The organism is Sphingomonas canadensis (genome assembly GCF_026013525.1).
Lineage (GTDB): Bacteria > Pseudomonadota > Alphaproteobacteria > Sphingomonadales > Sphingomonadaceae > Sphingomonas > Sphingomonas canadensis.
Map to the genome: position 1 here is coordinate 1 of NZ_JAPDRA010000010.1, position 113505 is coordinate 113505.

105 protein-coding genes and 1 tRNA gene (1 of these 106 only partly in view) are annotated in these 113505 nt (G+C 69.2%); 55 read left to right on the forward strand and 51 right to left on the reverse strand.

Translation table 11 applies throughout. The features are described from left to right. Positions 1–436 precede the first annotated feature (436 nt). From OM513_RS16740 to OM513_RS16755, 4 genes are all read left to right on the forward strand, one after another. A complete protein-coding gene (locus OM513_RS16740) occupies positions 437–3502 on the forward strand; it encodes a TonB-dependent receptor (protein ID WP_264945797.1) in 3066 nt (1021 codons plus the stop codon). 138 nt (positions 3503–3640) lie between these two features. Then, positions 3641–4351 carry a SapC family protein gene (locus tag OM513_RS16745; RefSeq protein WP_264945798.1) on the forward strand — a complete coding sequence of 237 codons (711 nt, stop codon included), beginning with the start codon at positions 3641–3643 and terminating at the stop codon, positions 4349–4351. A 1-nt stretch (position 4352) separates the two neighbouring features. Beyond that, positions 4353–5381, forward strand: coding sequence for a cupin-like domain-containing protein (locus tag OM513_RS16750; protein WP_380916363.1), 1029 nt, complete (start codon positions 4353–4355; stop codon positions 5379–5381). A gap of 16 nt (positions 5382–5397) precedes the next feature. Continuing rightward, positions 5398–6885 carry a tryptophan halogenase family protein gene (locus OM513_RS16755; RefSeq protein ID WP_264945799.1) on the forward strand — a complete coding sequence of 496 codons (1488 nt, stop codon included), beginning with the start codon at positions 5398–5400 and terminating at the stop codon, positions 6883–6885. A 158-nt stretch (positions 6886–7043) separates the two neighbouring features. On the opposite strand, the gene OM513_RS16760 is transcribed toward OM513_RS16755, so the two are convergent. Genes OM513_RS16760 through OM513_RS16775 form a run of 4 tightly spaced genes read right to left on the reverse strand, consistent with a single transcriptional unit; the run spans position 7044 to position 11782 of the window. Continuing rightward, positions 7044–9545 (reverse strand): ABC transporter permease, encoded by a 2502-nt coding sequence (locus tag OM513_RS16760; RefSeq protein ID WP_264945800.1) that lies wholly within the window; start codon positions 9543–9545, stop codon positions 7044–7046. 28 nt (positions 9546–9573) lie between these two features. After that, the gene (locus OM513_RS16765) at positions 9574–10254 is read right to left on the reverse strand and encodes an ABC transporter ATP-binding protein (protein ID WP_264945802.1); all 681 of its coding nucleotides are present in this window, start codon (positions 10252–10254) and stop codon (positions 9574–9576) included. Positions 10255–10265: 11 nt separating this feature from the next. Beyond that, a complete protein-coding gene (locus tag OM513_RS16770; RefSeq protein ID WP_264945804.1) occupies positions 10266–11564 on the reverse strand; it encodes an efflux RND transporter periplasmic adaptor subunit in 1299 nt (432 codons plus the stop codon). Positions 11565–11575: 11 nt separating this feature from the next. Next, on the reverse strand, positions 11576–11782 hold the full coding sequence (locus OM513_RS16775) for a hypothetical protein (RefSeq protein WP_264945805.1): 207 nt from the start codon (positions 11780–11782) through the stop codon (positions 11576–11578). 171 nt (positions 11783–11953) lie between these two features. Here OM513_RS16775 and OM513_RS16780 point away from each other — a divergent pair, with 171 nt between their 5' ends. Further along, entirely contained in the window at positions 11954–13348 is a 1395-nt protein-coding gene (locus OM513_RS16780) for a sigma-54-dependent transcriptional regulator (RefSeq protein WP_264945807.1), read from the forward strand. Next, positions 13338–14675: a sensor histidine kinase gene (locus tag OM513_RS16785; protein ID WP_264945808.1), complete on the forward strand. Its 1338-nt coding sequence runs from the start codon at positions 13338–13340 to the stop codon at positions 14673–14675. The genes OM513_RS16780 and OM513_RS16785 overlap by 11 nt, the downstream gene beginning before the upstream one ends. 36 nt (positions 14676–14711) lie before the next feature. On the opposite strand, the gene OM513_RS16790 is transcribed toward OM513_RS16785, so the two are convergent. The 8 genes from OM513_RS16790 to rhmD are packed head-to-tail and all read right to left on the reverse strand — an operon-like array spanning position 14712 to position 23869. Then, positions 14712–15851, reverse strand: a complete 1140-nt coding sequence (locus tag OM513_RS16790; protein WP_264945810.1) for an endo-1,4-beta-xylanase — start codon at positions 15849–15851, stop codon at positions 14712–14714. Further along, the gene (locus OM513_RS16795) at positions 15851–17431 is read right to left on the reverse strand and encodes a rhamnogalacturonidase (RefSeq protein WP_264945812.1); all 1581 of its coding nucleotides are present in this window, start codon (positions 17429–17431) and stop codon (positions 15851–15853) included. Before OM513_RS16795 ends, OM513_RS16790 begins: the two co-directional genes overlap by 1 nt. A gap of 13 nt (positions 17432–17444) precedes the next feature. Next, complete coding sequence (locus OM513_RS16800; RefSeq protein ID WP_264945813.1) at positions 17445–19049, reverse strand: glycoside hydrolase family 43 protein; 1605 nt, start codon at positions 19047–19049, stop codon at positions 17445–17447. Between the two features lies 1 nt (position 19050). Next, positions 19051–20109 carry an L-rhamnose/proton symporter RhaT gene (gene rhaT / locus OM513_RS16805; RefSeq protein WP_264945814.1) on the reverse strand — a complete coding sequence of 353 codons (1059 nt, stop codon included), beginning with the start codon at positions 20107–20109 and terminating at the stop codon, positions 19051–19053. A 12-nt stretch (positions 20110–20121) separates the two neighbouring features. Next, entirely contained in the window at positions 20122–21039 is a 918-nt protein-coding gene (locus OM513_RS16810) for an amidohydrolase family protein (RefSeq protein ID WP_264945815.1), read from the reverse strand. Positions 21040–21070: 31 nt separating this feature from the next. Next, complete coding sequence (locus OM513_RS16815) at positions 21071–21820, reverse strand: SDR family NAD(P)-dependent oxidoreductase (RefSeq protein WP_264945816.1); 750 nt, start codon at positions 21818–21820, stop codon at positions 21071–21073. After that, complete coding sequence (locus OM513_RS16820; protein WP_264945817.1) at positions 21817–22674, reverse strand: fumarylacetoacetate hydrolase family protein; 858 nt, start codon at positions 22672–22674, stop codon at positions 21817–21819. Before OM513_RS16820 ends, OM513_RS16815 begins: the two co-directional genes overlap by 4 nt. Before the next feature lie 7 nt (positions 22675–22681). Further along, on the reverse strand, positions 22682–23869 hold the full coding sequence (rhmD, locus tag OM513_RS16825) for an L-rhamnonate dehydratase (protein ID WP_264945819.1): 1188 nt from the start codon (positions 23867–23869) through the stop codon (positions 22682–22684). Between the two features lie 198 nt (positions 23870–24067). On the opposite strand from rhmD, the gene OM513_RS16830 reads away from it, so the two are divergent. The 5 genes from OM513_RS16830 to OM513_RS16850 are packed head-to-tail and all read left to right on the forward strand — an operon-like array spanning position 24068 to position 30591. Then, positions 24068–24907 carry an IclR family transcriptional regulator gene (locus tag OM513_RS16830; protein WP_264945820.1) on the forward strand — a complete coding sequence of 280 codons (840 nt, stop codon included), beginning with the start codon at positions 24068–24070 and terminating at the stop codon, positions 24905–24907. Positions 24908–24930: 23 nt separating this feature from the next. After that, the gene (locus tag OM513_RS16835) at positions 24931–25695 is read left to right on the forward strand and encodes an SDR family NAD(P)-dependent oxidoreductase (protein WP_264945822.1); all 765 of its coding nucleotides are present in this window, start codon (positions 24931–24933) and stop codon (positions 25693–25695) included. An 11-nt stretch (positions 25696–25706) separates the two neighbouring features. Then, positions 25707–26867: an FMN-dependent L-lactate dehydrogenase LldD gene (gene lldD / locus OM513_RS16840; RefSeq protein WP_264945824.1), complete on the forward strand. Its 1161-nt coding sequence runs from the start codon at positions 25707–25709 to the stop codon at positions 26865–26867. Next, complete coding sequence (locus tag OM513_RS16845) at positions 26864–28336, forward strand: UxaA family hydrolase (protein WP_264945825.1); 1473 nt, start codon at positions 26864–26866, stop codon at positions 28334–28336. Before lldD ends, OM513_RS16845 begins: the two co-directional genes overlap by 4 nt. A 2-nt stretch (positions 28337–28338) precedes the next feature. Next, complete coding sequence (locus tag OM513_RS16850; RefSeq protein WP_264945826.1) at positions 28339–30591, forward strand: hypothetical protein; 2253 nt, start codon at positions 28339–28341, stop codon at positions 30589–30591. A gap of 133 nt (positions 30592–30724) precedes the next feature. Here the strand turns inward: OM513_RS16850 and OM513_RS16855 are convergent, their stop codons facing one another. Further along, a complete protein-coding gene (locus tag OM513_RS16855) occupies positions 30725–33832 on the reverse strand; it encodes a TonB-dependent receptor plug domain-containing protein (RefSeq protein WP_264945828.1) in 3108 nt (1035 codons plus the stop codon). Between the two features lie 500 nt (positions 33833–34332). Here OM513_RS16855 and OM513_RS16860 point away from each other — a divergent pair, with 500 nt between their 5' ends. The 3 genes from OM513_RS16860 to OM513_RS16870 all read left to right on the forward strand — a co-directional run bounded on the left by OM513_RS16860 (position 34333) and on the right by OM513_RS16870 (position 36769). Continuing rightward, positions 34333–35139 (forward strand): hypothetical protein, encoded by an 807-nt coding sequence (locus tag OM513_RS16860; RefSeq protein ID WP_264945829.1) that lies wholly within the window; start codon positions 34333–34335, stop codon positions 35137–35139. A 72-nt stretch (positions 35140–35211) separates the two neighbouring features. Continuing rightward, on the forward strand, positions 35212–35736 hold the full coding sequence (locus tag OM513_RS16865) for a gamma carbonic anhydrase family protein (protein WP_264945830.1): 525 nt from the start codon (positions 35212–35214) through the stop codon (positions 35734–35736). An 88-nt stretch (positions 35737–35824) separates the two neighbouring features. Next, positions 35825–36769: an NAD(P)H-dependent flavin oxidoreductase gene (locus tag OM513_RS16870; protein WP_264945831.1), complete on the forward strand. Its 945-nt coding sequence runs from the start codon at positions 35825–35827 to the stop codon at positions 36767–36769. Between the two features lie 62 nt (positions 36770–36831). On the opposite strand, the gene OM513_RS16875 is transcribed toward OM513_RS16870, so the two are convergent. Continuing rightward, positions 36832–37293, reverse strand: coding sequence for a DUF1465 family protein (locus OM513_RS16875; RefSeq protein WP_264945833.1), 462 nt, complete (start codon positions 37291–37293; stop codon positions 36832–36834). 86 nt (positions 37294–37379) lie between these two features. Beyond that, the gene (locus OM513_RS16880) at positions 37380–37577 is read right to left on the reverse strand and encodes a DUF465 domain-containing protein (protein WP_264945834.1); all 198 of its coding nucleotides are present in this window, start codon (positions 37575–37577) and stop codon (positions 37380–37382) included. Between the two features lie 152 nt (positions 37578–37729). Between OM513_RS16880 and OM513_RS16885 the strand changes: the two genes are divergently transcribed. Continuing rightward, complete coding sequence (locus OM513_RS16885) at positions 37730–37882, forward strand: YdcH family protein (RefSeq protein WP_264945836.1); 153 nt, start codon at positions 37730–37732, stop codon at positions 37880–37882. A 202-nt stretch (positions 37883–38084) separates the two neighbouring features. On the opposite strand, the gene OM513_RS16890 is transcribed toward OM513_RS16885, so the two are convergent. The 4 genes from OM513_RS16890 to OM513_RS16905 all read right to left on the reverse strand — a co-directional run bounded on the left by OM513_RS16890 (position 38085) and on the right by OM513_RS16905 (position 41290). Further along, positions 38085–38462, reverse strand: coding sequence for a PilZ domain-containing protein (locus OM513_RS16890; protein ID WP_264945838.1), 378 nt, complete (start codon positions 38460–38462; stop codon positions 38085–38087). Between the two features lie 135 nt (positions 38463–38597). Further along, complete coding sequence (gene dksA, locus OM513_RS16895; RefSeq protein WP_264945839.1) at positions 38598–39065, reverse strand: RNA polymerase-binding protein DksA; 468 nt, start codon at positions 39063–39065, stop codon at positions 38598–38600. Positions 39066–39563: 498 nt separating this feature from the next. Beyond that, positions 39564–40577 (reverse strand): hypothetical protein, encoded by a 1014-nt coding sequence (locus tag OM513_RS16900; protein ID WP_264945840.1) that lies wholly within the window; start codon positions 40575–40577, stop codon positions 39564–39566. Positions 40578–40834: 257 nt separating this feature from the next. After that, positions 40835–41290: a host attachment family protein gene (locus OM513_RS16905; RefSeq protein WP_264945842.1), complete on the reverse strand. Its 456-nt coding sequence runs from the start codon at positions 41288–41290 to the stop codon at positions 40835–40837. Between the two features lie 160 nt (positions 41291–41450). On the opposite strand from OM513_RS16905, the gene serS reads away from it, so the two are divergent. From serS to OM513_RS16920, 3 genes are all read left to right on the forward strand, one after another. Continuing rightward, complete coding sequence (gene serS, locus OM513_RS16910; protein ID WP_264945843.1) at positions 41451–42746, forward strand: serine--tRNA ligase; 1296 nt, start codon at positions 41451–41453, stop codon at positions 42744–42746. Between the two features lie 68 nt (positions 42747–42814). Further along, positions 42815–43888, forward strand: a complete 1074-nt coding sequence (locus OM513_RS16915) for a M23 family metallopeptidase (protein WP_264945844.1) — start codon at positions 42815–42817, stop codon at positions 43886–43888. Between the two features lie 4 nt (positions 43889–43892). After that, positions 43893–44894 (forward strand): potassium channel family protein, encoded by a 1002-nt coding sequence (locus OM513_RS16920; RefSeq protein ID WP_264945845.1) that lies wholly within the window; start codon positions 43893–43895, stop codon positions 44892–44894. Between the two features lie 10 nt (positions 44895–44904). Here OM513_RS16920 and OM513_RS16925 read toward each other — a convergent pair whose 3' ends face one another. Both OM513_RS16925 and OM513_RS16930 read right to left on the reverse strand, forming a co-directional pair. After that, complete coding sequence (locus OM513_RS16925) at positions 44905–45312, reverse strand: DUF1761 domain-containing protein (RefSeq protein WP_264945847.1); 408 nt, start codon at positions 45310–45312, stop codon at positions 44905–44907. A gap of 81 nt (positions 45313–45393) precedes the next feature. Then, on the reverse strand, positions 45394–45921 hold the full coding sequence (locus tag OM513_RS16930) for a GNAT family N-acetyltransferase (protein ID WP_264945848.1): 528 nt from the start codon (positions 45919–45921) through the stop codon (positions 45394–45396). Positions 45922–46054: 133 nt separating this feature from the next. On the opposite strand from OM513_RS16930, the gene rimO reads away from it, so the two are divergent. The 6 genes from rimO to OM513_RS16960 all read left to right on the forward strand — a co-directional run bounded on the left by rimO (position 46055) and on the right by OM513_RS16960 (position 50630). Next, positions 46055–47398 (forward strand): 30S ribosomal protein S12 methylthiotransferase RimO, encoded by a 1344-nt coding sequence (gene rimO / locus OM513_RS16935; protein WP_264945849.1) that lies wholly within the window; start codon positions 46055–46057, stop codon positions 47396–47398. Positions 47399–47469: 71 nt separating this feature from the next. Further along, the gene (locus OM513_RS16940; protein ID WP_264945852.1) at positions 47470–48369 is read left to right on the forward strand and encodes a hypothetical protein; all 900 of its coding nucleotides are present in this window, start codon (positions 47470–47472) and stop codon (positions 48367–48369) included. A 173-nt stretch (positions 48370–48542) separates the two neighbouring features. Further along, positions 48543–49115 carry a helix-turn-helix transcriptional regulator gene (locus OM513_RS16945; protein WP_264945853.1) on the forward strand — a complete coding sequence of 191 codons (573 nt, stop codon included), beginning with the start codon at positions 48543–48545 and terminating at the stop codon, positions 49113–49115. Between the two features lie 64 nt (positions 49116–49179). Further along, the gene (locus tag OM513_RS16950; RefSeq protein WP_264945854.1) at positions 49180–49533 is read left to right on the forward strand and encodes a hypothetical protein; all 354 of its coding nucleotides are present in this window, start codon (positions 49180–49182) and stop codon (positions 49531–49533) included. Between the two features lie 51 nt (positions 49534–49584). Next, on the forward strand, positions 49585–50067 hold the full coding sequence (locus OM513_RS16955) for a hypothetical protein (RefSeq protein ID WP_264945855.1): 483 nt from the start codon (positions 49585–49587) through the stop codon (positions 50065–50067). 11 nt (positions 50068–50078) lie between these two features. Beyond that, on the forward strand, positions 50079–50630 hold the full coding sequence (locus tag OM513_RS16960; protein WP_264945857.1) for a JAB domain-containing protein: 552 nt from the start codon (positions 50079–50081) through the stop codon (positions 50628–50630). Here the strand turns inward: OM513_RS16960 and OM513_RS16965 are convergent. Then, on the reverse strand, positions 50602–50820 hold the full coding sequence (locus tag OM513_RS16965) for a hypothetical protein (protein WP_264945858.1): 219 nt from the start codon (positions 50818–50820) through the stop codon (positions 50602–50604). The two genes, OM513_RS16960 and OM513_RS16965, sit on opposite strands and share 29 nt — an antisense overlap. 293 nt (positions 50821–51113) lie before the next feature. On the opposite strand from OM513_RS16965, the gene OM513_RS16970 reads away from it, so the two are divergent. After that, complete coding sequence (locus OM513_RS16970; protein WP_264945859.1) at positions 51114–52508, forward strand: leucyl aminopeptidase family protein; 1395 nt, start codon at positions 51114–51116, stop codon at positions 52506–52508. A gap of 27 nt (positions 52509–52535) precedes the next feature. Here the strand turns inward: OM513_RS16970 and tpiA are convergent, their stop codons facing one another. Continuing rightward, positions 52536–53279: a triose-phosphate isomerase gene (gene tpiA / locus OM513_RS16975; protein ID WP_264945860.1), complete on the reverse strand. Its 744-nt coding sequence runs from the start codon at positions 53277–53279 to the stop codon at positions 52536–52538. 125 nt (positions 53280–53404) lie between these two features. On the opposite strand from tpiA, the gene OM513_RS16980 reads away from it, so the two are divergent. Both OM513_RS16980 and OM513_RS16985 read left to right on the forward strand, forming a co-directional pair. Further along, on the forward strand, positions 53405–55345 hold the full coding sequence (locus tag OM513_RS16980; RefSeq protein WP_264945863.1) for a peptidylprolyl isomerase: 1941 nt from the start codon (positions 53405–53407) through the stop codon (positions 55343–55345). 4 nt (positions 55346–55349) lie between these two features. Then, positions 55350–56846 (forward strand): anthranilate synthase component I family protein, encoded by a 1497-nt coding sequence (locus tag OM513_RS16985; RefSeq protein ID WP_264945864.1) that lies wholly within the window; start codon positions 55350–55352, stop codon positions 56844–56846. Between the two features lie 90 nt (positions 56847–56936). Here the strand turns inward: OM513_RS16985 and OM513_RS16990 are convergent, their stop codons facing one another. After that, positions 56937–57332: a hypothetical protein gene (locus OM513_RS16990; RefSeq protein WP_264945865.1), complete on the reverse strand. Its 396-nt coding sequence runs from the start codon at positions 57330–57332 to the stop codon at positions 56937–56939. A 238-nt stretch (positions 57333–57570) separates the two neighbouring features. Here OM513_RS16990 and OM513_RS16995 point away from each other — a divergent pair, with 238 nt between their 5' ends. After that, entirely contained in the window at positions 57571–58335 is a 765-nt protein-coding gene (locus OM513_RS16995) for a phosphodiester glycosidase family protein (RefSeq protein ID WP_264945867.1), read from the forward strand. A 10-nt stretch (positions 58336–58345) separates the two neighbouring features. Continuing rightward, positions 58346–58930: an anthranilate synthase component II gene (locus OM513_RS17000; protein ID WP_264945868.1), complete on the forward strand. Its 585-nt coding sequence runs from the start codon at positions 58346–58348 to the stop codon at positions 58928–58930. Between the two features lie 142 nt (positions 58931–59072). On the opposite strand, the gene OM513_RS17005 is transcribed toward OM513_RS17000, so the two are convergent. Further along, positions 59073–59837 carry an SDR family oxidoreductase gene (locus tag OM513_RS17005; protein WP_264945869.1) on the reverse strand — a complete coding sequence of 255 codons (765 nt, stop codon included), beginning with the start codon at positions 59835–59837 and terminating at the stop codon, positions 59073–59075. 108 nt (positions 59838–59945) lie between these two features. On the opposite strand from OM513_RS17005, the gene OM513_RS17010 reads away from it, so the two are divergent. The 10 genes from OM513_RS17010 to lexA all read left to right on the forward strand — a co-directional run bounded on the left by OM513_RS17010 (position 59946) and on the right by lexA (position 67636). Then, positions 59946–60368: a winged helix-turn-helix transcriptional regulator gene (locus OM513_RS17010; protein WP_264945870.1), complete on the forward strand. Its 423-nt coding sequence runs from the start codon at positions 59946–59948 to the stop codon at positions 60366–60368. Between the two features lie 126 nt (positions 60369–60494). Then, on the forward strand, positions 60495–60878 hold the full coding sequence (locus OM513_RS17015; protein ID WP_264945872.1) for an EF-hand domain-containing protein: 384 nt from the start codon (positions 60495–60497) through the stop codon (positions 60876–60878). A gap of 89 nt (positions 60879–60967) precedes the next feature. Next, positions 60968–61963 (forward strand): anthranilate phosphoribosyltransferase, encoded by a 996-nt coding sequence (trpD, locus tag OM513_RS17020; protein WP_264945874.1) that lies wholly within the window; start codon positions 60968–60970, stop codon positions 61961–61963. Then, the gene (gene trpC / locus OM513_RS17025; RefSeq protein WP_264945875.1) at positions 61960–62745 is read left to right on the forward strand and encodes an indole-3-glycerol phosphate synthase TrpC; all 786 of its coding nucleotides are present in this window, start codon (positions 61960–61962) and stop codon (positions 62743–62745) included. Before trpD ends, trpC begins: the two co-directional genes overlap by 4 nt. Beyond that, entirely contained in the window at positions 62742–63218 is a 477-nt protein-coding gene (gene moaC, locus OM513_RS17030) for a cyclic pyranopterin monophosphate synthase MoaC (RefSeq protein WP_264945876.1), read from the forward strand. Before trpC ends, moaC begins: the two co-directional genes overlap by 4 nt. 110 nt (positions 63219–63328) lie before the next feature. Further along, positions 63329–64258 (forward strand): hypothetical protein, encoded by a 930-nt coding sequence (locus OM513_RS17035; RefSeq protein ID WP_264945878.1) that lies wholly within the window; start codon positions 63329–63331, stop codon positions 64256–64258. 83 nt (positions 64259–64341) lie between these two features. Then, the gene (locus tag OM513_RS17040; RefSeq protein WP_264945879.1) at positions 64342–64521 is read left to right on the forward strand and encodes a hypothetical protein; all 180 of its coding nucleotides are present in this window, start codon (positions 64342–64344) and stop codon (positions 64519–64521) included. Positions 64522–64669: 148 nt separating this feature from the next. Further along, positions 64670–65620 (forward strand): PilZ domain-containing protein, encoded by a 951-nt coding sequence (locus OM513_RS17045; protein ID WP_264945880.1) that lies wholly within the window; start codon positions 64670–64672, stop codon positions 65618–65620. An 80-nt stretch (positions 65621–65700) separates the two neighbouring features. Next, positions 65701–66888, forward strand: a complete 1188-nt coding sequence (locus OM513_RS17050) for a molybdopterin molybdotransferase MoeA (RefSeq protein WP_264945881.1) — start codon at positions 65701–65703, stop codon at positions 66886–66888. Between the two features lie 70 nt (positions 66889–66958). Continuing rightward, positions 66959–67636 carry a transcriptional repressor LexA gene (gene lexA, locus OM513_RS17055; protein WP_264945882.1) on the forward strand — a complete coding sequence of 226 codons (678 nt, stop codon included), beginning with the start codon at positions 66959–66961 and terminating at the stop codon, positions 67634–67636. Between the two features lie 4 nt (positions 67637–67640). On the opposite strand, the gene bla is transcribed toward lexA, so the two are convergent. After that, a complete protein-coding gene (gene bla / locus OM513_RS17060) occupies positions 67641–68528 on the reverse strand; it encodes a subclass B3 metallo-beta-lactamase (protein ID WP_264945883.1) in 888 nt (295 codons plus the stop codon). A 90-nt stretch (positions 68529–68618) separates the two neighbouring features. Beyond that, a complete protein-coding gene (locus tag OM513_RS17065; RefSeq protein ID WP_264945884.1) occupies positions 68619–70754 on the reverse strand; it encodes a ComEC/Rec2 family competence protein in 2136 nt (711 codons plus the stop codon). 28 nt (positions 70755–70782) lie between these two features. Between OM513_RS17065 and gltX the strand changes: the two genes are divergently transcribed. From gltX to OM513_RS17080, 3 genes are all read left to right on the forward strand, one after another. Further along, positions 70783–72222 carry a glutamate--tRNA ligase gene (gene gltX / locus OM513_RS17070; RefSeq protein WP_264945885.1) on the forward strand — a complete coding sequence of 480 codons (1440 nt, stop codon included), beginning with the start codon at positions 70783–70785 and terminating at the stop codon, positions 72220–72222. Positions 72223–72242: 20 nt separating this feature from the next. Beyond that, the gene (gltA, locus tag OM513_RS17075) at positions 72243–73520 is read left to right on the forward strand and encodes a citrate synthase (RefSeq protein ID WP_264945887.1); all 1278 of its coding nucleotides are present in this window, start codon (positions 72243–72245) and stop codon (positions 73518–73520) included. 149 nt (positions 73521–73669) lie between these two features. After that, positions 73670–73888: a hypothetical protein gene (locus OM513_RS17080; protein WP_264945889.1), complete on the forward strand. Its 219-nt coding sequence runs from the start codon at positions 73670–73672 to the stop codon at positions 73886–73888. A 44-nt stretch (positions 73889–73932) separates the two neighbouring features. Here the strand turns inward: OM513_RS17080 and OM513_RS17085 are convergent, their stop codons facing one another. Continuing rightward, positions 73933–74814 carry a LysR family transcriptional regulator gene (locus OM513_RS17085; RefSeq protein ID WP_264945890.1) on the reverse strand — a complete coding sequence of 294 codons (882 nt, stop codon included), beginning with the start codon at positions 74812–74814 and terminating at the stop codon, positions 73933–73935. 105 nt (positions 74815–74919) lie between these two features. Between OM513_RS17085 and blaOXA the strand changes: the two genes are divergently transcribed. Continuing rightward, positions 74920–75768, forward strand: a complete 849-nt coding sequence (blaOXA, locus tag OM513_RS17090) for a class D beta-lactamase (protein ID WP_264945891.1) — start codon at positions 74920–74922, stop codon at positions 75766–75768. Positions 75769–75855: 87 nt separating this feature from the next. Beyond that, positions 75856–76680, forward strand: a complete 825-nt coding sequence (locus OM513_RS17095) for a sterol desaturase family protein (protein ID WP_264945892.1) — start codon at positions 75856–75858, stop codon at positions 76678–76680. On the opposite strand, the gene OM513_RS17100 is transcribed toward OM513_RS17095, so the two are convergent. The 5 genes from OM513_RS17100 to OM513_RS17120 are packed head-to-tail and all read right to left on the reverse strand — an operon-like array spanning position 76643 to position 82165. Continuing rightward, on the reverse strand, positions 76643–78052 hold the full coding sequence (locus tag OM513_RS17100; protein WP_380916364.1) for a sensor histidine kinase: 1410 nt from the start codon (positions 78050–78052) through the stop codon (positions 76643–76645). The two genes, OM513_RS17095 and OM513_RS17100, sit on opposite strands and share 38 nt — an antisense overlap. Then, positions 78049–79170 carry a DUF2336 domain-containing protein gene (locus OM513_RS17105; protein ID WP_264945893.1) on the reverse strand — a complete coding sequence of 374 codons (1122 nt, stop codon included), beginning with the start codon at positions 79168–79170 and terminating at the stop codon, positions 78049–78051. Before OM513_RS17105 ends, OM513_RS17100 begins: the two co-directional genes overlap by 4 nt. Positions 79171–79205: 35 nt before the next feature. Then, the gene (locus OM513_RS17110; protein ID WP_264945894.1) at positions 79206–80381 is read right to left on the reverse strand and encodes a hypothetical protein; all 1176 of its coding nucleotides are present in this window, start codon (positions 80379–80381) and stop codon (positions 79206–79208) included. A 47-nt stretch (positions 80382–80428) separates the two neighbouring features. Further along, a complete protein-coding gene (locus OM513_RS17115) occupies positions 80429–81625 on the reverse strand; it encodes an exo-beta-N-acetylmuramidase NamZ family protein (RefSeq protein ID WP_264945896.1) in 1197 nt (398 codons plus the stop codon). 3 nt (positions 81626–81628) lie between these two features. After that, complete coding sequence (locus tag OM513_RS17120; protein WP_264945897.1) at positions 81629–82165, reverse strand: DOMON-like domain-containing protein; 537 nt, start codon at positions 82163–82165, stop codon at positions 81629–81631. Positions 82166–82255: 90 nt separating this feature from the next. Here OM513_RS17120 and OM513_RS17125 point away from each other — a divergent pair, with 90 nt between their 5' ends. The 4 genes from OM513_RS17125 to OM513_RS17140 all read left to right on the forward strand — a co-directional run bounded on the left by OM513_RS17125 (position 82256) and on the right by OM513_RS17140 (position 87268). After that, a complete protein-coding gene (locus OM513_RS17125) occupies positions 82256–83875 on the forward strand; it encodes an NAD(P)/FAD-dependent oxidoreductase (protein ID WP_264945898.1) in 1620 nt (539 codons plus the stop codon). Between the two features lie 130 nt (positions 83876–84005). Next, positions 84006–85517, forward strand: a complete 1512-nt coding sequence (locus tag OM513_RS17130) for an acetyl-CoA hydrolase/transferase family protein (protein ID WP_264945899.1) — start codon at positions 84006–84008, stop codon at positions 85515–85517. 89 nt (positions 85518–85606) lie between these two features. After that, the gene (tyrS, locus tag OM513_RS17135) at positions 85607–86836 is read left to right on the forward strand and encodes a tyrosine--tRNA ligase (RefSeq protein WP_264946035.1); all 1230 of its coding nucleotides are present in this window, start codon (positions 85607–85609) and stop codon (positions 86834–86836) included. A gap of 108 nt (positions 86837–86944) precedes the next feature. Next, positions 86945–87268 carry a PilZ domain-containing protein gene (locus OM513_RS17140; RefSeq protein WP_264945901.1) on the forward strand — a complete coding sequence of 108 codons (324 nt, stop codon included), beginning with the start codon at positions 86945–86947 and terminating at the stop codon, positions 87266–87268. A 4-nt stretch (positions 87269–87272) separates the two neighbouring features. On the opposite strand, the gene recG is transcribed toward OM513_RS17140, so the two are convergent. Next, complete coding sequence (gene recG / locus OM513_RS17145; protein ID WP_264945902.1) at positions 87273–89336, reverse strand: ATP-dependent DNA helicase RecG; 2064 nt, start codon at positions 89334–89336, stop codon at positions 87273–87275. Positions 89337–89456: 120 nt separating this feature from the next. On the opposite strand from recG, the gene OM513_RS17150 reads away from it, so the two are divergent. Both OM513_RS17150 and mfd read left to right on the forward strand, forming a co-directional pair. Next, positions 89457–89723 carry an FAD assembly factor SdhE gene (locus tag OM513_RS17150; protein ID WP_264945903.1) on the forward strand — a complete coding sequence of 89 codons (267 nt, stop codon included), beginning with the start codon at positions 89457–89459 and terminating at the stop codon, positions 89721–89723. Between the two features lie 44 nt (positions 89724–89767). Then, entirely contained in the window at positions 89768–93226 is a 3459-nt protein-coding gene (gene mfd, locus OM513_RS17155; protein WP_264946037.1) for a transcription-repair coupling factor, read from the forward strand. 12 nt (positions 93227–93238) lie between these two features. On the opposite strand, the gene OM513_RS17160 is transcribed toward mfd, so the two are convergent. Both OM513_RS17160 and OM513_RS17165 read right to left on the reverse strand, forming a co-directional pair. Further along, on the reverse strand, positions 93239–93691 hold the full coding sequence (locus tag OM513_RS17160; protein ID WP_264945904.1) for a YybH family protein: 453 nt from the start codon (positions 93689–93691) through the stop codon (positions 93239–93241). After that, a complete protein-coding gene (locus OM513_RS17165; RefSeq protein ID WP_264945905.1) occupies positions 93688–95676 on the reverse strand; it encodes a putative bifunctional diguanylate cyclase/phosphodiesterase in 1989 nt (662 codons plus the stop codon). The genes OM513_RS17160 and OM513_RS17165 overlap by 4 nt, the downstream gene beginning before the upstream one ends. An 80-nt stretch (positions 95677–95756) precedes the next feature. Here OM513_RS17165 and moaA point away from each other — a divergent pair, with 80 nt between their 5' ends. The 5 genes from moaA (at position 95757) to OM513_RS17190 (ending at position 99830) form a co-directional block, all read left to right on the forward strand. Further along, complete coding sequence (gene moaA, locus OM513_RS17170; protein WP_264945906.1) at positions 95757–96755, forward strand: GTP 3',8-cyclase MoaA; 999 nt, start codon at positions 95757–95759, stop codon at positions 96753–96755. Next, complete coding sequence (locus OM513_RS17175) at positions 96752–97522, forward strand: NAD kinase (RefSeq protein WP_264945907.1); 771 nt, start codon at positions 96752–96754, stop codon at positions 97520–97522. Before moaA ends, OM513_RS17175 begins: the two co-directional genes overlap by 4 nt. 79 nt (positions 97523–97601) lie before the next feature. Beyond that, a tRNA-Asn gene (locus OM513_RS17180) sits at positions 97602–97676 on the forward strand. Between the two features lie 173 nt (positions 97677–97849). After that, on the forward strand, positions 97850–99109 hold the full coding sequence (locus tag OM513_RS17185; protein WP_264945909.1) for a tyrosine-type recombinase/integrase: 1260 nt from the start codon (positions 97850–97852) through the stop codon (positions 99107–99109). A gap of 16 nt (positions 99110–99125) precedes the next feature. Further along, on the forward strand, positions 99126–99830 hold the full coding sequence (locus OM513_RS17190; RefSeq protein ID WP_264945910.1) for a helix-turn-helix domain-containing protein: 705 nt from the start codon (positions 99126–99128) through the stop codon (positions 99828–99830). 210 nt (positions 99831–100040) lie between these two features. Here the strand turns inward: OM513_RS17190 and OM513_RS17195 are convergent, their stop codons facing one another. The 15 genes from OM513_RS17195 to OM513_RS17265 form a co-directional block, all read right to left on the reverse strand. Next, entirely contained in the window at positions 100041–101255 is a 1215-nt protein-coding gene (locus OM513_RS17195) for a tyrosine-type recombinase/integrase (protein ID WP_264945911.1), read from the reverse strand. A 238-nt stretch (positions 101256–101493) separates the two neighbouring features. Beyond that, entirely contained in the window at positions 101494–101616 is a 123-nt protein-coding gene (locus tag OM513_RS17200; RefSeq protein WP_264945912.1) for a hypothetical protein, read from the reverse strand. A gap of 82 nt (positions 101617–101698) precedes the next feature. Next, complete coding sequence (locus OM513_RS17205; protein WP_264945913.1) at positions 101699–102091, reverse strand: hypothetical protein; 393 nt, start codon at positions 102089–102091, stop codon at positions 101699–101701. Continuing rightward, the gene (locus OM513_RS17210; RefSeq protein WP_264945914.1) at positions 102088–102396 is read right to left on the reverse strand and encodes a hypothetical protein; all 309 of its coding nucleotides are present in this window, start codon (positions 102394–102396) and stop codon (positions 102088–102090) included. Before OM513_RS17210 ends, OM513_RS17205 begins: the two co-directional genes overlap by 4 nt. Then, positions 102393–102599, reverse strand: a complete 207-nt coding sequence (locus OM513_RS17215; RefSeq protein ID WP_264945915.1) for a hypothetical protein — start codon at positions 102597–102599, stop codon at positions 102393–102395. The genes OM513_RS17210 and OM513_RS17215 overlap by 4 nt, the downstream gene beginning before the upstream one ends. Before the next feature lies 1 nt (position 102600). Continuing rightward, the gene (locus tag OM513_RS17220) at positions 102601–103230 is read right to left on the reverse strand and encodes a peptidoglycan recognition protein family protein (protein ID WP_264945916.1); all 630 of its coding nucleotides are present in this window, start codon (positions 103228–103230) and stop codon (positions 102601–102603) included. Positions 103231–103240: 10 nt separating this feature from the next. After that, a complete protein-coding gene (locus OM513_RS17225; RefSeq protein WP_264945918.1) occupies positions 103241–103549 on the reverse strand; it encodes a hypothetical protein in 309 nt (102 codons plus the stop codon). Between the two features lie 11 nt (positions 103550–103560). Continuing rightward, entirely contained in the window at positions 103561–104439 is an 879-nt protein-coding gene (locus OM513_RS17230) for a hypothetical protein (protein ID WP_264945920.1), read from the reverse strand. Continuing rightward, entirely contained in the window at positions 104436–106952 is a 2517-nt protein-coding gene (locus OM513_RS17235; RefSeq protein WP_264945922.1) for a hypothetical protein, read from the reverse strand. The genes OM513_RS17230 and OM513_RS17235 overlap by 4 nt, the downstream gene beginning before the upstream one ends. Before the next feature lie 25 nt (positions 106953–106977). After that, the gene (locus OM513_RS17240) at positions 106978–107565 is read right to left on the reverse strand and encodes a hypothetical protein (protein WP_264945923.1); all 588 of its coding nucleotides are present in this window, start codon (positions 107563–107565) and stop codon (positions 106978–106980) included. A 1-nt stretch (position 107566) separates the two neighbouring features. Continuing rightward, positions 107567–109471 carry a phage tail protein gene (locus OM513_RS17245; protein WP_264945924.1) on the reverse strand — a complete coding sequence of 635 codons (1905 nt, stop codon included), beginning with the start codon at positions 109469–109471 and terminating at the stop codon, positions 107567–107569. Beyond that, a complete protein-coding gene (locus OM513_RS17250; protein ID WP_264945926.1) occupies positions 109471–109911 on the reverse strand; it encodes a DUF6950 family protein in 441 nt (146 codons plus the stop codon). The genes OM513_RS17245 and OM513_RS17250 overlap by 1 nt, the downstream gene beginning before the upstream one ends. Further along, complete coding sequence (locus OM513_RS17255; RefSeq protein ID WP_264945928.1) at positions 109908–110573, reverse strand: hypothetical protein; 666 nt, start codon at positions 110571–110573, stop codon at positions 109908–109910. The genes OM513_RS17250 and OM513_RS17255 overlap by 4 nt, the downstream gene beginning before the upstream one ends. After that, on the reverse strand, positions 110574–111161 hold the full coding sequence (locus OM513_RS17260; protein WP_264945929.1) for a hypothetical protein: 588 nt from the start codon (positions 111159–111161) through the stop codon (positions 110574–110576). Beyond that, positions 111158–113505 carry the 3' portion of a phage tail length tape measure family protein gene (locus tag OM513_RS17265; RefSeq protein WP_264945930.1) on the reverse strand. 4 nt of this gene lie beyond the right edge of the window, so the window shows 2348 of its 2352 coding nt (coding positions 5–2352); its start codon lies beyond the right edge, outside the window; it ends in the stop codon at positions 111158–111160. Before OM513_RS17265 ends, OM513_RS17260 begins: the two co-directional genes overlap by 4 nt.

Sequence of the window (113505 nt, forward strand, 5' to 3'; positions counted from 1 at the left end):
AAACTCGCCGCCAACTTCCTCAGCGCCATCTACCTCGCCGCCGCCGTCACTTGGTGGTTATGAGTCTCGACCCTAGGTCGTAAAGTCCGGCGGCACCCGAATGCGCGAAGGGAGGCGATAGCGCCCCACCCGCGGCGCAGACATTTCCAGGACCCCGCCGCCATATTCTTGCACATATCTCGCGCCGCGCCTGTCGCGACTTCTGGCAACATCACCACACCCCCGCTAGTCGGACGGCCACGCGCAGCTTTTGTAGCTTTTATGCGACACCACTTTTGGAAAATTACAGCCGCCCGCCCGAAAGCTGTGCAAAACCCCTTCCGCACGCATTGACAACGTTAGACAGCATGATAGCGTTAACATGCACGAGGGAATCGCCCTTGGCATGCAGCGATTAACCCGGCCGCGGCTTGCGGACATCGGGAGGAGGGGATTTATGAGGAATATCCGGAAACCGCGCACGCTCGCGCGTTCGGCATCGGCACTCGCCGTCGCCGTTTGTCTTTCGTTTCCCGTCGCAGCCTTTGCGCAGGAAGAAGAGGCGCAGGGCGAGGAAATCGTCGTCACCGGCATCCGCGCGAGCCTTGAGCGCTCGATGGACATCAAGCGCGAATCCACCGGCGTGGTCGATGCGATCTCCGCCGAGGACATGGGCAAGTTCCCCGACACCAACCTGGCGGAATCGCTCCAGCGCGTGCCGGGCGTCTCGATCAATCGCGTCAACGGCGAAGGATCGCAGGTCACCGTCCGCGGCTTCGGCCCGCAGTTCAACCTTGTGACCGTTAACGGGCGCCAGATGGCAACCTCGTTTGTCAACGCTGTCGGCGGCGACCAGTCGGTCGACTTCAGCCGCGCGACGAGCCGCTCGTTCGATTTCAACAACCTCGCTTCGGAAGGCGTCAGCCGGCTGGAGGTCTACAAGACCGGCCGCGCGGCGATCCCGTCGGGCGGGATCGGCGCCGCGATCAACATCGTGACGCAGCGCCCGCTGGACGTCAGCGGCGAGGGTCTGCGCGGCAGCGTGGGCGCCAAGGCGCTGTATGACCTCAGCAATTCGGACTTCAAGGTGGACCCGGAATTCTCCGGCGTCGCGACCTGGACGGACGAATCGAACACCTTCGGCATCTCGCTGTTCGGCGCCTATCAGAAGCGTGACAGCGCGGCGGCGAGCGCGACCTCCAACGATTGGAACATCACGCCCTTCTCGTCCTACCCGGGCAAGGGGCCGTCGACGGTGGTTACCGGCGCGCCTTCGAATCCGTCCACGCTGGTCGCGGTGCCGAACGACAGCCGCTACCACTTTTCGGAATCGGAGCGCGAGCGCATCAACGCATCGGCGACGGTGCAATTCCAGCCGATGGACACGCTGACCTTCACCGCCGACGCGATGTTCGCGCAGAACCGGATCAGCGAGCAGCGCACCGACCAGACCAACTGGTTCAACCGCCCGTTCGATCGCATCACCTTTGACAACAGCGATGCGGTGCCCACCGCCATCTATGTCGAGGAAGGCGCGGGCTACAGCACGAAGGACATGGGCTTCGAGCAGCAGTATCGCGCGACCAAGACCCAGCTTCAGTCCTATGGCCTGAACGCGGAGTGGGAGCTTGGCTCGAACTTCACGCTCACGCTGGACGGCAACCATTCGGAATCGAAGTCGACGCCGGACGCCCCGAACGGCACCAGCTCGACCCTGGTCGCGTTCGGCGCCCCGGTGGTGGACAAGCATGCGGTGGACTATTCCGGTCCGGTGCCGAACCAGATCTGGACGCTGAACGACAGCGTCCGCGGCAACAACAACGGCGTTCTGGATATCGGCGACCTGGGCACCCAGGTGCAGCGCACCAACGCATCCAGCCAGAGCCACCGCCTGAACCAGCTCAGCGGTAACATGGGCTGGGATTTCGGCGGCGGCAGCCGGCTGGACATCGGCTCCACCTACATCAACTCGAAGATGACGAGCGCCCGCATCCAGACCCAGCAGACGCTGGGCGACTGGGGCATCAACAATGTGGGCGACGTGAAGAACCTGGCCGGCAATCTGGTCACCCAGTTCTGCATGGGCTGCCAGTTCGACCATTATACCGTAACCGGCGCGGACATCGCGTTCCGCGGCAACGCCGTGGACCTCTACAACGCCTTCGCGCCGCATTACGCGGGCCTTGGCAACCCGATCAACGTCAGCGGCAACGACTTCGATCAGGTTACCGAGAAGATCTGGTCGGCCTATGCCCAGCTCACCTGGAAGGGCACGCTGATGGATCGCCCGGCCAGCGTGGTGGGCGGCGTCCGTTTCGAGAACACGAAGGTCACGTCCTTCTCGCGCGTCGCGCAGCCGGACCGGATCGAGTGGGACTCGGATAACGACTTCACCCGCGTGATCGGCAGCACGATCGCCGAAATCACCCGCAACGGCGAATACAACAACCTGCTGCCGTCGATCGATTTCCAGATCTCGCCGGTGGACGATGTCGTCGCGCGCGTTTCGTACAGCAAGACGATCGCCCGCGCCGATTATGGCAACCTGTTCGCTTCGCAGTCCGCGGGCGCGCCGAACCGCCCGACCGCGCTGGGCGGCGTGACCTCCGGCACCCAGGGCAACCCGGACCTGCTGCCGCTGGTTTCCGATAACTTCGACATCTCGCTCGAATGGTATTTCGACAAGTCGAGCTATGTGTCGGCGGGCTTCTTCTACAAGCAGGTGAAGAACTTCGTCGGCGTCGGCCAGGTGAACCAGAACCTGTTCGGCCTGCGGGACCCGAGCTCGGGTGCGGCTGGTTCGCGTTCGGGCGCGGCGCTCACCGCGATCAACGGCCTGGGCGCGGTGGTGAACGACGTCAGCCTGTTCACCATGACCGCGCTGATCGACGCCAACGGCGGCAGCGTGGCGGCGGCGACGGCGCAGTTCGCGGCCAACCTGGGCGTCAACGGCCAGCTCGACCAGGCATTCGTGGACACGGTGCTGGCGGCCCGCGACGTGATCGCGAACGCGAGCGATCCGCTGTTCGTCTTCCAGGTCTCGACGCCGATCAACAACCGCGAAGGCAACATCCACGGCTTCGAGCTGCAGGGCCAGTACTTCCTGGGCAACAGCGGCTTTGGCGTCTCGGGTTCGTTCACCAAGGTGTACGGCGACGTGACCGTCGACATCCTGTCGGATCCGGGCACCAACGTCTACGCGCTGGTGGGTCTGGCCGACAGCTTCAACATCACCGGCATCTACGACAAGGGCGGGATTTCGGCCCGGGTCGCCTACAACTGGCGCGACAAGTTCCTTGCGAACGTGAACCGCGGCGGCGGGCGCAGCCCGGAGTTTTTCGCGCCCTTCGGCACGCTGGACGCGAGCGTGAGCTGGGACATCACGGACCAGATCGCGGTCTCGTTCGAGGCGATCAATATCCTGAGCGAGCCGATCCGGTCCTATGGCCGCGACGAGAACCAGGTCTGGTTCGCGCAGGAGCAGAAGCCGCGCCTGTTCCTGGGGGCACGCTACCGCTTCTGATCGCGTTCCGGTCAATCAATAAGAGGGGGAAAGGCCGCTGCTTGCAGCGGCCTTTTTTCCCGGGGCATTGAGCCGGGGCGCCGCCTGTCCCATAGCTGTGCCCATAAGGAGAGAGTGGCCGCGCGCGGCCCTGCAACGATGGCAAACGAACTGCTCAACAACGTCGATCATCACGATCTGCGCGTCATCACGCGCCACGGCGCCGAACATGGCGACGGCATCAACCAGGTGATGGTCTTTCCCACCGAATTCGAAGGATTGCAGCGTGAATATCCCATCCTGTTCCGGCGGGATGGCGAAGGGGCGCTGCGCCCCGTCGCGCTGCTGGGCCTGGATCGCGACGAGAATCTGTTCCTGGACGGCGCGGGCGGATGGCGCGCGCGCCAGGTGCCGGTGCTGCAACAGCGCGGGCCGTTCAGCATCGCCGCTCCTTCCACGCCCGATGGCGAGCCGATGATCCGCATCGATACCGCCCACCCGCGCGTATCGCGCAGCGAGGGCGAGCCGCTGTTCCTGCCGCACGGCGGCAACACCCCCTATCTCGACCATATGAGCGCAGTGCTCCAGGCGATCTATATCGGCCATCACCTGCTGGCGCCGATGGCCGCCGCGTTCGAGCAGGCCGGGCTGCTGCGCCCCGTGAACCTGGAGGCGCGCGTGGGCGAGAGCGATATCTATACGGTGTCGGAGGTGTTCACGATCGATCGCGAGCGGCTGGCCGCGCTGGGCGGCGATGAGCTGGCGGCGCTGCACCGCGCGGGCTTCCTGCAAAGCGCCTTCCATGTCGTGGCGTCGCTGGCCAATTTCACCCGGCTGATCGAACTCAAGCAGGCGCGCACGGCGGGCTGACATGAACGAAGCGCCCCGCCCCGCCCCCGTAGAGGCGATTGCGTGGACCGGAGGCGCGCTGCCGCTGAGCGACCTGATGGAGGCGGCACGTCCGGTGCTGTTCAAGGGGTTCATGCGCGATTGGCCGCTGGTGCAGACGGGGCTCCGCTCCCCGGCCGAGGCCATTGCCTATCTCAAGCGCTTCGACGGCGGGCGCCCGGTGGTGGGCTTCACCGGCCCGCCCGGGATCGGCGGCCGATTCTTCTACGACGCGGGGCTCTCGGGACTGAACTTCGATGCCGCGCGCGTGCCGCTGGGGGATTTCCTCGATCGCATCGCCCGGCATCTGGACGATCCCGCGCCCCCCGCCTTCTACATCGGATCGACCGATCTCGATCTCTACCTGCCCGGCATCGCGGACGAGAACGGCATCGGAATCGACGCGCTGACCGGCCGCCCCCCCGTCAAGAGCATCTGGATCGGCAACCGCACCGTGGCGTCGACGCACCACGACATGTCGAACAACATCGCCTGCTGTGCGGCCGGGCGGCGTCGTTTCACGCTGTTCCCGCCCGATCAGGTCGCGAACCTCTATCCCGGCCCGCTGGAGCCCACGCCCGGCGGCCAGGTGGTGAGCATGGTGGACCTGCGCGCGCCCGACCTGGACCGCTATCCGCGCTTCGCCGAGGCGCTGGCGCATGCCCAGGTGGCGGAGATGGAGCCGGGCGACCTGCTATTCTATCCCGCGCTGTGGTGGCACAATGTCGAGGCGCTGGAGCCGTTCAACATCCTGGTCAACTATTGGTGGAACGACGTGCCCGCCTTCATGGATACGCCGCAGAACACGCTGCTCCACGCGCTGCTCAGCCTGCGCGACCGGCCGGAGCAGGAAAAGGCCGCCTGGCGCGCGATGTTCGACTATTATGTATTCGGCCCGGCGGAGATGCCCGCCGCGCACCTGCCCGCGCACGCGCAGGGCGCGCTGGGGCCGCTCGACGAGATGAAGGCACGGCGGCTGCGCGCGCAGTTGCTCCAGCGGCTCAACCGCTGAGCCGGAGGGGGACAGGATGACCAATCGTCCGGTGAAGCGCGTGGTGATCGCGGGCGGCGGCACGGCGGGCTGGCTGGCCGCGGCGGCGCTGGGCCGCCAGCTCGGCGCGCTGGTGGAGATCGTGCTGATCGAATCCGAAGAGATCGGCACGATCGGCGTGGGCGAATCCACCGTGCCCACCACGCGCACCTTCCACAGTATCGCCGGCATCGACGAGCGCGAGTTCGTCCGCGACAACCAGGCCAGCTTCAAGCTGGGCATCTCGTTCGAGAACTGGGCGCGGCCCGGTGACCGCTATTTCCACAGCTTCGGCACGCTGGGCCGCGCCACCTGGATGGCCGATTTCCAGCATTTCTGGCTGGAGGCCGCCGCGCAGGGGCTGGAATCCGGGATCGGCGAATATTGCCTTGAGCATCAGGCGGGGATCGCCGGGCGCTTCACCGGGGGCGAAGACGGGCCGCTCAACTATGCCTATCACCTCGATGCGTCGCGCTACGCCCGCTTCCTGCGCCGGCTGAGCGAGGCGGCGGGCGTGAAGCGCGTCGAAGGGCGGATCGAGCGCGTCGAACAGCATGGCGAAAGCGGCTTCGTGGAGGCGCTGGTGCTGGCATCGGGCGAGCGGATCGCGGGCGACCTGTTCCTCGATTGCACCGGCTTCCGCTCGCTGCTGCTGGGCGGCACGATGGGCGTGCCGTTCGACGATTGGTCGCACTGGCTGCCCACCGACAGCGCGCTTCCGGCCCAGACGCGCAGCGTGGGGCCGGCGGTGCCCTATACCCGCGCGATCGCGCATGATGCGGGCTGGCAATGGCGCATCCCGCTCCAGCACCGCGTCGGCAACGGCTTCGTCTATGCCAGCGCCTTCCTGAAGGACGAGGACCGCGCGCGCGAGGCGTTCCACACGGGCCTGGAGGGCGAGATACTGATCGAACCCCGCCTGATCCGGTTCAAGGCGGGCGCGCGCACGCGGACCTGGGAGAAGAACGTCTTCGCGCTGGGCCTGTCGGGCAGCTTCATCGAGCCGCTGGAATCGACCGCGATCCACCTGATCCAGGTCGCAGTGACGCGGCTGATGCAGAGCTTCCCCTTCGATGGATGCCACCCCGCGGCGATCGAACGCTACAACCGTCGCACGCGCGGCGAGCTGGAGAATATCCGCGACTTCATCATCCTCCACTATCACCAGACCGAGCGGGAGGATTCGGAGTTCTGGCGCTATGTCCGCCACATGCCGATCCCGGATTCGCTGGCGGAGCGCATCGCGCTGTTCGCCGAGGGTGCCGAGGCATGGCAGGGGCAGGACGAGCTGTTCCGCGTCGATAGCTGGGTCCAGGTGATGCTCGGCCAGCGGCTGCGTCCGCGCAGCCATAACCATGTCGCGCGGATGATGCCGCAGGGCCAGCTCCGCGCGGCGCTGGACGGGCTCAAGGCCAATGTCGGCCGCACCGTCGCCGCGCTGCCGCCGCACCAGCAATATCTCGACGCGCTCTGCGCCGGGGATTGAAGGCCTGGCGGCTCCGGCCCGCTCCTGCTCCCCTCCCCCCTCTCAGGTAGCGGGAATTATGTGTCGGCTTTCCCATTTAAACGCCCAAGGCCCGGACGCCGTTTCCCTGAGGCAGGTTGGGAAAGCGGCGTCCGGACCGGCCCGTCACCCGCGCCCGGTCATTCGTACCGGAGCGCGTTGACGGGGTTCTCGCGTGCGACCCGGACCGCGTGCGCGCCGATCGTGCCGATCGCGATCAGCAGCGCCAGCGCACCCGCGGCTACGAAGGGAGCCGGGCCAAGCGAGATCCGGGCATCGAAGCTGTTGAGCCAATCGCGCATCACCCACCAGGCGACCGGCCATGCGATCAGGTTGGCGATCACCACGGGCTTGGAGAACTGCCACACCAGCAGCCGCACGATATCCCACGTCCGCGCGCCCAGCACCTTGCGGATGCCGATCTCGCGCGTCCGCCGTTCCGCGGTGAAGGCGGCGAGCCCGAACAGGCCCAGGCAGGCAACGATCACCGCCAGCCCCGCGAAGCCGGCGAACAGCTTCGCGCGCGCGTCCTCAGACTTGTAGAGGTCCAGCATGATCTCATCGCTGAAGCGCGCGGCGAAGGGCACGTCGGGAACCAGCTTGCGCCACAGCGCCTCCACGCCCTGGCGCACGCGCGCCGGATCGCCTTCGAAGCGCACGATCATGTGCGTCATCGAACCCTCGCGCGTCTTGAAGAACAGCAGCGGATCGATCGATTCGCGGACCGAGCGGAAGCGCGAATCCTTCACCACGCCGATGATCGTCACCGGCACCAGCCCGTACTGGTCCTCCACCAGCCCGGCGCGCAGCGTCTTGCCGATCGCCTCCTGCGGCGTGGCATAGCCCAGCTTCTTCGCGGCCAGCGCGTTGATCACGATGTTCGCGCCGCGCGCCACCAGCGCCAGGTGCGCCGCTTCGGGCGTGGGATAGGGCACGGTCATATCGTCCATCTCGCGCCCGTCGAACCAGCGGCCGGCCACGAGTTGGAGCCCCATCGCGTCCTTGAAGCCGATATCGACGCCATAGTTGCCGATCGTCACCGGATCGGGGCGGCCGGGGACGAGCAGCCCGGTGTTGCTGTTGTTGAAGGTGGCCACGCCGATGCCGGTGCGCCCCACCGCCTTCACGCCGGGCAGGCGCGCGGTCTGCGCCACGATCGTCTCGCCCTTGCCATAGGCCTGGCGCCGGCTCATCTCCTCCACCTGCAGGATGTGGTCGCGCTGATAGCCGGGATCTGCGGTGCGCGCGTAGACGGTCTGCGCATAGACCACGCCGGTGCAGATGATCAGCGCGATCGAGACGGCGAACTGGCCCACCACCAGCACGCTGCGCAACAGCCCCGTCCCCGCGGCCTCGGCGGCGGACTTGTTCGCCTTCAGCACCGCGGCCGGCTGGAAGCGCGATAGGAAGAAGGCCGGATAGAGGCCGCTGAGCACCCCCACCGCCAGCATCAGCCCCAGCACGGGCAGCAGGATGCCCCCCTCGCCCAGATAGCGCACCGGGATATCGGCATCCAGGAACGCGGCCAGCGGCGGCATCAGCAGCTCCACCATCGCCAGCGCGATCACCATCGCGATCGCCGATATCAGCACCGCTTCGCCGATGAACTGCAGGATTAGCTGCCGCCGCGTCGCGCCCAGCACCTTGCGCAGCGCCACCTCGCGCGCGCGCTGGCTGGCGCGGGCGGTGGCCAGGTTGGTGAAGTTGACGATCGCCATGCCCAGGATCAGCAGCGCGATCACCGCGAAGGTGACGATCGTGGCGCGATCGTTGCCGGGCGTCATCGCCCCGCCCTGCCCCGTGCCCAGATGCACGTCGCGGACATTGACCAGGTGCCAGTCCTGCTGATCGCCCATGTTGAAGCGCGCCTCGCCCGCAGTCTGATCGGGGATGTTGCGCTTCTCCCACGCGGGAAGCTGCGCCTCGATCGCGGCGGGATCGGTGCCGGGCTTCAGCCGCACCCAGATCCAGCCGCTCTGGCATCCCCAGCAGTTGAGCGCCTCCGGCTGATCGGCGAAATATTCGTTGATGTCGATCCGCGCGACCGTGTTGAGCTTCAGGTGCGAGTTCTTCGGCAGGTCCGCGAGCACGGCGTTGATGCGGAAATCGCGCGTCTGGCCGCGGCTGACCACGGTGAAGCTGCGGCCCAGCACGTCATCGGTGCCATAGCGGCGCAGCGCCTCGCTGCGCGTGACCGCGGCCGATCCCGGCGCCTTCAGCGCATCCGCCGATCCACGCACCAGCGGCAGTTGCAGCACCTGGAGCAGATCGCCCGAAGTGTAGAGGAAATCCTCCAGCGTCTCGACCCCGCCGTCGCGCTGGAGCACGGGCGCGCTGCCCATCGCATAGACCCAGCTTTCGATCTGCGGGAAATCCTTCTGCAGCGCCGCGCCGGTGACATAGGGCGTCATCTGCAGCTCGGGATCGCTGCCCGTGCTCGTCTCCGGCTTGTACCAGGACTGGACCTGATAGGTGTTCGCGGCGTCCGGCAGCCATTTGTCGTAGCTGAACTCGTATCGCACGAAGAGCAGGATCATCAGGCAGGCGGCCATGCCGATCGCCAGCCCCAGGATGTTGATCACGGCATAGGTGCGGTTCTTCATCAGCGCCCGCACGCCCACCGTCAGATAATTGCGCCACATGGCTCGATGCTCCCTGGACCTGTTGCGCTCACGCCGCCCGGCGCCGTTCCTGCAGGATGCGGCCGTCCAGCATGTGGACGGCGCGGCCGGCATAATCGGCGTGCGCGGGCGAATGGGTGACCATGACGATGGTCGATCCTTCGGCGTTGAGCTGCTGGAGCATGCGCATCACCTCCTCGCCATGCTGGGTGTCCAGGTTGCCGGTGGGCTCGTCGGCCAGGATCAGCCGCGGCTCCGCCACCAGCGCGCGGGCCACCGCCACGCGCTGCTGCTGGCCGCCCGAAAGCTGGCTGGGCCGGTGCTTCGCGCGATGGGCGATGCCGACGCGGTCCATCACCGCATCGGTGCGCGCGCGGCGATCGGCGGCGGAGACGGGATGATAGAGCAGCGCCAGCTCGATATTCTCGCGCACCGTCAGCTCGTCGACCAGGTTGAAGCTCTGGAAGATGAAGCCGATGTTGGCCTTGCGCGTTTCCGAAAGCCGCCCCTCGGAAAGCCCGGCGACTTCCTTCCCGTCGAACAGATAGGACCCGCTGGTCGGGCTATCGAGCATGCCGATCAGGTTGAGCAGCGTCGATTTGCCGCATCCCGAAGGACCCATGATCGCCACGAACTCGCCCTGGGCGATATCCAGGTCGATCGCGTCGATCGCGGTCGTCTCCACCGTCTCGGTGCGGTAGACCCGCGAGAGATTGCGCATCTGGAGCATCTGTCTTCCTTTCACTGGGACCGGAGGTCCAGCCGGTCCTTGTCGGCGAAGCCGGTATAGGGGCTGGTGATCACGCGCTCGCCGGGATCGAGCCCTTCGAGCACCTCGACATAATCGGCGTTGCGGCGGCCGAGCCGTACCTTGCGCTTCACCGCGCTGCGCCCGTCGGGGGAGACGACGAACACCCAGGCGCCGCCCGTTTCGCTGTAGAAGGCGCCGTTGGGGATCAGCCGCGCGGGCGCGGGATCGCCCAGCGTCAGCTTCGCCTGCAGCGTCTGGCCGCGCTGGATATCGGCGGGCTCGGCGCCGGTGAAGATCAGGTCCACCTCGAACTGGCCGTTCTGCACCTGGGGCGAGATCTTGCTGATCTTCGCCTCATAGCGCTTGCCGCCATATTCGATCGCCGCCTTCTGGCCGAGCTGGACACGGCCCAGGTAGAATTCGTCCACCCCGGCGATCAGCTTGTTGCGCCCCGGGCTGTCGATCTGGCCGATGCGCTCGCCGCGCTGGAGCGACTGGCCGATCTGGATCGCGAAGCCGGAGAGCGTGCCCGAAACCGGCGCGCGCAGCCGCAGCGCCTCCAGGTTCGTGCGGGCGATGTCCAGCCCCGAACGCATGGATTGCGCCGCCTGCTGGAGCTGGGCGAGCTGCCCGCCCTGGAGCCGCGCGTCGGTCGCCTGGCCGCGCTTCAGCACCGCCAGCCGGCGCTTCTGATATTCATATTCGTCGCGCGTGTCGGCGAAGGTCTTGGCGGGGACGAAGCCGCGCTCGGCCAGCGGGCGTTCGCGCTCATATTGGCGGCGCGCCTTTTCCAGCGCCAGTTCCGCCTCCAGCACCGAACGTTCGTTGGCAAGCTGGGTCTGCGACAGCGCCAGTTCCTGGCTGCGCATGTTGTTGATCTGCTGCTCCACCTCGGTCTGGCGCGCGAGGGTGGAAAGCTGGAGCTCGGCGTTGGAAAGCACCGCGATCGGCTGGCCCTTCTCCACCGTGGCGCCGTCCTCGACCAGCATCTCCTCGACGCGCCCGCCCTCGACCGCGTCGATATAGACGGTGAGCAGCGGCGTAACGCGCGCGCGCAACGGGATATAGTCGTCGAACGTCCCGCGCGAGACGGTGGAGACCGTCAGCCGCGATGCCTCCACCGTCTGGCTGCCGCCGCGCGGGGCATAGGCCAGGAACAGGCCGGCCAGCGCCGCGATCGCCGCCACGCCGGCCGCGATCTTCCAGCGCAGCGCCAGGCCGCGCGGGGCCACCACACGATCCATGCCGCTGCCGCTCACCGCGGCGGGCTCTTCCGTGCGTCCGATCATCCGCAGCACGCTCACCGCAGCAGCCCGCAACCGTCCGATTTCGAACACTCCTGTCCGAATTCGAACACGATCTTGGCCAGCGACGATTTGAGCTGGAAGGACACGCCCTGATCGTTGACCGCCAGCCGGAGCCCCACCGGCCCCGACTGGATCACGGCATATGCGAGGACGCAGAGCAGGATCAGCAGCATGCTCTTCGTCATCTCCCTTCTGTCCATCTCTACCTCCCTGGCCTTGGCATCTGCGGCCGCCGGAAGGTTCAGCAAGCGGCGTGCCAACCGGGCCTGGGCGCCGTTTTCCCTCTTGCGAACGGCGCGCGGCGCGGGCGCCGCCGGACTGGCACGCAAATTGATTGTCCGGTTTCGCACAGTCGCTGTACGGAGACGGACATGAGCGGGCCTGAGTTCGATCTTTGCGTGATCGTCGACGACGACGAGGACATCCTGCTCGCCGCGCGGCTACTGCTCCGTTCGCTGTTCGCGGAGGTGGTGACGGCCAAGGCGCCCGAGGAGGCCGTGGCGTCCTTTGCCGGGCGCGTGCCGGACGTGGTGCTGCTCGACGCGAACTTCGCCCGCGGCGCCACCGACGCGCGCGAGGGGCTGGCCTGGCTGGACCGGCTGCTGGCGATCGATCCGGACATGGTGGTGGTGATGATCACCGCGCACGCCGGGGTGAATGTGGCGGTGGAGGCGATGAAGCACGGCGCCACCGATTTCGTCTCCAAGCCCTGGGCCAACGAACGGCTGCTCGCCACCGTCCGCACCGCCGCCGCGCTGCGCCGCTCGCGCCGCGACGTGGCGACCGAGCGCGCCAAGCTGGCCGTGGCCAGCGCCGCCCCGGGCGAGACGCCGCTGCTCGGCCGATCGCCCGCGATGGCGCGCGTCCATTCGCTGATCGAGCGCGCCGGCCCCACCGATGCGAACGTGCTGATCCTGGGCGAGAACGGCACGGGCAAGGAGCTGGTGGCGCGCGCGCTGCACCGCCATTCGCTGCGCGCGGAAAAGGCGATGCTGACCGTCGATCTGGGCGCGATCGCCACGGAGCTGATCGATTCCGAGCTGTTCGGCCATGTGAAGGGCGCCTTCACCGACGCGCGCGCCGATCGCGTGGGGCGCGTGCAGGCGGCGGATGGCGGCACGCTGTTCCTCGACGAGGTCGGCAACCTGCCGCTCCACCTCCAGCCCAAGCTGCTGACCGTGCTGGAGCAGCGCAGGGTGACCCCGGTGGGCGCCAACAAGCCCGTGCCGGTGGACATCCGCGTGATCGCCGCGACCAACATGAGCCAGGAGCTGCTCAACGACGAACGCCAGTTCCGCCAGGACCTGCTGTTCCGCCTGAACACGGTGGAGATCCTGCTGCCGCCGCTGCGCGAACGGCGCGAGGACATCGCGGAGCTGGTCCATCATTTCCTGGAAATCTACGCGCGACGCTACAACCGGTCCGTGCCCGCTGTCTCGCCGGGGGCGCTCGCGGCGCTGGTGGCGCACGACTGGCCGGGCAACGTCCGCGCGCTGCGCCATGCGGTGGAGCGCGCGGTGATCCTGGGCCGCGGCGCCATGCTGGAGGCGGACGACTTCACCCTCGCCGCACCCGCCGCCGCCCGGGTTGCGCGAGAGGCGGTGGTGACGCCCGGCGACACCGACGACCTCAACCTGGACCGCGTCGAGCGGCGGCTGGTGGAGGCCGCGCTGAAGAAGCACGGCTACAATATCTCGCTCGCCGCCAACGAGCTGGGTCTGTCGCGCGCCGCGCTCTATCGCCGCATGGAAAAACATGGGCTTTGATCGCAACTTCACGCTCGGCCTGCTGTGGCGGCTGGCGCTGCTTCAGCTCCTGCTGGTGCTGTTCGCCTGGGCGGTGGTGACGCCGGGGCTGGGGGCCGTGCGGATCGCCGCAGCCGCGCTGGCGGCGGGCGCGGGATGGCTGCTGTGGCGCCACGTCTATCGCACCAACCTGGAGGTGGCGCAGTTCGTCGAGGCGCTGGAACATGGCGACACCCAAGTTCATTTCGATCGCGGCGCGGGATCGGGATTCGGCCGGATCGGCGCCGCGTTCGAAGGCGCGATCCGGCGGCTGCGCGAGGAGCGCCGCGCCGCCGGCGACGAGCGCAACTTCCTGGAAGCGCTGGTCAACGACGTCCCCGTCGCGCTGCTGACCGTAACCGGCGAGGGGCGGATCGAACTGGCCAACAAGGCGGCGCGCAGGCTGTTCACCGAACATGACGGCGTGCGGGCGCAGGATTTCGCGGTCTATGGCGCCACCTTCGCCAACCGGCTGGAGCTGGACGCCCCCGTGCGCGAGGAGGTGCTGATCCTGAACCTGGGCGGGCGGGCCAAGCGGGCGATCGTGCGCTCCGCCGCGCTGACCCGGCTGGGCGAGCGCGCGCGCGTGGTGATCGTCCAGCCGGTGCAGGAAACGCTCAACGCGGTCGAGATGGCGGCGCAGACCGATCTGGTGCGCGTGCTGACGCATGAGATCCTCAACTCGCTCACCCCCGTCACCTCGCTCGCGGCGACGGCGAACACGCTGCTGGCGCAGGTGGACGATCTGGCGGCGGACGGCGGGCGCATCGCCGACGCGCGGCTGGCGGTGAGCACGCTGGAGCGCCGCGCGGAGGGGCTGGCGCGCTTCATCAACAGCTATCGCAAGGTCGCGAGCGAGCCGCGCATCGACCGCCGCCGGTTCGAGGCCGCGCCCTTCGCCGCAGAGATGGCGCGGCTGTTCGCGGCGGAGTTCCCCGGCGTGGCGCTCGACGTGACGCTGCGGCCCGAAGGCTTCCTGGTCGATGCCGATCCCGACCTGATGGCGCAGGCGCTGCTCAACCTGCTGCGCAATGCCGCGGAGGCGGCCGCCGCGCACGCCCCCGCCCCGCGCGTGGCGCTTACACTGGCGCGGATGGCGAACGGCGAGACGCTGGTTGCGGTGGAGGACAACGGCCCCGGCGTGCCCGCGGACCTGCGCCGCGACATCTTCCTCCCCTTCTTCACCACCCGAGCGAAGGGCACCGGCGTCGGCCTGAACCTGGTCCGCCAGATCGCCGTGGCCCATGGCGGCGCGGTGGAGGTGAAGGATGCGGAGGCCGGCGGGGCGCGGTTCGAGCTGCTGGTGTAGCGGGCTGGGGCCGGTTCCGCCGCTGGCGGACAGACTCTAACGCGCCACCGCTCCCTTCAGCGCAGCCGCCACCGCGTCGCGCATCGGCTTGGGGCGATATTCGTCGTCATAGGGCAACGGCCGCTTGAGCGCGCCATCGGCACGCGGGGTCAGGCCGCGCAGCCAGCTATATCTGTCGACGATCCCCCAGAACAATATGTCGCGCAGCGCCGGATAGCCGCACAGGATATCGAGCCACGCCTTGCACAGATCGGCGCACGCCCGGTCACGCGAAGCGATGTCGGCGGGCAGCCGCTTGTCGCCCACGTCCAGCTCGGTGACGTGCAGCCGGTATCCCATGCCCGTCACCGCATCCAGGAACGCGCGCCACGCCTTCTCGTCATAGACGCCGAAGGGCGATTCCCGGTCGCTGTGCGGATCGCCGATGTGGCTCTGTATGCCCAGCGCATCCACCGGCACGCCGCGCTTGCGGAAGCCCTCCAGCAGCCGCAGCACCGCGGCACGGTGCAGCTCGTCGCCGCGCGCCCAGCTCATATAGTCGTTGTAGACCAGCTCGGCGTGCGGCGCCGCCTCCCTGGCGGTGTGGAAGGCCAGGTCGATCGCCTCGATCTTGCCGATCGCGCCGAAGGGGTGGTCGCGCAGTTCGCCGGTCTTGTGGTCAATGGCCTCGTTGACCACGTCCCAGCTTTGCACGCGCGTTCCGAAATGCGCGCAGGTGCGGCGGATATGCCCGGCCAGCATCTTCGCGGCGGCGGCGCCCGGCTGCGGGCCGAAGTCATATTCCCTGAGCCATTTCACGCTATAGTCGGGGTGCGCCCACAGCAGCGTGTGGCCGCGCACGCCCATCGCGTTCGCCTCCGCGAAATCGACGATGCGGTCCGCCCCCGCGAACTGCCACTCGTCCGGACTGTGCGGATGGATGGCGTAATGTTTCATCTCGTTCGTCGCGACCAGGACGCCGCATTCATAGGCCATCACCGCGCAATAGCGGGCGTCGTCGAGCGCGGCGCGCGGGTGCGGCGGCGGGGGTGCGGAGATGGCGGAGCCGAAGCGCAGCCCCTTCGCCCGCGCCAGCACGTCCAGCGAGGGGCCGATCGCCTCGCCCGCCCAGGCCGGGATGGCGGCCGCAGCCGCGCCGCCCGCGACCATGCCGAGCGCCGCGCGCCGGGTGACCATCAGAAGACCTCCCGCCCGGCGCGCTCGATGCTGCGGTCGGGCCGCCCCGCGGCGCCGAAGCTGCGGAACCGCTCGACCTGGTTGAGCGCGAAGGCGGGCGCTCCGCCGGGCACGCGCACGCGGAAGAAATCGGCGTCGTGAACGTCCTGGAGCCAGAATGCCGGGCGCGGATCGGGCGCGGCGGTCTCCACCTCGACATTGCTCATCTCCAGCCCGCGCAGGTGCCGCGCGAAGAATCCGGTGGCGGGCAGATCGCCGAACATCGGCGCCTCAGGATAGCCCAGCTCGTTCTCCGGCGGCATCAGCGCCGCCATCGCGGCCGGCGCCCCGCCTACATGGTGGAGGTGGATGTCGCTGAACTTCACATCCTCGATCGGCCGTTCGGTGAGCCCCGCCAGCACCGAGGGGAGCAGGTTCGCGCCCGAGCTGACGACGTTGGTGATCGAAATGCGCTTCATCGTGCCGATCGCCGCGCCCTTCGGTCCGCGCATGCGTTTGCCCAGCCGCAGGAAGAAGGGGGCGTTGACGATCCCGCGCATCGTGAGGTTGGAGACGGTGATGTCCTCCACCACGCCGCCATCCACGGTCTGGAACGCAAGGCCGCGGCTGTCCTCGAACGTGCAGTTGGTGATGGTGATGTTGCGGAACCCGCCGTTGGTCTCGGTGCCGAACTTGATGCGGCCGTGGATGGTCGGCGCGAACTCCGGCGGCATCTTCTTCCAGGTGCCGTCGAGCACCGATCCGACCTGATAGTTCCCCAGCACCACGCAATTGGCGATGGTGATGTTCTCCGTCACGCGCGGATAGCCCAGCGCGAAGCTGCTCTTGGGGCAGATCGCGTCGTCATAGGGCGAGTTGACGGTGCAGTTGGATACGCGGACGTTGCGGCAGCAATCGATGTCGAACCCGTCGCGGTTGGTGTCCACCAGCAGGTTGTCCAGGATCATGTTGTCCACGCCGGTGGCCAGCAGCGCGAACCAGCCGCCCTCCAGGATCTTGAAATCCTGAAGGATCACGTTGCGGCAGTTCTTCAACGCGATCGCCTTGTTGCCGGTGCCGGGGCCGTTGGGGTCCTTCAGCCAATTGTCCTTGCCGTCGCCGCGGCCCAGGCCCTTGCCCCAGATCAGCCCCTGCCCCTCGATCGCGATGTCGTGCAGCCCCTCGCCCCAGATCAGGCTGTTCCGCCAGTGGCTGTGGCCGAAATCCTGATAGGTGGCGATCACCGGGTCCATCGGCTCGGCGATGTCATATCCGCCGCGCCCGTCCTCCGGCGCGGGGGCGGCCAGGATGGTGGCACCGTTGTCTATGTGCAGCGTCACGCGGCTCTTCAGCCGGATCGTGTAACAGGCATAGGTTCCGGCCGGGAACCACACCGTCCCGCCGCCGTGCGCCGCGGCATGATCGATCGCCTTGTTGATCGCGGGGGTGTCGATCGCCTTGCCGTCGCCCCGGGCGCCGAAATCGCGGACGTTGACCCAGCCCTGGGCCAGCCGGCGCGCGTGCGCGGGCAGGATCAGGCCGGAAGCGGCGAGCCCGGCGGTTCCGCCAAGCAGCAGGGTACGGCGATCGAACACATCCACTCTCCCGTCTCTTTCAGAAATCCGCGACCTCGACCCGGAACCAGTCGACGTCGATCCAGCCGCGCGGGGCATCGGCCGCGGCGCGGGTGAAGCTGAACAGCGCGGGGCGCGACCCCTTCCACCACGAAAACCGCGCCAGCCAGAAAGCGTCGCCCAGCGGCGTGAAGCGCCGGCCATCGATGCTGAAGGAATAGCGCACGCTCTGCCCCTCGCTCACCTCGGCGCGGAGCTGGACGGTCTTGTCCTTCAGCACCGGGCCGGGCGTCTCGACGCCCTCGGACGAGATGGTCAGCCGGTTCACCCCGCCCTCGCGCACCACGCCGATCCACGCCGGGCGGACGCCGAACAGCGTCAAGCCGGCGCGCTGACCGTCGGCCATGGCGGAAACGTCGATGCGCGTGGTGATCGTGCTGCGCGGCCCCTGCAGCACCTGGGTCAGCGTGTTGCGCGCGTTCACCAGATATCGTGCGGGCAACGCCTTCAGCCGCATCCAGCCCGGGCGCTCGCCCAGGCTCCAGGCGCTGTCGTCCGGATTGTGGTTCCACGACCATTGCAGCCCCAGCGCGGCGCCGGCGAACTCGTCGCTGTCCTGCAGCCGGTCGTTCGCCGGGGCGCTGCCGGTATCGGGCATCGGATAGGAGGCGACCGGCTGGCCCGCGGTGCGATTGGGGATCGGGTTGCCCATCACCGGCCATCCGTCCTGCCACGTCACCGGCTGAAGGTGGACGATCCGGCCGAAGGCGCCGGTGGAATTGAAATGCGCGAACCAGCCCTGGCCCGATGGCGTCTCGACATAGCCGCCCTGGTGCGGACCCTGGATCGGCGTGGTGCCAGGCTCCAGCACGACCCGCCATTCATAGGGGCCGGTGATCCGGGCGGCGCGGCCCACCACTTGCGGCCCCGTGCCCACGCCGCCGATCGGCGCGAAGATATAGTACCAGCCACCGCGCTTGATGAACTTGGGGCCTTCCAGCACGGGCAGGTTGATCCTGTCCTCGGCGATCAGCCTGCCCTCGTCGAGCACCCTCGTCCCGTCCGGGCTCATCCGGTGGAGGATCAGCGGCCCCGCGCCGACGCGGCCGTGGACCAGCCAGGCGCTGCCGTCCTCGTCCCAGAAGGGGCATGGGTCCTCCAGCCCCTCCGCCGCGATCACATGGGTGACCGGCGACCATGGGCCGGCGGGATCGGCGGCGGTGGCCATGAACACGCCTTCGTCCGGCGTCGCCCAATAGACCCAGAACCGGCCGTCATGGTGGCGGATCGACGGCGCCCACACGCCGCTGGCATATTTGGTGCCGCCGATCGGCTTGGAGATAGTGTCGTCCAGCGTGTGCGGCCCCGGCATGTCGTACAGCGGGCCGAAGGGCAGGCGCGGCAGGACGTGGCCGATGATCTTCCAATGCACCAGATCGCGCGAATGGAGCACCGGGATGCCGGGCGACAGGTGGAAGCTGGAGGCGACCATATAATAGTCCTCCCCCACCCGGATCACGTCGGGATCCGAATAATCGGCGTAGAGGATGGGATTGGTATAGCGCGCCTGCGGCACCTGCGCCGCGGCCGGGGCGATGGCCGCGGCGGCGGCGAGCAGCACCGCGGACCGGATCAACCCGCGCATCTCACGAACCCAGGCTGTTGCCATAGCCGATCACTACCGTGGCGAAGACCAGCAGCCCCACGCCGCCCCATACGGTGGCCCTCACCCGCGCCGCCGCGTCCTTCCACTCGCGGAAGGCGAAGCCCCAGATCGTGCCGAAGATGATGATCGACGCCATGTGGAGCGTCCACGACGAATAGCCGTACTGCCCCATCTGGCTTTCGCCCATGGTGTAGAAGAAGAACTGGAAATACCAGGCCGTGCCCGCGATCGCGCAGAGGACCAGGTTCATCGCCAACGGCGCCCCCGCCGCGCTCCCCTGCCCCAGCCACTGGCCCGCGCTGCGGTTCCTCGCGATCAGCCAGGCGCACCAGACCGCGTTGGTGATCAGCCCGCCGAACATCACCAGGCACAGCACCGGCAGCCCGGTCCACAGCGGGCCGGTGCCCGCCGCCGCGCTGATCGCCTTGATCGGCTCGCCCGCCGCCAGCCCGAAGGCGAAGCAGCTCGACATGATGCCGCTGAACACCGCGACCCAGATGCCCTTGCGGAAATCGAACTCGGCCACCGCCGCGGCCTTCTGGTCGCCGGTCAGCGCCGCATCCTTGCGCGCGCCCGCATGCGCCACCACCACGATGCCCAGCAGCGTGATCGCAAGCCCGATCAGCGTGATGTTGCCGCTGGCGGTGTCGATCAGCTTCGGCCCGAAATCGCCCTGGAAGACCGGCGGGATCAGCGTGCCGAACACGGTACACAGCCCCAGCACCACCGCCATGCCCAGCGACAGCCCCAGATAGCGCATGGTGAGCCCATAGGTGAGCCCGCCGAAGCCCCACAGCATGCCGAACACCACCGGCCAGACGATCGTGGCGGTATCCGCGCGGCCCAGCACGCCCAGCAGGTCGCTGGTCTGGACCGATGCGAACAGCCACGGCGCCAGCAGCCACGAGAAGATGCCGCCGGTCAGCCAATAGATCTCCCACGACCATTGCCTCACCGCGCGATAGGGCACGTAGAAGCTGGCCGAGGAGAGCCCGCCGAGCCAGTGGAAGAAGACGCCGAGCAAGGGGTTGGGGGTCATCGCAGTCTCTCCTCAGACGTCCAGATCGAGTCGGTAGATGCGGTTGGCGTTGCGGGCGAAGAGTGCGCGGCGCTCGCCTTCCGTGAAATCGGCGACGGCACCCGCCAGCGCCTCCATCGTCGCGTCGAACGGGCCGAACAGCCGGTCGGTGGGGTAGTCGCTCGCGAACATGCAGCGATCGGCGCCGAACAGCTCGATCGCCGCCAGCGTCCGCGCGCGGAAGCCCGCCAGGTCGATTCCGCGGAAGACGAAGCCCAGGCCGGAGATCTTCACCGCGACATTGGGCAGCGCCGCCAGCGCCGCCATCCCCGCGCGCCATTCCGCCTCGCCGTCCACGCCCATGCCGGCATGGTTGACGATCACCTGGGTCTCCGGATGCCGCGCGATCAGCTTCGCCAGCCCCGCGAACTGGCCCGGATAGGCCTGGAGATCGAACGACAGCCCATGCGCCCCCAGCCGCGCGAACCCCGCCTGCCAGGCATCGTCCCCGGTCACGTCGCGGGGCAGATAGGTGCGGCTGGGATCGGCGTGCCAGTTGACGATGTGGCGGATGCCGCGGACGTTGCGGTGCGCGGCATGGGCGGCCAGCAGCGCGTCCAAGCCGGGATCGGCCAGATCGGCGAAGGCCACGATCGCGTTCGGCATCCCCCGCCGCCCGGCGATGCCCTGGAGCCACTGCGTCTCGGCCAGCGCGTCCTCGGGCATCGCACCCGCGTCCACATGGACGATGCCCGCGACGTTCCACCGCGCGGCCTCGCGCAGATAATCGTCGATCAGATAGGTGGCGGCGATGCGCTCGACGCTGCCGTTCGGCCCGTCCGCGGCGAACGGCGGCGTCAGCCATGGGTAGCGGATCGGGCCGCCAAGATCCCACAGATGCACATGCGCATCGACGAACGGCAGGTCGAACAAGTGCGTCCCCTCTCCCATCGCGCCCCGGCATTCCGGTGGCGCGCAGATCCTAGAATGTGGTCCTGCCCCCGGATGTGTCGAAGGTGGCGGCCGTAGTGAAGCTGCATTCCTCGCTCGCCATGAAGCAGACCATCGCCGCGGTCTCCCTCACGTCGCCCAGCCGGCCCATGGGGATCTTCGACCGCATGTAATCGACCTGGCTCTGCGGGAGCTGCTGGAGGATCGGGCTTTCGAAGGTCGCCGGGGTCACCGCGTTGGCGATCACGCCGCTGGTCGCCAGTTCCTTGCCCAGCGATTTGGTGAAGCCGATCACCGCCGCCTTGGACGCGGAATAGGCGCAGGCGTTGGGGTTGCCCTCCTTGCCCGCCACCGATGCCACGTTGACGATCCGGCCATAGCCCTGCGCGATCATCTGGGGGATCACCGCGCGGCAGCAATAGAACAGGCCATGCGTGTTCACCGCGAACACCTGAAGCCAGGAATCGACCGGGAAATCCTGCACCGGGGCGGTCGCGCCGGTGATCCCCGCCGAGTTCACCAGGATGTCGATCCGGCCGAACCGTGCGACCGTCTCCGCCGCCGCGCTGGATACGGCAGCGTTGTCGCGCACGTCGAACGCGATCGCGTGCGCGGCGCCCACGTCCTTGCGCGCTTCCTCCAGCCAGTCGGGGTCTATATCCCACAGCACGGCGGCGCCGCCCTCGGCGGCGATGCGCCGGGCGGTTTCGCGGCCCAGGCCCGATGCGCCCCCGGTGACGACGGCGACACGCCCGTCGAAGCGTCCCGCGAACACGCTCATGCCGCGGGCTTCCATGCGACGAATTCCTGCCGCTGGCGGCCCAGCTTCTCGATGCCCAGCTCCACCACGTCGCCGGGCTTCAGAAACCAGGGCTCGGGCTTCTGCCCCAAGCCGACGCCGGGGGGCGTGCCGGTGGTGATCACGTCGCCGGGTTCCAGCACCATGAACTGCGAGCAATAGGAGACGATCTGCGCCACCGTGAAGATCATCGTCCGCGTGTTGCCGTCCTGAACGCGCTTGCCGTTCACCTCCAGCCACATCGCCAGGTCCTGCGGATCGCCCACCTCGTCGGCGGTCACCATCCACGGGCCGATCGGGCCGAAGGTGGGGAAGCCCTTGCCCTTGTCCCAGGTCGCGCCGCGCTCCTGCTGCCAATGGCGTTCGGAGACGTCGTTGATCACGCAATAGCCCGCGACATGCGCCAGCGCGCCGGCCTCGTCGACATAGGAGGCGCGCGTGCCGATCACGACGCCCAGCTCCACCTCCCAGTCGGTCTTCAGCGAGTCCCTGGGGATGGTGACGGGATCGTCCGGCCCCTGGATGCAGCTCACCCATTTCTGGAACACCACCGGCTCGGACGGGATCGGCAGGTTCGATTCGGCCGCGTGATCGGCATAGTTCAGGCCGATCGCCACGAACTGGCGCGTGCCCGCGACACAGGGGCCGTAACGCACCGCGCCCTCCACCAGCGGCAGCGACGCGGGATCGATCGCCGCCAGCCGCGCCAGCCCGGCGGGCGACAGCTCCGCGGGGCCGATATCGGCCACCACGCCCGAAAGGTCGCGGATGCGCCCTTCCGGGTCGATCAGCCCCGGCTTTTCCTGTCCAGTCGCGCCGTATCGCAGCAGCTTCATCGGTTCCTCAATGGGTATAGGGTCGGTGGAGGGGGATTTCGCGGTTGAGCTCGACGCCGAACCCCGGCTTGTCGAGCGCGCTCGCGCGGATGCGGCCGTTCACCGGCACCGGCTCGCCCAGCAACTGGGGGGCGAACATCGGCACCACCTCGGTCGGCCCCGGATGCATCATCAGGAACTCCGCGAAGGGCGAGTTATGCCGGGTGACGACGAAGTGATAGGAATAGACCGACGATCCATGCGGCACGACCAGCTTGCCGCGCGCATCGGCCAGCGCGCTTATCTTCAGCAGTTCGGTCACGCCGCCGCACCAGCCCACATCGGGCTGGATGATGTCGCAGCAGTCCATCTCCAGCAGCATGCGGAAGCCCCAGCGCGTCGCCTCATGCTCGCCGGTGGTCACCAGCATGCCGGCGGGCACGTTGCGCTTCAGCTCGGCATAGCCCCAGTAATCGTCGGGGCTGATCGCCTCCTCGATCCACTTCAGCCCGTGCGCGTGGCAGGCATGTGCCAGGCGCGTGGCATAGTTCACGTCCAGCGCCATCCAGCAATCGTACATCAGCCAGAAATCGTCGCCGCAGCGCGCGCGCATGTCCGCCAGCAGCGCGACGTTCTTCTTCAGCCCCTCCTCGCCCTCGGCCGGGCCGTGGTGGAGCGGCAGCTTGCCGCCGATGAAGCCCAGTTGCTTGGCGATATCGGGCCGCGCGCCCGTGGCGTAGAATTGCAGCTCATCGCGCACCGCGCCGCCCAGCAGGTGATGGACCGGCTCCTGCCGCAGCCGCCCGATCAGGTCCCACAGCGCCAGATCGACGCCGGAGATCGCGTTCACCACCAATCCCTTGCGGCCGTAATATTGGGTCGAGAAGTACATCTGGTCCCAGATCTTCTCATATTCCGCCGGATCGCGGCCCTCCAGGAAGCGCGCCAGATGCTTTTCGACGATGTAGCAGGCCGGCTCGCCCCCGGTCGTCACCGCAAAGCCGATGGTCCCGTCCTCCGCCTCGATCTCGACCACCAGCGTGCCCAGCACGTTGATGCCGAAGCTCTGCCGCGACTGGCGGTACTCCGGATATTTCGCCATCGGCGTGGCGATATGGTCGTCGATCCAGTGGCCGGCGCCCTGATCGTGATAATCGGCGCCGCCGCCCCCGCGGACGACGAAAGCACGAACCTCCTTGATCTTCGGCAGCGGCATCGGGTCCCCGAATCGATTCAGTTGCGGACAGGATTGCCGGAAAGCGGGCCGGCACCGGGCGCGCGACGGCGTACCATTATCTGGTACAAAGCCGCCGATCGTCCCGCTAGAGCTTGTCGCTCACCCACTTACCCCTCCAACCCCATTGTATGGGAACAAATTCCATATTATGGGACATAGTATTACGAGATGAGAAAGATGGCGTCAAACGCTGATTTGCCGGAAACGCGGGTGCGAAAGGGAGAGGCGAAGGCTCAGGCCGGCAGCCAGACCCTTTTGCGCGGGCTCGACGTGATCGAGGCGGTGGTCGACGGCCCGATCGGGCTGGCGGAGCTTGCCGCGCGGCTGGACCTTACGCGATCCACCACGCATCGCCTGGCCACCGCGCTGGTCGAGCGGCGCTACCTCAGCTTCGTGCCGCGGCTGGGCTATCAGTTCGGCCCAAAGCTGCTTGAGCTGGGTTTCCAGGCGCAGCAGCAGACCGACATCGTCCAGGTCGCGCGCCCGCATCTGGAAGCGCTGGCGGCCAGCACCGAGGATACGGTGCATCTGGGCATGCTCGATCGCGATCGCGCGCTCTATCTCGACAAGATCCCCGGCCGCCGCCGCGTGGAGATCAACAGCCGCGTGGGCGATCGCCATCCGCTCACCGCCACGGGTCTTGGCAAGGCGCTCCTGCTCGACGCGAGCGAGGGCGAATGGGAGCGGCTGTTCCAGCTCGATCGCGCGAGCGGCGCCCCGCCTGCCGATTATGGCGTCTGGCTGAAGCGGATGCACGGCTATGTCGATGCCGGGCGCACCTTCGACCTGGAGGAGAATGAGGACCTGATCCGCTGCGTGGCCGCGCCGATCCGCGGCGCGGGCGGCGCGATCGTGGGGGCGATGAGCGTGTCGAGCGCCGCGCAATATATGGCCGACGCGCGCATGACCGCGCTCACCGCCGAAGTGCTGGAAACCGCACGCGCGATCAGCAGCGACATGGGCTGGTCCCCCGAGAACACGGGCCGGGCGGCTCCGCGCGGTCGCGGGCGGCGCTGAGCGAGAGGAACGAGAGGGAACGGATGGGACTGCTGGAGGGCAAGACCTTGCTGGTGACCGGCGGATCGGCCGGGATCGGCCGCGCCACCGCGATCGAGGCGGCGCGGCAGGGCGCGGACGTGGGAATCAACTATATCGGCGACGATGCCGCCGCCGATGCCTGCCTGGCGGAGATCGCCGCACTGGGCCGCCGCGGCTTCGCGCTGAAGGGCGACGTGGCCGATCCGGAGACCGCACGCGCCTTCGTCAGCGCTGCGGTGGAGCGGCTGGGCCGCGTGGACATATTCGTCTCCAACGCCGGAATCTGCCCCTTCCACGCCTTCCTCGACATGCCGCTGGATACCTTCGAGCGGACGATGCGGGTCAACCTGCACGGCGCCTATTGGATGGTGCAGGCGGCGGCGAACCAGATGGTGGCGCAGGGCGGCGGCGGGGCGATCGTGGCAGTCTCCTCGATCTCCGCGCTCGTCGGCGGCGAATATCAGACGCGCTATACGCCCACCAAGGCGGGGGTGCATTCGCTGATGCAATCCGCCGCGATCGCGCTGGGCCGGCACGGCATCCGCTGCAATTCGGTGATGCCCGGCACGATCCTGACCGATATCAACAAGGACGACCTGGCCGATCCGGAGAAGCGCGCCCGCATGGCCGCGCGCATCCCGCTGGGCCGGCTCGGCGATCCGGAGGATCTGGCCGGGCCGATCCTGTTCCTCGCTTCCGACATGGCCCGTTACGTCACGGGCGCGGCGCTGCTGGTAGACGGCGGCGCCTTCGTGAACCTCCAGTAAGGGGCATCGGCATGGCCCGCGCCGCCTCCGCGCTCGATTACCGCGATCTCGCCCGGCGCCGCCTGCCGCGCTTCCTGTTCGAATATTTCGACGGCGGCTCTTACGCCGAGGTCACCCTGCGCCGGAACGTGGAGGACCTGGCCCGCGTGGCGCTGCGCCAGCGCGTGCTGACCGATGTCTCCGCGATCGATCTTGGCACCGAGCTGCTTGGCCGGAAGCTGGCGATGCCGGTGGCGCTGGGGCCGATCGGGCTTGGCGGCATCGGCGCTCGGCGCGGCGAGGTTCAGGCTGCCCGCGCGGCGGAGAAGGCGGGCGTGCCCTTCTGCCTCTCCACCGTCGGCGTGTGCCCGCTGCCCGAGGTGGCTGCGGCGGTGCGCGAGCCCTTCTGGTTCCAGCTCTACATGATCCGCGACCGCGCGTTCATGAAGGGCCTGCTGGCGCAGGCGCAGGAGGCGCGCTGTTCAGCGCTGCTTTTCACCGTGGACATGCCGCTGCCCGGATCGCGTTACCGCGACCTGCGATCGGGCCTGGCGGGCGCGCCGGGCCTGCGCGGCGCGGCGCGGCGCTTCTTCCAGGCGTGCATGCGGCCCGGCTGGGCATGGGACGTCGGGCTGCTCGGCCGCCCGCACCAGCTCGGCAACGTCGCCCCGGTGCTGGGCAAGGACAGCGGGCTCGACGATTTCCTGGGCTGGATGCGCGAGAATTTCGATGCGAGCGCGACCTGGGCCGACCTGGATTTCATCCGCGCCCATTGGAACGGGCCGGTGGTGATCAAGGGCATCCTGGACCCCGCCGACGCGCGCGAGGCGGTGCGTTGCGGCGCCGACGGCATCGTCGTTTCCAACCATGGCGGGCGCCAGCTCGACGGCGTGCCCTCCACCGCCGCCGCGCTGCCCGCGATCGCGGACGCGGTGGGCGGCGAGCTGACCGTCTTCGCCGATGGCGGCGTGCGATCGGGGCTGGACGTGGTGCGCCTGCTGGCGCTGGGCGCGCAGGGCGTGCTGCTGGGCCGCGCCTGGGCCTTCGCGCTGGCGGCAAAGGGCGAAGAGGGCGTCGCCCATGTCCTGCGGCTGGTGGAGGCGGAGATGCGCGTGGCGATGGCGCTCACCGGCTGCACGCGGATAGATCAGATCACCCGCGACATCCTGGTCGATGGAGGGGCGGCGCGATGAGCGAGATCCCGTCCCTGTTCCGCATCGATCCGGCAGACAGCGTGGCCACCGCGCTGCGCGACCTGGCGGCGGGGGAGCGCGCGCTGGGCGTCACGCTCTCCGCCGCCGTTCCCCGGGGGCACAAGGTTGCGCTGACACCGGTTGCCGCAGGCGATCCGGTGCGCAAGTTCGGCTTCCCGATCGGCCGCGCGACCCGCGCCATCGCGCCCGGCGAGCATGTCCACACGCATAATGTCGCGACCGCGCTGGCGGGCAGCGGCAGCTATTCCTACACCCCGCCCGCCCGCGCAGCGTCCCCGGCCGCGGACGTGCCCGGTTTCCTGGGATACCGCCGCGCGGACGGGCGCGTCGGCACCCGCAACGAGATCTGGGTGATCCCGACCGTGGGCTGCGTCGGCCGCACCGCGCAGAAGCTGGCCGAACGCGCCAACGCGCTGCATGCGGGCGCGGTGGACGGCGTCCATGCCTTCCCCCATCCCTTCGGCTGCTCGCAGCTTGGCGACGATCTGTCGGCCACGCGCAAGCTGCTCGCCGCGCTGGCCAGCCACCCCAATGCGGGCGGCGTGCTGATCCTGGGGCTGGGATGCGAGAACAACCAGCTCAGCGCCCTGCTGCCCGAGGTCGATGCTTCGGCGAACGTCCGCTCGCTGGGTGCGCAACTGGCGGGCGACGAGATGGAGGAAGGGCTGGCGCTGATCGCCGAACTGGTCGCGACCGCAAGCCAGGCCCGGCGAACCGAAGTGCCGCTGTCGGAGCTGGTGCTGGGGGTCAAATGCGGCGGATCGGACGGCTTTTCCGGCCTGACCGCCAACCCGCTGGTGGGCCGGATGAGCGACGCCGTCACCGCCGCCGGGGGCACCGCGATCCTCACCGAAATTCCCGAGATCTTCGGCGCCGAGCAACTGCTGATGGCCCGCGCCGCGGACCAGGGCGTGTTCGGCGGCATCGTGGAGCTGGTCAACGGCTTCAAACGCTATTTCACCGATCACGGCGAACCGGTGTCGGAGAACCCCTCCCCCGGCAACATCGCGGGCGGCATCACCACGCTGGAGGAGAAGTCGCTGGGCGCGGTGCAGAAGGCGGGGCACGCCATCGTCACCGGCGTGCTGCGCTATGGCGATCGCGTGAACGCGCGCGGGCTGGCGCTGCTGGAGGCGCCGGGCAACGACGCGGTATCCTCGACCGCGCTTGCCGCAGCCGGGGCGACCGCGATCCTGTTCACCACCGGGCGCGGCACGCCGCTGGGCTTTCCGGTGCCGACGATAAAGATCGCGTCGAACAGCGATCTCGCCGCGCGCAAGCCCGGCTGGATCGATTTCGACGCAGGCCGCGTGCTGGAGGACGGGATGGAGCCGGTGGCCGATGCCCTGCTCGATGCGATCCGCGCGGTCGCCTCCGGCCGGGAAACCGCCTCCGAACGCAATGGCGAGCGCGAGATCGCGATCTGGAAGCGCGGGGTGACGGTGTGAGCATGACGATCGCGCGCAGAGGGTTGCTGGCGGCCGCGGCCGCGCTCGCGCTGCTCCCCCAGCCGGCGGCGGCGGGCGGGATCGACCGGCGCGCGCTGGTGACGCGCCACAACATCGCCCTCAACGCCGTCGATCCGCACGCCCCGCTGATGCTCGGCAACGGCAGCCTGGGCTTCACCGCCGACATCACCGGGCTCCAGACCTTCCCCGGGCAATATTCGCCGGCCGCGCCGCTGCTCACCATGGCGCAATGGGCCTGGCACAGCTTCCCCAACCCCAATGGCTATACCGAGGCCGACGGGCTGGTGATGGTCCCCGTCCCCGGGCGCGGCGATCAGCCCTATCCCTGGATCCGCGACTGGGCGGAGCTGGACAGCCGCCCCGCGCTGAAATGGCTGCGCGAGAACCCGCACCGCTTCAACCTGGGCCGCGTGGCGCTGGCGCTCACCCGCGCGGACGGCAAGCCCGCCGCTTTCGCCGACCTGACGGGGACCAGCCAGACGCTGGACCTGTGGACCGGCACGCTCACCAGCCGCTTCACCTTCGACGGCCAGCCGGTGACGGTGGTGACCCGCGTCGCCGCCGGCCGCGATGCCGTGCTGGTCTCGGTCGAATCCCCGCTGGTGGCGAGCGGGCGGCTGGGCGTGGACGTGGCCTTTCCGGGCGTCTCGCCCAGCATCAATCCCGATCCTTCCGACTGGAACAGCCCGGACGGCCACAGCACGCTGTTGCTGAAGCGCACCGCCGGTCTGGTGCAGGTCCAGCGCAATATCGACGACACGCTCTACTATACGACCATCGCCGCCGCCGGGGCGGAGATCGGCCCGGCAGGGGCGCACCGCTATCGCGTGACCGCGAAGGGCTCCCCCCGCCTCCAGGCCCAGGTGGTGTTCGGCCAGGCCGACGCGCCGCCCGCCCCCGCCGCCTTCGCGAAACAGGCCGTGGCGGCGGAGGCGCACTGGCGCCGCTTCTGGAAATCGGGCGGGGCGATCGACTTTTCGGGCTCCACCGATCCGCGCGCGAAGGAACTGGAGCGCCGCGTCGTGCTCTCGCAATATCTGGCGGCGATCAACCAGTCGGGCGCCGTCCCCCCGCAGGAGGAGGGACTGTTCTCCAATAGCTGGAACGGCAAGTTCCACCTGGAGGTCCAGCCGCTCCACCTCGCGCAATGGGCCGCCTGGGGCCGGCCGGAGCTGCTCGAACGCCCGCTGCGCTGGTATCTCGACACGCTGCCCCGCGCGCGTGAGGTGGCGGCGCGCCACGGCATCGACGGCGCCTGGTGGACCAAGATGTCCGGGCCGGAGGGGTGGAACAGCCCATCGACGATCAACCCCTTCATCATGTGGCAGCAGCCCGCGCCGATCTACATGGCCGAGCTGCTGTGGCGCGCGCGCGGCGGCAAGGCGGTGCTCGACCGCTACGGCGAGCTGGTGGAGGAAACCGCGAAGCTGCTCGCCGCCTGGCCGCGCTGGGATGCGGCGGGCAAGCGCTATGTACTCGGCCCGCCGATCGTGCCGGTGCAGGAGAACCATCCCCCGCTGACCACCGTGAACCCGGCCTATGAGGTCGAATTCTTCCGCTGGGGCCTGATCGCCGCGCAGCGATGGCGCGAGCGCCGCGGCCTGCCCCGCAACGCGGAATGGGACAAGGTGATCGCCGGCCTGGCCACCCCCGCCGTGGCGGACGGGCTCTATCTGCCGGTGGAGAGCGAGCCGGATTTCTGGAAGGTCACCCGCTCGCCCGAATGCAGCCGCCATGCGCATCCGCCGCGCTGCCTGAACCGCGATCATCCGTCGATGCTGATGGCCTGGGGCATGATCCCGGGCCGCATCGACCGCGAGACGATGCGCGCCACGCTGCGCGCGGTGGAAAGCGACTGGGACCTGCGCCAGACCTGGGGCTGGGACTTTCCGGTGATCGCGATGACCGCCGCGCGGCTGGACGAACCGGGCAATGCCGTGGACTGGCTGTTCCGCGATCTGCCGAACAACCGCTGGGGCGTCAGCGGAATGACGCCGCGCGTCCATCTGGCGGAGGAAACCCAGCTCGTCGGCCCCGCCGCGGCCAACGCGGCTCCCGGCCCGGACGGCCCGGGCTATCGCCGCGCGGCCGAGACCTATTTCCCGTCCAACGGATCGCTGCTGCTGGCGGTGGCGATGATGGCGGGCGGCTGGGATGGTTCGCAAGGCCCGGCACCCGGCTTTCCCAAACAGGGCTGGAAGGTCCGCGTCGAGGGCATCAAGCCGCTTCCCTGACCGGCGGGCGCCTCATCCCCGCAACGGACCGAATCTCCTTTCCGGGGAGCCGCCGGAGCATGCCCGTCTTCGCCGGATACAAAGAGCGGACGCGGCTTTCGCCGCGCCCGCTGGAGGTGAGGATAACGATGCTTCAGAACTTCAGTACGGCGCCGATGAAGAACTCCTGACGCAGCACGTCATAGGTCGCCGGATAGGTGTTGGCGCGGATCTGGGGGCTGCCCACCAGCGGCGGCTCGTTCGCGAACAGGTTGTTCACGCCGCCGAAGAACTGCAGCTTGTCCATCGCGTCATAGGTGAACGACAGGTCGAAATAATGCTGCGCCGGCAGCACCGGATAGACCAGAGTGTTCAGCGCCGGAACGCTCGCCGATCCCGCGCGCAGCGGCAGGACGTAGCGATCGTTGGTCACCTTGCCGATATAGCGGTGGCGCAGGCTGAGCGTCAGATCGCCCGTGTCCCAGGTGACGCGGGTGTTGCCGCGCCACTTCGGCAGCGGCTCGCCGCAGGTCGATCCGAACGATCCGATGCAGTAGTTCTTGATGTTCGGGAACGCCTGCACCGGGGTGATGGTGAACTCGTCGGTGTAGGTCCAGCTCGTCGAAAGGTTGAGCTTGCTCTCTTCCGCGAACAGGCCAAAGCCGAGCGGCATCGAATAGCGCACCGCGAAATCGATACCGGAGGTCTCCAGCGCGCCGGTGTTGGCGTTGCGGATTTGCGCGACATAGGGATCGTTGATCGCGCCCGTGTTCGGATCGCGCCGGATCGCCTGGCAGAACTCGCTGCTGTTGTCCTGGATCACGTTGAAGCAGAGGTTCAGCGTGTTCGCCAGGCCGCCGCCGAGCTGCGACACGGCGCCGTCCAGCCGGATGTTGAAGTAATCGACGCTGGCGCGCAGCCGCGGGATGAAGCCCGGGGTGAACACCGCCCCCAGCGTCCAGGTGTCCGAACGCTCGGCGCCGACATTGGGATTGCCGCCGGCGTCATAGGGGATGATCGTGTTCGGCTGGACGCCCGCTGTCCATACCAGCGCGTTGGGCACACCGTTGGCGACGCAGACGTTGCGGACGGCCGTGGTCTGCTGCGCGGCCGGCTGGAACGGGCCGCACGGATCGGTGGCCGGGCCGACGATGCGCTGCGATCCGCCGAACAGCTCGCCCACGTTGGGCGCGCGGATCGCGTGCTGGAACTGGCCGCGGAAGGTGACGTCCGGCGTCGGCGACCATTCGGCGCCGCCCAGATAGGTCCAGACGCCGCCGATGCCGCCCAGGCTATAGTCGGAATAGCGGAAGGCGCCGTTCAGCGTGAGCGCGTGGAAGAAGGGCGTATCGGCGAGCACCGGCACGCGGACCTCGCCATAGATCTCCTTGGCGCTCACCTGGCCCGAGGTGGGCAGGCCGGGGTTGAAACCCGCGACGTCGCCCGACGAGAGGAACGAGTCCGGATTGAACACCGCCTTGGACTTGCGCCACTCGCCGCCCAGCGAGAAGCCCACGGGGCCGGCCGGCAGCGAGAACAGGTTGCCCGAGAAGTTGCCCGCCAGCACCTGAAGCTCGGCCTGGGTGCTGTTGGTCGCGCTGATCCGGATCGCATTGGCGCAGGCATCGCTGATGTTCTGGCCGAAGATGTTGCAGACCGGCGCCGCGCCGCCCTGGCGGAGCAACGACGCCTGGAGCCGCGAACGCGAGATCGCGTTCTGGAGCAGCGTCGTCTCTTCGGTGCGGGCGTAGCTATAATAGACGTCGTACTTCAGGTCGGTCAGGAAGCCTTCGCCCGCATCGCCCAGGTCGCCGCGGAAGCCGATCGCCGCGCGATAGACGTTGCGGCGCATGTCCGCCCGGCGCGGGCCGACCTCGTTATAGCGCTTGCCCGCGGTCAGGAAGGCGCGGCCGTCGTTCGCGGTGGTGGTGTAGCTGGCCGATCCCGCCGCGATGGTGGTGGTGCCCGTCTCGCGCATGTCGAGCTGGCGCAGCACCTCCTGCATCGACGCGGAGAGATAGGGATTGTTGACGTCGAACAGCGTGTTCACGCCCACGTTCGACGGGGCGAGCTGCGCGTCGACGCGGTTGTTCGAATAGTGAAGCTCCAGATAGCCGGTGATCGCGTCCGAGAAATCATAATGGCTGAAGCTGTTGATCATCCAGCGTTCCTGCGGGAGGATCAGATAGTTGTCCGGCCCCAGGTTGAAGCGATCGGCCGGATCGAGCGCCGGACGCGCGGTGGCGCCGGCATCGTTGAAGGTGAAGCCGAACGATCCCATCGCACCCAGCCCTGCGGCCGCATAAGCGGCGTTCAGCCCGGCGTTCGACTGGGCCGAACCCGGCAGCGGGATGCCCGAGAAGCGGCCGTTGGGGATGTCGCCCGAACCGCCGGTGATGAAACCCAGCTCGCCGCCCGCCGCGGTGCAGGCCGCGCCGCTCTGGCTGCCGAACACCTGGCCGGCGCGATCCGGCCCGCCGGTGCCCGGTTTGATGCAGCCGTCGCTAAGCGAATCGAAGGCCCAGTCGCCGCGCTCGCCGCGGGTGATGCCGCCGCGCTTCAGATAGTTGGCGGAGACCACCGTGTTGCCCCGGCCGTCGGCGAAGTTGCCGCCCACGGTCACGTCCAGGCTGTAGCCCTTGGTCCAGGTCGCGCTGTCGATGTTGAACTGGCCGCGCGCCTCGACGCCCTCGAAGTCGCTCTTCATCACGAAGTTGACGACGCCGGTGATCGCGTCCGAACCGTAAACCGCGGAGGAGCCGCCGGTCACCACTTCGGTACGCTCGATCAGCGCGGCCGGGATCGTGTTGATGTCGGTCACCTGCTCCGGGCCATAGATGGCGAAGCGGCGGCCGTTGACCAGCACCAGGTTGCGCGTGGCGCCGAAGCCGCGCAGGTTCACGTCTGCGGTGCCGCCCGGAACCGTGTTGCCGCTGGCGCCGCCGTTGGTGGAGGGCACGAACTGCGGCTCGTCCTGCAGCAGCGCCTCGACGTTGGTGGTGCCGGTGAGCTGCACCTCCTCGCTGGTGACCACGGCCACCGGGGTCGATGCGTCGAATCCGTCGCGGGCGATGCGCGATCCGGTGACGACGATCGCGGGCTCCTCCTCCGCCTGGGCGGCGGGGGCGCCTGCGTCTTGCAGCGACACGGGGGCCTCGCCGGGCGCGGCATGCGCGGGCATCGCCACGCCCAGCGTCAGGCATGCGATCGCCGCGCCGCCCATCAGGCGGGTGCGTCGCGTGTATCCAAAGGTGCGAATCATTTTCTCCATCCCCTCTCTTCAGCCGCGGTTCCGGCGCCATCACGATTCCGGTCCCGACCTTGCCTGGCCGATGTTCCGAAGTTTCCGCAGCGCGTCTGTCGCCGCAGAAATTCCCACATATTGAGACTGCATTTTAGTATATGATAGCGCTACCGTCAATGGCGTTTGTGGCCCCGGGCCGCGCGGCGGTTCGCGCGGCACCGTGCCTCACCGGGACGGAGGGGCGGATCGCATCCAAATTCGACGGCGAGCGAGGCGCGGGGCGGCCGTCGCGATCCTGATCCACTTCGGTCATGTGGAATCTTGGGGGCGCCCGATATCTCTGTTAACCATGCCGGTCTGGCCCCTTTTTGGGCAGAATCGGGGGACGCATCATGGTGCCTTCGCCCCTTGTGCTGGGGATTACGGCGGCTGGTCTTGCAGGGACCATCGGCAGCGCCGCCGCGGCCGCGCCGCGGGGCGCCTGGGACATTGCGCCGGCCACGCTGCCGCAATGGATAATGGTAGCGCTCACTCTGGCATTGCTGGCTGCGATCGTGCGGATCGCGCAGACGCTGGCCGGGCTGCGTGACCGCTTGCCCGGCCAGCAGAAGCGCGATCCCGAAAAGCTGCTGCGCATGCTGTGCGAGCAGGTGGGCCGCCATACCGATCATATGCACCGCGTGTTCGCCCAGCGGCTGCGCCAGCCCCAGCCGGACGTCCCTGCGCTGCGCCTGCTGCTGCCGCACATGCGCGAGGATCTGGCGCCGCCGATGTTCTTCGTCGCGCAGATGCGCGGCCTTTCGCCGGAGGACTGGCCCAGCCCCGCGCTGCTCCAGGCGTTCGGCGAATGGAGCGGCCAGATCGCGGCGATGGCGGGCCAGATCGGCGACCTGCACCAGGCGGTGACCTTCCCGCTGGTGCGCGAGCCCGTCGACAAGGCGGCCGACGCCCGGATGGCGCACCAGTATCTGATCGAACGCGCCTTTCTGGACCGCGGGGTCGATACGCTGCGCCAGTGCGCCTTCGATTTCTGCAAGGCCGCCTGCGACCATCTGGAAAAGCTGCGCGAGGGGAAGCCGGACAAGGACGGCCAGAAGCCCCCCTGCCCCTGTTGCGAGACCCGCGACGCGCTGAGCAACCTGCCGGTGCGCGATCCGCTGGATGCCGTGGTGATCGTGGTGAAGGAGGAGGCGAAGCCTGCCCCGGCACCCGCTCCGGCCCCGACGCCCGCGCCCGCCGCCTGCTGCTGCACGGCACCGCGGATGTGCGGGTGCATGCGCGGCTGCGCCTGCCGCTGCGGATGCCAGCCGCCCGCCAAGGGCTGATCGCGCGCCGCACACATCCCGCCGCGCGCATGCCGTCTTGCCCCGCCGCCGCCGGGCAGGCAGAAGCGCGCCATGTCTCTCTATTCCTTCGGCGGGCACAGCCCCGTTATCGCGGCGGATGCCTGGGTCGCGCCCAGCGCGGACCTGATCGGCCAGGTCATCCTCGGCGATCTCGCCTCGGTCTGGTTCGGCGCGGTGATCCGCGCGGACAACACCGCGATCACCGTCGGTGCGCGCAGCAACGTGCAGGACGGGGCGATGCTCCATTCCGATCCCGGCGTGCCCTGCACGATCGGCGAGGATGTGACCGTGGGCCATCACGCGATCCTGCACGGCTGCACGATCGGCGATCGCACGCTGATCGGCATGGGCGCGACGGTGCTCAATCGCGCGGTGATCGGCGAGGATTGCCTGGTCGGCGCCGGCGCGCTGGTTACCGAGGGGAAGGAGTTTCCCCCGGGCCACCTGATCGTGGGCGTCCCCGCCAAGGCGATCCGCCCGCTCGATCCCACCACGCTCGCCGCGCTCAGGCTGTCGGCCGCCAATTATGTGGCCAAGCAGCAGGAGTTCGCCAAGTCGATGGTGAAGATCGGCTGATCCCGCGCCCGGCGCGGGCCGGGCGGCCGCCGCGGCCTTCCGTTACGTCAACTGGACAGCGATTTCGGTTGCGCTAGAAAACGCATCCATGGCCCTGCCCCCGCTGTTCGATCGCCTGCGCCTGCCCGTCATCGGGTCGCCGCTTTTCATCATCTCCGGTCCGGAGCTGGTCATCGCCCAGTGCAAGGCGGGGATCGTCGGATCCTTCCCGGCGCTGAACGCCCGGCCCGAGTCGCTGCTCGACGAATGGCTGCACCATATCACCGAGGAACTGGCGGCGTGGGACCGCGATCATCCGGACACGCCCGCCGCGCCCTTTGCGGTGAACCAGATCGTCCACCGCTCCAACCCGCGGCTGGAGCATGACGTCGCGGTCTGCGCCAAGTGGAAGGTACCGATCGTCATCACCTCGCTCGGCGCCCGGCCGGAGGTGAACGACGCGGTTCATGGCTGGGGCGGCATCACGCTCCACGACGTGATCGACGACGTCTTCGCGCACAAGGCGATCGAAAAGGGCGCCGACGGCCTGATCACCGTCGCCTGGGGCGCGGGCGGCCATGCGGGCAAGCTCAATCCCTTCCCCTTCGTGGAGGAGGTGCGCCAGTGGTTCGACGGGCCGGTGGTGCTCTCGGGCGCGATCGCCACGGGCCGCGGCGTGCTGGCGGCGCAGGCGCTGGGCGCCGACCTCGCCTATATCGGATCGGCCTTCATCGCCACGGCGGAGGCGAACGCATCGCCCGAATACAAGCAGGGCATCGTCGATGGCCGCGCGGCCGACATCGTCTATTCGAACCTCTTCACCGGGGTCCATGGCAACTATCTGCGCCAGTCGATCGTCAACGCCGGGCTGGACCCCGATCACCTGCCGGAAAGCGATCCCAGCAAGATGAACTTCGGCGGCGCCAAGGCGTGGAAGGACATCTGGGGCTGCGGCCAGGGCATCGGATCGGTGGATGCGGTGGAATCGGCCGCGGACCGGATCGCCCGCATCAAGGCCGAATATGACGCCGCCCGCGCCCGCCTGCTGGGATAGCAACCCTTTGCCGGCGATGGCCGTGGCGCGGCGATAGAATTCCTGGAAAGCCCCGCGAATTCCTAGAAAGCGCGCGCCAGCCGGTCCATCATCCCGCGCGCCGGGCTGTGCGCGATCACGGGTTCGTCCAGCGCGGAATCGAGCCGGGCGACGCGGCGGTAGAGGTGCATGCTCGCCTCCACGATCGCGGCGGCCTGCACCGGCATGGTTTCCAGCAGCCGCGCCTCGGTCTCCGGCGCGGCGCCCAGCCGGCGCGAGGGGCGCAGCGCCTCGTCCGCCGGGATTTCCCCCGAATCCACCGCACGCTGGGTGAGCAGCCAGGCGATGATGTGCATCAGCCGGGTGGTGACCTTCAGCGACTCGCAACTGAAGGCGACCCGGTCGAGCGCCGCGAGCGCATCGCGCTCGTCGCGGCCCACCGCGTCGAAATATCCGCGCGCCTCATCCGCCAGCAGCATCGCCTCGACATAAAGCGAGTCGACCAGCCTGCGATGAATCGGCGCGGATGCCCAGCTTCCCCTCATGCCGCAAACGCTGCCACAGCGAACATGGTAAGCAAATGCTTAATATCGCTACGCATGCGTCCCGATCCGGAGCGGTTGCGCGCGGTTCAGGCGATGATGTCGGGGATCAGCCGGTCTTCCAGCATCGCGATCTCGTCGCGAAGGCGCAGCTTGCGCTTCTTCAGCCGCGCCGCCTGGAGCTGATCGACCGATCCGGCGCCCAGCAGCGCGGCGATGGCCGCGTCCAGATCGCGGTGCTCGGTGCGTAGCAGCTCGAGCCGCCGGCGGATCTCGCTTTCATCCATTCCGGCGATGTTCTGCACCAAAGCCGGGGCCGGGAGCAACAGCCCATCGCAGCTCCTAAGGAGTTCACCGAATATGACGATTTCTTTACCTGACAAGGCCGAGGAAAGGTGATCTACTGCCGTTTCCACCTATCGTAAGGAGGACCGCTTCCATGCAGAACGGGCATATCGAAGCACTTTCGGCCAAGCACAACTCGCTCGATCGCCGTATCTCCGCCGAGTTGCAGCGCCCCCTCCCCGATCACATGCTGATCGCTGAGCTCAAGAAGCAGAAGCTGCGTGTGAAGGACGAACTTACCGGCTGATCCCGGCCCTCCTGCTCCGGCGCTGCCCCGCTTGCCCGTGCGGGCGGGGACGGCCCCTCGCAAACCCGGCACCGGCCGCCGCCCTGCCCCGGCACGCCCTCTGGCTTGTGCCCGGTGCGGACAGGCGAATCGCATCCGGCCGCCCTTCCGGACGGCCGCTGCCGATTTGCGATGATGAGGGGACGATGCGCCGCGGCGCCGCTTAGCGCGGGCGCAGGATCGGCTTGACGAAGCTGGGAGTGTGCTTGCCCTGGCCCACCGGCTTGCGGGCCAGCATCGGATCGATTTCACGCTCGAAGGCCACGCCCACGCGGCCCTCCGCGCTCCAGGCGATCCGCCCGCGCACCCAGCCGACGCCGCGCACCTCAACCGCAACCGGCGTGCCCGATGCGATCGGATCGGAATATTCCGCCATCAGCCCGCCCGACGAAAGGTTGCGGACGCGGACCACCGTGGCCTCCCCGCCATCGCCGATGCGGAAGCTGGCCGACAGCAACAGGCTGTCGCGCGATCCGGTGCGCTGGCCGGTGAAATCATCGGCCGAAAGGGCGGTTAGCGGGTCGTACGAAAACTGTTCCATCCTGCCTGCCCAATGCGTTGCGTTGCGTGCGGGCGCGAATAGACCAGCAAAGTTTATCGAAAGCGTTAAACCGGCGCGCGGGAAGCCCCCGGACGCCATGCCGCCGCCGGAGCCGCGCAGGCCGCGCGGCCGCCGCTATTCGTCGCGGCTCACCTTCTCCTGGCGCTCGTGGCGCTCCTGCGCTTCCACCGTCATCGTGGCGGTGGGGCGCGCCTCCAGCCGGGCGAGCGGAATCGGCTCGCCGGTCACCTCGCAATAGCCATATTCCCCCTCGTCGATGCGGCGCAGCGCCGCGTCGATCTTGGAGATCAGCTTGCGCTGGCGATCGCGGGTGCGCAGCTCGATAGACCAGTCGGTCTCGCTCGACGCGCGATCGGTCAGGTCCGCCTCGCGCAGCGATTCGGACTGAAGCTGGGAAAGCGTCCCCGCCGCCTCGCGATAGATCGCGTCCTTCCAGGCGTGGAGCTTCTCACGAAAATATTCGAGCTGCCGCGGGTTCATGAACGGCTCGTCGGAACTGGGCCGATAACCGTCGTCACCGTCGTTGGCCGCGCTGGGGGCATCCTTGCCCGGCTCGTCAGCACGATCCCACACCGAAGCCATACCCACTCTCCACACCGGTTTCCCAGCGGCGCAGCCACGGAGAATACCGCCCTAGCCCGGAGGCGCTATACTTTCGCGCGACGGGCTTAACAAGCCGATCATTTGGCCCGAATCCGCGCGCAAACGTCCCGTAATATGGAGGAAATTTCACGAAGCTGAACCGGGATTAGCCGCCAGACCGGCGGAATTAACCGTGTTTCTTAGTATTTACCTTACTAATCCCTCATGTATCCGTGCCGTAACCGGACATTAACCATCACAAGATCAGCACATGGTGGAAAATCGAGCAAAGAAGATGGTAAACGTGCGTTAACGCACTTGCGCTTAATAGTTTGTTTTGCACTTTTCCTGCATTGCTGTCGGGCTAGCTGCTGACAGTTCCGTCGGATCAGACGGCCTGCGGCAAGGGAAGAGTTGGGACACCATGTCGGTACGGATGGCCTTGGCGAAACTCTGCGCCTGCGCATGCGGGGGCGCCGTCGTTGGCGGCGGCACCGTCTATGTCGCAGAGAATCCGCCCGCACGTGTCGCGGTCGCGAAGAAGACGGTCGCCCAGAAGCGCGTCGTGCGCAAAACGGTGAAGCGCGCCGCGCCCCGCGTCGTGCGCCGCACCGTCACCACCACGCAGCAGGGCCAGCCCCAGGTCGTGGTCGTCACCGCCCAGGGCGCGCCGATCCCGGTGCCGCCGGGCTTCGGCGGATCCAGCGGCGCGATGCCGATCGTCTCGTCCAGCTCCAGCGGTTCCTCCAGCTCGTCGGGCGTGATCGGCGGGTCGAGCGGCGGCGGCTTCATCGGCGGCTTCTTCGCGGGCGGCTTCTTCGGCAGCTCGGGCAGTAGCGGATCCAGCGGCAGCTCGGGCAGCAGCGGCATCAATATCGAGATTTCCTCGACCTCCAGCACCAGCGGCGGATCGACCTCCACGGGCGGATCGTCCACCTCGACGGGCGGCTCCTCCACCTCCACCGGCGGGTCCTCGACCTCGACGGGCGGGTCCTCGACGGGCGGTTCCTCCACGTCGACGGGCGGGTCCTCGACGTCGAGCGGCAGCGTGAGCAGCACCTCGTCCACCGGCGGTTCCTCCACCGGCGGCTCCTCATCGTCCACGTCCAGCGGCAGCGTCAGCTCGACCTCGTCGACCGGCGGGTCCTCGACCAGTTCCTCGACGGGCGGCTCCTCGACCAGCTCGTCCACGGGCGGGTCGTCCACCTCCACCAGCTCGTCGACCGGCGGCTCCTCGTCCTCGACGTCCAGCGGGGTTTCGACTTCTTCGTCGAGCGGCGTTTCCACCTCGTCGAGCAATTCCAGCGGCGTCTCCACCTCTTCGAGCAACTCGAGCGGCGTTTCGACCTCGTCGAGCACCTCCTCGTCCAACTCGAGCGGCGTCTCCACCTCCTCGTCGAACTCTTCGAGCACCTCGTCGTCGAACTCCTCGTCCACGTCGAGCAACGGTTCGAGCAGCCACGGCTCCTCCAGCCATGGATCGTCGAGCCACGGTTCGAGCGGCTGGAGCAATTCGAGCGGCTGGGGTTCCAGCGGCTGGGGTTCGAGCAGCCACGGATCGTCGAGTCACGGATCGTCCAGCCACGGCGGTTCGTCAGGCTCGTCGGGCGGCCCCGCGCCGGTGCCCGCGCCGCCGATGATCCTGCTGTTCGGCGGTGCCGCCGCCGCGCTGGTCGCGCGCCGCCGCCTCAAGCGCAGCAAGGACAAGACGGAGGGCTGATCCCGCGGGTCCTGGCGTGGGCGCAGCCGGATCGGCCGCGCCCCGCGGATCACTCGGCCAGCAGCAGCTTCTCGATTTCCGGGATCGTGTGGCGGGTCAGGTCCTTGGCGATCTCGCTCGCCAGCCGTTCGGTGAGGTGCCGGTCATAGTGGCGGCGCAGCTCGCCCAGCGTCTCGGGCGGCGCGACCACCACCAGCCTCTCGAACTCGCCCGCCAGCGCGCCCGCGTTCAGCATCGCCGCCGCCTCGGCCGCGAACCGGTCCTCGGCGATCTGGTGATAGTCGGCCGGCTCGATCGTGCCGGAGCCCCATTGCCCGCCGGCCACCCGCGTCCCCATCGCGCGGCCCGCCAGATCGGTGGCCTGTTCGTGCGTAGGCGGGTTTTCGCCGGCGTCGCGCTTCAGCTCCAGGCGGAGATCGGGGTAGCGCGCGTCGCCCGCGTTGCGCAGGAACAGCAGCTTGCGTCCATCGGCGATCACGATCGCGGTGTCGTGGGGAAGCTCCATCTCAGCTCTCCTCGGCATTGCCAGACGATACGGTGCATCAACGCGAAGAGGACGGCGATGGTTGCCCGTCGGTGGCGATGCCCCCGGCCGCGGCGCACGAACCCGCTTGGGATCGACTCGGGTTGCGCCCATCGCCGCCCCCCGTCATAGGGCGTGCCCCATGCATGATATCCGCTCCATCCGGGATGATCCCGATGCCTTCGATCGCGGGCTCGCGCGCCGCGGCCTCGCGCCCATGGCGGCGGAGCTGGCCGCGCTGGACGAGCGCCGCCGCGCGCTGATCACCGAGATCCAGGCCGGCCAGGCCCGCCGCAACGAGGCTTCGAAGGCGATCGGCGCGGCCAAGGCATCGAAGGACGAGGCCGCCGCCCAGGCGCTGATGGCCGAGGTGGCGCAGCTCAAGGAGCGCCTTCCCGCGCTGGAGGCGGAGGAGAAGGAGGCCGGCGACGCGCTGACCGCGCGGCTGGCCGCGCTGCCCAACCTCCCCCACCCCGACGTGCCCGAGGGCGAGGACGAGGACGGCAACGCGCTGGTCCATGAGCGCGGCACCCGCCCGGACTTCGCCTTCGCCCCCGCCGAGCATGACGCGATCGGCCCCGCGCTGGGGCTGGATTTCGAGACCGGCGCCGCGATGTCCGGCGCGCGCTTCACGCTGCTGCGCGGACCCGCGGCGCGGCTTCACCGCGCGCTGGGCCAGTTCATGCTCGACGTGCTTTCGGGCGATCATGGCTATGAGCAATGCTCGCCGCCGCTGCTGGTGCGCGACGAGGCGGTGTTCGGCACCGGCCAGCTCCCCAAGTTCGCCGAGGACCTGTTCCGAACCAACGACGGCCGCTGGCTGATCCCCACCGCCGAGGTGAGCCTGACCAATATCGTCCGCGAAAAGATCCTGAGCGAGGAGGAGCTGCCGTTCCGCTTCACCGCGCTCACCCCCTGCTTCCGGTCGGAGGCCGGGGCGGCGGGACGCGATACGCGCGGATTCATCCGCCAGCACCAGTTCGAGAAGGTGGAGATGGTGTCGATCACCACCCCCGAACAGTCCGAGGCGGAGCATGAGCGGATGACCGCCTGTGCCGAGGATATCCTGACGCGCCTGGGCCTGCCGTTCCGCCGGATGAAGCTGTGCAGCGGCGACATGGGCTTCACCGCCGCGCGCACCTATGACCTTGAGGTGTGGCTGCCCGGCCAGGGCCGCTATCGCGAGATCAGCTCCTGCTCGACCTGCACCGATTTCCAGGCCCGGCGGATGAACGCGCGCTATCGCCCCGCGGGCGAGAAGGCGACGCGCTTCGTCCATACGCTCAACGGATCGGGGCTCGCGGTCGGCCGCACGCTGGTCGCGGTGATCGAGAATTACCAGCAGGCGGACGGCGCCGTCGCCGTGCCGGAGGCGCTCCAGCCCTGGCTGCGCGGCCTCAGCCGGCTGGAGCCCGCGACCGGGAAACTTCCTGCCTGACGCACGGCGTTAACCACGCTATGGTGCGCGGGCGGGAGGGAATTGTGGACAAACTGCGCAGGAGCGCGATGGGAATCTTGCCGCTGGCGTTTCTGGTGCTGGGCGGATGCATTCCGCGTGCCGTGGAACCCGGAACCTATGGCCCGCCCGGCCCGGCGGCCGACTATCGGCCCGCGCCCGGCGGCGGCCAGCCCTATGATCCCACGGCCTATCCGCGATACGGCCAGGATGCGCCACCCGCGCAGCCGGTGCGCCAGAGCTGGGAGATGCGCCCCGTCGCCCCCGGCGCCACCCGGGTGGAGCGCAGCACCTATACGGTGCGCAACGGCGATTCGCTGCGCCTGATCGCGATCAAGACCGGCGCGGGGTCCGAGGCGATCGCCCGCGCCAACAATCTGGCCAAGCCCTACACCATCTTCCCCGGCCAGCAGCTCGTGATCCCCGCCGGCCTCTATCATGTGGTGCGCGAGGGCGAGACGGGCATCGCCATCGCCCGCGCCTATGGCGTCGACTGGAGCCGCATGGTGGAGATCAACGACCTTGCGGAGCCCTATATCCTGCGCGCCGGAATGCGCGTGCTGATCCCGGAGGCGGGGCCGGAAACGCTGGAGCAGCGCGCGGCGCGCTTCACCATCGACATCGACGATATCGTAACGGGCGGCCAGCCCGCGCTGGCGGACAGCGGCAAGCCCGCGCGGCCCAGCAGCGCGCCCTCGCGCCCGCTGCCCGCCACCGCGGCGGTGGCGCCGCCCGCGCGGCTAAGCGGCGGCTTCCGCTGGCCGGTGCAGGGCACGGTGATCAAGCGCTTCGGCCCCGGCGCCAGCGGCGAGCGCAACGACGGCATCAAGATCGCGGTGCCGCTCGACACGCCGGTGCTGGCGGCCGCGGACGGCGTCGTCGCCTATGTCGGCAGCGACGTGCCCGCGCTGGGCGGGCTGGTGATCCTGCGCCACGGCGATTCCTGGTCCACCGTCTATGGCCACGCCGGGCAGTTGCTGGTGCAGCGCGGCCAATCGGTGAAGAAGGGCCAGATGATCGCGCTATCGGGCAACTCCGGCTTCGCCGACCGGCCCGAGCTGCATTTCGAAATCCGCCAGGGCCGCACGCCCGTGGACCCGCTCCCCCGCCTTCCCGGGCGCTGACGCGATGGCGCAGCGCGACGGGATTCTGCGGCGCAGGTCGGGGTTGCCGGTCTGGGCGTCGATTGCCATTCGCGTGACCGCCGTGCTGGCGCTGCTTGGGCTGGCAATACTGGTCCACTGGATCGAGCGGGACGGGCTGAAGGATACCGCCGACGGGCATGTCAGCTTCCTCGACATCCTCTATTTCACCTCGATCTCCATTACCACCACCGGCTATGGCGATATCGTGCCGGTCAGCGACAGCGCGCGGCTGTTCGACGCGCTGGTGGTTACGCCGATCCGCATCTTCGTGGTCCTGATCTTCCTCGGCACCACCTATAATTTCGTCATCAAGCGTTCGTGGGAGAGATGGCGCATGGCAGTGATTCAGCGAAACCTGTCGGGCCACATCATCGTCGCCGGATATGGCAAGACCGGGTCCGACGCGGTGGACGAGCTGATCGCCCGCGGCGTGCCCGCGTCGAAGTTCGTCGTTCTGGATGGCGATGCAGGCGCGCTCGCCCGTGCGGAGGCGCGCGGATGCAATGTGATGCCCGCCGATGCCACGCGCGATGCCGTGCTGGAGGAAGCGCGCATCCGCTGGGCCGAATCGATGATCGTCGCCGCGGGGCGCGACGACACCTCGATCCTGATCACGCTCACTGCGCGGCATCTGGCCCCGCAGCTCCCGATCAGCGTAATCGTGAAGGCGGACGACAATGAATTTCCGGCCCGCGCCGCGGGCGCCACCACCGTGATCAACCCCGTCAGCTTCGCCGGGCTGCTGCTCGCCAGCTCATGCACCGGGCCGCATCTGGCCGATTATCTGATGGACCTCGCCTCGATCCGGGGCCGTGTCGCGCTCGCCGAGCGGAGCGTGGCGGCCGATGAGGTCGGCAAGCCTCTTCGCGCGATCGCCACGGGCCTGGGCTTGCGGATCTACCGCGACGGCCAGCCCTATGGCTTCGCCGAGCCCGAAGCCGCGAAGCTAGAGCCCGGCGATACGATCATCGAGATCGTGACCTGAACGGCGCGGATCAGCGCAGCAGCACGATCAGCCCGCCCATCACCAGATAGTTGACCAGCCAATATCCCGCGTCGATCGCGAACAGCGTGATCGTGAGGCGCGAGAAGAGGTAGTTCACCGCCATCGCGGGGATGATGAAGCCCACCGCGACGCCGCCCGCGATCATCAGCGAAAGCTCCGTGCTGGGCACGCCATAGCTGGCCAGCGTGTGATCCAGGATGAACGCCATGAACAGGTTGAGCACGAAGGTGGTGCCGAAGATCAGCGCCATGTTGGCGCCCTGCTTCAGCTTCTCCGCGTCCAGCCCGCGCGCTTCGGCCCATTTGCGGCCGAACAGAGGACCGTACCACAGCCCGCCGATCACGAATCCCGCGAGCGCGGCGGCAATGACCGCCAGCCAATGAATTTCGGTGCCCATTGCACCCTCCCCTCCTGTTATCCCGCGCCCAGCCTATGCCGAAAGCGGGCAGGAGGAAAAGATGCCGCGGGCGGCGCGGGTTCAGAACACCGCTTCGAGCATCACCAGCGTTGGATCGCCGTCCACCGCATGCGCCTTGAAGCCCATCTCGCGCTCCAGTTCGATCGTCGAGTGATTCTCGCGGCTCTCGATCGAAAGCAGCTTCTGCACGCCGCGGCGGCGCGCCTCGCCCGCCAGGAACTCGAGCAGCGACCAGCCGATGCCGCGGCCCTTCATGTCCTCGCGGATGGAGATCGCGACCTCGGCCGTGCGCATCCCCTTGTCGCAGGCGAGCATGCCGGAGGCGACCGCCGCACCGTCTTCGTCGAACGCCAGGAAGCTCTCGGTCTGCCAGTGATCGACATGGGTGATCGCCGCCACCTGGTCCGCGCCGATGTGATTGCACGCGCTCAGGAAGCGGAAGCGCCGGTCCTCGGCCGACACGGCGTCGAACAGCTCGGCGACGGTATCGTCGTCGTCGGGCGTCGCCGGACGGACGGTGATCGCCATCCCCGAACGGGTCGCCAGGCGGACCGGATGCGCGAGCGGGGCTACGGGAAGCGTGGTCATTGCAGGTCTCCGATGAAGCACGTGGCGCCGCTCTAGGCCCCCTGCTGCGCCGCACCATTCGTAAACCCCCGCAACCCCCGCCGCTCCACTCTCTGGTATTCCGCCCGCAACGCGCCTATCTGCCCGCGCGATCATGGCGACCAAACTCCCCGAGGCCCCGAAGGTGGGCATGGTGTCGCTCGGCTGTCCCAAGAACCTGGTGGACAGCGAGCGCATCCTGACCAAGCTGCGTTCCGACGGCTATGCCATGTCGGCCGATTATGCCGGCGCGGACGTGGTGCTGGTGAACACCTGCGGCTTCCTGGACAGCGCCAAGGAGGAATCGCTGGAGGCGATCGGCGAGGCGATCGCCGAGAACGGCCGCGTCATCGTCACCGGCTGCATGGGCAAGGAGGCTGAGGTGATCCGCGCCCGCTTCCCCAACGTCCTCGCCGTCACCGGGGCGCATCAATATGAGGAAGTGGTCGGCGCCGTCCACGAAGCCGCGCCGATGCCGCCCAACGCCTTCCTCAACCTGGTGCCCGAGGCGGGGCTGAAGCTCACGCCGCGCCATTACAGCTATCTGAAGATTTCGGAGGGCTGCAACCACCGCTGCGCCTTCTGCATCATCCCCGCGCTGCGCGGCGATCTGGTAAGCCGCCGCCCCGACGCGATCCTGCGCGAGGCGGAGAAGCTGATCGAGGCGGGCACGCGCGAGCTGCTGGTGATCAGCCAGGACACCTCGGCCTATGGCGTGGACATCCGCAAGGAGCCGCGCATGTGGAAGGGGCAGGAGATCGTGCCCCATATGACCGATCTCGCCCGCGCGCTGGGGCAGCTCGGCGGACCGGAGGGGCGGCCCTGGGTGCGGCTCCATTATGTCTATCCCTATCCGCATGTGGATCAGGTGATCCCGCTGATGGCGGAGGGGCTGGTGCTGCCCTATCTCGACATCCCCTTCCAGCATGCCAGCCCCGGCGTTCTGCGCGCGATGCGCCGCCCCGCCAACGAGGCGAAGGTGCTGGAGCGGCTGGCGAACTGGCGCGCGATCTGCCCGGATATCGCGATCCGCTCGACCTTCGTCGTCGGCTTCCCCGGCGAGACGGAGGCCGACTTCGAATATCTGATGGAATGGCTGGCGGAGGCGCGGCTGGATCGCGTCGGCGCCTTCCGCTTCGAACCCGTCGAGGGCGCGGCGGCCAACGCGCTGCCAAATCCGGTGCCGGAGGAGGTGAAGGAGGAGCGCTACGCCCGGCTGATGGAACTGACCGCGCGCATCTCGGCCGAGAAGCTGGAGGCCAGGGTGGGCACCACGATCGACGCGATCATCGACGAGGTGGACCCCGAAGGCGGCGCCACCGGCCGCAGCAAGGCCGACGCGCCCGAGATCGACGGCCAGGTCTTCCTGCGCGACGCCGGCCATCTGGCGCAGGGCCAGATCGTCCGCGTGCGCGTGGAGGACGCCGACGAGCACGACCTCTACGGCGTGCCGGTATAGCGCGGCTTTCGATCCGGTCGCACCGAGTCTCCGCTCTATTCTTCCCTGTCCGCCGCGATAGAGTCCGCGCCATGTTCCCGCGTCTCGCCCTTGCCCTGCTCGCGATCGGCATCTGCACCAGCGCCGCCCGGGGACAGGTGACCGCGCCGGTCGATCCGCTGACCGTCGCCGACGACGATTTCGCCCGACACCGCGACCCGGCCGAATGGCGCGGGCTGCGCGTGACCCGGATGGAGTTCACCGAGGAGCGCGCCGCGTGGCGGCTGTGGCGGATCGCCGATCCCGCCCGCCCGCGCGGCCCGCTGTGGTTCGTGCCGCACGACGACGAGAATGCGGCGTTCGATGCCGCGCTGGCCGGCCTGCGCAAATATGGCGGGGTGCTGATCGCGGTCGATTCGGGCATCGCGCCGGAATCCGACGGCCGCCGCCGCAACGCGGCCGTCACGCGCGGGCGGACGATCGATCCCAACCGCAACTTCGACGGCGCGATCCCGCTGTTCGCCGAATCGGTGCTGGGCGAATACCGCCGCGGCGCCCGGCCGATCGTGGCGCTGCACACCAATTCGCCGGGATTCGATACCGCGCGTTCCCGGTGCAACCGCGACGATCCGCCGGGCGAGGGCCGAATCTCGATCCGCTATTGCGATCCGGTGATGCAGCCCGTCCCCTCCCCCGCCGCTCTCTGGCCGTTCGACGATCCGGACACGCTGGCGATCGTCGCCCATCGCCATGCCGCCGCGCGCTGGTCCGGCTATTGCGGCAAGGCGCTGGAACAGGCCGGGTTCAACCTGGTGTTCGAGCGGGTGCTGACCAGCGACGGATCGCTGTCGAACCACGCGCTGCTGCGCGGGCTGGACTATGTGAATTTCGAGACGCGCGACCTTGGCCTCGATCCGGCGGGGCTGGCCGAAGCGAGCGGCCGCCTGACCGCGATGATCGATCGCGCGCTGCCGCTGTGCCAACACCGCTGAACCGGCCGGGGAGCCACCTGCACCAGCCGGGCACGCTGCCCGCAAGCACTTGAAAATCGCGGCACAATAGCTTGCCGCCGCGCCCTCAAGTCCCAGATTGGCCACAATTGGGCATGTTCAGGGGCCGATCGCTCCTATATGCTTAATCGACGGGTCGGGACGGGAGTTGCGCGGTGGCGCCGGAAGATCGGCAGAGTGTGGGTCAACAGGGGATCATGCCTACCGAAGTGCTTACCGAGGCGCAGCTCGCGTGCCTGCGCCTGGTTCACAAAGGCCCGTCGAAGGTGATCGCTAAGGAACTTGGCATCTCCCACCATACCGTGGACGATCATCTGCGCGAGGCGATCCGGCGCCTCGGCGTTACCAAGCGGCATGAGGCCGCGGCGCTGCTATCCCATTGGGAACAGGCATATCCCCAAGGATTGAGGGCTCAATCGCCAGCGGTTGCGAATTCCCCGGAACCGGCAATGATCGGCGTGTCACCGGCAATGGCCGGGGCGGAAATGCCGGCCCAGGAAAATCTGGCGAAAGAAGAGCGCGCGGAATTCGGCGCTCCGGCCATCGGTTCGATGGGGTTCGGCAAGGTGACGCAGTATTGGTTCGGAAGCCTGTTCGCTGAACTGACCGGCAAGGACCGACTTCGCGGCACGCTGATCCTGGCGCTGATTGTCAGTGTCATCGTTCTCGTGCTGGTTGGTGTCGGCAACGCGGTTCAGAGCTCGGTCCAGGCATACTTCGGCCGCTGACCGTCAGGACATCGCTGAACAATTGCAACCGCGGCCCACCGGGTTCCGCGGAAGGGAGACTCGCATGCCCAACAAGCTTTTCGAAACCGCCACCCAGCTCTCGAAGACCTTCATGCCCGCCGAGCGCACCCAGAGCGCCGCGGCCGTCCAGGCCGCCCGCAGCCTGATCATCGCGCTCGAGGCGCGCCGCCATCCGGAATTCGCCAATTCCGCCTGCGATGCGGCGCTCAACGCGCTGGTGCGCGGCATCTCGCATTCGGTGGAGGCGGATACCGCACTGCGCGAGGCGCACCGCAAGTTCGCGAAGATTGTCGGCCACACCAGCCTGCCCGAGCTGGGCTGGGGCTGCGACATGGAGGAATGCCCCGGAGCTCCGGAGCCGAACGGACGGGCCACCCCGCTCCGCGTTGCCGCCTGATCCCGGCCCTGCAATCCAGGCCGGCGGCTTGACGGGGAGACGTCCTGATGGTTGGCTCATCCCGCAACCATGGTCTTCTACATCGCCTTTATCGCCCTGATTTTCGGAGCCTGTCTCTACGCCTGGCGGCGTGGAGGCGGGCCCGAACGGGCGGTGGCCGGGCTGTTCGCGGCGGCGTGGCTGCTCAGCACGGTGAGCGCGCGGATCGTGGTGTATATGAGCCAGGGGACGGGGGCCGGGCGCTTCCGGACGGTGGGCTATCACACGCTGGCGATCGACGTCCTGCTGCTGATCGGCCTGCTGGCGGTCTCGCGGCGCGCGAACCGCGCATGGCCGGTGGTGGTGGCGGGATTGCAGACCTTGATCGTCCTCGCCCATGTCGCGCGGATGGCGAGCCCGCACCAGTTCGGCCTGGTCTATATGATCATGACCCAGGCATGGCCCTATTTGCAGGTGCTGATCCTGATCGCGGGCATCGCCCTCCATTGGCGGCGTACGGTGACCCAAGGTGCCGAGCCCTCCTGGAAGAACTGATCGGCCAGGCCGTGCCCGGCGCCGCCGGGGCGGCGGACCTGCTGCTGGAACGCTTCGGCTCGCTCGGCGCGGTGCTGACCACCGACCGGCATACGCTGGCCGCGACCACGGGCGATCGGCGCCTCGCCGCGCTGCTCGATTGCGTCCATGCGATCGTCGGTCATGTGCTGCGCAGCGATATCGCGGGGCGGACGCTGATCGCCGACGAGGAGGCGGTGGTCGCCTATCTGCGCGGAACCTGCGGCCATGCCCGCAACGAGGAGCTGCGCGTCCTCTATCTGGATGCAAAGAACCAGCTCATCCACGAACGCGCCTTTCCCGGTTCGGTCGACGAGGCGCCGTTCCACGTCCGCGAGATCCTGCGCCGCGGGCTGGACGTCGGCGCGGCGTCGCTGATCCTGGCGCACAACCATCCTTCCGGCGATCCCGCGCCCAGTGCGGCGGACCGGGAAATCACCCAGCGGCTGACGCGCGCGGCGGCCGACATCGGCATCGCCGTGCTGGATCACATCATCGTGACGCGGACGAAGAGCTTCAGCTTTCGCCTGGGGGCGACGATTTAGGGGAGCGCTTGCGCGATCCGCCCCAGGGCAACCGGTCCTCGCGCACGACGCGGATCTCGCTGCCTTGCGGCATCGTGTCCAGCCCGTGCTGGAAATGCGCGGCCGGCAGATCGAGCCCGAGCTGATCGCAAAGCGCGATCGCTTCGGCGGCCAGTGCCCGCGCGCGCTCGATATCGGCTTTCCTGGTCATCAACCCCGCAACTCCGCAACCGCCCGGAAATCGGCGGGGCCAGCCGGTTCGCGCCAGAATTTTGCGCGCGGACAAACTTATCCAACGGCAAGGCCGCGGCACGGTCAACCCCGTGTAAACCCGGAACGGCGGCGAAATCCGGCGTTATCCTGTCCCGGAATCGCGCGCGTTCTCTTGCCGGAAATCGCCGCAAGCCCCATTCCGGCGCAGTTTTCCAGGGATCGGCACGTCAAGCCAACCGATCGCACGCGCAGGGCCTAGCCGAATGCGTGCGCGCATCCTAGATCGGCTCCATGCCTGATCTTTCCCTGCTGCTTCAGCCCGACCGCGGCCAGACCGCCCGTTCCATCCAGCTCATCGACGCCAAGGGGTTCGAATCCTGGCTCGCCGCCCAGCCGCCGCGCCACCGCGCGGCCGCGACGGCGCAGAAGCTCGCGCCGGTGGGCTATGCCAGCGCGATCCTGCCCGGCGATGGGCCGGACGACTGGTCGGTGGTCAGCGTGGTGGCCAATGTCGATCGCCTCTCGCCGTGGTGCCTCGCCCGGCTGGCGGAGACGCTGCCCGAGGGCACCTATCGCCTTGAGGGCCGCGATCCCGGCCCCGCCGCCTATGGCTGGCTGACCGCCCAGTACAAGTTCGACCGCTATCGCAAGGACGATCGCGCCCAGGGGCCGCGCGTGCTGCTCACCGGCGATCCGGCGCGCGTGGACGATACGGTGCGCGTCGCCAACGCGACCTACCGGATCCGCGACCTGGTGAACCTCGGCGCCAACGATCTCGGCCCCGCAGAGCTGGAGGCGGAGGCCGACGCCATCGCCAAGACGCATGGCGCCACTCTCACCGTCACCCGCGGCGATGCCATCGCCCAGGGCTATGGGATGATCTGGGCGGTGGGTAAGGCCGCTGGCAAGGGCCGCGAGCCGCGGCTGGTCGAAATCGAATGGGGCAACCCCGATCATCCGCGCGTGGCGATCGTCGGCAAGGGCGTGTGCTTCGATTCGGGCGGGCTCGATATCAAGCCGGCCAGCGGCATGCGGCTGATGAAGAAGGACATGGGCGGTGCGGCGCATGCGCTGGCGCTGGCCGATCTGATCATGGCATCGCGCCTGCCGGTGCGGCTGCACATGCTGGTGCCCGCGGTGGAGAACGCGATCTCCGGAGAGGCGACGCGCCCCGGCGACGTGATGCGCAGCCGCAAGGGGCTGACGGTCGAGAACAGCAACACCGATGCCGAGGGCCGGCTGATCCTGGGCGACGCGCTGACCAAGGCGGGCGAGAGCGCGCCGGAGCTGGTGATCGACTTCGCCACGCTCACCGGCGCCGCGCGCGTCGCGCTGGGCACCGATCTCCAGGCGCTGTTCGCGAATGACGACACGCTCGCCTCCGAACTGCTCGGCGCGGCGGAGGCGGAGGCGGACCCGATGTGGCGCCTGCCGCTCTACGATCCCTATGAAGAGCTGCTGAAGTCCGACGTCGCCGATGTCGTCCAGGCGGCCGAGGTGCCCTGGGGCGGCGCGCTCACCGCGGCGCTGTTCCTGCGCAAGTTCGTGCCGCACGGCGCGCAATGGGCGCACCTCGACATCTTCTGCTGGAACGGATCGGCCAAGCCGGGCCGCCCCAAGGGCGGCGAATCCGCCGGGCTGCGCGCCGTGTGGAAGGTGCTGAAGGACCGCTACGCCGGCGGCTGAGCCCGCCGGCGCGACGGCCGCCGCGCGTTACAGCGCGGCAGCAGCCTCGATGATCGGAACGAACTTCGCGGCGGTCAGGCTCGCGCCGCCCACCAGTGCCCCGTCCACGTCCGCGCAGGCGAGCAGCGACGCGGCGTTCCCCGCGTTCACCGATCCGCCATAGAGGATGCGCACCGCATCCGCCTCCGCGCCGATCAGCGCGCGCAGCTTCGCGCGGATCGCGCCGTGCATCGCGGCGACATCGGCCTCGGTCGGCGTGCGTCCGGTGCCGATCGCCCAGACGGGCTCATAGGCAAGCGCCAGCCAGCTTCCCGCCGCGCCATCGGGCAGCGATGCAGCGACCTGCGCGGTCACCACCGCCTCGGCCCGGCCCGCGTCGCGCTCTTCCAGCGTCTCGCCGATGCACAGGATCGCCTGCAGCCCGGCGCCGTGCGCGGCCTCGGCCTTGGCCTTCACCTCGGCGTCGGTCTCATGCTGGGCGGCGCGGCGCTCGCTGTGGCCGACGATGGCCAGCCGGGCGCCCGCCTCCACCAGCATCGGCGCGGCGACGCAGCCGGTGTGGGCGCCGTTGGGGCTGGCGTGGACGTCCTGCGCGCCCACCGGCATCGCCCCGGCGGCTTTGGCGGCGGCGGAAATCAGCGTGAACGGCACGCAAAGCGCCACGTCGACGCCGGGATTCGCGGCAGCGGCGGCGGCGATCGCCGAAACCTCCGGCAGGTCGGCCTTCAGCCCGAACATCTTCCAGTTTCCGGCGACCAGCTTGCGGCGCATCGCTTGTTCCCCCTGTTGTTTTGACCCTGTCCGGGGCGGATAGCAGCCCCTGCCTCGCGCACAAGCTTGAAGGGCAACCCGCCAGCCCCTAAAGCACGGCCAATTTCCTCAACAAGCGGCTCCCCATGCTCAACGCATTTCGCAATTTCACCAAGTCCAAGGTCGGCATGGCCGTCGTGTTCCTGGTGCTCGTACTGATCGCCGTCGCCTTCGCCGCGGGCGACATCACCGGCATCGGCGGCAACCGCGCCAGCAGCCCCAGCAAGGCGATCGCCAAGATCGGCGACCGCGAAATCACCGCCGCCGATCTGCGCCAGCGCATCGACGACATCCTCGATCGCGCCCGCAAGTCCGGCCAGGCGATGACGATGCAGGAGCTGGTGGCCAACGGCGGCGTCGAATATGCGCTGCGCGATGCCGCGCTGAGCGCTGCGGCCGAGGAATATGCCCGGCTGCACGGCGTAACCGTCAGCAGCCGCTATATCGACAGCGAGATCGCCAATACGCCGGAATTCCGCGCGGTGGACGGCAAATTCGATCAGAAGCGGTTCGAGGCGGCGCTCGCCGGGGTCAACCTGACGCCGGCGCGCTATCGCGGCCAGCTCAGCGAGGCGAGCTATGTCGCCTGGATCCTGCGCCGCGACCTGCGCCAGCCCTATGTGCCCGATGGTCTGGTGAACAGCTATGCCACGCTCGGCCTGGAACGCCGCTTCGGCGCCGCCGCGCTGGTGCGCCGTACCGACATGGACCCCGGCCCCGATCCCGACGACAAGGCGCTCACCGCCTTCTACAGCGCCAACAAGGCACGCTATTCGATCCCCGAACGCCGCGTCCTTTCCTATGCGCTTGTCCGCGCGGACCAGTTCAAGGCCCAGTCCGCCCCGACCGAGGCAGAGATCGCCGACGCCTACAAGCGTTCGGGCAATCGCTATGCCGCGGCCGAAAAGCGCACCGTCCGCCAGCTCGTGCTGCTCGACCAGGCCAGCGCCACCGCCGCCGCCAACGAGGCGAAGGGCGGCAAGACGCTCGAAGCCGTGGCGCAGGAGCGCAAGCTGGAGACCGCCTCCTTCGCCTCGCTGGAAAAGGCCGAGCTTGCGGCGCAGACCAGCCAGGCCGTGGCCGACGCCGCCTTCGGCGCGGCCGAGGGCGCTGTCGCCGGTCCGGTCCGCGGCAAGGTCGGCTGGGCCGTGGTGCGTGTCGAGAAGGTCGAGAAGATCCCGGCCAAGTCGCTGGATGAGGCACGCGCCGAGCTGACCGCCGAGCTTGCCAAGACCAAGGAGATCAACGCGCTGGCGAACCTGCGCCAGTCGATCGAGGATGGCATCGGCGACGGCCGCACCTTCGCTGAGCTGATCCGCGACACCAAGCTGACCCCTGCGCGCACCGCATCGCTCACCGCGGGCGGCGTCAACCCGGACGATCCCGCCTCAAAGCCCGATCCGGCGCTGGCCGAGATCATCCGCGGCGGCTTCGCCGCAGCGGCGGATGAGCGCGAGCCCCAGCTTGTGCCGGTCGGTGCCGAAGGCGGCTTCGCGATCGTCGCGATCGAGGGCGTGACCCCCGCAACCGCGCGCCCGTTGGCCACTGTCCGGGAGAAGGTACTCGCCGACTATCGCGCCGACCAGCAGCTCAAGAAGGCCCGCGCGATCGCCGACGAGATCGTCAAGAAGATCGCCGCCGGCACGCCGTTCGAGCGCGCCGTGGTCGAAGGCGGCGCCAACCGGATACCTGCGGAGAAATTCCAGGCCCGCCGCAGCGAGCTGCGCCCGGACGTGCCGCCCCAGGTGCGCGCCGTGTTCCAGCTCGTCGCCGGCAAGGCGCGCGCCGTGCCGGCCCAGGATGGATCGGGCGTCTTCGTCTCCTATCTGGAGAAGATCGAGCAGACCGACATCTCCAAGGAAGGCCAGCTTCTCGCGCAGATCCGCAACGGCCTTGGCCAGCAGGTGACGCAGGAGCGCGCGATGCAGTTCTTCGACGCGATCAAGAAAGAGCTGAAGTACAGCGAGAACAAGCAGGCGCTGGACGCCTTCAAGGCCAGCCTGCTCGCCGGCCCCGGCGGCAACTGACCCTATGGAGGGAATCGAGGCCGCCCGCGCGGCGCTCCGGGAAGGCCGGCCGGCGCTGCTCTGGCGCCGTCAGGTCGCCGATACGGAAACGCCCGTCGCGGCGGCGCTCAAGCTGATCGAGCCGGGGCGCGGCGATTTCCTGCTCGAATCGGTCGAGGGCGGCTCGGTTCGCGGGCGGCACAGCCTGATCGGGCTGGCTCCGGACCTGGTGTTCCGCGCGACCGGCGACGAAGCCGAGATCAACGCCCATTGGCTGACCGATCGCGCGGCCTTCACCCCCTGTCAGGCGCCCGCGCTGGAGGCGCTGCGCGCGCTCGTCTCCGAATGCCGGATGGAGGTGCCGGAGGCGCTGCCCCGCGCGCTGGCCTGCCTGGTCGGCTATTTCGGCTATGAGACGGTGGGGCTGGTGGAGCGGCTGCCCCGTCCCGCCCCCAATCCGATCGCCGTCCCCGACATGATGTTCGTGCGCCCCACCGTGGTGCTGATCTTCGACCGGCTGGCCGATACCCTGTTCATCGTATCCCCCGTCTGGCCCGGCCATGATGCGGAGCGCGCGATCCGCCAGGCGGAGGAGCGGATCGACGCCGTCGCCGCCAAGCTGGCCACCGCCGCGCTGCCCGCCCCCGCCCGCGCCGATCCCTATGACGTGTCGCTGGAGCCGGTGCTGGCGCCCGGCCGCTATGCGCAGATGGTGCGCGAGGCGAAGGAGTTCATCGCGGCGGGCGACATCTTCCAGGTGGTGCTGGCGCAGCGCTTTACCGTGCCCTTCGCGCTGCCGCCGTTCGAGCTGTATCGCGCGTTGCGCCGGGTGAACCCCTCGCCCTTCCTCTATCACCTCGATCTGCCCGGCTTCGCGCTCACCGGATCGAGCCCGGAGATACTGGTGCGCCTGCGCGACGGCGAGGTGACGATCCGCCCGATCGCCGGCACCCGCCCCCGCGGCCGCACCGCCGCGGAGGACGAGGCCAACCGCGTCAGCCTGCTCGACGATCCCAAAGAGCGCGCGGAGCATCTGATGCTGCTCGATCTGGGCCGCAACGACGTGGGCCGCGTCGCCACCGCGGGCAGCGTGCATGTGACCGACAGCTTCGGCATCGAATTCTACAGCCACGTGATGCACATCGTGTCGAACGTGGTCGGCCGCATCGGCAAGGGCAAGGACGCGCTCGACGCGCTGTTCGCGGGCTTTCCGGCGGGCACCGTTTCGGGCGCGCCAAAGGTGCGCGCGTGCGAGATCATCGCCGGGCTGGAGCCGGAAACGCGCGGCCCCTATGCCGGCGGCGTCGGCTATTTCTCGCCGGATGGATCGATGGATTCGTGCATCGTGCTGCGCACCGCGCTGGTGAAGGACGGGCTGATGCACGTCCAGGCCGGCGCGGGGATCGTGGCCGATTCCGATCCTGCCTATGAGCAGCGCGAATGCGAGGCGAAGGCGGGCGCCCTGCTCGCCGCCGCGCGCGAAGCGATCGCGCGCGCGGCGGAGGCGCGGTTCGGCCAATAGGCGACCGTCCCCGGTCTTGAGTCTGTCGGCCCTTGGCGGAATCGGCTCCAGCCCAGATAAGACAGTCTCAAGCCGGGAGAAGGCGGCGCCTCAGGGAATATTCGCCTCGCGCACGCGGCGCTCCAGCCGCTCGCGCGCCCATTGCTCGATCATCGAACGGGTGCAGCCGGTCTGGCCGCCGCTGCCCACGGGCGAACAGCTATTGGGCAGTCCGACACGGTTGACCTCCTCGATAATCTCGGCCCGGCGGCCCCAGGCCACGCCGTCCGGACGGTCGCTCGGCTGGTCGCGGAATTCCTTCGGGATGCGATAGGGCGAATCGCCGCCCTTGGCGCAAACCACGATCTCGTCCGGGTCCGTGCTGGCCGGGCAGGTTTCCTCGCCGAACAGGATGATGTTGCGGATCCGCTTGGGCGGGTCCTCCGGCGCGGGAGCCTCCTGCGGCATGACGGGCGCCAGGATGGCGGCGAGAACCAGGCTGATCATTCATACTCCTCAGGCAACTAGGCACCCCTGCCGAATGCACCATTGCGCCATAGTGTGGCGGGCGCATGGCGCAATCCGGCTTGCCCCGTACGCCGGGCACCCTAGATTCACCGCCAGCTTTACAGACAACGGCACCGGCCCGCTTCCCCGCCCGGCCATCCAACGCTGGTATTCTATGAGTGGCCGGGTGGGGGAGCGGGCCGGTGCCGCCCAACTCGGAACGAGTTCAGACCATATTATGAAAGGTTTCCGTTGCCTGGCCGTCCTGGCCCTTGCGCTGCTCGCCGCGGGCTGCGGGCCGCCGAAGAGCCGCGACGGAATCGACGCCGCGTGCAGCCGCATCACCTTCGAGGAAGGGCGCTTCACCGTCTGCCGCGCCGATCCGGGCAAGCACGAGCTGCTGCTGGCCGACAAGGGCGCCGACGGCAAGCCGATGCGCGAATTCGCGGCGTTGCGCGGCCGGCTCGGCCCGCGCGCGGCGCGGGTGGCCTTCGCGATGAACGCGGGCATGTTCAACGAACAGGGCAACCCGATCGGCTATTATGTCGAGGACGGCGCCCAGCAGGTCGCGCTCAACCGGCGCAAGGGGCCGGGCAATTTCCACCTGGAGCCCAACGGCGTGTTCTGGGGCGACGCGGCGGGCTGGCATGTCGCCACCACCGATGCCTTTGCCGCGAACACGCCCGCGCACGTCCGCTTCGGCACGCAATCCGGCCCGATGCTGATGATCGGCGGAAAGCTCCATCCCCAGCTCAGCGAGAACGGCACCTCGCTCCAGATCCGCAACGGCGTGGGCGTGGCGAAGGACGGATCGGCCTGGTTCGCGATCAGCGACGAGCCAGTGTCGTTCGGCCGCTTCGCCCGGCTGTTCCGCGACAGGCTGGGCTGCCCCGACGCGCTCTACTTCGACGGTGCCGTTTCGCGGCTGTGGGATCCGGTTGCGGCACGCGAAGATGAAGGTCAGCCGATCGGCCCGATTGTCGTGGCGCTCCAGAAGCGGTAGCGGCGGCGCCATGATCCTCGTCATCGACAATTACGACAGCTTCACCTGGAACCTCGTCCATTATCTGATGGAGCTGGGCGCGGAGGTTAAGGTGGTGCGCAACGACGCGCTCACCGCGGCCGAGGCGCTCGCCAGCAATGCCCAGGCGTTCCTGATCTCGCCCGGCCCCTGCACCCCGAACGAAGCCGGCATCAGCCTGGACCTGGTCGCCGCCTGCGCGGACCAGCGCAAGCCGCTGCTGGGCGTATGCCTGGGCCACCAGTCGATCGGCCAGCATTTCGGCGGCAAGGTGGTGCGCGGCGGGCTGATGCACGGCAAGACCAGCCCGGTCCTCCACGACGGCACGGGGCTGTACCAGGGCCTGCCCTCGCCCTTCACCGCGACTCGCTATCACTCGCTGATCGTCACCGACATTCCCGAGGCGCTGGTGGTCAACGCCACTGCGGACGACGGCAGCGTGATGGGCTTCCACCACCGCGAGCTGCCGATCCACGGCGTCCAGTTCCACCCGGAAAGCATCGCCACCGAACATGGCCACGCGATGCTGGCCAACTTCCTGCGCATCGCAGGTATAGAGGCCAAGGCGCTGGCCTGACTCCCCCATCCTCCCCCGCCAGGGGGAGGTGGCGCGCGGAGCGCGACGGAGGGGATGGAAGCACGACTGCCAGCGGTCTCCAGCCACTCCGTCAGCCTGCGGCTGCAACCTTCCCCTTCTCAACCGGTCCCCGCGCCCGGCCTCAATGCCCGCTCGCCGCGGCGACGAAGGCGTTCAACTGCACCACCGTCTGGTCGAACCGCCCCTCCGCCTCGGCGTTGCGGAGGAACTTCACCATCTCCACCAGGATTTCCGGCGGCGTAGGCTCCACCGCGAACAGCGCCATCACCTCGTCGACGAAGTCGTTGAGCGGCAGATAGCCCTCGCGCGCCTCCTGCCCCGGCGTCAGCCCGGTCTGCACCGCGGGCGGCGCCAGCTCGATCACCTCCACCTTGCCGCGCAGCGCCTCGCGCATCGCCACGGTATAGCTGTGCATCGCGGCCTTGGTGGCGTTGTAGGTCGGCGTGGTGAGCAGCGGGACGAACGCCAGGCCGGAGGTGACGTTCACCACCGCCGCATCCGGCTGCGCCGCCAGATGGTCGATCAGCGCGTTGGTCAGCCGGATCGGGCCAAGCAGGTTGGTGGTGATCGTCGCCTCCGCATCGGCCAGGTCGCGCCGCGCGGTCAGCTCCTCGAAGCGCATCATCCCGGCGTTGTTCACCAGCACGTTGACGCCCGGATGCGCCGCCAGCAGCCGCCGGGCGAAGTCCTCGATCCCCTCGGCGCTGTCCACGTCAAGCTCGATCGCATGCATGTTCGCGCGGCCCGCGATCGCCGCTTCCAGCGCGGCCAGCCGTCGCCCGGCGACGATCACCACATTGCCCAGGTCGTGGAAACGCTGCGCCAGCGCCGCGCCGATGCCCGAACCGCCGCCGGTGATCAGCATGGTGTTGCCCTTGGTCTTCATGGGTCGATCTCCCGTTCCGGATTGCCAATGGCGCCGATCTAGACCATCACTCTCCATTGGAAAGAAGGCACTGAAAAGAATTATACTTACCTGAAAGAGAGTATAGACATGAGCACCCTCCCCTTCGATCCCGCCACCATCGCGGAGGCGCGGCGCGTCACCGCCGAAGGGCAGCAGCACGCGGTCGATCCCGCGGTCGAAACGCTGGTGACCGAGCTGATCGGCCGCGTGGCGGACAAATGGACGATGATCCTGCTCGAGGTGCTGGAGGAGCATGGCGAGCTGCGCTTCACCCAGATCGCCCGGCATGTGGACGGAATCAGCCAGAAGATGCTCACCCAGACGCTGCGCCAGATGGAGCGCGACGGCATGGTGACGCGCACCGTCCATGCCGTGGTGCCGCCGCGCGTCGACTACCGGCTGACCGATCTGGGCCACAGCCTGGGCGCGGCCTTCTGTGGCGTGTGGCTGTGGGCGGAGGAGAATCTGGCGCGGGTTCAGGCGGCGCGGGAATCGTTCGACGCGCGCTGATCCTGAAACCCCGCCGCCGCCTACAATTTGCGACAATATCGCCGCGGCCGTGGCACAGACACGATACAGAAATATGCGAATCAGGCTCCAACGCCCGATCCCGGGCGCAGATTGGAGACAACGGGAATGAACCAGAAACTGAAACTCGGGCTCGCGGCGCTGGGCGGCGCAGTGCTCGCCAGCGGCCTGGGCGCGGGTATCGCCTACGCCGGCATGAACAGCGAGCTCGGCCCGTTCGGCCGCGCCGATGTGGACGGCAACGGCCAGCTCACCAAGACCGAATGGGTCAAGGCGGCCGGTGACCGTTTCGACCGGCTGGACGTCAACAAGGACGGCAAGCTCGTCTGGTCGGAACTACCGCGGCGCATGCGCCATGGCGATGGCCACGGGTTCCGCCATGGTCCCGATGGTCCCGGCGGGCCGGGCCGGGGCTTCGAGGCGCGCGATCCGGACGACCGGCCGGCACCGCCCCCGGCGCAGCCCGCGGCCCCGGTGCAGAACACCAACTGAGCCCTGGGAGGGGCGCCCGGTGTCCCCGGGCGCCCCTTTCGTACACGGAAGGGCTCGACTCGCGCGCGCCGCGCCGGAATAGAGGCGCCGTGAGCCGTTATGCCCCCCTCCCCGATCCCCTGGCGCCGCTTTCGCGCGACGAGGCCGCGCAGGCCTTTGCCGACATCCTCGACGGCGCCGCGCCCGACGAGGCGATCGAGGGCTTCCTGATCAGCCTCGCCGAACGCGGCGAGACCGCGACCGAGATCGCCGAGGCCGCCCGTGCGCTCCGCGCGCGGATGATCGCGGTCCAGGCGCCCCCCGGCGCGATCGACGTCTGCGGCACCGGGGGTGACGGGCATCACACGCTCAATGTCTCCACCGCCGTCAGCCTGATCGTCGCGGCCTGCGGCGTGCCGGTGGCCAAGCACGGCAACCGCGCCGCCAGCTCAAAGGCGGGCGCCGCCGACACGCTGGAGGCGCTGGGACTCGACCTGGAACGCGCCCAGGAGCGCGCCGAGGCGACGCTGGCGGAGATCGGCATCGCCTTCCTCTTCGCGCAGAAGCACCATCCCTCGCTGGGCCGCATCGCGCCGATCCGCCGCCGCATCGGCCGCCGGACGATCTTCAACCTGATGGGGCCGCTCGCCAATCCGGCCAACGTCACGCGCCAGCTCATCGGCATCGCCCGCCCAGACTATGCCCCCGTCTATGCGGAGGCGCTGGCCCAGCTCGGCACCGAGGCCGCGGCGGTGATCGCGGGCGACGAAAGTCTCGACGAGCTTTCGCCCGAGGGACACAGCATCGCCGTGAACGTCGGCAGCGCGACGGTGCCCACCAGCATCCTGCCCGAGGACGCCGGCCTGCCGCGCCACCCGCTCGCGGCGATCCGCGGCGGCACGCCCGTGGAGAACGCAGCCGCGCTGCGCCGCCTGCTTCAGGGCGAGAAAGGCGCCTATCGCGACGCCGTGCTGCTCAATGCCGCCGCCGCGCTGATCGTCGCGGGCCGCGCACACGATCTTCGCGAAGGCGTGGAGGAAGCGGCCGAGGTGCTCGACAACGGCCTTGCCAACGCGCTGCTCGACTGCTGGATCGCCTACGCATGAGCACGATCCTGGACCGCATCCTGGAAACCAAGCGCGACGAGGTAGCCGCGCGCCGCCGCGCCACGCCGGTGGCGGACCTCCACGGCCTGGCGCTGGCGCAGACGCCCCCGCGCGGCTTCCGCCAGGCGCTCGATCGCAAGGCGGCGGACGGATACGGCCTGATCGCGGAGATCAAGAAGGCGAGCCCGTCGAAGGGGCTGATCCGCCCCGATTTCGATCCCCCCGCCCATGCCCGCGCCTATCAGGCGGGCGGCGCGGCCTGCCTGTCGGTGTTGACCGACTTCGAATATTTCCAGGGGCATGAGGACTATCTGGTCGCCGCCCGCGCCGCCTGCGCGCTGCCGGTGATCCGCAAGGATTTCATGGTCGATCCGTGGCAGGTGCTGGAATCGCGCAGCATCGGCGCGGACGCGATCCTGATCATCGTCGCCGCGCTGGAGGACGGGCAGATGGCCGAGATCGAGGCTGCTGCGCATGAGCTGGGCATGGACGCGCTGGTCGAGGTCCACGACGCGCAGGAGCTGGAGCGCGCGCTGCGGCTGCGGTCGCGGCTGATCGGGGTGAACAACCGCAATCTGAAGACGTTCGAGGTCGATGTTCAGAAGACCTACGATCTCGTCAGTTCCGCGCCCTCCGGTTGCACCTTCGTCGCGGAGAGCGGCCTCACCAGCCGCGCGGACCTGGATGCGATGGCGGAGCACGGCATCCGCTGCTTCCTGATCGGCGAGGCGCTGATGCGCCAGCCGGATGTCGAGGCGGCGACCCGGGCGATGGTGGGATGACCGGGCTCACCCATCTAGACGCGGGCGGCGCCGCGCGCATGGTCGATGTGGGGGGCAAGGCAGTCACCGCGCGCATGGCGGTTGCCGCCGGGCGCATCGCCATGTCCGCCGCTGCCGCAGCCGCGATCCGCGACGGCGCGGTGCCCAAGGGCGACGTGCTCGCCGCCGCGCGCATCGCCGGCATCATGGCGGCCAAGAAGACCGCCGAGCTGATCCCGCTCTGCCACCCCCTGCCCCTAACCCGCGTCGAGATTGCGCTGGAGGTGGACGATGGCGGCGTCACCGCCACCGCCACCGCCGCCACCGATGCGAAGACCGGGGTGGAGATGGAGGCGATGACCGCGGCCAGCGTCGCGCTGCTGACCATCTACGACATGGCCAAGGCGATCGACAAAGCCATGGTGATCGGCGGCGTCCGCCTGCTCTCCAAGACCGGCGGCAAGTCCGGCGACTGGCACCATCCCCAAAGCTGAAGCTTGCCGCGTTACCCGAAATGGAGGAAGGTTGCCCCGGCCGCTCCGGTGGCTTGGTAATGGTTTCAGGGGTGCCCGCGATCCGCGCATCGACGGTAACGAACGGGAATTTGAATGGGGGGGGAGAGGACGAGGTCCCGCCGATCCGCCTCGTCACCCGCCTGCTCTCCGAAATGCAGACCTCGATCGTCGCGGCGGGCATCCGGGCATTCGACGGCGATCTCGATCGCTTCGTCATCTTCACGCTGATCGTGCGCCAGGGCATGCGAAGCTGGGAGGCCGCCCCCGGCGAGGAGGATGCCGGCGCCATCTCCACCCATTCGCTGGCCGCATCGCTTTCCCGCCCGTTCGAAACGGTGCGCCGCCATGTGATCGCGCTGACCGAGGCCGGGCTGTGCGCGCGCACCCCCTCCGGCGTGCGGGCCAGGCGGCAGGCGCAGGCCCGGCCGGAGATTCGCGAGGCGATGATCGTCGCGCACGACAGCCTGGTGCGGCTGGTGGAGGATCTGGCGCGCTTCGGCGTGCCGCTGCCCCCCGCCAGGGCGGGCGTGGCCTATGATCCGGCGGCGGGGCTCCAGGCATCGGCCGATGTGATGCTGGCGGTGATCGATTCGAACATGCCCGCGCACAGCGAATGGCTGAACCTGGTGCTGTTCTCTTCGATCCTGTGCGCCAACTCGCGCGCCATCACCCAGGATCCGGCGCTGGCCCAGACGCATCGCGACCATCGGAACCCGGTTCCCGGCGCGCTGTGGCGCCCGGTGCGCATCAGCGTCCTCTCGCGCACGATCGGCATCCCCGAATCGACGCTGCGGCGCCACGCCGCCGAGCTGATGCGGCGCGGGTCCGTGATGCGTGCGCGCGGCGGGCTGGTGGTCAACGAAGCCTGGCTGAACACGCCCCCGGCGGTGGCGATCAGCACCGCCAGCTATCACAATATCCGCCGCATCCTCACCTGGCTGGGCGCGCGCGGCTTCGCCCTGGATGCCCCGGCCGGCGCCTATCTGCGCGGCCGCCCGGACGACGCGCCCTTCGCCTGACGCGCCCGCCAATTCGGGTATTCCCTAGGTTGAAGCTCGGAATTTCACGTTCCATCCGCGAATTGGTTAACGAAAGCCGAGCCATGGAAACCCAGACCCATCCCCGCGCCGACGCCATCCGCCCCGCCGCGCCGGAGCATCGCAGCCGTCCGGTGGACGCAGGGATCGAGGAACTGCTGGCCCAAACCGCCAGCCCGGCTCCGGCCCGCCCGCTGTTCCGCCTGTGGGGCCGCAACGGCTATATCAGCCACATGGGATTCTGAGGCCCCGGCGCCCGCGCGCGCGCCTCCGAATAGGAGGTTAACGGGGGGCCGGATTAACAGTTTCTTAGTCCGCCCGGCGGATCGTCCCCCTCGCGGGAAGGGGCGGGACGGAATGTCGGAAGTGCTTGCGTCGGCAACGGTTTTTTCGTTGAGCGCCGATCCACCGGTGCTGGTGCCGCTTGGCGGCGGGGCCGGTTCGGATTCGCTCGAAAGCGCGATACTGGCCGGTCCTGAGGACCGGATCCAGGTCGCCATCCGGCGCCTCAGCGCCGTGGGCGCAACACTCAGCGTCGATCCTGAAACCGTCGAGGCGCTGGTCCCCGGCGAGCCCTGGGTCCTGGAGCTGCGCAACGGCCAGCGGATCGAAGGCACGCTTGCATGGGCTACCGAGGGCGAGGCCGGCTTCGCCTTCGTCCATCCGGTGGACGTGGTGGGCACGCTGGCGCGCAACCTGGCGATCCTGCCCGCCGAACGCCGCCGCGTGCCGCGTATCGAGCTGCGCCACACCGTCGGCATCCGTTGCGGCCGCGAGTTCGAGCTTGCCCGCACGCGCAACCTCTCCCAGGCCGGCGTCGGGATAGAAACCGCGCTCGATCTCGCGCCCGACGACGCGGTCCAGATCGCGCTCGATGGCCTGCCCACGCTCTCCGGCCATGTGCGCTGGATGCAGGATGGCCATGCCGGCATCGCCTTCGACGCGGAGGTCGCGTGGCAGGTGCTGATGCCATGGCTGCGCCACGCCCAGCACAGCCCGACCCAGGGCAGCCCCGGCGCGCCCCGCCGCGCGCTCCACGACGAGCTGCGCGGCTTCCTGGCCACCCACAAGGACGCTGTCCGCGTCGAGGCGCCGGCGCGCGTGCGCCGCGGCGCCAACTGGTGGAACGTGCGCGTGCGCAGCCTGACGCCCCAGTTGGTCGAATTCGACGCGAGCGCGCATTTCGAAAAGGGCACGCCGCTGTGGATCGCGCTGCCGCGCATCGCCGGCTGGCCCGCAACCGTGGTGGAGGGGGAAGACGGCACCTATCTCGCCGAATTCCGCCTGCCCCTGCGCGAGCAGGACTTCGCCATCTTCGCCCCCCAGCGAAAGGCGCTGCGTTAGGCTGTCCCACAGGCCGGAACATGGCGCCTCCCGGCCGGCTCCCCCTTGCATCCGCCGCCCCGCCGCGGCCAAAGCGGGCCATGGCCCTGCTTCCCGTATCCGATGCCCAGCAACGCCTGCTCGCCCTGGCCGGCCCGCTGCCGCCCGAACGGGTCGCGTTGCGTGCGGCCGCCGGGCGCTGGGCGGCGGAGCCCGTCCAGGCGCTGCGCGACCAGCCCTCGGCCGATATCTCGGCGATGGACGGATATGCGATCCGCTTCGCCGATATGCCGGGGCCGTGGACGGTGACCGGCGAAAGCGCCGCCGGCCGTGCCTTCGCCGGCAGCGTGTCTGCGGGCGAGGCGGTGCGCATCTTCACCGGCGCCCCCCTGCCCCCCGGCAGCGATACCGTGCTGGTGCAGGAAGAGGCCGCGCGCGACGGCGCCGCGCTGGCGCTGGCGCTGGCGGGCGAAGGCCCCGCCTTCCGCGGCCGCAACGTCCGCGTCCGCGGGCTGGATTTCACCACGGGCGACACGCTGATCGCGGCGGGCGACCGGCTCACGCCCGCGCGGCTCGCGCTCGCCGGGGTCGCGGGGCATGGCATGCTGCCGGTCCGCCGCAACGTCCGCGTCGCGCTCGCGGCCACGGGCGACGAGCTGGTGCCCCCAGGCGCGCCCATCGGAGACGCGCAGCTTCCCGAGACCAATCGCGCCATGCTCGCCGCCCAGCTCGCGGACCTGCCGGTGGAGCTGATCGATCTCGGCATCCTGCCCGATCGCGCCGGCGCGCTGGAGGCGGCGTTCCGCGCGCTCGACGCCGATGTGCTGGTCACTACCGGCGGGGCCTCGGTCGGCGACCATGACCTGGTCCGCCCCGCGCTGATCGCCGCGGGCGCGCACATCGATTTCTGGAAGATCGCGCTGCGCCCGGGCAAGCCGATGATGGCCGGGCGGCTGGGCGATGCGGTGGTGGTCGGCCTGCCGGGCAATCCGGTGTCGGCGTTCGTCACCGCGCTGCTGTTCGTCCGCCCGCTGGTGGCGCATCTGGCCGGCGCCCCGGACCCCTTCCCGCGCCCCCGCGCCGCCACGCTGGGCGAGCCGCTGCCCGCCAATGGCGAACGCACCGACTATCTCCGCGCGGAACTGCGCGACGGCCGCGCCTATGCCTCCACGATCCAGGACAGCTCGATGCTGCGCACGCTGGCCCGCGCGGGCTGCCTGATCGTGCGCCAGCCCCATGCGCCGCCCGCCGCGGCAGGCGACTCGGCGGAAATCCTCGACATCGGCTGACCGACGGGGTTGACGCCTGTTGGAACAATGCGTAAACGTTCCGCGTCTGTTCTTAGGGAGTGTCTGGCGGATGCTTACGCGCAAGCAGCACGAGCTGATCTGCTTCATCGCCGATCGCCTGAACGATACCGGCATCTCGCCGTCGTTCGAGGAGATGAAGGAGGCGCTGGACCTCAAATCGAAGTCTGGCGTCCACCGGCTGATCTCTGCGCTTGAGGAGCGCGGCTTCATCCGCCGCCTCGCCAACCGAGCCCGCGCGCTCGAAGTGCTCAAGATGCCCGAGCGTTCGGACCGGTCCGGCCCCGCCCCTGCGGCCGAGGCGCCGCCGGCTTCCGCCGCTTCGCGGCCGCTGCCGGCGCCCGCGAATGACGTGATCGAGATCCCGCTGCACGGCCGCATCGCCGCCGGTACGCCGATCGAGGCGCTGGAAGGCGCGTCGATGCTGCCGGTTCCCGCCGCGCTGCTTGGCGCGGGCGAGCATTACGCGCTTGAGGTCGCGGGCGACTCCATGGTCGATGCCGGCATCCTCGACGGCGATTATGCGCTGATCCGCCGCACCGAAACCGCACGCGACGGCGAGATCGTGGTCGCCCTGATCGACGAGAGCGAGGCGACGCTCAAATATTTCCGCCGCGAAGGCGCGATGATCCGGCTCGATCCGGCGAACCGCTCCTACGATCCCCAGCGCTACCGCCCCGATCAGGTGCGCGTGCAGGGCCGGCTGGCCGGGCTGCTGCGCCGCTATTGAGGCACTATCGGCGGGCGGGGGCCGAGGCTTCCGCCGCCTTTGCCCGCTGCTCGGCGAGTTCCTTCTTGAACCCGGCCTCCGCGGCGTCCACGACCCGGCCCAGTTCCTTGGCGTCGACAAAGGCCAGCGGATCGCCCGCCAGCAGCCTGCGCCGCTTCTCCTCCATGCCGAACACCGTCGGGTGGAAGCTCAGGAATATGTCGGCGCGCAGCCGCCGCAGGGTGGCGAAGCTCCGGCGGAAATCATCCGCCGCATCCGGATAGCCGGCGTTCCCCACCAGCTTCTGCCCCGCCACCGTGATGCTGCAGGTGAACACGACGTCCAGCGGACGTCCGCCCTCCGCCACCCGCATCGACCAGCTCGTACAGCCCGGGGTGTGCCCCGGGGTAGCATGCACCGTGAGGTCGATGCCGGCCAGGCGGACATGCTCGCCATCCGCGATCACCCGGTCCACCGCCACCGCCGGAAAGCCGAGCAGGTCGTCACGCCCGATCGTCCTTCCTGCCTCCAGGTCCGGCTTGTCCGCCGCGCTGGCGAGCAGCTTGGCGCCGGTGAGCCGCTTCAGCTCCGCCAGCCCGCCCGAATGATCGAAGTGCGCGTGGTTGATCAGGATGTAGCGCACATCCTCCACCCGGAAGCCCAGGGCGCGGATGTGCGCGGCGATCGCCCCGGCACTCTGGGGCAATGCGCCATCGATCAGGACATGCCCCTCCGGTCCGGTGATCAGATAGGCCGAAATGCCGCCGGTGCCGACATAATGGACATTCCCCGCGATACGGAAAGGCTCCATCGGCGTGGTCCATTCGGCAATCGCGTCGCTCCAGTCCGGATCCTGCACCGGCGCCGCGCCGATCAGAAGCAGGGGCATCAGAATGCGGGGTAGCGCGCTCATCGGTCCATCCTCTCGCCTGTATGCCGCCGTGCTAACCACCCCGCCGGTCCGCAGGCAAAGGACAAAAGCTCGCCTGAGCCGCTAGATTTACTAGCGGCGGCCGGTTTCCGGCGGCGCAGGGAACAGCCGCACCGGATCGACCCACGGATGCCGGTCGCCCGGCGTCCGCACGCTGCGCACCTCACCGTCGGCGAAGCGGATCGCCACACCGCCGGTGTGCGCCAGCGTCTCGCGGTCCAGCTTCAGCCAGCGCGGCGCGCATCCCTGCGGCAGCCGCCGGTCGCTCACCACGATGTCGGCCGACCGGCAGACTGCGGCCATCGCCTCCCAGCGCAACATATAGCTGCTGCGCGTGGCCACGATCCGCCGCCCGCCCGCGTCGAACAGGCAGATGTCGCGGCTGCATCGCGCCCAGGGCTGTTCGGCGAGCGATCCCAGCGCATCGTCCACCCCGCCGTTCTCACCCAGCATTCCGCGCACATAATCGCCCGCCCGATCGCGCAGCAGCGCCATGCCCCCGTCCGCAGCGCGCACCGCCAGATGCCGCCCGTCGCCGGTCACCAGCAGGTCCGGCGCCGGGGTCAGCAACGCCCAGACCAGCCCCGCCGCCAGCGGCGCCAGCCCCAGCCGCCGCGCCCGGCTGCGCCATAGCGCCAGCCACAGCCCGCCGCCCACGATCAGCGCGAACGCACCGCCCGGCATCGCAGGCAGCGCCGCGACCGCCCCGGGCGCTCCGGCGGTCAGGTGCGCCAGCCCCAGCAACAGGTGCAGCACCTGCTCCGCCACCCACCACGCCGGCGCGCCGATCCCCGCCACGTCGAGCAGCAGCGCCAGCGCCTCCAGCGGCATGATCACGAAGGTCGTCAGCGGGATCGCGACGATATTGGCGAGCGCGCCATAGACCCCGGCCTGGTGGAAGTGGAACAGCGCGATCGGCATCAGCGCTACCTCCACCACCACGCCCGTCAGCAGAAGCCCCGCCGCGCCGCGCAGCAGCCGCCGTCCCCGCCCCTCCTCGCGCCGCGCAAACCAGCCGCGCACCCGCGGATGTTCATGCAGCGCCACAATCGCGGTCACCGCCGCGAAGCTGAGCTGGAAGCTCGGCCCGGCCAGCGCCTCAGGCCACAGCAGCAGCACCACCAGCGCCCCCGCCGCCACCAGCCGCAGCGTGATCGCCTCCCGCCCCAGGCTGAGCGCCAACAGCACCAGCAGCGCGGCGATGCAGCTCCGGATCGTAGGCACCTCGGCACCCGTCAGCCAGGTATAGCCCACCGCCGCCAGCGCGCCCGCGCCCGCCGCCACCAGCGGCAGCCGCCACGCCAGCGCCAGCCACGGGCTCAGCGCCAGCAGCCGCAGCACGATCAGCATCGCCGCCGCGGTCACCGCGGTCACATGCAGCCCGCTCACCGACAGCAGGTGCGCCAGCCCGGAGCGGCGCATCGCCTCGGCGTCCTCCTCGCTGATCGCGCCGCGGTCTCCGGTGGCGAGCGCGCTGGCGATGCCCCCGGCGCTGCCCGCCACCTGCGACTGGATATGCGCCGAGAGCCGCGCGCGCAGGTCCGCCCCCGCCGTCTCGCCCGGCGCCGCCACCGTCACGGGCGCAAAGCCGCGCCCGGTTGCCCCGATCGCCTGAAACCAGGCGACCTGCGCATAGTCATAGGCGCCGGGCACCGCGGCGGCGGGCGGCGGCATCAGCCGCGCGCGCAGCCGGATCACCGCGCCGCGCGTCGCGCCGGCGGGAAGATCCGGCTCCGCCAAGTTGACGCGAAGCCGCGGCGGCAGGCCCGGCACGTCCGCCGCCAGCGTCAGCCGCACCAGCCCGCGCGCGGGAAGCTGCTCCACCCGCTCGATCCGCCCGGTCAGCGTCACGATCGCCGCGCGCTCCAGTACGGGCACCGCCACGCTCTCCGCCCGCCACCAGACCAGCGCGCACCCGATCGCCATGGCGATCGCCGCCACGCCGATCGCGCGCCCCAGCCGCCCGCCGGAAAGCGCCAGCGCCACCAGCGCCAGCCCGCCGCACGCGGCCAGGAACGCGATCCAGTGCGCCGCGCCGGGCAGCGCGAACCACGCCGCGATCCCCGCGCCCAGCATCACCGGCAGCCACAGCACGAGCTGCTCGCGCTCGGTTTCCAGCCAAAGCTCCAGCCTGTCGCGCAGCCGGGCCGCCGCGATTTGAAGGGAGACAATGCCCGTGCTAGGGGCGTGCCCGGCTGAACTGGCCATCGATCGTCAAGTCTGGGAGCATGCGCGGTTGAGCGCAACTAATGTTAGCGGCGCCGCCGCGCCCGTCGTCACGCGCTTCGCGCCGTCGCCCACCGGTTTCCTGCATATCGGGGGCGCGCGCACCGCGCTGTTCAATCTTCTCCATGCCCGCCATCACGGCGGCAAGTTCCTGCTGCGGATCGAGGATACCGATCGCGTGCGTTCCACCCAGGCCGCGATCGACGCGATCCTGGACGGCATGACCTGGCTGGGCCTGGATTGGGACGGCGACGCCGTGTTCCAGTTCGCCCGCGCCGAACGCCATGCGGAGGTCGCGCGCAAGATGCTGGAGAGCGGCGCGGCCTATCGCTGCTACCTGACCCAGGAAGAGCTGGCCGCGATGCGCGCCGAGGCGGAGGCCGCCAAGAAGCCGCTGCGCATCCGATCGCCCTGGCGCGACCGCGATCACAACGACACCGCGACGCCGCACGTCATCCGCCTGAAGGCCCCAACGGAGGGTGCGACGACGATCCACGATCGCGTGCAGGGCGAAGTGACCGTCCAGAATGCGGAGATCGACGATCTCGTCCTGCTCCGCTCCGATGGCACGCCCACCTATATGCTGGCCGTGGTGGTGGACGATAACGACATGGGCGTCACCCATGTCATCCGCGGCGACGATCACCTCAACAACGCCTTCCGCCAGCTTCCGATCTACCGCGCGATGCAGGGTATCGAGGGGGGCTGGGGCGAGCCCGTCTATGCCCATATCCCGCTGATCCACGGCGCGGACGGCGCCAAGCTGTCGAAGCGCCACGGCGCGCTGGGCGTCGATGCCTATCGCGACGAGCTGGGCATCCTGCCGGAGGCGCTGTCCAACTATCTCCTCCGCCTGGGCTGGGGCCATGGCGACGACGAGATCATCAGCCGCGATCAGGCGATCGGATGGTTCGAGCTCGACAGCGTCGGAAAATCACCAAGCCGGTTCGATTTGAAGAAACTGGAAAACCTGAACGGTCATTACATCCGCTCCGCCGACGATGCGCGACTCGCCGCGCTGGTGGCCGCGCGCATGGACTTCGAATGTAGCGAATCGGATATCGATCTTCTGCACCGCAGCATGCCCGCGTTGAAGCCGCGCGCCGCGAATCTCCTCGAACTGGCGGATGGCGCGGCCTTCCTTTTTCGCATGCGCCCACTGAAATTGGACGCGGATGCAATAGCTTTGCTAGAGGGCGAAGGTCGGGCGCTGCTGGCCCGGACTCACGCCGCGCTTGACGCGGCCGAAGTCTGGGATACGGAGGCGCTCGAAGCCGCGGTACGGAAGGTCGCGGACGATGCGGGGGCAAAGCTTGGCGCGGTGGCGCAGCCTTTGAGGGCCGCGCTGACCGGGCGCAGGACGTCCCCGGGCATATTCGACGTCCTGCTATTGCTGGGACGCGAGGAAAGCCTGGGCCGCATCGCCGACCAACTTTCCGTTCCCGCCTGAGTAACGAAAGGACGGATGCGATGACCGGGACGAACTCCATCAACATCGGCGATCGCGATTATCCGGTGCTGTCGGGCAGCGTCGGCCCCGACGTCGTCGACATCCGCAAGCTCTACGCGAACACCGGCAAGTTCACCTACGATCCCGGCTTCACCTCCACGGCGAGCTGCGAATCGGGGCTGACCTATATCGACGGCGACGAGGGCATCCTGCTCCACCGCGGCTATCCGATCGGCCAGCTCGCGGAACATTCCAGCTTCATGGAGGTCGCCTACCTCCTGCTGAACGGCGAGCTGCCGGACAAGGCCGAGTTCGACAAGTTCAACTACACGATCACCCGCCACACGATGCTGCACGAGCAGCTCGCGACCTTCTACCGCGGTTTCCGCCGCGATGCGCACCCGATGGCGATCATGTGCGGCGTGGTCGGCGCGCTTTCGGCCTTCTACCATGATTCGACCGACATCACCGATCCGCGCCAGCGGATGATCGCCAGCCACCGGCTGATCGCGAAGATGCCGACGATCGCGGCGATGGCGTACAAGTACAGCGTGGGCCAGCCGTTCCTCTATCCGAAGAACGACCTGAGCTACACCGGCAACTTCCTGCGCATGACCTTCGGCGTGCCGGCCGAGGAATATGAGATCCACCCCGCCGTGGAGCGCGCACTGGACCGGATCTTCATCCTCCACGCCGATCACGAGCAGAATGCATCGACCTCCACCGTGCGGCTCGCCGGTTCGTCGGGCGCCAATCCCTTTGCCTGCATCGCGGCGGGCATCGCCTGCCTGTGGGGTCCGGCGCATGGCGGCGCGAACGAGGCGGCGCTCAACATGCTGCACGAGATCGGCCGTCCGGAGCGCATCCCCGAATATATCGCCCGCGCCAAGGACAAGAACGATCCGTTCCGCCTGATGGGCTTCGGCCACCGCGTCTACAAGAACTACGATCCCCGCGCGACCGTGATGCAGAAGACGGTGCGCGAGGTGTTCGACGCGCTGAAGGTCAGCGATCCCGTGTTCGAGGTCGCGCTCCAGCTTGAGGAAATGGCGCTCAAGGACGATTATTTCGTCGAGAAGAAGCTGTTCCCGAACGTCGATTTCTACTCGGGGGTGATCCTGTCGGCGATCGGCTTCCCCACCACGATGTTCACCGCGCTGTTCGCGCTGGCGCGCACCGTCGGCTGGGTGGCGCAGTGGAACGAGATGATCTCCGATCCCGATCAGAAGATCGGCCGTCCGCGCCAGCTCTACACCGGCCCCACCCAGCGCGATTACATTCCCGTCGAACAGCGCTGACCCCGAGCGGGAACACGCCGGGGGAAGCCCGCGGCGGGGATCGGCCTGAACCGGACAGCGGGGAACCGCCGGCGCCGATGCCGCTTTACATCGGCGGCGCGGACCGCGACGATGCGGACGCGCCGCCCCCGCGGCGAAGGAGAGGCTCGATGCGTCGGAACATCATGGTGCTGGGCGGCATCCTGGCGGTGGTGCTGGGCACGATCTTCCTGCTCCAGGGCCTGGGCATCATCCGCGCACCGGCGGACAGCTTCATGATCGACAACCGCACCTGGGTATGGCGCGGCGGCATCCTGGCCGGCGTGGGCGTGATCCTGGCGCTCGCCGGCCGCCTGACCCCTGATCGCAAGCGCAAGGGCGAGGAATAGCCCGCAGGCACTGCCCTTCAGGGGAGACCTTGGGGTGGAGCCCGTCAGCCCGGCGGACCGTCCGGCCCTGCCGCGCCCGCTACCCACTCGCGGAACGCCGCCATCGCCGGGGTCTCGCTGCGCGACTTGAGCCAGGTCAGCCAATAGCGGCCCGTCACCACCTCTTCCGCGAAGGGCCGCACCAGCGCGCCGCTCTCCAGCGCGCGGCCCAGCATCGCGGGCGGCGCCAGCGCCACGCCCGCGCCCTGCATCGCCGCCTCGGCCATCGCCAGCGAGGAATCGAAGACCGGCCCCTTCAGCGGCGGCGCGGCCACCCCCGCCGCGGCGAACCAGCGCGGCCATTCGTCGGCGCGATAGGATCGCAGCAGTTCGTGCCCCAGCAGGTCCCGCGGCCCCGCCAGCGTCCGCGCGATCGCTGGGGTGCAGAGCGGAGTCAGCGGCGCGGCCATCAGCGGCACGCTCTCGGTCGCATGCCACGCCCCGTCGCCGAAGCGGATCGCCAGATCGAGCCCCTCCCCCGCCAGATCGACGCGGTTGTTGTTGGTGTAGAGCCTCAGGTCGATGCGCGGATTGGCGGCGCGGAACGCGGGCAGGCGCGGGATCAGCCAGCCGGTGGCGAAGGTGCCCACGCTCGCCACCGACAATAGCTGCGCCATCCCCCCGGCGATGCCCTCCACCAGCTCGGCGATGCGATCCAGGCTGTCGCTGAGCGTGGGCAGCAGCGCCAGCCCCTCGTCGGTCAGCGCCAGCCCGCGCGGCAGGCGGCGGAAGAGCTGCGCGCCCAGCCGCGCCTCCAGCCCGTTGACCTGGTGGCTCACCGCCGCCTGCGTCACGCACAGCTCGATCGCCGCCTTGGTGAACGAAAGGTGGCGGGCCGACGCCTCGAAGGCGCGCAGCGCGTTGAGCGGCAGGTGCGGGCGAACCATCGGCGATCCATAAGTTTTCCTAGGGTCTATTGCCAGCTTTGATCCTTTGTGCGGCCCGCCTCCCCCGCCCTATCCCATGCGGGCAACGCCGCTGGGAGAGACCGAATGACGCTCGATCGCCGCACCTTCACCCGCACGGCTCTGCTCGCCGCGGGCGCCGGAATCGCCGGATTTCCAAATATTTCCAATGCCTCATCGCCCGCGCCTCGCATCCGGGCGACAGTGATCGCCGATGCCGCCACGGGCCGCATCCTGCATCGCACGGGCGAATGCACGGCGCGGTTCGGCCCCTGCTCCACCTTCAAAATTCCCTTGGCCCTGATGGGCTATGACGCGGGCATCCTGATCGACGCCCACAGGCCCGCATGGGACTATCGCCCCGAAATTCACCGCGCGAGCCGCGCCGCCGACAAGCAGCGCACCGATCCCACAAGCTGGGAAGGCAATTCGGTGCTCTGGTACTCGCGCGAGATCACCGCGCGGCTCGGCATGGCGCGCTTCCAATCGTACATTGATCGCTTCGGCTATGGGAACCGCGACCTGCGCGGCAATCCCGGCAAGAACGACGGGCTGGTCAATAGCTGGCTGATGTCGTCGCTGCTGATATCGCCCGACGAGCAGCTTCAGTTCGTGCGCCGCATGCTCGCCCACCGGCTCGTCAGCCCGCGCGCGCACGCGATGACCGAGGCTATCCTGCCGCAGTTCGATGGCGCGGGCGGCTGGCGCGTCCATGGCAAGACGGGCAGCGGATCGCTGAAGAACGCGAACGGCGTGTACGACGACAAACTGCCGCTCGGCTGGTTCGTCGGATGGGCGGACAAGGCCACGGCCAAGGGCGGCAAGCGCCGCGTGGTCTTCGCGCGGCTGATGGCTGGCACCGGCATGCCCGATGGCGCGGGCGGCCCCAACGCACGCGAATGGATGCTGCGCGAGATCGCCCGCCTGGCGGGATAAGGGGGTGGTTTCGCCCTGGTTGCGCCCGCGTCGCCCGGCCCGGCGCATCAACATCCTGTTTGGGTTCTGGCGTTAGAACCCCGCGGCGTGGACTGGATCGCGCCCTATCTGCTCGGCTGGAGCTTCGCCTTCGCGCTGATCACCGCGGCGGAGCTGCTGCTGCCGCGCGGGCCGGAACGGATCGGCAACCGGCTGGCCGGGCTGGGCTTCTGGGCGCTGTGGCTGCCGGTCAGCGCGCTGGTGCATGCGGGTTATCAGCACCTCTGGCACTGGCTCGGCGTGGCGCCGCTGGTGGTGCTGCCGCTCGATTTCACCTGGACGGGGATCGCGGCCGTGGTGCTGGCGCCGCTGGCCGGGGCGCTGGTCTATGATTTCTTCTTCTACTGGTGCCATCGCGCCCAGCATCGCTGGCTGTGGCGCTATCACGCGGTCCATCATGCGATCCGCGATCTGAATGCGGTCAACGCCTATCATCATATCAGCGAGCCGTTGCTCCAGGCCGTGCTGATCCTGCTGCCCACCAGCCTGATCGTCAGCGACACCGGCCAGTCGGCGGCGGCGATGGTGGTGCTGCTCCATCTCCACGCATCCTATATCCACTCGCCGGTGCGCTTCGGCTTCGGCCCGGTTGGGCGGCTGTTCGTCGACAACCGCTATCACCGGATCCATCATTCGCTGGAGGAGCGGCATTTCGATCGCAACTTCGCCGCCTTCACGCCGCTGTGGGACTGGCTGTTCGGCACGATCTGGTTCCCGCGGCGGGGCGAATGGCCCGCGGTGGGGCTGGCGGAGGCGGATCAGCCGCGCGACCTGCGCGAATGGTTGACGCTGCCCTGGCGCCCGCGCGCGCCGCAGGAGGAACCCGCCGCCCCGCTCAGGCCGCAGGATCGCGCAGCGGCAGCATCAGGATAAAGCGCGCGCCCATGCCGGGGGCGCTGTCCACGGTCAGTTCGCCGTCCATCGCGCGCGCCAGGCGGCGGGCGATGTAGAGCCCCAGCCCGCTGCCGCCCGGTTCGCTGGGATCGACGCGGCCGAACTTCTCGAAGATCTTTTCCTGATCCTCGGCGGCGATGCCCTTGCCCTGGTCGGCCACGATCACACAGCCCATCGCGCCCTCGCGCTCCAGCCGGATCCACACCTGCGCGCCCGGCGGCGAATAGCGCACCGCGTTGCCGATCAGGTTGACCAGTATCTGGAGGCAGCGGCGGAACTCGCCAGTCACGGGCAGCGATTCGCCCGATGCCGGCTTGTCGATCCGCACCTCGGCCTGCGCCGCGCGCACCGCGAGCAGCCCCGCCGCGCGCCGCGCCACATCGGCCAGGTCGATCGGCTCCGCCACCGTGCGGAAATCCGTCCGCTCGATCGCCTGCAGGTCCACCAGATCGTCCACCAGCCCCAGCAGGTGCCGGCCGGCATTGGCGATGTCGCTGGCATATTCGGCATAGTCGGGCTTCAGCGGCCCTTCGGTCTGGGCGCTGATCGAATCCGCGTTGGCGATGATCTTGCCCAGCGGGCCGCGCAGCGCGCGATCGAGCCGCTGGCTGAACGAATCGGGAAAGCCGCCGAAGGGCAGCGCCGGCCCCGCCGGATCGTGCCGCGGCACCGGCGCGGCAGCGGGGGCGCCGTCGTCGATCAGGTGCGCGCCGCCCGTGAACCCGGCGAAGCGCCCGCCGGGATCGGTGCGCGGCGCCGCATCCAGCCGCACGATCCGCCCGGTGCCGCGCAGCTCCGCCTTCTGCCCGTCGAACCGCGCCTGAGCCGCCACCGCGCTCAGGATCGGCAAATTGCCCGTCTCGTCCTCGGTCAGCGCGAACAGCCGGGTCAGCGGCTGGCCCAGCATCGTCGAGCTGTCGAAGCCGTAACGCGCACCCGCCTCGATCGACAGGAAGGTGAAGCGCAGCGACGCATCGGTTTCCCACAGGAAATCGGCGGCGGAGCGGAAGAAATCGCCGTCGCGCTCGGGCTCGCTGGCAGGTGCGCGCCAGCCGGGACGCGGCCGCCATCCACTCACCTGCAATCGCACGCTGCCCGCTTCGGGCTCGGCACGGACCCACAGCTCCAGATCGTCCTCGCCATCGGCCGCGATCACATTGCGCGAGATGCCGATGCCCAGCCGGTGCGCCAGCCGCGCCAGCGTGGCGATCTGCGGCACGGCCAGCGGCGCGCCGATGCTGCCGCCCGCGCGCTCGTTCAGCTCGAACAGCCGCGCCTCGGCCTCGATCAGCCTGCCTTCGCTGTCGACCCTGCCGATCGCAACGGGAAGCGTGGGGTCCATCGCGTTCACCGCGCCCGCCCCTGCGCGCGGCCCAGCGCCAGCACGGCGGCGCGATATTCGGGGTCCAGCTTCAGCGGCGCCAGCGCGTCGCGCGCCTCGGCCGCGTTGATCGTCGCCACCGAATGCAGCGTGTCGGCAAAGCTCTCCAGATCGCGCCGCGGATCGGCCTCGCACAGCGCGTATCCCACCATCGCGATCGTATCGCGCGCGAACTCCAGCGCGCGCAGCGACAGCCACAGCCGGTCGCCCGCCGGATCGAGCACCACTTCGCGCGCGATCGCATATCCCACGCCCAGCGCATGGGCGAGCAGCGCGGTGAACAGCACGATGCGCCGGTCGCCCAGCGCCTCGACCAGCAGCTCGGGCAGCTCGCCCGGCTGCGCGTCGATCGCGGCGGCGAAGCGCATCGCCGCGGCCTCCAGCCGGTCGCCCTCGTCATAGGCGGCCAGGCTGCGCTGCGCCGCCTCGCTCAGCGCGCGGTCTAGCGCGCCGGTATCCGCCTCGCCGGCCTCCACCACGCGCTCGCGCAGCGCGGCGGCGACCCACCAGACCAGCCGGTGGTGCAGCTCGGCGGGCAGCTCGGTATGGGTGAGCTGTCCCGATTCGGGACTTCCCCGGCGGCGGCTTTCGGCGATCAGCACGCCCATCGCGCCCGCCGCCACCACCCGGTCCGGGTGCTGGACGAATCGGTTGATCAGGCTGGGCCGCTCGGGATCGTCCGGCGCCGACATCGGCAGCGCGTTGCCCACCAGTTCCTGGCGCACGCGCGCGATCAGCTCGGCCATCAGATCGGGATCGCGCAGCAGCCCCGATTGGGAGAGCCGCGCGAGCACGCTGCTGCCCCCATCGCCCAGCGCCCTGGCCGCCCCGGCGGCCCCGCGCGCGGAGAGCAGGCGGGCGCCATGCTCGCGAATCTCGGCCTCCACCGTCTCCACCATGCCGCGCAGCAGCACGGCCAGCGCCGATCGCGTGCGCTCGTCCAGCCGCGATTCCTCGGGGATGAAGAAGTCGTCGATCGCCACCGACAGCGCATGGAAAGCAGGCGCGTCTGCGCTAGCCGCACGCGCAAGCAGCTTCTTGGCGCCGATGGTGATGCCATCGCGCGTGTCGACGGGGTTGTCCGACATGGACCTCGACTAGCGGAAGTGTCCTTAAGAGCAGACTAAGCTTTTTCGCGGTTCGTCTCAACCGCGGCGGCCAATGTGGCGAATGCGTAGACGGCCGCAAGACCCAGCCCCGCCACCGCCCATCCGGCCATCGCGAATGGCGCCAGCAACAGCGGCAGCGCGCTGGGGCTGGACCACCATCGCCGCGGCCGCGCCCGGCTGCGCTCCACCAGCAGTTGCGCCGCCACCGCCACCAGCGCCAGCACCGCGGGCGTCCATTCGCCGCTCGCGATCCGCTCGCTCGCGCCCAGCACCAGCGTGGCGAGCGCGACCAGCGCGAACACGCCCGTTTCGATCGCGGAGGCCCGCGCCGGATCGCCCGTCAGCGATGCGTGCGCCGCGGCTGTGACGAGCGCCGCCAGCGCCGCCAGCGTCACGCCCATGCCGGTGCCTTCCCATCCCCATCCGGCCAGCGCCACGCCGGCCACGCCCAACACCGCGCCCAGCGCCAGCGGCGCCCATCCGGGCACGCCGCGCCGCGTCAGCTCGGGCAGCGCCAGCCGTGCGATTGGAGTGAAGATCCAGCGATCGGCCCAACTCGTCCGCCGCTCGGTCAGCGCCGCCAGCACGGCGTTGCTCCGCGTCGCCAGCGCCGCCGCGCTCAGCTCCACCGAATGGCCGCCGCGCAGCCAGCTCGTGGTCAGCGGCACATGCTCGGCGCCCGCCTGCACCGCGACGCGCAGCAGCGCCGACTGGAAATCATAATCCTCCGGCATCTGCGCGATCTCGCCCAGTTGCCCGCCCGAAACGCGCGCGATTCCCGCCCAGCTATCGCGCATGTCCAGCCGCTCGATCGCGGCGGGCGAATTGGGGTCGTTGGTGACGAGCAGCGCCTCGCCATGTTCGGACGCCATCGAATCGATCACGCTGTCCGTGGTCACCAGCCCGTCGGCCAGCACCACCACGCGCGTATCATAGTCCAGCCGCTCCGAAGCCTCCTCGGCGGATCGCACGATCTCCACCGAAACGCCCGGCCGCGACGCGCGGTTCACCGCGCTCACAAGCTGGGGCGTCATCCGCCCCACCGCCACCATCACCTGCTCCGCCCCGGCGCCGGCCAGCAGCCGCACCTGATATTCGAGCAGCGTCATGCCGCCGAACGGCAGCGTGGCGGCCAGCATCCCCGGCCGGTCCTCGGCCTCCTCGATGGCGAAGATCAGCCCTGCGAGCATTGGCGGTGGTTAGGCGGATTGGCGGCGGCGGGCAACCGGGGGGCCGCTCAATACAACAGGAACCTGCGCCGTTCCGCCAGCCATGCCGCCTCGTCGGGGCTGGCCACGGCGTCCAGGTCGCCCGCTTCGGCGCCCGCGTCGTCCACCCATTCGCGCAGCGCCGGGCCGCCGTTGATCACGTCGATCGCCAGCCGGTCGAACACATATTCATAGCCGAAATCGCGCCACAGCGGATAATCGGGGTAGAGCCGCCGGATCGCCTTGAACCCCGCCGCCTGCAGCCGCCAGGGCAGAAAGGCGTTGTGCAGGTATCGCGGCCCCTCGGCATGAAGGAACACGCCCGAGCAGAGCTGGCCCGCATGCTTGTGGAAGGTCGGCTGGAACCACATGTCGCGCAGCACGCAACCTTCCAGCCATTGCGGCGCGATCCGCTCCATCTCGGCGATCACCGCGCGCGCGTCGATATCGGGCGCGCCGAACAGCTCCAGCGGGCGCGTGGTGCCGCGGCCTTCGGACAGCGTCGTGCCCTCCAGCATCACCGTGCCGGCATAGGCGCGGGCCATGTTGAGGTTGGGCGCGTTGGGGCTGGGGTTGATCCACACCCGCTCGGGCGGCCATCCCCATCCCGGCGCGGCCTCGGGCTCCCATCCCTCCATCGCGATAACGCGATAGTCGACGTCCAGCTTGAAATGGTCGACGAACCAATGGCCCATCTCGCCCAGCGTCAGCCCGTGGCGCATCGGCATCGGCCCGGCGCCGACGAAGCTCTCCTGCCCGGGGATCAGCGTGGTGCCCTCCACCGGGCGCCCGGCGGGATTGGGCCGGTCGAGCACCCACACGCTCTTGCCGTGCGCGGCGGCGGCCTCCAGCACATAGAGCAGCGTGGTGACGAAGGTGTAGATGCGGCAGCCCAGGTCCTGCAGGTCGAACAGCATGACGTCGAACGTGTGCATCGACTGGCCCGTGGGCCTGCGCACCTCGCCGTACAGGCTGAACACGGGGACGCCATAGACCGGATCGGTGAAATCCGGCGATTCCATCATATTGTCCTGCAGGTCGCCGCGCACGCCATGCTGCGGGCCGAACACGGCGGTGACGTTGATCCCCGCCGCGAACAGCGCGTCCAGGCTGTGGGTCAGATCCGCCGTCAGCGAGGCGGGATGCGCCAGCAAGGCCACGCGCCGCCCCTCCAGCGGCTTGCGGAGTCCGGGGTCGGCGAGCAGGCGATCGATACCGAAGAGCATGGCTCAGCTTGCTGGCGGCAGATCGATCACAAAGCAATCGGGATGATGGAAATCGGGCTTCCCCGGCGGATGATGCAGCGCCCAATAGGATTTGGTACCGTCCGTCTCCTCGATCACGGCGGAGAGGGCGGCTTGCCAGACAGCCAAGTCGGCCATTTCCTCCGCGATGACGTTGACGTGGAGTTCGAACAAGCCGGGCTCCGACCGCGGCGTTATCTGATGGTAGAACATCGCCGCCTCGCGCATCCCGCTGCGATATCCGTCGAAGCGGTAGGCCGCCCAGCGCGACGACGGCGCGAAGTTGAACTCTTGATAGCCGTCCTCGTCATGGAGCTTGGCAAACAGCTCGAAACAGGTGGTCTTCCATAGGCCGTCGCTACGTTGCGGGAGCGATGCTCCGGGCACCACCAGCCGGTCGATTCCGCCCCTGACCCGGTACCGGAGATCGATGCCGCCGAACGTCCGGGTGACGACCACGGTAACCTCACTGATCGCTGAAGGACCGGTCGAAGGATGGGGTACCAGGCCAAAGCTGCTCATCGGGCATCCTTATCCGCCCCGCTCACGCCAAGTCGAGCCGCTGGCGGCGCCGGACTTGGCCGCATTCACGTTCCCCCCTAAAGCCGCGCCATGATCCGCCTCTCCGGCCTGTCCCTCCCGCTCGATCACCCTGCCGATGCCGTCGCGCCCGCGATCTGCCGGCGGCTGGGCATCGCGCCTGGGGAGCTGCGCGGCTTCACGCTGTTCAAGCGCGGCAACGATGCGCGGCGCCGGAACGCGATCCAGCTCGTCTACACCTTCGATGTCGATGTGACGGACGAGGCCGCCGTCCTCGCGCGCCTCGCGAGCGACAAGGATGTGCGCGCCACCCCGGACATGGCCTATCGCCCGCCGGTCCATGCGCCCGATGGCTGGCAGGGCAAGCGCCCGGTGGTGATCGGCGCCGGGCCGTGCGGCCTCTTCGCGGGCCTCATCCTTGCCCAGATGGGATTCCGCCCGATCATCCTCGATCGCGGCAAGATCGTGCGCGAACGCACCAAGGACACCTGGGGCCTGTGGCGCCGCGGCGTGCTGAACCCGGACAGCAACGTCCAGTTCGGCGAGGGCGGCGCGGGCACCTTTTCCGACGGCAAGCTCTATTGCCGCGTCAAGGATCCCCGGTTCCTGGGCCGCAAGGTGCTGGAGGAATTCGTCCGCGCCGGCGCCCCCGACGACATATTGTGGGAGGCGCACCCGCACATCGGCACCTTCCGCCTCGTCACCATGGTGGAGAGCCTGCGCGAGACGATCCAGGGCCTGGGCGGCGAATATCGCTGGCAAACGCGCGTGGACGACATCGCGCTGGACCGCGCACCCGATGGCGGCATGCGCCTGCGCGGGCTGCACCTCCACGACGGCAGCTTCCTGGAGGCGGATCATGTGGTGCTGGCGGTGGGCCACAGCGCACGGCCGACGTTCGAGATGCTCCACCGCCGTGGCGTGCATATCGAGGCCAAGCCCTTCTCGATCGGCGTGCGGATCGAACATCCGCAAAGCTGGATCGATCGCGCCCAGTTCGGCGCCTGCGCCAGGCATCCGGACCTGGGCGCCGCCGCCTATTCGCTGTCGCACCACTGCGCCAACGGCCGCACCGTCTACAGCTTCTGCATGTGCCCCGGCGGCCGCGTGGTGGCCGCCACCAGCGAGGAAGGCCGCGTCGTCACCAACGGCATGAGCCAGTACAGCCGCGCCGAGTTCAACGCCAATTCGGGGCTGGTCGTCGGCATCGATCCCGCGCGCGACTATCCCGATGGCCCGCTGGCCGGCATCGCGCTCCAGCGGCATTGGGAGGATCTGGCCTTCGTCGCAGGCGGCTCCAATTATTGGGCGCCGGGCCAGCGCGTCGGCGATCTGCTGGCGGGCCGCCCCTCCACCGCGCTGGGCGAGGTGATCCCCAGCTACAAGCCCGGCGTGACGATGACCGATCTGTCGTCCTGCCTGCCCGGTTTCGTGATCGAGGCGTTCCGCGAGGCGCTGCCCGTGTTCGGCCGCCGCATCGCCCGCTATGACGATCCGGATGCGGTGATGACCGGCGTGGAGACGCGCACCAGCTCGCCCATCCGCATCGCCCGCGGCGCCGATTTCCAGAGCGTCAACACCGCCGGCCTTTATCCCGGCGGGGAAGGCGCGGGCTATGCTGGCGGCATCCTTTCCGCCGCGATCGACGGGATCAAGCTGGCCGAGGCGGTGGCGGCGGGAATGCTCCGCTGAAACCCGCGCCGCGCGGCCGTGAAAGGGCGGTTGCAATGGTTGCACCTGACTTCGCGGGCGGTAGCTTGCTAGCCGCGCGCCCGGCACCGCCCGCCGGCGGGCCGCAACGCCGATTTGCAGGAGAGGCCGAATGACCAGCCGCATCGCCAACGCAGCGCTCCGCGCGAAGGTGATGGACGCCCAGGCGGCGGCCGCGATGATCGAATCGGGCACCACGCTGGGCATGAGCGGCTTCACCGGATCGGGATATCCCAAGGCGGTGCCGATGGCGCTCGCGGCCCGGATCGAGGCCGAGCATGCCGCCGGCCGCCCGTTCCGCGTCCGCGTGTGGACCGGCGCCTCCACCGGGCCGGAGCTCGACGGCGCGCTGGCCAAGGCGAACGGCATCGAATTCCGCCTGCCCTATAATTCCGATCCGGTCGCGCGGGAGAAGATCAACCGCGGCGAGATGGAATATTTCGACATGCACCTCAGCCAGGTCGCGCCGATGGCGTGGCAGGGGCTGCTCGGCCCGCTCGACGTCGCGGTGGTGGAGGTTGCCGGCATCCGCGAAGACGGGGCGCTGATCCCCTCCTCCTCGGTCGGCAACAACAAGACCTGGCTCGATCGCGCGCAGAAGGTGATCCTGGAGGTCAACCGCTGGCAGAACCCCGCGATGGAGGGGATGCACGACATCTATTACGGCACGCATCTGCCGCCGGATCGCGTGCCGATACCGCTGGTGCGGCCCGACGACCGGATCGGATCGCCCTATTTCTCCTGCGATCCGGAGCGGATCGTCGCGATCGTCGAGACCGATACGCCGGATCGCAACCTGCCCTTCGCCGCGCCGGACGCGGCCGCGCTGGCGATCGCCGGGCACCTGCTGGAGTTCTTCCGGCACGAGGTCGCGCGTGGCCGCCTGCCCGCCTCGCTGCTGCCGATCCAGTCGGGCGTCGGCAATGTCGCCAACGCCGTGCTCACCGGGCTGGTCGACGCGCCGTTCGAGAACATGACCGCCTATACCGAGGTGATCCAGGACGGGATGCTGGACCTGCTCGACGCGGGCAAGCTGCGCGTCGCTTCCGCCACCTCCTTCTCGCTCTCGCCGGAGGCGGCGGCGCGGATCAACGCCGACATGGCCCGCTATCGCGACCGCATGATCCTGAGGCCGCAGGAGATCAGCAACCATCCCGAGCTGATCCGCCGCCTGGGCTGCATCGCGATGAACGGCATGATCGAGGCGGATATCTATGGCAGCGTAAATTCCACCCACGTTATGGGATCGCGCATCCAGAACGGCATCGGCGGATCGGGCGATTTCGCGCGCAACGCCTTCGTCTCGATCTTCATGACGCCCTCCACGGCCAAGGGCGGCGCCATCTCCGCCATCGTGCCCCAGGTGCCGCACGTCGATCACATCGCCCAGGACGTGCAGGTGATCGTCACCGAACAGGGCCTTGCGGACCTGCGCGGGCTGAGCCCCAAGCAACGCGCGGCGCTGATCATCGAACGGTGCGCGCACCCCGCCTATCGCCCGATGCTGGCCGATTATTACGATCGCGCCCGCGCCGGCTCCTACGGCCTGCAATCGCCCTCGCTGCTGAACGAGGCGCTGAGCTGGCACCAGCGGTTCATCGAGACCGGGTCGATGCTTCGCTAGCGTCGTCGGCCTTTGGCGGAACCGGAGCCATCCTGCCCGAACCTGCGGGGATGACGCGCGCCGCCGCCTCGGCTATGGCGCGCGCCACCATGACCCAGTTCAAGTCCGATCTGCTCAACCTGCTCTCGTCGCGCGGCTACATCCATCAGGTGACCGACGCGGAGACGCTCGATTCCATCGCGAGCACCCAGGTCGTCCCGGGCTATATCGGCTTCGATGCCACCGCGCCCTCGCTCCATGTCGGTTCGATGGTCCAGATCATGCTGCTGCGCCGGCTCCAGCAGAGCGGGCACAAGCCGATCGTGGTGATGGGCGGCGGCACCACCAAGGTGGGCGATCCTTCGGGCAAGGACGAGAGCCGCAGGCTGCTCACCTCGGACGACATCAACGCCAACATCGCCTCGATCCGCCGCGTGTTCGAACGCTTCCTGACCTTCGGCGACGGCCCGACCGATGCGGTGATGGTCGACAACGCCGACTGGCTCGACAAGCTGGAGTACGTCCCCTTCCTGCGCGACGTGGGGCGCCACTTCACGATCAACCGGATGCTGACGTTCGATTCGGTCAAGCTGCGGCTTGAGCGCGAACAGCCGCTGACCTTCCTCGAATTCAACTACATGATCCTCCAGGCCTATGATTTCCTTGAGCTTTCGCGCCGCTTCGGCTGCCGGCTCCAGATGGGCGGATCGGATCAGTGGGGCAATATCGTCAACGGCATCGAGCTGACGCGCCGGATCGACGGCAAGGAGCTGTTCGGGGTCACCACCCCGCTGATCACCACCGCCGACGGCGCCAAGATGGGCAAGACCGCGGCGGGCGCGGTGTGGCTCAACCCCGATCAGCTCAGCGCCTATGATTACTGGCAGTTCTGGCGGAACACCGACGATCGCGACGTCGGCCGCTTCCTGCGGCTGTTCACCGATCTGCCGCTCGACGAGATCGCCCGGCTGGAGGCGCTGGAGGGCGCCGAGATCAACGAGGCGAAGAAGATCCTGGCCAACGAGGCGACGCGCCTGTGCCGCGGCGACGATGCCGCCGCCGAAGCCGCCGAGACCGCGCGCAAGACCTTCGAAGAGGGCGCCGCGGGCGAGGCGTTGCCCAGCATGCCGGTTTCCGGCGGGATCGGGATCGTCGACGCGCTGATCGGCCTGGGCCTCTGCGCGTCGAAGGGCGAGGCGCGGCGGCTGATCCAGGGCGGCGGCGCGCGCGTCGATGGCGAAAAGGTGGCTGACGAAACATTTCGCATCGCCATGGCGGGCGCTGCGGTGCGTATTTCGGCGGGCCGCAAGCACCATGGATTGTTGACGCCAACCACGTAACATTGCGGAAGCCGCGATAAACGGCCGTTAATCAGCTTCATTGCATCCAGATTCACACGGGCCCGAATAGGACCGTTGGTGCAGCTCTGGGTGTGATTGGGGCATGGCGTGAGTTATTTGGGCAGCAACCTGGCTTATGCGGAAGTCCGTCGCGAAGGGCGCGACGAAGTCCACCACCGCGCGCGGGCCTTCGGGCCGGATGCGCAGGCGCTTTCGCTGCTGGTGGTGAACATCTCGCCCCACGGGCTGATGGCGCGCTGCGACACCGTCTTCCAGCCCGGCGACCGTATCCGCGTGAACCTGCCCGTCGTCGGCACGCTCGCGGCCGAGGTGCGCTGGTCGCTGGGCGGCCGCATCGGCCTCCAGTTCGACGCCGCGATCGATCTCGCCAGCTATTACGAGCTGATCGCCCGGCTGATCCGCCAGCGCTGACCGTTCAGCCCGCGCGCAGCAGCCCTACCGCCGCGTCGCGCTCGAACAGGTACAGCGCCGTCCGCGCCGCCTGGCCGCGTTCGCCCTTCAGCCCGCCGTCGCGATCGATCAGCAGCCGCGCGTCGCCGTTCGCCACGGGCAGCAGCGCGCCCAGCACCTCCGGGCTCGCCAGCCGGAACTGCATCTCGCCCGATTGCCGCGTTCCCAGCAGCTCGCCCGCGCCGCGCAGCCGCAGGTCCTCCTCGGCGATACGGAACCCGTCGTTGGTGTCGCGCATCAGCGCCAGCCGCGCGCGGCTCGTCTCGCTCAGCGCGTTGCCGCGCAGCAGCAGGCAGATCGATCGCCCCCCGCCCCGCCCCACGCGCCCGCGGAGCTGGTGGAGCTGCGCCAGCCCGAAACGGTCCGCCGCCTCGATCACGATCAGCGTGGCGTTGGGCACGTCCACGCCCACCTCGATCACCGTCGTCGCCACCAGCACGCCAAGCTGCCCGGCGGAAAAGCGCGCCATCACCGCGTCTTTCTCCGGCCCTTTCATCCGGCCGTGGACCAGCCCGATCCGCTCGCCGAAGCGCATCCGCAGCGCCTCCGCCCGCGCCTCGGCGGCGGCAAGGTCGGTCTTCTCGCTCTCCTCCACCAGCGGGCACACCCAATAGGCCTGGCCGCCGCCCGCCAGATGCCGCCCCAGCGCGTCCACCACCTCGCCCAGCCGGTCCTCGGAGACCACGCGGGTCTCCACCGGAGTGCGGCCCGGCGGCATCTCGTCGAGCTTGCTGACGTCCATCTCGCCATGGATCGCAAGCTGTAGCGTGCGCGGGATCGGCGTGGCGGTCATCACCAGCAGGTGCGGCGGCCGTTCCGCCTTGGCCTGCAGCATCATCCGTTCGGCCACGCCGAAACGGTGCTGCTCGTCCACCACCGCCAGCCCCAGGTCGCGATAGGCCACGCCGTCCTGAAAGATCGCGTGGGTGCCGACCAATATGTCGATGGAGCCGTCCGCCAGACCCATCAGCGTCGCCTCCCGCGCGCGGCCCTTGTCGCGTCCGGTCAGCACCGCGATATTGACGTCCAGCCCTGAAAGAAGCCGCGTAAGTGTCTCATAATGCTGGCGGGCCAGGATCTCGGTGGGCGCCAGCATCGCCCCCTGCGCGCCCGCCTCCACCGCGATCAGCAGCGCCATCGCCGCCACCAGCGTCTTGCCCGATCCGACATCGCCCTGCAGCAGCCGCAGCATCGGCCGGCTCTGCGCCATGTCGCCCTCGATCTCGGCCACGGTGCGCGCCTGCGCGCCCGTCATCGCATAGGGCAGCTTCAGCCGTCCGCGCAGCCGCCCGTCGCCGGCCAGCGCCCTGCCCCGCTTCGATCGCGCCTCGCCGCGCACCAGCATCAGCGCCAGTTGCGTGGCGAACACCTCGTCATAGGCCAGCCGCTCGCGCGCCTTGGCGTCGGCCGGATCGGCATGGATGCGCGCCAGCGCCTCGCGCCACCCGGGCCAGCCGCGCTGCGCCTTCAGCCCCGGCTCGATCCATTCGGGCAGCTCCGGCGCGCGCGCCACGGCCTGCTCGGCGAGCGCGGCGATCCGCTTCGACGTGATGCCTTCGGAACAGGGATAGACCGCCTCGCGCCCCTGGTGCGCGGCGGCCTCTTCGGGCGGCAGCACATGATCCGGATGGACCATCTGCAGCTCCTGGCCATAGGTTTCCAGCTTGCCCGAAACCCAGCGCGGTTCGTTGAGTGGCAACAGCTTCTTCACCCAGGCGGAGCTGCCGCCGAAATAGACCAGGCTGACGTAATTGCCCTGCGCGTCCACCGCATGCACCCGCGCCGGCGCCCGCGCGCTGCCGCCCATGCGATAGTTCACCGGCGTCAGCACGATGCCGATCACCCGCCCCGCGTCGGCGGCGTCCAGCGTTTCGCGCGGGACACGGTCGATCCAGCCGCTCGGCAGGTGGAACGCCACGTCCACCGCGCGCTCCAGCCCCAGCCGCTCCAGCGGCTTGGCGAGCTGCGGGCCAACGCCCTTCAGCGCGGTCACCTCGGCGAACAACGGGTTCAGGATATCGGGGCGCATCGTGCCGCAACGCCTAAAGGAAGCGGTGGCTTTCTCCAACCTGGCGGCCTATCTGCACGGCCAGACCCATCAGCCGACGGCGCATTCCCGCGCTGCCGGCCAATCGCGCGTGGAACCGCCATGGACAGAGATACCCGTATCAAGCGCCTGCGCTTCCGCGCCTGGCATCGCGGCACAAAGGAGGCCGACCTGTTCGTCGGCGGTTTCTTCGACGCGCACCACACCGGCTGGGACGACGCCCAGATCGACTGGTTCGAGGCGCTGATGGAGGAGCAGGACGTGGACATCATGGCCTGGGCCATGGGCACCGCCGAAATCCCCGCGCGCTGGCAGGGGCCGATGATGGAAGCGCTCAAGCAGCTCAATTTCGTGCCGATTTCCCGCTGATCCCGCAAGGCCCCTCCCCGGAACGGAGGGGCGAGAGAATGAAGATGCCCGACCTCCAGACCCTCCTCGCCGCGCAACGGCCCCTCACGCTGGCGGGCGTGCCTGCCGGATTCCTGCCGTGGCTGATGGCCGATCTGGCGCGTGCGGGGCGGCTGGCGGTCTATGTCGCGCCGGACGAGGCGGCGATGCGCGCGGTGGCGCAGACCGCGCCCTATTTCGCGCCCGAGCTGGAGGTGATCGCCTTCCCCTCCTGGGATTGCCTTCCCTATGACCGCGCCAGCCCCACGCTGCGCGTGATGGCGGAGCGGCTGGCCGCGCTCCACGCGCTCCAGGCGAAGACCGCCAGGCCCCGGCTGGTGGTCACCACCGTAAACGCCGCCACCCAGCGCACGCTCACCCCCTTCCGCGTCCGCCAGCTCGTCGCGCGGCTCGCCCCCGGCGAGCGGATCAGCCTGGAACGGCTGGGGGCGATGCTCCAGGCCAACGGCTATGTCCGCGTCGACACGGTGAACGACGCGGGCGAGTTCGCGGTGCGCGGCGGGCTGGTCGATCTGTTCCCCTCGGGCGCGGAACAGGCGCTGCGGCTCGATTTCTTCGGCGACGAGATCGAGACGGTGCGCACCTTCGATCCCGCCGACCAGCGCACCACGGGCCGCATCGACGGCTTCACGCTGCTCCCCGCCAGCGAGGCGCTGCTCGACGAGGAATCGATCCGCCGCTTCCGCACCCGCTATCGCGACATGTTCGGGGCCACCGCGACCGGCGATCCGCTGTATCAGGCGATCAGCGACGGGCGCCGCCTGGCCGGCATGGAACATTGGCTGCCGCTGTTCGAGGAACGGCTGGAAACGCTGTTCGATCATCTGCCCGCCGATGCGGTGATGGTCCGCGATCCGGGCGACATCGGCGCGGCCGAGGCGCGGTTCGAGGCGATCGCCGACTATCACGCCAATCGCGTGCGCGCCGCCAGCGCCGATCCGGGGAGCTATCGCCCGCTGGAGCCCGCCACGCTCTATCTCTCGCGCGAGCAATGGGACGCGCGGCTGGCAGAGGCGCCCGCGCACCTCGCCACCGCCTTCCACGAGCCGGAGAGCAAGTCGGTCGTCGAGTTCAACGTCGACGGCCCCCGCGATTTCGCGCCCGAGCGCGCCGCGGGCAAGAACGTCTATGAGGCGGTGGTCGCGCACCTCGCCCGGCTGCGCCGCGACGGGCGCAAGCCGGTGCTCGCCAGCTATTCGATCGGCGCGCGCGAGCGGCTGAAGGGGCTGCTGGAGGATCACGGCCTCACCGGCGCGGTGCCGGTCGAGGGGTGGCAGGAGGCACTGGGCGTCGCGCACGGCAACGTCGCGCTCGCGGTGCTGCCGCTCGATCACGGCTTCACCACGCCCGATGTCGCGGTGCTCACCGAACAGGACATGCTGGGCGATCGGCTGGTCCGGCGGGCCAGGCGCCGCAAGAACACCGATGCCTTCCTTCAGGAGCTGGCGACGCTCTCGCCCGGCGACCTGGTGGTCCATGTCGATCACGGCATCGGCCGCTACGAGGGGCTGACCCAGATCCCGGTGCAGAAGGCGCCGCACGATTGCGTCGCACTCACCTATCTGGGCGGCGACAAGCTCTACGTCCCCGTCGAGAACCTCGAGGTCCTCAGCCGCTACGGCTCCGCCGAAGAGGGCGCGCAGCTCGACAAGCTGGGCGGCGAGGCGTGGCAGCGGCGTAAGGCGCGGATGAAGGAGCGCATCCGCGAGATTGCCGGCGAGCTGATCGCCACCGCGGCCAAGCGCGCCACCCGCCCCGCCCCGGTCGCCGAGCCCGATCACGGCGGCTATCCCGCCTTCGTCGATCGCTTCCCCTATGAGGAGACCGAGGACCAGGACCGCGCCATCGCCGATGTGCTGGAGGATCTGGCCGCCGGGCGGCCGATGGACCGGCTGGTGGTGGGCGACGTGGGCTTCGGCAAGACCGAGGTGGCGTTGCGTGCCGCCTTCGTCGCAGCGATGGCCGGGATGCAGGTAGCGGTGGTCTGCCCCACCACCCTGCTCGCCCGCCAGCATTTCCAGAATTTCCGCGATCGCTTCCAGGGCTTCCCGATCGAGATCGGCCGCCTGTCCCGCCTCGTCTCCGCCAACGAGGCGAAGGCGACCAAGGAGGGGCTGGCGGAAGGCCGCGTGGACGTCGTGGTCGGCACCCATGCCGTGCTGGCCAAGGGGATCGATTTCAAGCGGCTGGGCCTGGTCATCGTCGACGAGGAGCAGCGTTTCGGCGTGGTCCACAAGGAACGGCTGAAGGCGCTGAAGGCCGACGTCCACGTCCTCACCCTCACCGCCACGCCGATCCCGCGCACGCTGCAGATGGCGATGAGCGGGCTGCGCGAGCTTTCGGTGATCCAGACGCCGCCAGTCGATCGCCTGGCGGTGCGCACCTATGTGATGCCCTGGGACCCGGTGGTGCTGCGCGAGGCGCTGCTGCGCGAGCATTACCGCGGCGGCCAGAGCTTCTTCGTCACCCCGCGCATCGCCGACCTGCCCGATATCGAGCAGTTCCTGCGCGATGAGGTGCCCGAGATCCGCTACGTCGTCGCCCATGGCCAGATGGCGCCCGGCGAGGTGGAAGAGCGGATGTCGGCCTTCTACGACAAGAAGTATGAGGTGCTGGTCTCCACCACCATCGTCGAGAGCGGGCTCGACATCCCCAGCGCCAACACGATGATCATCAACCGCGCCGATCGCTTCGGCCTCGCCCAGCTCTATCAGCTCCGCGGGCGCGTGGGCCGGGCCAAGACGCGCGCCTATGCCTATCTAACCACCCCGCCCGAGCGGCTGATGACCGATGCGGCGCAGAAGCGGCTGCAGGTGCTGTCCGACCTCGAATCGCTGGGTGCGGGATTCCAGCTCGCCAGCCACGATCTGGATATCCGCGGCGCGGGCAACCTGCTGGGCGACGAGCAGTCCGGCCATATCAAGGAAGTCGGCTACGAGCTCTACCAGTCGATGCTGGAGGAGGCGATCCTGGAGGCGCGCGCCGGCGGCATCCGCGACGAGGCGCGCAGCCGCGATCTTTCGCCGCAGATCTCGGTCGATGCGCCGATCATGATCCCGGAGGATTATGTCCCCGACCTCGACCTGCGCATGGGGCTCTACCGCCGCCTCAACGAGCTGGAGGACCGCCAGGGGCTGGAGGCCTTCGCCGCCGAGATGATCGACCGTTTCGGCAAGCTGCCCGAGGCGACCGAGAACCTGATCGTGCTGATCGAAGCCAAGCTGAACGCCAAGCGCGCGAACATCGCCAAGCTGGACGTCGGCGCCAAGGGCGCGCTCGTCAACTTCCATGGCGACATGTTCCCCAACGTGCCCGGCCTGCTTTCGTACGTCGAGCGCCTCGCCGGCACCGCCCGGCTGCGCCCCGACATGAAGCTGGTGATCACCCGCGCCTGGGATAATCCCCGCGCCCGCCTCAATGGCGCGCTCCAGCTATCGCGCGGGCTGGCCAAGGCGGCGGAGTGATCGCGGCCGGGCTTAACTGCTGTGATCGGCCACGATCTTCCAGCCGCCACCCTCGCGGCGGAAGACCAGGCTGGTCATGCCGGTCTGCGCCGATTCCCCTGCACCGCGCGGCGAGAGCTTCCAGCGCGCGATGAGCAGCGCGTGATCGGCGCCGATCATGCGGAAATCCTCGAAGACGAAGGATAGCGTCGTGGGCGGTGCGGACGCGCCCCCGCCGAACTGGCTGGCATAGGTTACCAGATAGCGCGCGCGGATGCCCGCCTTTCCGCGCTCCACGCCCTGTGCTCCGGTGAAGCTGGTCGCCGGATCGTCCGAATAGATCGCCAGGAAGCGATCGACGTCGCCCGCGTTCCAGCCCTGCGCCGAATCGGCCATCGCCGCCTCGATCGCGGCGCGCGCCTCCGCCGCATCCTCGGCCATCGCCAGCGCGACCGGCGCCAGCAGCATCGCACGCACCGTCCTCATCGCGTCCTCGCCCCCGCAAGCCGCGCCAGCGCGTCGCTATCCAGCGGCCCGGCGCACAGAAAGCCCTGGAAATACTGGCAGCCTTCCTTGGCCAGCAGCTCAAGCTGCTCCTCGGTCTCGACGCCCTCGGCCACCACCGCCAGCCCCAGCGACCGCGCCATATCGATCACGCCGCGCACCACCACCCGGTCGCGCGCGCTGCCCGCGATGTCCTGGCTCAGCCGCTTGTCGATCTTCAGATAGTCGAGCGGCAGCGCCTTCAGATAGGCCAGGCTGGAATAGCCCGTGCCGAAATCGTCGATCGCCACGCGGCACCCGGCGGTGCGCAGCTCGGCCAGCAGCCGGGCGGCATCGCCCAGATCGGCCATCACGCTGCCCTCGGTGATCTCCACCGTCAGCCGCGCGCGCGGAAAGCCGCTCGAATCGATCCGGCCCAGCAGCGAATCGGCGAAACCCGGCCGCGCGACCTCCTCCGCGGTGACGTTGATCGAAACGCGGATCTTGCTCAGCACCACGGGCCAGCGCGCCGCCGCCGCCAGCGCGCGCGACTGGACATGCGCACTCAGCGCCACGGTGAGCCCGGCATGCCCCGCGGCGGCGAACAGCGTCTCCGCCCCCACTTCGCCCAGCTCCGGATGCCGCCAGCGGGCCAGCGCCTCGGCCCCCACGATCGCGCCGGTGGCGATCGCCACCTGGGGCTGGAACAGCACGCCGATCTGGTCGCGGTCGAGCGCGCGGCGCAGGTCGGCGGCGAGTTGATCGAGCGAGGGCGCGGGCGATTCCGCGGGGACGTGGCGATCGAACAGCGCCTCGCTCACCCGCCGCAGCAGGCTGGTCGCGCTGTCACCCGGCACGCTGGCGACGCAGGCCACCCGTGCGCCCAGCGGCACGATGTCGTTCTCTACCACGAAGGGGCGGTCCAGCGCCTCCTCGAACCGGGTGACCGCCTGGGCGGTCTGCTCCGGCGTGGCGCCGTCGCGCGCGATCAGGAACTCCGATCCGCCCATCCGCGCGACCACGGTGCCGCGCCCGAACAGCTCGCGCGCGGTATCGGCCACCCGGCGCGACACGGCGCGCAGCAGCGAATCCCCGGCGGCGCGGCCATAGGCGGTGTTCACCGTCTCGAACCGGGTCAGCGCGATCAGCACGGCGGCCACTCCCGCGCCCTCCCCCAGCTTCTGCTGGACCCAGCGGCGCGCGCTGGCGGCGTCATGCGCGCCGGTCAGCGCGTCGCGCACCAGGCTGGCGTCCGGCGCCTGGCCCAGCCGCTCGACCAGCGCGTGCAGCCGCCCGGTCGCGGCATCGCGCTGGAGATGCTGGACCACGCGGCCCACCCCGGCCAGGTCATGCGCGAACGCGGTGGAGGGCGTGCCCCCGGCCAGCCGACGCAGCGCCGCGCGGCCCAGCGCGCGATCGGCCGGATCGATCCGCGCCAGCGCCGCGCGCACCCCCGGCGCCTCCGGCAGATCGAGCAGATCGGCGAGCGCGGGGGTAAGCTGAAGCGCGCGCAGCTCCGGATCGAAGCTCCAGCCCAGCGGATCGGGCATCACCCCCACCGTGCCCAGCGTCCGTTCCAGCCGCTCCACATAGCGCAGCGCGAAGCGCACCGCCTGCTGGATCGCGTTGGTGGACATCGGGCTCGACAGGAAATGGGTGGCGCCGGCGTCCAGGAATTCGCGGACGTGGATGGTGTCGCTCTGCGAGATCAGCACCAGCATCGCCGCGCCGTTCGCTTCCACCACCCCGCCCAGCGCGCGCGCGGCCAGCAGCGCATCGCTCAGCGCGCCGCGCGCATCGACCACCGCGACATTGGCGCCGCTGGCCACGAAGCGCTGCTCCACCCCCTCGCCCCGCCGCGCCGCCACCACGCGCCAGCCGCCGCCCGCCGCCGCCGCCGCCAGTTCGTCGCGCTGGCGGAACGAGAGCAGGAAAACCGGCGATTCGCCTGGCAACGCGCTGTCTGGGGCCGTGGTCTGCTCGTCCATTGCACAGCGATAGCGGCAAGCGGGGCGCCAAGCCAACCGGGGTTGTTTGCCGTGCGCATTCGCCCTACCTCCTGCGCCCTATGGAGAGCGCGCCCGCACTGAAGGACCGTTTCGGCCGCGGAATCCGCTATCTGCGGATATCGGTGACGGACCGGTGCGACCTGCGCTGCCGCTATTGCATGTCGGAGGCGATGACCTTCCTGCCGCGCGCGGCGGTGCTCAGCCTGGAAGAGATCGCGCTGATCGCCGAGCGCTTCATCGCCCGCGGCGTGCGCAAGATCCGGCTGACCGGCGGCGAGCCGCTGGTGCGCCGCGACGTGGCCGAGCTGGTCCGCCGGCTGGGCCGCCACGTCGGCGAGGGGCTGGACGAGCTGACGCTGACCACCAACGGCACGCGGCTGGCGGAGCACGCGCAGGCGCTGGCCGATGCGGGCGTCCGCCGCGTCAACGTGAGCCTCGACAGCCGCGATCCGGAGGTGTTCCGCCACATCACCCGCCATGGCGACGTGGCGCAGGTGATCGCCGGGATCGACGCGGCCCGGGCGGCGGGGCTGCGCGTCAAGATCAACATGGTGGCGCTGAAGGGACTGAACGAGGCCGAGATCGCGCCGATGCTCGAATGGGCAGCCGCGCGCGGCATGGACCTGACGCTGATCGAAACGATGCCGCTGGGCAGCGTGGGCGAGGACCGCGCCGATCGCTTCCTGCCGCTCACCGGGGTACTGGCGGATCTGCGCGGGCGATTCGATCTGGCGCCGGATTCGTTCACCAGCGGCGGGCCGGCGCGCTATTGGCGGCTGGCCGGGAGCGATACGCGGCTGGGGCTGATATCGCCGCTCACCGCCAATTTCTGCGACGGGTGCAACCGCGTGCGGCTCACGACCGAGGGCAAGCTGTACCTGTGCCTGGGCCATGACGACCAGGTGGACCTGAAGGCCGCGATCCGCTCCGGCGGGATCGCCGCGCTGGATGCCGCGATCGACGCGGCGCTGACGATCAAGCCCGCGCGCCACGATTTCCGCATCGCCCGGGGCGCCACCCCCGCCGTGGCGCGGCACATGAGCGTCACCGGCGGATGAGCGAGAAGCGCGCGCTCGTCGCATCGCCCACGCCCCAGGCCCAGCTCGCCGCACAGGAGCTGCGCGAGAATTACGAATGGGTGCCGTTCGAACAGGCAGAGCTGGTGGTCGCGCTGGGCGGCGACGGCTTCATGCTGCAGACGCTGCACCGCATGCTGGGAACGCGGCGCAGCGTGCCGGTGTTCGGGATGAACCTGGGCACCGTCGGCTTCCTGATGAACGACTGGCGGCTGGAGGGGCTGGACGAGCGGCTGGCACGCGCCAAGCCCTTCCGCGTCTCGCCGCTGACCATGACCGCGCACACCGTACAGGGCGAACGGATCGAGCATCCCGCGATCAACGAGGTGTCGCTGCTGCGCGAGACGCGCCAGGCAGCCAAGCTGGAGATCACCGTCAACGATCGCGTCGTGCTGCCCGAGCTGGTGTGCGACGGGATGCTGGTGGCGACGCCCGCGGGATCGACCGCTTACAACCTCTCCGTCCAGGGGCCGATCCTGCCGCTCGGCGCCGGGCTGCTCGCGATGACGCCGATCAGCCCGTTCCGCCCGCGGCGCTGGCGCGGCGCGATCCTGCCGGACAAGACGCGAATCTCCATCCGCGTGCTGGAGGGCGATAAGCGCCCGGTGAGCGCGGTGGCCGACCAGCATGAGGTGCGCGAGGTGACGCAGGTGGACATCGGCATCGACCATGTCCGCGATCTGACGCTGATGTTCGACCCCGAACATGCGCTGGACGACCGCATCACCATGGAACAGTTCATCGCCTGACCGCGCCCGCGGCCGCGCCGGACTCAAACCGCGCTTGCATCCTGAAAATCCGGGCGTATAGACGCCCACCTCGGCTTGTTCCCTGATAGCTCAGCGGTAGAGCTCTCGACTGTTAATCGAGCGGCCGTTGGTTCGAATCCAACTCAGGGAGCCAGCCGGGCCGATCAGGGCCGATCACCAGCGATCAGAAATCGTTGCACAGCCCTGAAATACGGGCAAAAACGCGATCATGGCCGATCATCACCGATCATCGAAGCGCACACATTCTGGGGGCATCGCAGGGGGGCTCGGTGACCAGTGCCCCCAGCGCCCTCGAATCGGCCGCTGGTGCTGACGGACCTGGCCTGTCGCCGTGCCGCGGCGAGCGGCAAGCCCCGCAAGCTGACGGATTCGGATGGCCTGTTCCTGCTGGTGACGGCCACCGGCTACCGCTCCTGGCGCTTCAAGTACCGGATCGCCGGGCCGGACAAGCAGATCGAGAAGCAGCTCGTGTTCGGCCCCTACCCGGAAATCAGCCTGGAGGCGGCGCGCGCGCGGCGCGACGAGGCGCGCCGGATGATGCGCGACGGACTCGATCCGGGCGTTGTGCTGAAGCAGCGCCGCGCCGCGCAGGCGATGTCCGCGGTCGATACGTTCCAGCGGATCGCGGAGGAGTGGCATCAGCGCCAGTCGGCGCGCTGGGACGCGCGCTATTCGAAACAGGTCCTCGAGCGCCTGCGCAAGCACGCCTTCCCGGCGATCGGGCGGGTGCCTGTGCGCGACGTGACCGTGCCGATGGTGCTGCAGCTCGTCCGCGCGATCGAGGCGGCCGGCACGATCGAGATGGCGCACCGGGTGCGCGGATATCTGTCCGACGTCTTCGTCTTCGCGATCGGCTCCGGCCGGGCGGAGGCCGATCCGGCGGCTGTGATCCGCAAGGCGCTCCAGCCGGTCACCGAGCGGCTGCGCCCGGCCGAGCTGGCGCTGGAGCGCGCGCGATCGGTGCTGGCGGCCGTCGAGAAGCAGTCGGACTGGTGGGCGCTGCGCCTGGCGTCGCGCATGGTGGCGCTGACGGCCGCACGGCCGGGTGCGGTGATCGGCGCCGCGCGGGAGGAGTTCGAGGACCTGTACGGCCCGGAGCCGCTGTGGCGCATCCCGGCCGCGCGCATGAAGCTGCGCCGCGCGCTCAAGGCGTCGGCCGGGAACGACTTCACGATCCCGCTGTCGACACACGCGGCCGAGGTCGTGAAGGCGGCGCTGGCCACCTCGCACAGCCGCAGCCATCTGTTTCCCTCGCTCTACTCGCCGCGCAAGACCGTGAGCCTCAGCAGCCTGAGCAAGCTCTATCGCGACGCAGGGTTCGCGGGCGTCCACGTGCCCCATGGCTGGCGCTCGACCTTCTCCACGGTGATGAACGAGCTCGCCGCCGCAGAAGATCGCGAACGCGACCGCGCGATCATCGACCTGATGCTCGCGCACAAGCCGAAGGGCGTCGAGGGCGTGTACAACCGGTCGGTGTACATGGCCCGGCGCCGCGCGATCGCGCAGCAGTGGGGCGATCTGCTGATGCAGGGATTGCCGCCGGCGGCCGAGCTGCTGCCGCGCTGATCCGGGGGGCGCGGGCATGACGGCGCGCGCGATCGGGGACGTCCTGGGCAAGGTTGCCGGGAGGGGCAGGCCACACATCACCGGCCAGCCGGTGCGGGCGAACAGCTATCGCGTGGGGGATCGCGAGCATCGCGTCTGGCGGCCGATCGCCGACGGCACCACACGCCGTGCTCGCCGGCGCATCGGCGCCGTGCTCCGCGCGGCCAGGCGGTTCGAGCAGGAAAGCATGGAGCGCTCGCGCCGCAACGGGGCGCTCGGCCATATCGGGCTCGAGGTGCTCGAGGCGCTGTACAGCTTCGCAGACTACAAGACGGGGCGCTGCGACCCGTCGGTCGACACGATCGCCGCGAAGATCAAGCGATCGTACAAGGCCGTCCGCCAGGCGCTCGAGCGTCTGCGCGCGGCCGGCTTCGTCGAATGGATTCGCCGCTGCGTCAGCACCGGCAACGAAGGCCAGGCCGGGCCTCAGGTGCAGCAGACGTCCAACGCCTATGGCTTCCTGGTGCCCCCGCGCGTCGAGGTCATGGTGCGCCAGCTCCTGGGCAACGCACCGCCGCCTGAGGACGCCATCTGGCAGCGGAACGAGCACGCCGCCCAGACCGAGGCCATGCTCGCCTCCCTGCCCCTTGGCGAGCAGGGCAGCGCGCGGATCTCGGACCCCGGCCTTGCTGCTGCGGTGGACGCCTTGGGCGCCGCCCTCGATCGTCGGTCAGGTGCGTGAAGGTACTGAACGCCGACAACCCGGGAGCCGAAGGAATATATATGATGAGTGGCTGCGCCACGCGCTGAGTTTGTTGCCCCCAAGCCGATAACGAAGTCCTTAAGCGACGATCGTCCTGCCCCGCCGCTCCCGGCGGATGCAGCCGCTTGCGCGGCTGCGGTGGCTTCCCAGAGGGGAAGCGCGCAAACTTCGTGCCGAAATTGCGGCCGTTCAGCCCGCGGTGAGCAGCTCGCTCCAGGTCTCGAAAAGTCGGCGCCGGATCTGCAGATGCTCCGCCCGGTTGTACGCTGCCTCAACCTTGTTCGCCGGCGTGTGCGCCAGCGCCTGGTCGATCGCGGCGCGCGATTCCGGCGCGCGCTCGTTGAGGATGGTAGAGAATGCCGCGCGCCAGCCGTGCGGAACGTGGCGGCCCTTGAACCCCGCGCGCGCATAGAGCGCGCCGATCGCACCCTCGCCGATCGGTGCCGCGCCGCGGCCGGGAAAGATCAGCGCCGCCGGCGCCGGCGAAGTTCGGGTATCGTGCCCGAACTTCGCTGCCTCGCGCAGCACCGCCGCCGCGGCCGGCGCCAGCGGCACGATATGGTCGAATTCGGCCGCGGCCTTCTTGGCCGCGGCCAGCTTCATGTGCGCCGCCGGGACGCGCCAATATGGCGCCTCCCCGTCCAGATCGTGGATCTCGCTCCAGGTGGCCAGCCGCACCGCCGCCATGCGCACCGCGGTCAACGCCAGGAACCGCGACGCGAGCTTCGCCACCGGCGCGCCGGGGAGCGCGTCCACGGCATCCAGGAGCGTCCGCGCCGCCGCGGGATCGGTGATCGCCGGATGGCGCCGCGCCGGCGGCCGCGGCCGGAGCTCGGCGCGCAGATCCGCCGCCGGGTTCGTCGCGATCATCCCGCGCAGCCGCGCGAACGCGAACACGCCGGCGATGCGCTGCGCGATCCGCCGCGCTGTCTCGATGCGCCCGCGGCGCTCCACGGCGCCGAGCAGCTCGAGCAGCTCGGCCGGCGATATCGCGGCGATCGGCCGGGTGCCGATTGCGGGGAACACGTCGCGCTCCAGGCTGGCAAGCACGTCCGCCGCATGCGCGGCCGACCATCGCCCGCGGCGGGCGGCGTGCCAGGCCCGCGCGACCGGCTCGAAATTCTGCGAGATAATGCCCCCTTGACGGCGATTGCGCGCGCCAGGGTCGACATTGTCGCGCAGCTCCAGCCGGGCCTGGTCGCGCCGCGCCCGGGCATCGCCAAGGCCGATATCGGGATAGCGCCCGATCGTCAGCAGCTTCTCCGCGCCGCCAAAACGGTACTTCAGCCGCCACGATCGCGCGCCCGCCGGCGAGACGAACAGGAACAGGCCGCCCGTGTCGTGCAGCTTGTACGCACGATCGCGCGGCGCCGCGGCCTTCACGGCCGCCACGGTAAGAGGCATTGACACCTCGCTCCTCAACTGCTCGAAATGGACGCCTGGGCGTCCTGAGGGGCTGGCCGCGGTCGGAGCGACGCGGCCGGCCCTTCTTCTTGATCCCGGATTCGCGGCGGACAACCCCTCCGCCGCGCTATCGCCGGGAAATGGCGAAAATCTGCGCTTTTCAGGCTAGGCGCGCGTTGTTGATACCCCCGCCGATACCCCCAGCATGCGCGCACGAATTCCGGCTCTTCCTCGCCCCTCAGGGGCAGGGCGGGTAGCCGAACCACACGCGCAGCCAGCAAAGCTGCGCGTCGCGATCGTCCAGCGCCTTTTCGCGGCCGGCGATCACCTCGGCGATCTGCGCATCGCTCCAGCAGCGCATCGCCGGATCGTCCGGGCACGGCACCGCCGGCTCGGGGATCGGCGTGCGCGGCGCCGGCGTGACGCGCTCTATCGCGGGGCGGCTACCGGCGCTCAGCGGCGCGGCGCTCTCGCTCCCGCAGCTCGCGCAAAGCAGCATTGCTGGCAGGGCCGCCAGCGCGGCCGGCAGCATCGGGGTTCGCGTCGATCGCATTCTCGATTGCTCCTTGCAAATTGTCCTGGGCGGCCGCGTCGCGCGCCTCACGGCGCAACTGGTCGCCGTCGGCCGTGCCGATCCGCTCCAGCTGTTCCTGGCGCTGATCCGCCGCCTGGCGCGCGTCGTGCGCGCCGGTGATCGCGCCAATGATGATCGATCCCGCCAGCCAGATCGCCGCGGCGGCCATCGCGATCGTCGCGGCCCAGGCGATCAGATGCGCCCAGCCCGTCGGCACGTTGCGGCGGACCAGTGCGGCCACGATCCAGGCGATGATGCTCATTCGGGTTCCCCTCGTGCGTCCTCGATCGAGATCTCGCTGCCGCCCACCTTGCCGCGGATCGTGCGCTTGATCAGCAGCCCCGCGAAGCCGGTGAGCACGATGCCGACCAGCACCAGCGCGCCCAGCCCGAGCTGGAAAGCATAGCTGGGCACCTCGCGCACCAGCCACAGCGCGAACCCGGCCATCACCGTCATCGCCATTCCGCCGCCGGCGAGCAACATCAGCGCCCAGCCGCGGCGCCCCTCCGGGTTGCCCAGCGCGCGGAACGGCGTCGCGATCGCGGCGATCGCCGCCCCGATGCTCACCACCAGCCCGCCAGCGCGCCGATCGCCGCGGCGGCAAAGGCCAGCCCCGCGATCGTGATCGTGCATCCCTCGCGCCCCAGCTTGTCCGACACGGCCGGCGACGATGCGTTGGCGCCGGCCAGGAAGACGAGCACGCCATAGCCCGTCGCGGCGATCGCCATCAGCAGGATCAGCACCTGCGAGATCTGAAGCCAGGTCACCATCTCACGCCTCCCCGCCAAAGGTCACCGCGGCCAGGTGCGGCAGCAGCTTGGCGCCCGGGCAGGCCGTGGCCTTGATGTCGCAATGCGCCCACACCGCGCGGCCAGTCGCCGCCGGCGGCCGGACGCTCCCCAGCCGCGCCATCGGCGCGAAGCTGCCATAGGCCGGATGGCTGGCGCTCGAGCGCAGCCAGCCCAGGAACGCGCTCAGCAGCGGCATCCGCGCCGCGATCTCGGCCGCGTCGATATCGGCGCCGTGAAAATCGCCGGCAAAGGCGATGCCGATCGCCGCGCTGTTGTGGCCCACCGAATGCGCGCCGCTGCGGTCCTCGCCGCGGCCCTCGGCGATCGTCAGCCCCTCGCCCGCGGTCAGGAACGCGACGAAGCTGTACGGCACGTCCAGCCCCAGATCCGGGCGCGCGCGCTGCAGGCTGCGCATCATCGCGAAGATCTCCGCATCTCTCTCCCAGATGTTCGGGGTCGGATCGCGATCGATCATCACCGTGTGATGGATGAAAACATGCGTCCGCGCGCTGCGCGCGACGCTGTGCCCCAGCCGCGGCAGGCGCGCGTCGGCGCCCCACTGCGCGCGCGTCACCAGGCGCAGGCCCGGCGCCAGCTCGATTCCTGCCATGTCGTGCTCCTCAGTTGATCGCGATGCCCGCGGCGACGAGCTGGCGGCGAAGACGCGCTTCGCGCTCCTCGCATGCCCGCTGGCCCGCGGCCGCGGCGTCGGCCTTTTCCTCGGCCTTCTCGACGCGCGCGACCAGGCGCGCGATCTCGCGGTGGAATCGGGCGAAGTCCTTGTCCTTCGCCGCCGCGGTGATCTCGTGCGCCTCGGCCATGCTCTTCGGCCACAGGCGCCGGTTGACCATCCACGCGCCCAGGAACCCGCCGCCCAGCACGGATGCCGCCGACGAGATGGCGAGCGGAAGGATCGGCATGATGCTCATGGTCGATCCTCCTACGCCGAGATCTGCGACACGAGGTGTGCCTCAGCCGCGCGCAACGCCGCCTGGTTCGAATAGAACAGCAGCGGCGCCCACCAGGTCATCGGGCACCCGGTATCGCCGCTTGCGAACCCCAGCGCCTTGCTGAGATACAGCATGTAGACATAGGAGATCGGGCTCGATCCCGTCGTCACGATCGCTGTCGATCCCGCAAGCACGCCGTCGACATAGACGTAGAGCATGTTGCCGCTCAGGTCCGCCCAGATCGAAAACACGTGCTTGGTGTCGAGCGCGGGAAGCGATCCGCCGGTCAGGTCGATCGTCGTGTCGGCGCCGCTCGTGGCATTCTTGCGAAAGCGGAACCGGAACGTCGTCACCACGCCGGAGCCGTCGGTGACCATCGAAAGCTGGCACAGCATCGGCGGGCTGCCGGAAGGGCTGTCCTCGACACCCTGGTTGCCCATCGTGAGCATGCGCAGCGTCGTGCTGGTGTAGCTCGTCAACGAGGCCGCGGCAGGCAGCTTGATCCCGATCGTCCACCCGAAACCCGTACCCAGCGGAAACCCGCTGGCCTGCGGCGTGCCGTCGCGCGCGTGCCAGTCGGCGCGCGAGCGCCAGCGGATGCGGGCCATGCTCGCGCGGCCCGCGAACACCAGCTCGCGCGCGGCATTGTAGGCGGTCGTGTCTCCGCTGGCCCAGTCGAGATACAGCCGCGGGCAACGCCCGTCGATCTGGCGCACCACGTCGCCCGCCGCGCCGGACGTCGCGAAATAGCCCGGAGCCCAGCCCGCCAGCAGGTAGCTGTTGACCAGCAGCCCGGCATCCCACAGCTTGCGCTTGCCAAACGCGCCGGCCGACTGCGCGCCGGGGATCAGCTTCGTCGCCGTCGTCATGTGATGATCTCCGTCGTTCCGTCGGGCAGCGCACGGCGCGTGGGCCGGCCGGTGACCGGATGGCGATCCCAGCCGATGACGCCCTTCAGCAGATAGATCTGCGCGCTGTTGTTCGATCCGTCCTGGTCGTAATAGAGGCCGAAGACGTTGCTCCCCGCGCGCAGCATCTGGGGCGCGCCGAAATCGCTCCAATAGGTCGAATTGGAGCCCACCAGCGCCGAGCAGACCTTGTGCCGGATGTTCCAGCGTCCGCGCAGCGCATCCTCCAGCGTGGCCTGCGCCAGATAGACGCCGCCATAGCTCCCGCCCGTGTTGTTGCCGTTGCCGCGCGGCGCCACCATCATCTCGAGCATGCCCAGGTCGCGGTGATAGACCACGGCGGGGTTGTTCGCCGCGTTGCCGACATTGCACGCCTGCCACGGCGTCCAGTCCCACACGCCGGGCAGCACGCGCCGCCCGATCGTATAGAGCGAATAGGCGCCCGTCGTGCCGCCGCTGGCGGTCGGGCGCCAGAACGTCATCATCAGCCCGTCCGCCAGCTTGACGGTCACCGGCTCGAACGGATTCCACTGCGTCGAGGTGCCCGCAAGCGGGATCGAGGCATCGCGCTCCAGCAGGATCGATCGCCACGGCTGGTCCATGACGAAATTGGGGCGCCAGCTCCCGTTGGTGCCGTCCGCCGAGCGGTACCAGGTATACTCGCCGACGCTGCCATAGGTGGCGTTGCGCAGGTGCCAGAAATAGACCGCGCCGTCGTCGTCGACCACCAGGCCATAGGGATAGCTGCCGCCCGACGCATCGTCGACGATCGCGGTGCCGTTGTAATCGGTGAGCGTGGCCGTGCTCCACGTCGCCCCGCCATCGGTCGAGGTGGCGGCCAGGATCGGCAGGTTGGTGCTGATCTCGCCCGGATATTTGGTGCGCAGGCACAGCACCAGGTAATTGCCGTTCGGCAGGCACACGCCCGTGTACGAATAGCAGTCCTGCTCGCTCTGCTCGCAGACCGTCACTGCCGATCCAAACGGATTTCCCGAAGCCGACACGTCATAGGCCGAGGCATTGGCCAGCACCCGGCACTTGACCTTGCGCGTGTAGTTCGCGGCCAGGTCCGGGCTCGGCGAGTGCGCCGGCGCCGACATGTAGATCAGCACGAGCTGATCGCGCCCCGCGTCGTAGAAACTGCCTTCGGGCCAGGCATTGTACACCGCCTCGGCCGAGGTCGTGATCTTCGTCGGCGCGCCAGCGTTTAGAAAGCTGGTCGACCACGGCACGAACTTGGCGGGCGCGTCGGCCGCCAGCTTGACCACGCCATAATCGATCGCGCGGATAACGCCGTCCGCCTGCACTTCCGCCGCTGCGGCGCCGAGATAGGGGATCGCCGCGGGAATGGTCCGGTCGCGCACGACGGGCGCGGTCGCGGCCTGCTCGGTCGTCAGATCGGTGCGCAGCCCGTCAACCAGCGTCTTGACCGGCGTGTTCGTGGTGGCGGTGACGGTAGCGCGGCAATACGGCGCCGTGGTCGTGGTCGTAGCCTGCGAACTGCCATGGCCGTCGCCCGAGCTGACGCGGCGCCCGGATACGCCCCCGTTGAGCGTGGCGCCATCGCTCGAATAGAGCGCGACGATCCATGCCGAGTTGAACTCGGTCACGCCGAACTGCGACGGGATCAGATCCAGGACATAGGTCGTGTTGGCGCTCGCCGAAAAACTGTAGCTGCCCTGATAGGTCCACGCCGTTCCGCTCACCGACTGCAGCTGGATTTCCACTGTCCCCGCCGCGATCGCGCGGACCTCCACGCGCAACAGCTTGCCGGTGAGGCCGAGCGGGACGATATTGCTGCGCGGCAGGCTGATGCCGGTTCCCGTCCCGCTCTGCGTGGGATCGTCGCCGGTCGTGTTCGTGCTGGTCGTGCTGTACCCTGCGAGCACCGCCGAATTGTTCGTCACGGCGGACGCCTGCGCGGCCAGGTCGGCCGCCGCCTGCTGTGCCAGCACGCGCTCAGCCGCGGCGCTAGTCGCCGACCCTGCCGCATCCTGCGCCGAAAGCTCGGCCGCGGCCGCGAACGATGCCGTCACCGCGGCGCCGTCGATCTCCACCGTCAGCGTCTGGTCGGCCACGGTCACGTTGGCGCTGCCGATCGATCCCGCGCCGCCGGCCGGCCCGCCGACGATGAATTCCCCCTCCAGGTATCGCTGCTTCGTGCCGCCGCTGGGCGTGATGTCCAGCGCCCAGATCCAGTTCACGTCGCCGCCGGGCTCGGACGCATCCTCCACCAGCTCGATTTCATTTTCGGGAATCGACATGACGAACGTGCTGACCGGTGCGCCATCCTCGGTTGCAACGTCCGGGGTCGTGAAGTTGAACTCCAGTTCCGGATCGCCCGGGGCGTCGTATCGCTGCCGCACCTCGCCCGCGATCGTCGCGCCCGTTAGGTCGAGCCCGACGATACGCACCGTCAACGTGAACGGCGTCGTGCGGACCGCCCGGAGGCGGACCGTTGCGGTCTTGATCATCGATGTCTCCGGATGGTGCGGTGCGCTACCAGGTGGCGATCGGCGCGCGCAGCCAGGTGTTCGTGGCGGTGCAGACGTAGAAATAGGACGAATCGAACGCGATCTGCCCGGCTGCCCCGGTCGCCCCGGCGGAAGCGGGCGGCGATACGATGCGCACCAGCACGGCGCTGTCGCTCATGTCGGTCGACGCCACGCTGCCAAGGTCGATCGTCGGGTTGCCCGATGCGCCGTCGCCGTTGCTGACGGAGATCTTCGCGGATCCCGCCGCGATCGATCGCGCGGCCGCCGTGCCGCTGCCCGTGCGCGCGATCAGACCGTTCGCCGCGATCGCCGCGATCGCCGTCAGGTCGCTGTCCAGCGGCTGCTTGCCCGCCAGCGCGCTCGTCATCGTCGTCGCGAAATTCGGATCGTCGCCCAGCGCCGCCGCCAGCTCGTTGAGCGTGTCGAGCGTCGATGGCGCGCTGTCGACGATCTTGGCGATGATATAGGTCGCCATCGCCGATGCCAGCCACGTCCGCAGCGTGGTGCCCTCGATGCCGAAGATCTTGTCGCTGTCCGCCACGTCGCCGCCGGCGGCGACGCTGCCGACCGCGTCTGCAAGCTCGATCGCCATGTCAGCCTCCGAAGGTGATGTATTCGCCGCCGTAGGTCAGCAGCTCGCCGCCCAGCGCAGCAAAGGGTGCGGCCGTGGTGCCCGCGAGCACGCCCGTGGTCACCGGCCCCAGCACCAGCCGCTCGCTGATCCCGATCGCGTACCGGTACTGGACCGATGCGACATAGGGCAGGCCCGCGCCGACGCTCGTATAGACGAAGCGCGTCGTGGTCGGCGGCATCACCGCCGCGATCTCCCAGTCGGCCGGATCGACCGGCGCCGCCTCGCCCTGGTAGATCGAGAACACTACGCCCGTCGGCACGCCGTCCGGGACCGCGCCCTCGAACACCAGCGCCGGGATCGCGCTGCCGTCGCCCTCGATCGTGGCACCGTCGACGGTCCACTCGCCCGCTTCGGGCGGGCTCAGCTCGAACTCCGGAAGATCGGTCACCGGCGCGGCCGTGCCCGTCTGCGCCAGCGCCCAGGCATGCTTCGAATCCGTCTCGGTGCGCAGCGTCAGCACGATCGACGCCGCCTCGGCGTCCAGCCGCCGGCGCAGCACCAGCACCTTCTTGCCCGCCAGCCAGCCAAAGAACGGCTCATTGGCGACCTGCAGGCAATCGCCCGCCCGGAAACCCATCCAGCGCAGCCTCAGCGGCAGCACGATCGGCCCCGCCTCGCGCCCGCGCGCCAGATGATATGCCGCGACCTGCGCCGCCTGCGCCGGCTGCTCGCCGGCCGGGCACTGCACCAGCGGCATGTCCAGCTCGCGCGTGCGCTCGCCGCCGTCCTCCGCGATCCAGTCCTCGTTCTTGACCAGGCTGGCCGGCACGATCTCCCAGAAATGATCCTCGCTGCGATAGCGCGGCACGATCCCGTTCAGCCGGTCGCGCCGCGGCTGCGACGTCGCGATCGAGCATTCGCCGATGACGTCCGCCGAGGTGATCGTGGCAAGCGCCACCCGCGGCTGCTCGACGATGCACGAAAGCAGCGCGCCCTGGCGCACGGGCTCGCCGCCGCCTGCCTGGCACAGCGCCTTCAGCACCTCCCACTTGCCGTCGCGGCTCGTCACCTGGCCGCCGGCAACCCAGCCGTTGTAATCGGCCACCGCCGCCGCATCGGCGAACGACGCGCGATCGATCGCGGAGATGTTCATCCCCACCCCGCCGACGCGGACATCGTCCGGCCCCTGGTGCCAGCCGATGGCATAGGTCGCCGCCAGGTCGAACGGGTTCTCGGTATAGGCCCAGGTCGTTTCGTCGTCCCAGCGCTGCGTTCCGCTGCCGCCGTCGAACGTCGAATCGTCGCGCGCCGAATAGCCCTTCACGCCCTCCATCAGCCGCGCCATCGCCGGGATCTGCGTGAAGGTGTTCTCGCCCTTTCCGTCGAATTCGAACGTGTCCATCACGGCCGCGTAGCCGGACAGCTTGTGCGCGCTCGACCATCCGGGCGGCGTGCCGATCCCCGTCGAAAGCTGCGAAGCCTCCGGGCACGCGCCGAGCTGGAAATCGCTCCACAGCCGCCCGTTGAGCTCGCCCGTGGCGGCCGCGCCGCTATAGGACACCGCCTTCTTGTCGGCATAGGTCGCGGCGATCGCGTTCACCGGCCCGCAGCCCGAGAGCACGGTGACGATCGTGTCGTATTTGTTGTTCTTCCCGTGCGACTTCTTGTAGCGCAGATCTCCGCCCACCAGCGTGCGGCCGAACACGATCGGCACGCCGGCGTTGATGTCCGCGCGCCACTGCGTCTGCTGGCCCTGGACGGACGGGCCCGACGCCGTCATCGCCGCGGCGAAGTTGACGCCCAGCACCAGCGCCGACGCCGCGACCGCTCCGATGCCAGTAGCGGCCAGCAGCGACGTTCCCCCCGTCGGAATCGCCGCGGCGACCGCGAGCACGAAGCCCGCGATCTTCAGCGCCTTGGACATCAGCCGAATTCCCCCAGCCGCCACGCGGCCAGCCGCACATTGGCGCGCACGATCGCGCACCGCTCGCCGGCGGCAGGATGCTCGCTCCACATCAGCGCGGCGCCGTTGTTGAGCATCACGCCGAATGCCCCAAACGGCGGCTCGCCCGGCACCTCGATCAGGTCGCCCAGGATCGCGTCCGCCGGCGCGATCCGGCGCAGCCCGCGCGCGTCGAGCACCGCCGCCCCGCTGCCGCCGTTGCGGCGCAGGAACTTCGCCAGCCCCAGCTTCGAACGCCACTGCCCGGCATGGCCGACGGCACCGCCGTGGCCCATCTGCTGCAGGTGGAACACCATCATCTTGCCACAGTCGGCAAAATGATAATCCAGCTCGGCGCCGAGGAACCGGTTGCAGGTCACCAGCGTGCGGTCGCGCCGCTCGAACAGCGGGAGCCGCGTCATGACCAGGGCTCGCTCAGCGCCCAGTCGCCACCCCCGCCGGTGCCCGATCCGGTCGAGGTGCCGCCCGTCGTGGCGGACGAGTTGGGTTTCCCCTTCATCCCCCAATAGTCGTAATCGGTGATTCCGGTGACGTGCGCGAACCCCAGCTCGTCGGGCCACACGCGCTCGTGGAACGATTGCGCCATTCGGATGCCCTCGTCCTCGAAATACAGCCCCTCCATCCCGCCGACGCACGTCAGGTCCACCATCAGCTTGCCCGGTCCGGTGCGGTGCAGCGGCACGTCGATCTCGCCGGCAAACAGCAGATAGGGCTCGCCGATCACCTCGCCGGTCGCGTCGTTGCGCGCGCCGACCTCCAGCCGCACCTGCGAACCCTGCACTGCCGGATCGCTCAGCTCCGCGGCCGCGGCATCGCTTGCCGGGAACAGCGTGAGCGGCAACGAAGGGGCCTCGTCTCCGGTCCCGTCCTCGAAATCCTCCAGGCCCCAGCCGGTCACCAGGTCCGCGACCTCGCCCGCCCACACATGCTCGCCGATCTGAAGCTCGGCCGCACCGTCCAGCAGCCGCAGCGTCTCATCCGGCAGCGCGATCGTCAGCGCCGCGAAGACGGTGACGTTGTCGCCGGCAAGCGCGGCGTCCAGCGCCGGATGCAGCGCGGTCACTCAACGCTCCTCAATCGCGAACGAAAGGCCCACGGTCCGCGCCAGCTCCAGCGTCCACGAGAATTCGTCGCCGGTCAGCCAGCCCTCGATCGCCGGGTTCTTCAGCTCGACGCTCTCGCCGCCCGCCAGCACCGCGCGCAGCGGCGTGGTGAGCGCGATCGTGCCGTCGCCCGATGCGTCCAGGATCGTCTGCGCCGCCGCGAAATGCAGATAGGTCCGGCCGGATCGCACCACGTTGAGCGCCTGGCCCTCGCGGATCGCATAATTCGCCGCGGCGCCGGTGATCGGCAGCGACATGCCGCCGCTCACCGCCCCGTCCACCGTGGGAGCGCCCGGCGCGCCCACATTGAACTCCACCTGCGGATACAGCACACGCGCGCCCTGCTGCTTCGCCTGCTGCAGCCGGGCGATCCAGCGCCGCCCGTCCGGCTCGATCTCCTCGGGCGGCGCCACATATTCGATGCCGAAGCGCGTCCCCACGCGCCCCACGCGCGCGGTCGGCCCCGGGCCAGACGGGCGCTGCATCACGCCCCAGTCGATCAGGCGCACCGGAGCGGCCTGGCATTTCAGCGCGGTCAGGTCGATCATCGCCGGCGCAGGCTCCGCTGCGCGGCGCGGATGCTGTCACGCCGCACCGTCGTCACCGCCCCGGTCTGCGCAGCATCGCTCATCGCCTGGACCTGTGCCCAGAACTCGGAGACGGTCATCACGCCGTTGTTGTTGAATATCTGCGTCAGGTTGCGCCCGCCGCCCGGCCCGCCGCGATCGTTCGCCGGGGTGACGTGCAGCCGTTCGGTATCGCTCACCCAGGCGCGTGGCTGGCCGTTGATGCTCAGCAGGTTGCGATCGGTGCCGGGCAAGCCGCCAACGTCGAACGAGCCGCCGCTGGCGAGGCCTGGGGCGATACCGCCTCCGCCACCCCCGCCGAGAATGCTGAAGATGCCCGGAATCATCTTGCCGAGCCCCGCGCCAATGCTAGATAGCCCACCGCCGCCCCCGCCCCCGGGCAGCAGCGCCTCCGCCAGCGGCTTGATCAGCGTCTGCTGGATCATGATCCGGATCAGGTCCGCCACGATTTGCTTCGCCACCTGCGAGAACGCCTCGCCCAGTGACTTGGAACCCATGATCGCCTCGGTGATCCCGTCGTTCAGCGACCGCAGCCCGTCGACGGCGATGTTCTCATACGCCTCGTTGAGCTCCCCGGCGTCCTTGATCATCCCGTCGATGTAGGTTTCGAGCGGGCCCATCGTCTGACGCTCGACCGTGGCCGACTTGCGCTTGTACTCGGCGTCGAGCGCGGCGAGCTTGGCGCGGGCGATATTCTTTTCGGTCTTGGTGCTTTCCTCTTTGGCGATCACCGCTTCCAGCGCGGCGCGGGCCATCTTCTTTTCCTGGTCCAGGATCTCCAGGCTGATCCGGCGCCGCTCGCGCTGCGTGCGCGCCTGGTCGAGCTGGTCGCGCAGAGCGTCCATCTGGATTTCCATAGCGGCGCGCTTCATCGCCAGGTCCTGGTCGATCAGTTCGGCCTGCTGCGCCTGCGCCTGTTTGGCCAGGAACGGGCTGAGCCCACTGCCTACCAGCAGTTCGTCCCCGCCCTCAGCGCCATAGCGCTTCTTCAGCAGGTCGATCAGCGCGGTCTTCTGCTCTTCCGTATAGTTCTTCTCGTTCAGGATCTGGCGCTTGCGCTCCTCGAACTCCATCAGGTTGAGGTCCGCCTGGAGTGCCGCCCGCTCTTCAAGGTCGGTCGTGATCGCGAGCTGATCCTGGAGCTGTTCGCGCCGGAATGCCTCCATCTGCGTTTCGAAACGCTGCCGAGCCTCCTCGGCCTCGCGTGCGGCGCGTTCGGCGTCTTTGTCGCTTTTGGGCTTTCGCTCGGTTTCTGGATTGCGAAAGACGGCGGAGAGCTTTCCTGTTTCCAGGGTTTTCCTGATCTCGTCTGCCGTGATGCCTTTGTAGCGAGATTCAGTCGCAGCAACGAGCGCGTCGCGGTAGTCCTGCGCCGTGATATTCAGCGAGGCGAGATCTTTATCGGTAAATCGATCGAGTACCGCGCTGGCATCCTTGCGCCCCGCAAGCACGGCTTCGACCGTGCCGCGCACATGGTTCCGCAGCCGGTTCGCATCACGCATGACAGTGGCGTCACCACCCTCTGCAAACCACGGCGCGATCATCATTGTTGTCAGGGAAGGGCCCACTCCGCGGGCGAACTTCATCGCCTCGTCCCTCTTCTGGAGGGATTCGTTGCGCAACTGCAGCTCGGTCAGCTTGATGTTCAGCAGCAGCAGGTCGTTCATCTTCTTCAGCTTGCCGCTGTTGAGATCGAACATCTGCCCCAGCACAGCCTGCGCATCGCTGAGGCCGTCGCTGGCGAGCGCCATCTTCTTGGTGGCGGTCTCCCCCTCGAAGAGCTTCGCGACGAACGGTGCGAGCGCCACGGTCGCCGTAGTGAGCGCCAGGCCCCATGGCCCGCCCAGGAACCGCGCGAAGGCGGAAGTTCCGCCCGAAGCCATCTGGATAGCCTGCGCCACATGCCCTGCCTGCGACGCGAATATCTGCATCGGCCGTGCGCCCATCGCGTACATCGTGGCGATATCGTTGAGCTGGAAGCTAAGCTGCTGCATGCCCATGCGCGACTGCGTGTTGGCCTGCGTGACCCGGTTGATCGACCCGATCTGTTGCTCGTACCGGGCGCGCAGTTGCTCGGTCTTAACCCTGTGCTCTTCGATCCCTATCGCCTGGGTCTTGAACCCAGCCGTTCCCCGCTTCAGCGCATTGTCGAGCAACTGCTGCTCGTTGTTGAACTTCGCCGTCGCCGCCGCGGCGGGGTCCAGCTCGCTCAATAGGCGCCGCAACGCGCCGCGCGAGCTTTCGATTGAGCTCAGAAAGCTGCTGCTCTCGCCCGCGATATAGGTGGTGAGATTGGCGATCGTCG

Bases quoted from the DNA above. Each gene is read 5' to 3' on its own strand.
- OM513_RS16755 (WP_264945799.1), top strand. From the start codon at position 5,398: ATGACCAATCGTCCGGTGAAGCGCGTGGTGATCGCGGGCGGCGGCACG.
- OM513_RS17215 (WP_264945915.1), bottom strand. From the start codon at position 102,599: ATGGTGACCTGGCTTCAGATCTCGCAGGTGCTGATCCTGCTGATGGCG.
- OM513_RS16995 (WP_264945867.1), top strand. From the start codon at position 57,571: ATGAAAGGTTTCCGTTGCCTGGCCGTCCTGGCCCTTGCGCTGCTCGCC.
- OM513_RS16970 (WP_264945859.1), top strand. From the start codon at position 51,114: ATGCCTGATCTTTCCCTGCTGCTTCAGCCCGACCGCGGCCAGACCGCC.
- mfd (WP_264946037.1), top strand. From the start codon at position 89,768: ATGCCCGACCTCCAGACCCTCCTCGCCGCGCAACGGCCCCTCACGCTG.
- OM513_RS17195 (WP_264945911.1), bottom strand. From the start codon at position 101,255: ATGCCTCTTACCGTGGCGGCCGTGAAGGCCGCGGCGCCGCGCGATCGT.
- OM513_RS17205 (WP_264945913.1), bottom strand. From the start codon at position 102,091: ATGAGCATCATCGCCTGGATCGTGGCCGCACTGGTCCGCCGCAACGTG.
- OM513_RS17010 (WP_264945870.1), top strand. From the start codon at position 59,946: ATGAGCACCCTCCCCTTCGATCCCGCCACCATCGCGGAGGCGCGGCGC.
- OM513_RS16775 (WP_264945805.1), bottom strand. From the start codon at position 11,782: ATGGACAGAAGGGAGATGACGAAGAGCATGCTGCTGATCCTGCTCTGC.
- OM513_RS16950 (WP_264945854.1), top strand. From the start codon at position 49,180: ATGCCCAACAAGCTTTTCGAAACCGCCACCCAGCTCTCGAAGACCTTC.
- OM513_RS17120 (WP_264945897.1), bottom strand. From the start codon at position 82,165: ATGAGCAGCTTTGGCCTGGTACCCCATCCTTCGACCGGTCCTTCAGCG.
- OM513_RS16990 (WP_264945865.1), bottom strand. From the start codon at position 57,332: ATGATCAGCCTGGTTCTCGCCGCCATCCTGGCGCCCGTCATGCCGCAG.
- OM513_RS17240 (WP_264945923.1), bottom strand. From the start codon at position 107,565: ATGGCGATCGAGCTTGCAGACGCGGTCGGCAGCGTCGCCGCCGGCGGC.
- OM513_RS16835 (WP_264945822.1), top strand. From the start codon at position 24,931: ATGGGACTGCTGGAGGGCAAGACCTTGCTGGTGACCGGCGGATCGGCC.
- OM513_RS16870 (WP_264945831.1), top strand. From the start codon at position 35,825: ATGGCCCTGCCCCCGCTGTTCGATCGCCTGCGCCTGCCCGTCATCGGG.
- OM513_RS16865 (WP_264945830.1), top strand. From the start codon at position 35,212: ATGTCTCTCTATTCCTTCGGCGGGCACAGCCCCGTTATCGCGGCGGAT.
- OM513_RS17235 (WP_264945922.1), bottom strand. From the start codon at position 106,952: ATGATCAAGACCGCAACGGTCCGCCTCCGGGCGGTCCGCACGACGCCG.
- OM513_RS17015 (WP_264945872.1), top strand. From the start codon at position 60,495: ATGAACCAGAAACTGAAACTCGGGCTCGCGGCGCTGGGCGGCGCAGTG.
- OM513_RS16820 (WP_264945817.1), bottom strand. From the start codon at position 22,674: ATGAAGCTGCTGCGATACGGCGCGACTGGACAGGAAAAGCCGGGGCTG.
- tpiA (WP_264945860.1), bottom strand. From the start codon at position 53,279: ATGCGCCGCAAGCTGGTCGCCGGAAACTGGAAGATGTTCGGGCTGAAG.
- OM513_RS16930 (WP_264945848.1), bottom strand. From the start codon at position 45,921: ATGACCACGCTTCCCGTAGCCCCGCTCGCGCATCCGGTCCGCCTGGCG.
- OM513_RS16860 (WP_264945829.1), top strand. From the start codon at position 34,333: ATGGTAGCGCTCACTCTGGCATTGCTGGCTGCGATCGTGCGGATCGCG.
- OM513_RS16790 (WP_264945810.1), bottom strand. From the start codon at position 15,851: ATGGTCACCCGGCGCGCGGCGCTCGGCATGGTCGCGGGCGGCGCGGCT.
- OM513_RS16980 (WP_264945863.1), top strand. From the start codon at position 53,405: ATGCTCAACGCATTTCGCAATTTCACCAAGTCCAAGGTCGGCATGGCC.
- OM513_RS17220 (WP_264945916.1), bottom strand. From the start codon at position 103,230: ATGGCAGGAATCGAGCTGGCGCCGGGCCTGCGCCTGGTGACGCGCGCG.
- recG (WP_264945902.1), bottom strand. From the start codon at position 89,336: ATGCGCCCCGATATCCTGAACCCGTTGTTCGCCGAGGTGACCGCGCTG.
- OM513_RS17245 (WP_264945924.1), bottom strand. From the start codon at position 109,471: ATGTCCAAGGCGCTGAAGATCGCGGGCTTCGTGCTCGCGGTCGCCGCG.
- OM513_RS16915 (WP_264945844.1), top strand. From the start codon at position 42,815: ATGGGAATCTTGCCGCTGGCGTTTCTGGTGCTGGGCGGATGCATTCCG.
- OM513_RS16740 (WP_264945797.1), top strand. From the start codon at position 437: ATGAGGAATATCCGGAAACCGCGCACGCTCGCGCGTTCGGCATCGGCA.
- OM513_RS16780 (WP_264945807.1), top strand. From the start codon at position 11,954: ATGAGCGGGCCTGAGTTCGATCTTTGCGTGATCGTCGACGACGACGAG.
- gltA (WP_264945887.1), top strand. From the start codon at position 72,243: ATGACCGGGACGAACTCCATCAACATCGGCGATCGCGATTATCCGGTG.
- OM513_RS16925 (WP_264945847.1), bottom strand. From the start codon at position 45,312: ATGGGCACCGAAATTCATTGGCTGGCGGTCATTGCCGCCGCGCTCGCG.
- OM513_RS17080 (WP_264945889.1), top strand. From the start codon at position 73,670: ATGCGTCGGAACATCATGGTGCTGGGCGGCATCCTGGCGGTGGTGCTG.
- OM513_RS17225 (WP_264945918.1), bottom strand. From the start codon at position 103,549: ATGAGCATCATGCCGATCCTTCCGCTCGCCATCTCGTCGGCGGCATCC.
- serS (WP_264945843.1), top strand. From the start codon at position 41,451: ATGCATGATATCCGCTCCATCCGGGATGATCCCGATGCCTTCGATCGC.
- OM513_RS16920 (WP_264945845.1), top strand. From the start codon at position 43,893: ATGGCGCAGCGCGACGGGATTCTGCGGCGCAGGTCGGGGTTGCCGGTC.
- OM513_RS16985 (WP_264945864.1), top strand. From the start codon at position 55,350: ATGGAGGGAATCGAGGCCGCCCGCGCGGCGCTCCGGGAAGGCCGGCCG.
- OM513_RS17190 (WP_264945910.1), top strand. From the start codon at position 99,126: ATGACGGCGCGCGCGATCGGGGACGTCCTGGGCAAGGTTGCCGGGAGG.
- OM513_RS17050 (WP_264945881.1), top strand. From the start codon at position 65,701: ATGGCCCTGCTTCCCGTATCCGATGCCCAGCAACGCCTGCTCGCCCTG.
- OM513_RS17110 (WP_264945894.1), bottom strand. From the start codon at position 80,381: ATGCTCGCAGGGCTGATCTTCGCCATCGAGGAGGCCGAGGACCGGCCG.
- OM513_RS17085 (WP_264945890.1), bottom strand. From the start codon at position 74,814: ATGGTTCGCCCGCACCTGCCGCTCAACGCGCTGCGCGCCTTCGAGGCG.
- rhaT (WP_264945814.1), bottom strand. From the start codon at position 20,109: ATGACCCCCAACCCCTTGCTCGGCGTCTTCTTCCACTGGCTCGGCGGG.
- OM513_RS17200 (WP_264945912.1), bottom strand. From the start codon at position 101,616: ATGCGCTGCTGGAGCGATGCGCAGATCGCCGAGGTGATCGCCGGCCGC.
- lexA (WP_264945882.1), top strand. From the start codon at position 66,959: ATGCTTACGCGCAAGCAGCACGAGCTGATCTGCTTCATCGCCGATCGC.
- OM513_RS16785 (WP_264945808.1), top strand. From the start codon at position 13,338: ATGGGCTTTGATCGCAACTTCACGCTCGGCCTGCTGTGGCGGCTGGCG.
- lldD (WP_264945824.1), top strand. From the start codon at position 25,707: ATGGCCCGCGCCGCCTCCGCGCTCGATTACCGCGATCTCGCCCGGCGC.
- OM513_RS16850 (WP_264945826.1), top strand. From the start codon at position 28,339: ATGACGATCGCGCGCAGAGGGTTGCTGGCGGCCGCGGCCGCGCTCGCG.
- OM513_RS16965 (WP_264945858.1), bottom strand. From the start codon at position 50,820: ATGACCAGGAAAGCCGATATCGAGCGCGCGCGGGCACTGGCCGCCGAA.
- moaC (WP_264945876.1), top strand. From the start codon at position 62,742: ATGACCGGGCTCACCCATCTAGACGCGGGCGGCGCCGCGCGCATGGTC.
- OM513_RS17160 (WP_264945904.1), bottom strand. From the start codon at position 93,691: ATGAGGACGGTGCGTGCGATGCTGCTGGCGCCGGTCGCGCTGGCGATG.
- dksA (WP_264945839.1), bottom strand. From the start codon at position 39,065: ATGGCTTCGGTGTGGGATCGTGCTGACGAGCCGGGCAAGGATGCCCCC.
- OM513_RS17165 (WP_264945905.1), bottom strand. From the start codon at position 95,676: ATGGACGAGCAGACCACGGCCCCAGACAGCGCGTTGCCAGGCGAATCG.
- OM513_RS17005 (WP_264945869.1), bottom strand. From the start codon at position 59,837: ATGAAGACCAAGGGCAACACCATGCTGATCACCGGCGGCGGTTCGGGC.
- OM513_RS17175 (WP_264945907.1), top strand. From the start codon at position 96,752: ATGAGCGAGAAGCGCGCGCTCGTCGCATCGCCCACGCCCCAGGCCCAG.
- OM513_RS17105 (WP_264945893.1), bottom strand. From the start codon at position 79,170: ATGTCGGACAACCCCGTCGACACGCGCGATGGCATCACCATCGGCGCC.
- OM513_RS16875 (WP_264945833.1), bottom strand. From the start codon at position 37,293: ATGAGGGGAAGCTGGGCATCCGCGCCGATTCATCGCAGGCTGGTCGAC.
- OM513_RS16750 (WP_380916363.1), top strand. From the start codon at position 4,353: ATGAACGAAGCGCCCCGCCCCGCCCCCGTAGAGGCGATTGCGTGGACC.
- OM513_RS17230 (WP_264945920.1), bottom strand. From the start codon at position 104,439: ATGACGACGGCGACGAAGCTGATCCCCGGCGCGCAGTCGGCCGGCGCG.
- OM513_RS16880 (WP_264945834.1), bottom strand. From the start codon at position 37,577: ATGGATGAAAGCGAGATCCGCCGGCGGCTCGAGCTGCTACGCACCGAG.
- OM513_RS16885 (WP_264945836.1), top strand. From the start codon at position 37,730: ATGCAGAACGGGCATATCGAAGCACTTTCGGCCAAGCACAACTCGCTC.
- rhmD (WP_264945819.1), bottom strand. From the start codon at position 23,869: ATGCCGCTGCCGAAGATCAAGGAGGTTCGTGCTTTCGTCGTCCGCGGG.
- OM513_RS17125 (WP_264945898.1), top strand. From the start codon at position 82,256: ATGATCCGCCTCTCCGGCCTGTCCCTCCCGCTCGATCACCCTGCCGAT.
- OM513_RS16855 (WP_264945828.1), bottom strand. From the start codon at position 33,832: ATGATTCGCACCTTTGGATACACGCGACGCACCCGCCTGATGGGCGGC.
- OM513_RS17130 (WP_264945899.1), top strand. From the start codon at position 84,006: ATGACCAGCCGCATCGCCAACGCAGCGCTCCGCGCGAAGGTGATGGAC.
- OM513_RS16940 (WP_264945852.1), top strand. From the start codon at position 47,470: ATGTTCCCGCGTCTCGCCCTTGCCCTGCTCGCGATCGGCATCTGCACC.
- OM513_RS17250 (WP_264945926.1), bottom strand. From the start codon at position 109,911: ATGACGCGGCTCCCGCTGTTCGAGCGGCGCGACCGCACGCTGGTGACC.
- OM513_RS17260 (WP_264945929.1), bottom strand. From the start codon at position 111,161: ATGATCGACCTGACCGCGCTGAAATGCCAGGCCGCTCCGGTGCGCCTG.
- OM513_RS16810 (WP_264945815.1), bottom strand. From the start codon at position 21,039: ATGGGAGAGGGGACGCACTTGTTCGACCTGCCGTTCGTCGATGCGCAT.
- OM513_RS16830 (WP_264945820.1), top strand. From the start codon at position 24,068: ATGGCGTCAAACGCTGATTTGCCGGAAACGCGGGTGCGAAAGGGAGAG.
- OM513_RS17150 (WP_264945903.1), top strand. From the start codon at position 89,457: ATGGACAGAGATACCCGTATCAAGCGCCTGCGCTTCCGCGCCTGGCAT.
- rimO (WP_264945849.1), top strand. From the start codon at position 46,055: ATGGCGACCAAACTCCCCGAGGCCCCGAAGGTGGGCATGGTGTCGCTC.
- OM513_RS16815 (WP_264945816.1), bottom strand. From the start codon at position 21,820: ATGAGCGTGTTCGCGGGACGCTTCGACGGGCGTGTCGCCGTCGTCACC.
- tyrS (WP_264946035.1), top strand. From the start codon at position 85,607: ATGACCCAGTTCAAGTCCGATCTGCTCAACCTGCTCTCGTCGCGCGGC.
- OM513_RS17040 (WP_264945879.1), top strand. From the start codon at position 64,342: ATGGAAACCCAGACCCATCCCCGCGCCGACGCCATCCGCCCCGCCGCG.
- OM513_RS17065 (WP_264945884.1), bottom strand. From the start codon at position 70,754: ATGGCCAGTTCAGCCGGGCACGCCCCTAGCACGGGCATTGTCTCCCTT.
- OM513_RS16765 (WP_264945802.1), bottom strand. From the start codon at position 10,254: ATGCTCCAGATGCGCAATCTCTCGCGGGTCTACCGCACCGAGACGGTG.
- OM513_RS17000 (WP_264945868.1), top strand. From the start codon at position 58,346: ATGATCCTCGTCATCGACAATTACGACAGCTTCACCTGGAACCTCGTC.
- OM513_RS16770 (WP_264945804.1), bottom strand. From the start codon at position 11,564: ATGATCGGACGCACGGAAGAGCCCGCCGCGGTGAGCGGCAGCGGCATG.
- OM513_RS17115 (WP_264945896.1), bottom strand. From the start codon at position 81,625: ATGCTCTTCGGTATCGATCGCCTGCTCGCCGACCCCGGACTCCGCAAG.
- bla (WP_264945883.1), bottom strand. From the start codon at position 68,528: ATGAGCGCGCTACCCCGCATTCTGATGCCCCTGCTTCTGATCGGCGCG.
- moaA (WP_264945906.1), top strand. From the start codon at position 95,757: ATGGAGAGCGCGCCCGCACTGAAGGACCGTTTCGGCCGCGGAATCCGC.
- trpC (WP_264945875.1), top strand. From the start codon at position 61,960: ATGAGCACGATCCTGGACCGCATCCTGGAAACCAAGCGCGACGAGGTA.
- OM513_RS16905 (WP_264945842.1), bottom strand. From the start codon at position 41,290: ATGGAGCTTCCCCACGACACCGCGATCGTGATCGCCGATGGACGCAAG.
- blaOXA (WP_264945891.1), top strand. From the start codon at position 74,920: ATGACGCTCGATCGCCGCACCTTCACCCGCACGGCTCTGCTCGCCGCG.
- OM513_RS16845 (WP_264945825.1), top strand. From the start codon at position 26,864: ATGAGCGAGATCCCGTCCCTGTTCCGCATCGATCCGGCAGACAGCGTG.
- OM513_RS16890 (WP_264945838.1), bottom strand. From the start codon at position 38,462: ATGGAACAGTTTTCGTACGACCCGCTAACCGCCCTTTCGGCCGATGAT.
- OM513_RS16745 (WP_264945798.1), top strand. From the start codon at position 3,641: ATGGCAAACGAACTGCTCAACAACGTCGATCATCACGATCTGCGCGTC.
- OM513_RS16800 (WP_264945813.1), bottom strand. From the start codon at position 19,049: ATGCGCGGGTTGATCCGGTCCGCGGTGCTGCTCGCCGCCGCCGCGGCC.
- OM513_RS16760 (WP_264945800.1), bottom strand. From the start codon at position 9,545: ATGTGGCGCAATTATCTGACGGTGGGCGTGCGGGCGCTGATGAAGAAC.